This window comes from Methylobacterium sp. Leaf469 (genome assembly GCF_001424745.1).
Lineage (GTDB): Bacteria > Pseudomonadota > Alphaproteobacteria > Rhizobiales > Beijerinckiaceae > Methylobacterium.
Genome location: NZ_LMRE01000034.1, coordinates 171,528 through 285,436, shown reverse-complemented (window position 1 = coordinate 285,436; position 113,909 = coordinate 171,528). Strand labels below are relative to the sequence as shown.

The following is a 113,909-nucleotide window of genomic DNA, read 5'->3' as shown; positions in this document are numbered from 1 at the left end:
GCCGGGCGATACGGTTGCCGCCGACGAGCCCCTGGTGGAACTCGAGACCGACAAGGTCACCCTCGAAGTCAACGCACCGGCGGCCGGTGAACTCGGCGAGATCCTGGTCAAGGACGGCGAGACCGTGGAGCCGGGCGCCCTGCTGGGCTCCATCGTCGAGGCCACCGGCGGTGCCAAGGCAGCGGCTCCGAAGAAGACCGAGCAGAAGGCCGAGACCCGCTCCGAGGCGCCCGCCGAGGACAAGGGCGAGCAGAAGCCCGCCGAGGCCCCGGCCGAGAGTTCGTCGGCCGGTTACGGCAATCACGGTGACGGTGCCCCGGCCCAGGCTCGCGAATCCGGCGACAACGGCCCGGCGGTCTCCAAGATGGCCCGGGAATCCGGCATCGATCCCGCGACCCTGAACGGCTCGGGCAAGGATGGCCGCGTGACCAAGGGTGATATGCTGGAGGCCAAGGCGAAGGGGCCGTCAGCACCGGCGGCGGCCCCCGCCCGGGAGGCCAAGCCCACCGCCCCGCGCGTCCCGTCGAAGCCCGACGATGCGGCCCGCGAAGAGCGCGTGCGCATGACCAAGCTGCGCCAGACCATCGCCCGCCGTCTCAAGGACGCGCAGGACACGGCCGCGATGCTGACGACGTTCAACGACGTCGACATGTCCGCCGTGATGGCCATGCGCAGCCAGTACAAGGACATCTTCGAGAAGAAGCACGGCACCAAGCTCGGCTTCATGGGCTTCTTCACCAAGGCGGTGATCGGCGCGCTCAAAGACGTACCGGCGGTCAATGCCGAGATCGACGGGCAGGACCTCGTCTACAAGAACTATTACCACATCGGCATCGCGGTCGGCACCGATAAGGGCCTCGTCGTGCCGGTGGTGCGCAACGCCGACGACCTCTCCATCGCGGGCATCGAGAAGACCATTTCCGGCTTCGGCAAGAAGGCCCGCGACGGCAAGCTCTCCATCGAAGAGATGCAGGGCGGCACCTTCACCATCACCAACGGGGGCATCTACGGCTCGCTGATGTCGACCCCGATCCTCAACGCGCCACAATCGGGCATCCTCGGCATGCATCGCATTGAAGAGCGACCGGTGGTCCGGAACGGGAAGATCGAAGCCCGGCCGATGATGTACCTCGCCCTGTCCTACGATCACCGCATCGTCGACGGGAAGGAAGCCGTGACCTTCCTCGTGCGCGTCAAGGAGGCGCTTGAGGATCCGGCACGCCTCGTGCTCGACCTCTAAGGCCCGGCAGCTAACCGTCCGCCGGCCGCGATCCACGCGGCCGGACGCTTCCGCGCGCTTCGTATCCGATGGTGGGGCATGACCCGCCGCCCACTTCAGCGAGTCAGAATCCCATGTCCTACGATCTCGTCGTCATCGGCACCGGTCCCGGCGGCTATGTCTGCGCCATTCGGGCGGCTCAGCTCGGCCTCAAGACCGCCGTGGTGGAGAAGCGGGCAACCCATGGCGGCACCTGCCTCAACGTCGGCTGCATCCCATCGAAGGCCCTGCTCCATGCTTCGGAGGCCTTCGAGGAGGCGGGCAAGCACTTCGCCGACATGGGCGTGATCGTCAGCGCGCCGCAGCTCGACCTCGCCAAGATGATGACGTTCAAGCAGGACGGCGTCGACGGCAACACCAAGGGCGTCGAGTTCCTGCTGAAGAAGAACGGCATCGACGCGTATCGGGGCACCGCGCGCCTAGCGGGTGCGGGCCGCGTCGAGGTGTTGTCCGAGGATGGCGGCAACCAGCTTCTCGAGACGAAGAACGTCGTCATCGCGACGGGTTCGGACGTCACCAAGCTCCCCGGGGTCACCATCGACGAAACCATCGTCGTCTCCTCCACCGGCGCGCTTGCCCTGGAGAAGGTGCCGGGCAAGCTTCTCATCATCGGGGCCGGCGTCATCGGCCTCGAGCTCGGCTCGGTCTGGCGCCGCCTCGGCTCCGAGGTCACGGTGGTCGAGTATCTCGACCGTATCCTGCCGGGCATGGATGGCGAGGTCGGCAAGCAGTTCCAGCGCATCCTCGGCAAGCAGGGCGTACAGTTCAAACTCTCGTCCAAGGTCACGGGCGTCGAAGTGGCGGATGGCGCCGCCACCGTCACGGTGGAGCCCGCCGCCGGCGGCGAGGCCGAAACGCTTCAGGCCGACGTGGTGCTCGTGGCTATCGGCCGCGTACCCTACACCGAAGGCCTCGGCCTGGAGACGGTGGGGGTCGGCCTCGACAACAAGGGCCGCATCCAGACGGACAGCCACTACGCCACCAACGTCACGGGCATCTATGCCATCGGCGACGTGATCAGCGGGCCGATGCTGGCCCACAAGGCGGAGGACGAAGGGGTCGCCGTGGCCGAGCTCCTGGCCGGCCAGTCGGGCCACGTGAATTACGGCGTGATCCCGAACGTGGTCTACACCTATCCGGAGGTCGCTTCGGTCGGAAAGACCGAGGAAGAGTTGAAGAAGGACGGCATCGCCTACAACACCGGGAAATTCCCCTTCACCGCCAACGGCCGCGCCAAGGTGAACCATACCACGGACGGCTTCGTGAAGATCCTGGCCGACGCCACCACCGACCGGGTGCTCGGCGTGCATATCGTCGGTGCGGATGCGGGCAATCTCATCGCAGAAGTCGCTGTGGCGATGGAATTCGGCGCCTCCGCCGAGGATGTCGCTCGCACCTGTCACGCCCATCCGACCCTGACGGAAGCCGTCAAGGAGGCCGCCTTGGCAGTCGCCAAGCGCGCGATCCACATCTGAAAGCGACGCGGCGGTCTCGCTGCCCGCGAGCCCGCCTCGCTCAGGTTTCCGTCGGGACCAACGGCGGAAGGCGCGACAGATGCAGCGCGATGACGAGCGCCAGTCCGTAGAGGGCTGCGAAAAACGCGACCACGCCGACCCAGCCCGAATGCGCGAAGAACCAGCCCCCTGCCGTGCCGAGCACCGACGAGCCGAGGTAGTAGAGGCATAGGTAGATCGAAGAAGCCTGGGCGCGGTCCCGGAGGGCCCGGCGGCCGATCCAGCTGCTGGCGACGGAATGGGCGCCGAAGAAGCTCACCGTGACGACGACGATGCCCAAGATGATGAGCCAGAGGCGGTCCGAAAGGGTCAGGGCGATGCCGGCCAGGCCCAGCAGGATGGCGAGCCAGAGGACCTTGCGTCGGCCGAGTCGGCTTGCGATCTCACCGGTCGCTGCCGAGGAGAAGGTTCCGAACAGGTAGACGACGAAGATCGCCCCGATGGCGGTCTGGCTCAGGTCGAACGGCGGGTCGAGCAGCCGAAAGCCGATGTAATTGTAGACGCTCACGAATCCGCCCATGAGCAGGAACGCCTCGGCGAACAGCCATGGCAGGCCGGGATCGCGGAAATGCTGGCCGAAGGTGCCGGGCACTTCGCGCCACCGCATCCGGTTGGCTCGAAAACGCCGCGAGTCCGGCAGGCTCATGAGAAACGCGATCGCCGCGACCAGAGCCAAAACGCCGATGGTGCCGAGCCCCCAGCGCCACGACGCATGATCGGCGATGATGCCGGCGACCAGCCGGCCGATCATTCCCCCGAGGGCATTGCCTCCGATGAGAAGGCCCATGGATAGGCCGATGGCGCGTCCGTGCATCTCTTCGCTCAAATAAGCCATGGCCACGGCCGGCAGACCGCTCGCGGCCAACCCCGTCAGGGCACGGAGAGCGAGGAAGCCGTGCCAACTCGGCACCATGACCGCGACGATGGTGAGGATCGCCGACGCAAACAGGGACGCGACCATGACGGGCTTGCGTCCCCACACCTCGGAGAGGGGACTCACCACGAGCAGCGCGAGGGCGAGGGTGGCGCAGGGAAGCGACAGGGCCAGGCTGCTCTCGGCCGGCGAGACGTGAAATTGATCGGCAAAGACCGGCAGCAGCGGTTGCACGCCGTAGAGCACCGCGAAGGTGGAGAACCCCGCTGCCGCGAGCGCCAGGGTGGTGCGCCGGAAAGCCGGCGTACCGGCCTCGATCAAGCGAGGCGTTGCCTCGTCCATGTCGGCTCCTATGGGAGGCGATGGTCTGCGGTGCTGCGGCGCGACGAACGGAGCCGACGCTATCCGAAGACGACCGCGCCGGACGATGCCCGGCATGTGGGGGAGGAACAGTACACGCGCACTTCCGTGAAGGCGAAGGTCGGGGAGAGACGGGCCGTGCCAGGGATGACACGGCCCGTCGGATCGTCACCGCGGCGGCGTGCCGCCGCCGGCCTGCTGCTGGATCAGCGGGGTGATCCGCCGCACGGTGACCCGGCGGTTCTCGCGGGACGGCCCCTGTGTGTTCACCTTGAGCGCCTGTTCGCCGTAGCCCTGGGTCGTGAGGTTTTCGGGCGGAACCTGGAAGTTCTGAGTCAGGACCGTCGCCACCGACTGCGCCCGCCGATCCGACAAGGACAGGTTGTCGACATCGGAGCCCACCGCGTCGGTGTAGCCCTCCACGAGGAAAACTTCCTGCGGATTGGCCCGGATGGCCTGGTTCATCGCCGCCGCGATGGTCGCGAGGCGCGACGCCTGATCCGGCGTCACGGTGAACGAGCCCGTCTCGAAGGTGATGGTGTCGATGTCCACGCTGCGCATACGGGCCCGCAACTGCGGACTGTAGCGTACCTGATCGAGGGTATAGCGCCGGTCCAGGGGCACGACCGGCGGGGCCGAGAGGGCTTCATAGACACTGCGCTCGTCGGCTCCCTCGTAATCCACGACGTAGCGCTCGCGCGGAATGCGGATATCGGGCGGAGGCAGATCGACGACATCCTCGTAGATCGGGCGTCGCGGACCGCTGAAGCTGTTGTCGATGATCACGACCTCTCGACCATCGCGGAACCGGCGTGAGCGCCGCACGAGACGGCCGTCGTCGTCGACGATGGTGACGATCTGTGCGCCGTCCGGTCGATCGAGATAGGTGACGGTGTCGCCGCCGCGGCGCTCGCTGCGGTAGCCGCCGCGGCCCAGATCGCGGAACCGCTCGTTCTCATCGTGGCGGATGAAGGTGCGGTCGCGATCGCGCACGATGATGCGACCGGGCTCGCGGATGTAGGTCCGGCCATCCTCCTGAAATTCACGTCGGTCCCGGCGGACACGGTCGAAGTCGCGGGTCTCATCGTCATCGCGGAAGCCACCCGGAATGTAGCCGGGGCGACCCGGCGCGTTGAAGCCCTGGCGCGGACCGCCGCGCTCGAACGCGTCGCGTCGCTCGCGATCCTGGCGATCATCATCGACACCGCTCCGGCGGTCGCCTCCGCGCAAACCGTCGTCGCGCAGCCCCGGCTGGTCGCTACGGTCACGGGGATTGCTCTGGTCCCGGGCCGCATCCGGATCGCGCGGGCCACGGGGGGCAATCCGATCCGGCGCCGTATCCTGCCCGCGTTCGTTCGAACGCCCGGTACCGGTCGGCTCGTCTCGACCCTCGGCACCCGGCGCACCGGGAGGCGTGAAGGGACGTCCGGGAACGCCCGGCCTGGCATTGGGCGCGACTTGAGGCGCCGTCTGGGGAGCGCCCTGTGGTGCGACCTGCGGAGAAGGTGAAACCGGCTGAGGCGCCCCCGGTGCAGCCGCGGGTGGTGTGGCCGGCTGCCCAGGCCGTGCGGGCTGCGTCGGAGCGGTCGGCTGGGCCGGATTCAGCGACGGCTGCCGTTCGGCCGGACCGGCCGGACCGGTGTCCTGTCCACGTCGTCCGGGCGCGTCTGGACGGACTAGCTCGGCACCGGGTGTCCGGCGTTCTGGCTCCGCGCCCCGGACCGGGGCCTGCTCCGACGGCCGTGTCGGGTCAGGTGTACGATCGCGTTGTGCCGGCGAAGTGGGGCGCTCGGTCGGTCCGCGTTGATCCGTGCGACGGTCCTGTCGCTCAGGGCTTTCCTGTCGATCGGGGCGCCCCTGCCGGTCGGGCCGCTCCTGACGTTCCGGACGGGCCGGCCGCTCCTGCGGGTCGGGCCGCTCTTGTCTTTCGGGTCTCTCCTGCCGGTCAGGCCTGTCCTGGCGGTCGGGCCGCTCCTGTCGAGGTGCCGGGCGCTCGGCCGGGGTCCGGTCCTCACGCGGGGCAGGGCGCTCAGGCCTCTCCTGACGCGGCTCGGGCCGCTCCTGGCGCGGCGCCGGTCTCTCCTGACGGTCTGGCCGCTCCGGCCTGTCTTGGCGCTCTCCACGGGGTTCGGACCGTTCCCGGCTCGGGGATGGGCCGCCACGCTGTCCCTCACTGTCGGGTCCGCCTTGCGCGACCTGCATCTTTCCCATCCCCGCCGGATCCGCCCAGGAAGGGCCGGACAGCGCCAGAATCGGCAGGATCGTACCGGTGAGAAGGAGCAGGCGGATGATCCGCATCGAAGGCACTCACGGCTGTGGATGAGGCCTTCGGAACAGAGTGGGGCCAGGATGGTTCCCGTTCGGAACGATACCGCGAACCCGCCAGGGCCACCGGCAGCCTGCGTCAGGGCGTCGTCACGCGGCCCTGCCCCTGCCCCGGGAACAGGTTCGGTGCGATGATCCGGACGGCTTGGCGCTCCTCGCCGGCGACTGGGGCCGCGGGTTCCGTCGGAGCACCGGTCTCGTTGGTTACGAGGCCCGTGCGGGTGGCTGCGTCGGCCGCCAAGCCCGCCGCCGTCTTGTCGGCCCGCCCGACCAGGGTCAGACGAACCTTTGGCCGCGACAGGGCCTCGGCCTGCATGGGTGTGACGAAGATGTCGCCCTTGTGCCGCACCAGCATGCTCTCGGCCTTCACGAGCGATTGCGCCCAGCTCTGGCCCTCGCGCTTGCACGAGCAGTTCGGGGTGAAGGTCGTGCGGAACTTGAAGGCGTTGGCGAGCGAGACGTAGGCCTTCGCGCCCCGCAGCGTCGCGGCGTGTTTCAGGGCGTCGTCGCCGTGCGGCATCGAGTAGGCCACGGCCTCGGCGCCGGGGCATAGGGCCTGGCACAGGTCGTCGGCGCCTTCGCGCCCGTCGGGCAGGTTGGCCATGGGGAAATAGGCGCCGTCGCAGGTGCGGACGCAGACAACCTGGGCTCCGCCCCGGGCGCGTTGCTCGCGCGGCGTTCCATCCAATGCGTTGAGCGCCACGCGGCTCGCCGTATCCGTGCAGGCGGAAGCCACGGCCGCCGTGAGCTGCCGGCGGCGCGCGGCCGTGACTTCACCGTTCTCGGCGCCGTAACCCGCATTGAGCGCGCGGATGCGCTGCTCCACGGCTCCGCATTGCGGCGGTCGCGAATCGAAGAACAGGAACCGGCCGCCCTCGCAATTCAAGGTGCGATAATAGGCATTCAGCCGCCCGATCTCGTTCTGGAGCGCGCGCGCCGTGTTCGCTCCGTCGCTCAGGTTGGCGAGCTCCGAACGGTAGCGCAGGCAGGCGTCGGAGGCTTGCACCTGTGCCGTCCCCACCGTCCCGAGGGCGACGAGGGTCATGGCGAGCGCCCGGACGAGCGTGCGGATCTGCGGAAGGATCAGCGGCATGGCCTGACAGGATCGGGAGTGGAACCTTGCCGCCGACGGGAATCGGAGCGGCGGCGAAGCGGAAGTTTTGTACTCGCCCTCGCGCGGGGGCGACAGCCTTCCCACATGCGCCCCAGCCGAGTTGGGGGGGAATGCAGGATGATGTGGCTTCGGGGTCTCACAGGGGGAATGGCCGCTGCTGCCGTCGTGGCAGGAGCGCTCGCCGGCGCGGTGTCCGCCAAGGCGGAGGATGCCGATCGGATCTTCGACAAATCGACGGTCTGGCGGCCCCTTACACCGAACGACAAGCTCGTGGTCTACGGCATCGACGATCCGGCCGTGGCCGGTGTGGCGTGCTGGTACACCCAGCCCGAGAAAGGCGGCATCAAGGGCACCCTGGGGCTGGCCGAGGACGTCTCGGACATCTCGCTCGCCTGCCGTCAGGTCGGTCCCGTGCAGTTCAAGGACAAGCTCGGTCAGGGCGAGGTGGTGTTCAGCGAACGCCGCTCGCTGATCTTCAAGTCGATGCAGATCGTGCGCGGATGCGACGCCAAGCGCAACACGCTGATCTACATGGTCTATTCGGATAAGGTGATCCAGGGCTCGCCCAAGAACTCAACCTCGGCCGTGCCGCTCATGCCGTGGGGCACGGAGCCGCCGCCGCGATGCGCCGATGCCATGAAGAAATAAGCTTCCAAACACGCTCGGTGCGGCCACGGATCCTGAAATCCGATGGCCGGCGCTGATCCGATCCGGTCGCTCAATCCTGGCAGGTGATGCGGATCGGACGCTCGGCCTGCTTGATCACGGGAGGGGTGGGAATCGCCCCGGTGTACTCGTCCTGCGCCGCGACGCCGAAGGAACCGGCGGAGGCGAATCCCTGTGCTTCGCACCAGGCGTTGGCCACCACCTGTCCGCAGCTGCTCTCGCCATTGCTCAGGCAATCGCCGACGCCGTAGCCCTCGCCGGCCGGGATCAGGAACGTCTTCTCCACCTGAGACACCGCTTTGGTGGGAGTCTCGCCGTCTCCGCCCGCGAGCGCGGTGGAGGAAATCATCAAGGCGAGGGCGAGGAGGGTGCCGATTTCGGCGGCCGGGCGGCGCATGGGCAGAACCTCGATGGAGGGATTCGGGTTGGGGGAAATCTCAAGGGTCCAGGTAAACAAACCCTTTCCGCCCTGGATCGCTTTCGATAGGCGGCGGAGCGGCGCTGTTCTCGAATTGCTCATGGGTTCGGGGTAGCCCAGGACGGCCGACGGCACCGTCGCCTTCGTGCAACAGGCGCCGGCTGCAGCGCGGCACCCCCGCCGTTGGACGTGTCGGTCGCCACGGGGTACCGACGCCGGGAAGCGGCGAAGAACCAAGGCGCTAGGGGCGGTCGAGCTGTGCGATCCGCTCGAGGGACGAGGGACGGTTTCATGGCCCCGATGTTGCGGCTCTACAACACGCTGACCCGGCAGAAAGCTGCGTTCGCGCCGATTGATCCGAGCCATGTCCGGATGTATGCCTGCGGTCCGACGGTCTACGACGCGGCCCATATCGGCAACGCCCGCCCGATCATCGTCTTCGACCTGTTGTTCCGGCTCCTGCGCCACCTCTACGGCCCGGCGCACGTCACCTACGCGCGCAACGTCACCGACGTGGACGACAAGATCAACGCCCGCGCGGCCGAGCGCGGCATCACCATCCGTGACCTCACGGATGGGACGCTCGCGGCCTTTCACGACGACATCCGTGCCCTCGGCGTGCTGATGCCCGAGGACGTGAACGTGGCGGGCGAGCGTCCGCGTTTCGTCGAGCCGCGCGCCACCGATCACATCGCCGAGATGATCGCCATCATCGAAGGGCTGGTGGCGGCCGGTCACGCCTACGTTGCGGATGGCCACGTGCTGTTCGACGTGCCCTCGATGCCCGATTACGGCGGCCTGTCGAAGCGGCCCCTCGACGAGATGGAGGCCGGCGCCCGCGTCGAGGTCGCCCCCTACAAGCGCTCGCCCCTCGACTTCGTCCTGTGGAAGCCTTCGAAACCCGGCGAGCCGTCCTGGCCCTCTCCGTGCGGCCTGCCCGCGCCCGGCCGTCCCGGCTGGCACATCGAGTGCTCCGCCATGTCGTGGAAGCACCTGGGAAAAACCTTCGACATCCATGCCGGCGGCATCGACCTCATCTTCCCGCATCACGAGAACGAGGTCGCCCAATCGCGCTGCTGCTTCTCCACCGACGTGATGGCCAACGTCTGGCTCCACAACGGTTTCCTGCAGGTGGAGGGTGAGAAGATGTCGAAGTCCCTCGGCAACTTCATTACCATCCGCGACGTGCTGAAGGACTGGCCCGGCGAGGTGGCCCGGCTCGCCATGCTCAAGACGCACTATCGCCAGCCCATCGATTGGACGGTGCGGGGGTTGGAGGAAGCGGCCCGGACCTTGGAGCGCTGGTACGGGATCGTCGGCGATAGTGCCGCCTCTCCGGTGATTCCGGACGGGCTGCTCGAACCCCTGACCGACGATCTCAACACCGCTTCGGCACTCGCGGAACTCCACCGCCTCGACGATCCCGCCGGTCTCAAGGCGGGCGCCAACCTGATGGGTCTGCTCACGCAGACCAAGTCGGCCCGCGACCAGGGCAGCATCCGGGCCGCCGGGCTGGACGTACTCGAGGTCGAGGCCCTGATCGAAGTGCGCCGCGCGGCCCGCGCCGCCAAGGACTGGGCCGCCTCCGATCGTGTCCGCGATGCGCTTCTGGCCATGGGCGTCACCGTGAAGGACGGCAAGGACGGCACCGTCTGGAGCGTGACCCCATGATCGCCCCCGCCGATCGCCAGCCGATCGTGGTCGCCGATGCCGGGCCGCTGATCCGGCTCGCGGCGGCCGGCATCCTCGATACGCTCCGCGGACTCAATCGGCGGATCGTCCTGGTGGACCGGGTCGAGAAGGAGGTCGCGGGCGACCTGTCGAAGACCTTTGCATTCCCAGCCGATGTCGACCGACGCGGATTGAGGGCGATTCAGAGCCGTTCGGTGACGAACGCCTCGGCCTGTGGGGCGGGCGGCGAAGCGGCCGCCGCGTCGCGCAGGATCCCGATCACGTCGCCGGCTTCGCTGGCGACGAGATAGCTGAGGTCGAGCCCCTCCCGGATGAATCCCTGGGCTCGCATGTGGTCGAGGAGCGTCAGGAGCGGCGTCCAGAAGTCCGCCACGGAGAGCAGCAGGATCGGCTTGTTGTGCTGGCCGAGCTGCGCCCAGGTGAGCTGCTCCACCAACTCCTCCAGGGTGCCGATGCCGCCCGGCAGGGCCACGAACGCGTCGGAACGCTCGAACATCAGACGCTTGCGGGTGTGCATGTCCTCGACGACGATGGTCTCCTGGATCTCGTCGAGCATGCGCTCCCGGGATTTCAGGAAGCTCGGGATGATGCCGGTGACATGGCCCCCGTTCTCGAGTACGGCGCGCGCCACCGTACCCATGAGGCCGACATTGCCGCCGCCGTAGACGAGGCCGAGGCCGGCCTGCGCCAGGGCCTTGCCGAGGGCCTCGGCCGCCGCGGTAAAGGCCGGGTCGCCGCCGAACCCGGAGCCGCAATAGACGCAGACCGTCCTCACCGGTGCCATGTGCCGCTTCCCCTCCGGGTCCGGCCGCGCGGGCGCATGCCGTCCACGGGCCAAAGTGCTGATTTTACGGGAGATCCGGCCTTGAAAAGGCCGTCGGGATTTGGTGTTCCGGTCATGTTCGTTAATATGTCGCCGTCAAGTGCCGATTTGTCGCCGGGGCAGGTCAGGGTCGATCGCGGTTTCGCCGCCCGGACGATGGAAGAGGGAGTGGTGCGTCATGAAGGCGGAGTTGCGACGGAGCATCTTCCTCGCCTGCGTGGGGCTTCTGGGCGGCTTCACCCTCGTCGTCACCCTCTACGGCGCGAGCGAGTTGTTCAAGCACGGATTCGGCACGCCCGAGGGCCGGGCCGTACCCCTCGTCACCGATCCGCTCGCGGGCTCCGGGGAGGGAGCGCTGCCGGTGCCGGGAAAGCCCCGGTCGGACCGGCTGCCGGAGCGGACGCCCGCCCAGGCATCGCGGGACACTCCGGCGGCGACCGGCACCGAGGCGTCGGCGCCGACCTTCGACATCATCCGCGTCGAGCCGTCGGGCGAGGCCGTCATCGCCGGGCGGGCTGCGCCCAACACCACCGTCGAGCTGCTGCGCGACAATCAGCCCATTGCCCGTGCGCTCGTCGACCCGTCCGGCCAGTTCGCCATCGTGCCGCCTGCCCTGTCCCCCGGCAGCAGTGAGATCACCCTGCGGTCCACGGGGGCCGATGGCCGATCCGTGGTTTCGCGCGACTCCGTCGCCGTGGTCGTCGCACCGAAGCGCGACACCAAGCCCTTGATCGCGTTGACGTCTCCCGACAGGCCGACGGTGGTTCTGTCCCACCCCGAGCCTGTAGCGCCGCCCCCGGCCGCCGTCGCCGCAGGAGCGCGGGACGGGGCCAGGACGGGGCCCAAGACCGGGTCCGACACCGCGAGGGCGGGGGCGAAACCCGAGGCCGGCAAGGTGGTCGAGGGCAAGGTGGCCGAGGGCAAGGCGCCGGAAAGCAGGCCCCCGGAGACGGAGCGGGCGGGCGCCGCGAGCCCGGTCAAGATCGTCAGCGTCGAGGCGGAGGAGGGCGGGCGGCTCTACGTCACGAGCCAGGCCCAGCCCGGCGCGACTCTGCGGCTCTACCTCAACGACACCCTGGTGGCGCCGGGCAGCGCCGGGGCGGACGGGCGCGTCGCCTTCACCATCGGGCGGGGCGTCCAGCCGGGCGCCTACACCATCCGGGTCGATCAGGTGGACCCCGTCTCGGGCAAGGTGAAGACCCGCTCCGAGGTGGCGTTCTCCGTGCCGGCCGTGAAGCCGGCCGTGCCCAGACCCACCGCGAAGACCCCCGCGGCCACGCCCGAAGCAGCCGCACCGCCGGCGCGAATCGCCGTTCTGGAACAACCGCTTAGCCCGGCCTCGGCCCGACCGTCGGGCGAGGCCGCGCCCCCCCTTGCGGCGACCCCGACCCCGGCGGCGCCGGACCTCAAGCCCGGCACCATTCCGGAGCCGGTGCCAGCGCTGGAGCCGCCCCGGACGGTGTTCGTGCCGGAGGTCGGCACGGCGCGGATCGTGCGGGGCGACAGCCTGTGGCAGATCAGCCGGCGCATCTACGGGCGCGGCACCCGCTACACGGTGATCTACGACGCCAACCAGCCGCAGATCCGCAACCCGGACCGGATCTATCCGGGCCAGATCTTCGTGCTGCCGAGCGACGGAACGGCGGCGGTGGCGGGCACTGAACGGCGCGGCTGAGCCCGTTCCACGCCCTGCCGCGTGGAACGGGCCATCCCCCGAAAACCCGCTTTTTGGAACGGCGCATCCACGAGGGTGTCACGGCGCACGGTCCCCACGCACCGGCGCGGGGCGGCCTTGCGCCGAGGCGCGGCTGTCATCGGGAGCGGACCGGCTTATATCCGTTCCAAATTCAGCCTTCACCGAGAATCGAAACGGCATGACACCCGATCCCGCGCAAGCGCCGGACGGCGCACCGCCCGCGCGCCCCGGCCTCGTCGCCACCTATCGCCGGCTGTGGCCCTACCTGTGGCCGTACGGCCGGCCCGACCTGCAGCGGCGGGTGTTCCTCGCGTTCGGCCTGCTGATCGTGGCGAAGTTCGTCACCATGGTGACGCCGTTCACCTTCAAGTGGGCCACCGACGCCCTGGTGGCCCTGACCGACCCGAAACCCGGGGCCGCGATTCCGACGGGCGTGTTCGCCGCCCCCATGGTGCTCATCGGACTCTACGGCCTGTCGCGGGTGGCGATGGCGGGGCTGACGCAGGTGCGCGACGGGCTGTTCGCCAAGGTGGCGATGCACGCCGTGCGGCGTCTCGCCCTGCAGACCTTCGAGCACATGCACCGGCTCTCCCTGCGCTTCCACCTCGAGCGCAAGACCGGCGGCCTGACCCGGGTGCTGGAGCGCGGCCGCGGCGGCATCGAGGAGCTGTCGCGCCTGATGGTGCTCACGTTGGTGCCCACCATCGTCGAGTTCGTCCTCGTCATCGGCGTGCTCGCCTACGAGTTCGACTGGGTCTACTCGGCCGTCGTGTTCGTCATGGTGGCGGCCTATCTCGGCTTCACCTGGAAGGCGACGCAGTGGCGCATCGAGATCCGCCGCCGGATGAACAACTCCGACACCGACGCCAACACCAAGGCGGTGGATTCGCTCCTCAACTTCGAGACGGTGAAGTACTTCGGCGCGGAACGCCGCGAGGCGGAGCGCTACGACGCCTCCATGGCCAAGTACGAAAAGGCCTCGACGCAGACCTACGTGTCGCTCGCCGTCCTCAACGCCGGCCAGGCGGTAATCTTCACCATCGGCATGACCGTGGTGATGTGGTTGGCGGCGCGGGACATCATGGCCGGGCGCACCACGCTCGGCGGGTTCGTCCTCGTCAACACCATGCTGATCCAGCTGTCGATGCCCTTGAACTTCATGGGCATGATCTACCGCGAGATCAAACAGGCGCTGATCGACATCGACGACATGTTCCTCATCCTGCACCGCAACCCCGAGATCGCCGACCGGCCCGACGCGACGGCCCTGCGGGCCCGGGGCGGCACGGTGGAGTTCCGGGACGTGCGCTTCGCCTACGATCCCGCCCGGCCGATCCTCCGCGGCGTCTCCTTCACGGTGCCGGCGGGCAAGACGGTCGCCATCGTCGGCCCCTCGGGCGCCGGCAAGTCGACCCTGTCGCGGCTGCTGTTCCGGTTCTACGAGCCGCAGGGCGGGCGCATCCTCGTCGACGGCCAGGACATCGCCGGGGTCACGCAGGGGTCGCTGCGCGCCGCCCTCGGCATGGTCCCGCAGGACACGGTGCTGTTCAACGACACCATCGGGTACAACATCCGCTACGGCTGCTGGGACGCCACGGACGCCCAGGTGCGCGAGGCCGCGTCGCTGGCCCAGATCGACCGCTTCGTTTCCGCCCTGCCGGAGGGCTACGACACGCCGGTCGGCGAGCGCGGCCTGAAGCTCTCGGGCGGCGAGAAGCAGCGCGTCGCCATCGCGCGCACCATCCTGAAGGGCCCGCCGATCCTCGTCCTCGACGAGGCGACCTCGGCCCTCGACAGCTTCACCGAACGCGAGATCCAGGACGCCCTCGACACCATCTCGCAGAACCGCACCACCCTCGTCATCGCCCACCGCCTCTCGACGGTGGTCAACGCCGACGAGATTTTGGTGCTCGACAAGGGGGGGATCGTGGAGCGCGGGGCGCACCAGGGGTTGCTGGACGCGGGTGGGGTTTATGCGTCCCTGTGGAGCCGGCAGCGGGAGGCCGATGCAGCGTTGGCGGTGTTGCAGGGGGCGGAGGCGGAGCGGGGACGTGTGGAGATGGTGCGGGCGGTGGAGCCGGCAGAGTAGGGAAGGGACATCCTCTTGATACACCGTAACAGTCCGGCAAGAACCAATCGCGATCAGAGGGGGAGCAATCTAAAGCTTCCCCCACAAAACTCCCGCTGCGCGGTGGCGCTCAGGGGGGGGGACGGCGGGGTTCGGAAGTTTGGCGGGGCGCTCTTAGACGTTTGCGGCCTCTTGAATAAAGGCAGAAGTATGCTCGACATTTGACGAGTACGGCAATGTTGACATGTATTGTTCCATAAATCGAATGTCTGGTAAGCCGCCTGCGTTCAATGGCACGCGTATGATCGACTCTTTCATGCGATCCAAATTCCATTTCCGCCCATAGTTAAATCGATATTTCTCAAGTCGAATTACTGCGCACAAAAATAGCGCTGAGAGAGCGCTCAGCCCCTCGAAACGGGGGTAGAGTACGTTGACATCATCGGATGCGATGAATGAATGGGGTTGAAAAAAAGCCTCTGCTACGCCGTTGCCGTTGTAATTCACCGTAATTAGACCGCCAGGATGTAGCGGGGTGCCCTGGATATATTGACGAAGACCATTGTTATTATCGAGTGCGGATATAAACGGTGTTACACCAGGATTCATATTGCTTTTCGTAATGCGCTTGCCTTTTCGTAAATCAAATAAATCCTGAACTTGCATTTTTTTCCAAGAAAAAATGTTAAGATTTGGCGTTGTTTTATTTGAAAGCGACTCGCTGCGATTGTCGAACGCGTTCTCGTCTGCGGCTTCGATATATATAGGAATGTCTGCGATGGCGGGGACAACAATATCTTTCAATGTTCTGTTTGCTTGTCGGCCGTAGGAATAACGGTAGCGATTAGACTTTATGCAATAACAGTAGAACAAAAGTTGCTTTTTACTCAATGGAACGCGTGGAATTAATCGAGCTACATCGCGCCCTGTGTAGAATGGTTGTTCTTGTATGAATGTGGAGAGGACGCCGTTGCCGCCGAGGGCGCATGTCAATTCCCCGGCTGGTGCAGGCAAAACACCAGGAACTGGGAGAACGTATGCGGATATTCCATTGCCCCCCATCTTGCGCGAGACGAATGCTATACCGCTCTCACGATGAGCTATAATAAGGCGATTCAGCTCCAATGAGTGCCCGTATCGCACATCAAACAGATCACTGACTGTCGTCATCGACCGCCTCATCCGATCCGGGCGCGGTTGCGCTCATCAGCTTGTAGATAGCATAGTTGCGGACAACACGTTCAAAATCGGATTGACGCAGCGTTGAGTAGTCCGTTTCCATGTATGCTTCTGCGCACCATTCATCATCGGACGTCACGTATCGGCTGACACTTTCACCCGCTCTGACTTCACGATTGCGATAAGAATTTACCCAATGGTCGCGGCGGCGCGCCCAATCATTGCCCTGATCAACTCTTCCGCGATGTTTGGTTTTGATAAATCCGTCATCTTTCCAATAGCCAAACCAGGTCTTCTTGTTGCTTACTTGATGTGGGATTTTAGCTGTAAAAATCATAATGCAGGCGATTGTTCCAACCGGATAAAAAAGTTCGTCTGGTAGGGACATGACGGCTTCGAGAGTATGATATTTCAAAAGTTCAGCCCGCGCTTTATGTGGCGCGATTGCACATCCCATTGGAACTATCGCTATACCTGTCCCATTCCGCTCCAAGCAATCAAGCATATGACTGATAAAGTAAAGCTCATGCGAGTCCTCGTCAGCCTGAGAATAAGGAGGATTTAGAAGCCCTACCGTGCAATTATGCTCTTTGATCTTATCTGTTATAAAAGGATCAAAGCACGACGACTGATAAAGATTGGCTTTTCCATCCCCTCTTAATATCATGTTGCTTACCGCCAATGCAAACATATTTGGTTGCTGCTCAACGCCAACGAGTCCATTTTGCTTGATGTCTTCCTTGTCGTCCTTCGTCAGCGCGCCCTTAAACATTTGATGCATTGCCGATATTAGAAATCCACCAGTTCCGGCGCATATATCTAAAACACGGCTTGTTCTATTTACATTAGCCAGCAGAGAAAATAGCTCTGTGATGTGGCGTGGCGTGAGTACAATCCCTAGTGCTTTTTTATCTCCGCCTGTATACTTAAGAAATTCTCCATAAAATTGTCCGACTACATCGAAATCGTGGAAATAGCTTATAAAAGGATCAACTTTCTCGTTAAGGCGTTTGATGAGCTCGTTAAGTACCCCTTTTGGATATTTCTTATGCGGTTTTGCAAGTTCGGGATGACCGGCGATGAGGGCGTAAGGGGTTGTAGCGCTAGATTTTTTCGAGCCTGGTATGTCGGCGCGATCCATTTCGAAATTAATGACGCGCAGCCATTCACTAGGTAAATCCTCCAGCGAGTAGTCGTTGTACGAGCGTGAAAATGCTTTGTTACGTAGTGCTATCAGCGTGCCACTGACGAATAGCGGTTTTTCGTTCTCGCTCGCCTTCACATCATCACGCATGAAGTCATGCAGCTCGCGCGAAAAAGCCATCAGGTCAGTGAGACGAACTGCTTGGACCGTCGGATCGAAGGTTGCGTGCTCGATATAATCCGACCAAGAAATGAGAGTAGTGATACTAGCTCCCGTCTTGGCCGAGAGCCGTTTCGGCGTGGTCGCCCCGCGTGAGTGAAGGTAGGTCGAAATGGTCAGCGCAGAACTCGTCTGACCGCTTACCGCAACGGCAATGACGTTGTGTTCTCGGGACAAGGCTCTAGCATAATGAAGTGCCCCGTCCGCTGCGTATCGAACGGCACGCTTAACGTAGGCATCAGGCGCCTCAGGTTCTATTTTTCCAGAGAATGCTGCGTTACATGCTGCTGATTCGTGATCCTTCGTGCTTGCTTTGCATTCGATTATAAGGACAAAATCACTGGTGCCTGGGTCCGTAATAATGAACTCAGGCGCGCCGACGCCTGACCCGCCCGATTTGCTAGCTTGTGCTAGGGCTTTCCGAATGGCCTCAATGGTCGATTGTTGCTCTTGGACACAGATTGTCGTTCCGGGCGCGTGGTAACCCAGTTCGCGCAGCTTGTTGCGAACTATTTCTTCCGTGATCCGCTCGCTCGCCATGCGCATCCCTTTCTACGTGGCGCGTCATACCGAGCATCAACGGACTCCACAACCGTCGCTTTTTAGCAACACTGAGGGTAGGGGTGAGCGATCAGCTTGGCATCCCAAAGGTTGACGCGCCCCCCACACCCTGCCATCGCGCGGGGTCCGGATTCCCGTTCGCGCCCGTGCCGGGCCACGATCTGAAAGACCGCATGTCCGACCTCCTCGAGACGATTCGCCGAACCCTCGTGCCGATCCACAAGGAGGGCTATCCGTTCATCCTCATCGGCATCGTGCTGACGGTGATCGGCGGGTACTTCGCCCAGTTCCTCGGGTGGATCTTCCTCATCCTCACCCTCTGGGTCTGCTACTTCTTTCGCGATCCCGAGCGCGTCACCCCGGTGGGCGACGGGCTGGTGGTGTCGCCGGCCGATGGGCGGGTGAACCTCATCGCCACCGTGCTGCCGCCGCCCGAGCTCGACCTGCCGCAGGAGCCGATGCTGCGCGTCTCGGTGTTCATGAACGTGTTCGACTGCCACGTGAACCGCGTGCCGATGACGGGCAAGATCGGGCAGATCCACTACACGCCCGGGCTCTTTCTCAACGCCGAACTCGACAAGGCCAGTGACGACAACGAGCGCAACGGCCTCGTGCTGGAGACGACGCACGCGGGCGCGCCCTTGCGCATCGGCGTGGTGCAGATCGCCGGCCTCGTGGCGCGCCGCATCGTCGGCTGGGTCCATGCCGGCGATACGCTGAACGTCGGCGAGCGCTTCGGCCTCATCCGCTTCGGCTCGCGGGTCGACGTCTACCTGCCCGTCGGCACCCGCGTGCTCGTCGGGCTCGGCCAGAAGGCGGTGGCGGGCGAGACCGTGCTGGCCGATCTCGCCGGCGGCCCCGAGCGCGCTTTCCGCCGCATCTGAGGGATGAGCATGGACGATCTGTTCCCGCCCTTCGCGCCCGACGCCAACGAGCCCCGGCCGCGCCGGTTCAAGCCGGTGCCGTTCCGGATGATCGCGCCCAACATGATCACCCTGATGGCGCTCTGCCTCGGGCTCACCGCCATCCGCCTCGCCTTCGAGGGGAAGTTCGAGCCCGCCGTCATCGCCATCGTGGCCGCCGCCTTCCTCGACGGCATCGACGGGCGGGTGGCGCGGATGCTCAAAGGGACCTCGCGCTTCGGGGCCGAGCTCGATTCGCTGGCCGACTTCGTCAATTTCGGCTGCGCCCCGGCGCTGATCCTCTACGGCTTCGCCTTGAAGGAGCTGAAGTCGGTCGGCTGGATCGTCGCCCTCATCTTCGCCATCGCCATGGCCCTGCGGCTCGCCCGCTTCAACGCCATGCTGGACGATCCCAACCGCCCGGCCTGGAAGAAGGATTTCTTCGTCGGCATGCCGGCGCCGGCGGGCGCACTGACGGTGCTGCTGCCGCTCTACCTGCACTTCCTCGGCCTGCCCCTGGAGCGCTGGGCCGCCCCGGTGGTGCTCGGCTACATGCTGTGCATCGCGCTCCTCGTGGTCTCCACGGTGCCGACCTTCTCGGGCAAGACGGTCGGCAAGCGCGTGCCGCGGGAAGCGGTGCTGCCGATCTTCCTCGTGGGGGTCGCGGCCTTCGGGCTGCTGATCTCGTTCCCGTTCGAGGCCATGGTGGCGCTGGCGCTCGGCTACCTCGTCACCCTGCCCATCGGGGCGGCGCAGTACCGCCGGCGGGCCAAGGCCGAGGCGCGGGCCGCCGCCTCCCTGCCAGCGCCCGCGCCGGACGACCGCGATCCGGGCGGCTCCGAGCGCGATCGCGCCGTGGACAGCTGAGGCGCCCGCCTGTCGCCCTGCACCGGCATCCCGTAGTCTTCGCGCGAAGAATCAGGCGCGGAGACTGAGATGCTCGAAGAGTTCAAAAAATTCGCCCTGCGCGGCAACGTGGTCGATCTCGCGGTCGGCGTGATCATCGGCGCGGCGTTCGGCGCCATCGTCACCTCGGCGGTGCAGGACGTGTTCATGCCGATGATCGGCGCCATCACGGGCGGCCTCGATTTCTCGAACTACTACATCGCCCTGTCGTCGAGCGTGCAGAAGGGCGCGGCCTACGCCGACGCCAAGAAGCAGGGCGCGGTGATCGGCTACGGACAGTTCCTCACGGTGGCGATCAACTTCATGATCGTCGCCTTCGTGCTGTTCCTCGTGATCCGGGCGATGAACCGCCTCGTCAGCAAGGAGGAGGCGAAGCCCACCCCCGAAGTGCCGGCCGACGTGAAGATCCTCACGGAGATCCGCGACCTCCTGGCGACGAAGCCGGCCGTCTAGGGCCGCGCCGGACTCAGGGCTGCACCAGCCTCACGGCTGCGCCAGCCTCACGGCTGCGCCAGCCTCACGGCTGGGGAGGCTTGCCCGTCAGGTCCTCCACGAGCCCGTCGAGGGCGTGCTCGACGGCGCCGGTGCCCTCCTCGTGGGTCTTCAGCCGCACTTCCAGGCGCTTGAGCTGAGGGCCGAACGCCTGGGGCGTCACCGGGTCGCCGAGGTATTCCGGCACCGCCTCGTCCGTGGTGAAGACCGAGCGCAGTTGCTGGCCGAGGTGATCGCGCACCGGCTCCGGCAGGGCGGCATCGTGGGGGTGGTCGCTCACGGCTGGAAGTCTCCCGTCGGTTCAAGACTGCACAACGGTCGGGCCCGGGCAAGTGTTGCGTCGGTGCTCACAAATGACGGTCCGCCCCTCGACAAAAAAGCCCCCGTCGCCGGGGGCTTTCTCAAATCCGGCCAGGCCGAACGATCAGGTCAGAGGACGGTTCAAGCCTAGTCGATGACTTCGACGATCCGGCGGCTGCGGTCGACCAGGACCGGGCGGTCGTTGACGATGGTGTAGCGCGAGTCGCGGGCGTTGTACTCGTCCGGCACGTCGTAATAGGTCACGCCGGCGCTCGGCAGCACGGTACCGACGCGGACATCTCCGTCATAGGCGTAGGACGAGCGGCGCTCGCGGGTAACGTACTGGCGGAAGCGCGGACGGTCGTCGACGCCGAGGATGCCGCCCACCGTGCCCGTGGCCGCGCCGACGGCGCCGCCCACGATGGCCCCGAGGGGGCCGGCCGCATCGGCGCCGTCCTGGGCGCCGCGCTCGGCCCCACGCACGAGGCCCTGGGCCTGGACGGCCATGGGCAGGCTGAGGGCAAGCACCGAAGCGGCGAGAAGAGTCTTGAGATTCATGGTCGGGTCTCCCGAAAGGCTGTCCCGCGACGCCGTGAAGCACCGTGGGTTCGGGGCCTCAACGTGCGACCCCCCGAAAGGGATGCGGTGAAATCCAGTCTCCTTCCGTGGGAGACCCGGGGCGATCATCCCGAGCCGCGACGATGTCCGTGTCGGTGATGTGTGGGAAGGCACGATGCTTACTCTATGAGCAGTTAAGCCTGCGGATTAGGCCGTCTGGGTGGGACGTTGATTATTTTATAGTCCACTCGCACAGAAGAGCATCACATGCGTCTTGCCGCCCTCCTCATCGCCGCGCCGCTCCTCATCGTCGGGACCAGCGGCGCCACCGCACAATCGCGGACCTGGAACGCCCTCAGCCAAGCGCCGACCTACCAGGCGCCCGAGCAGGTCATCGAGGGTCCGCGTCGCAACACCCGGCGCGATCCCACCGGTATCCTGCGCGGGCAGGGCGTCAGCAGCCTCTACGGCGGCATGGGGAACATGGGCGGCGGGTCCGGCCGCAGCGCCAACACCGGCATCGGGCTGGGCGGCATCGGCGCCTCCCAGGGCGCGCGGAACTGATCTCGGATCCGCCGCACCGGTTCTGGGACCGGCCGGCGCGATCCGTCACGGTCGCCGGTCCCGCCGGGTGAAAGGCGCGGCGCCCCGCGCGCTTCGTTGAGCTCGCGGCCTCGGCGGTCTATGCACGGATCCCATGGACCTCCCAGCTTCCCACCTCGAAACTTCCCCCCTGCAGGCATCCCCCCTGCAGGCGTCCGCGAGCCGATCCGTGGCGCCCCTCGCCTGCAAGCCGCCGCGCCCCGGACGCGCGGCGCCGTTCCTGCCCATGAGCCGGGCCGAGATGGACAGGCTCGGGTGGGATGCCTGCGACATCGTTCTGGTGACGGGCGACGCCTATGTCGATCATCCGAGCTTCGGCATGGCTATCATCGGCCGCCTGCTCGAAGCGCAGGGCTTCCGGGTCGGCATCATCGCGCAGCCCGACTGGCAATCGGCGGAGCCGTTCAAGGTGTTGGGCCGGCCGACGCTGTTCTTCGGCGTCACCGGCGGCAATCTCGATTCGATGGTGAACCGCTACACGGCGGATCGGCGCCTGCGCAGCGACGATGCCTACACGGCGGGCGGGGAAGGCGGCGCCCGCCCGGACCGCTCGACCATCGTCTACACGCAGCGCTGCCGCGAGGCCTACAAGGACGTGCCGATCATCCTCGGCGGCATCGAGGCGTCGCTCCGCCGCATCGCCCACTACGATTACTGGTCCGACAAGGTGCGCCGCTCGATCCTGGCGGACGCCAAGGCCGATCTCCTCCTCTACGGCAATGCCGAGCGCGCCGTGGTCGAGGTGGCGAACCGCATGGCCGCCGGCGCGAAGCCGCACGAGCTCGATTCCGTCCGGGGCGTCGCCCTGTTCCGCCGGGTGCCCGAGCACTACACCGAGCTGCCCGCCGACGATCTCGATTCGGCCGACGAGGCCGCCATGCGCCGCCCCGGCGAGACCGTGATCCGGCTCCCCGCCTACGACGAGGTCAAGGACTGCAAGGAGGCCTATGCCCGCGCCTCGCGGGTGCTGCACCGGGAGGCCAATCCCGGCAACGCCCGCCCCCTGGTCCAGCGCCACGGCGACCGCGACCTGTGGCTGAACCCGCCGCCGATCCCGCTCACCAGCGAGGAGATGGATTCGGTCTACGACCTCCCCTACGCCCGCGCGCCCCATCCCGCCTACGGCGACGCGAAGATCCCCGCCTGGGACATGATCAAGTTCTCGGTGACGATCATGCGCGGGTGCTTTGGCGGCTGCACCTTCTGCTCCATCACCGAGCACGAGGGCCGCGTCATCCAGAACCGCTCGGAGGGCTCGATCCTGCGCGAGATCGAGCTGATCCGCGACAAGACCCCGGGTTTCACGGGCGTGATCTCGGATGTCGGCGGACCCACGGCCAACATGTACCGGATGGCCTGCAAGGACCCGAAGATCGAGGCGGCGTGCCGCCTGCCGTCCTGCGTGTTTCCGGACATCTGCCCGAACCTGAACACCTCGCACGACGACCTGATCCGCCTCTACCGCAAGGTCCGCGAGGTGGAGGGCGTCAAGAAGGTGATGGTCGCCTCCGGCGTGCGCTACGATCTGGCGGTCCGGAGCCCCGAATACGTCGAGGAACTCGTGACCCACCACGTCGGGGGCCGTCTCAAGATCGCGCCCGAGCACACCGAGCGCGGGCCCCTCGACCTGATGATGAAGCCGGGCATCGGCACCTACGACCGCTTCAAGGAGATGTTCGACGCCGCCGCCAAGAAGGCCGGCAAGAAATACTACCTGATCCCGTACTTCATCGCGGCGCATCCCGGCACCACCGACGCGGACATGATGAACCTCGCCGTCTGGCTGAAGAAGAACGACTACCGCGCCGATCAGGTGCAGACGTTCCTGCCCTCGCCCATGGCGACGGCCACGACCATGTATCACACCGAGATCAATCCCCTGCAGGGTGTGCGGCGCGGTGGCAGCGAGCCCGTCGACGCGATCAAGGGGATGCGGCAGCGCCGCCTGCACAAGGCGTTCCTGCGCTACCACGACCCCGAGAACTGGCCCCTGCTGCGCGAGGCGCTGCGGGCCATGGGCCGCGCCGATCTCATCGGGCCGCGGCCGGACCAGCTCATCCCGCTCGCGCAGCCGCCGGGAACGGGTTTGGGCAAGGTGGGCGGCAAGGGGCAAGGCCAGCCGCGACCCGGGCGCCACCCGGGCGCGCCGCGTTTCACCACCAAGGGCGTGCCGCTGGGGAAGTGACGGGCGCGTCCGACCGTCGGCCGTTGCGGGCGTTCCCGGAACGGCAAACCTGGGAACGGCAAAGCGCGGGCGACCACGGGGCGGTTCTCCGCCCCGGGCCGCCCTTCGATCCGGGCGGCGCGTCAGTCCTTCGGCATCGCCGACTGGATCAGCCGGTCCGACGACAGGTCTTCCTCGTCATAGCCGAGGAGTTCGGCGAGGCGCCCGCGGGCACGGCTGACGCGGCTCTTCACCGTGCCGACCTTGCAGCCCATGATGGCGGCGGCCTCCTCGTAGGAGACGCCTTCGGCACCCACCAGCACCAGGGCCTCGCGCTGGTCGGGCGGGAGCTTGCCCAGCGCCGTCTGCAGGTCCTCCACGTCGAGGCGGTCGCCCTGGTGCGGGGCCGTGGCCAGCCGCGCGGCGTAGGAGCCGTCCTGGTCCTCGACCTCACGGACGCGCTTGCGGTGGTCCGAGTAGAAGATGTTGCGCAGGATGGTGAACAGCCACGCGTTGAGGTTCGTGCCCGGCTGGAACCGGGCGCGGTGCTGCCAGCCCTTGAGCAGGGTGTCCTGCACGAGGTCGTCGGAGCGGGCCGGGTTGCTCGTCAGCGACAGGGCGAAGGCGCGCAACGACGGCACGGCGGCGAGCAATCCGTTGCGGAACTCGGGCTCGATGGCCTCGCCGCGCGCCTTCAGGGCGGCTTCGAGCTTCTCGATGAGTTCGGCGAAGCGGGTCGGCTGCTCGTCCGTGGGAAGGCGGTCGTAGACCGTGCGCAGGTGCTCGCCGAGATGCGTCCGGATGTTGGACGACAGGTTCGGGCGGGCATCCTCGGCGGTGTCGAGGTCGGCGGCAGTGTCGATCGCGTCGCGGGTCATGGCTCGTCGTATTCTGGTCGATCGCGGGGGAGAGCGTCCGGCGCGTGGAAGACAACACGCGCGACGCCCGTCGTGTGGACGCGTTGTAGCGCATCCCGCCCGGCCACGCATCCCGGCCCGCAACCGTCAGGGTTGCGCCATCGTCCACATCAACAGCCCCGCGGTCCGATGCCTTGCGCGGGCAGCGTGGGTTTCCTCTCCGTCCAGGCAGGGCGATCGCATTCGACCATCTGCGTCATTCCGGGGCGCCGCAGGCGAACCCGGAATCCAGATTCGCGCCGGAGGCGTGCAATCCAGAGCCGCCGGCAGAGCAAGACTTGGCCAAACCCGTGTCTCTGGGGTCCGGGTTCCGCTCCGCGGCCTCGGGATGACAAAGCGGGGCGGGACTTCAAACGGTCCCAAACGGCATATGCAATCGCCCTGACCGAAGGGAGCAATTGCCCCGCCCGAAAGGAGAGGGAGCGCGGCGGGCCCTACGCACCGCGCTCGAACACCTCTTCGGCGCGCCATCCGCCGTTGGGACCGGCCAAGGGCTGGTCCTGTAAAAGAGTCGCTCAGCAGCCGCAGGGGGAGGGCACCCGTGCCGAGGCCCGGCCGTCGGGCTTCAGGATGCGGACGGCGCCGTCGCGGAGCGAGAGCACGTGGCCGCGCTCGACGTCGGTCCAGCACTCGTCGCGGGTCAGCGCCTTGGTGGCGATCACCGTCACCACGTCGTCCGTGCCGGTCTCTTGCGCGAAATCGACGCGCCAATCCTCGTCCACCAGGGTGGCGGTGCCGAAGGGGGCGCAGCGGGTGAGGTAGCACAGGCGCTTGCCGCAATGGGCGTAGAGGGTGCGGCTGTCCGAGAGCAGCATGTTGAACACGCCCAATCCGTGGAGTTCGGCGCACAGATCCGTCACAGCCCGGTCGAGGCGGGCCGGGCTCGGAAGGTCGGGCCAGCGCTGCTGCAACTGGTCGAGCATCCAACAGAAGGCGTGCTCGCTGTCCGTGGAGCCCACGGGCTTGAACCACGTCAGCGGCCACTTCTTCACACCCCTCAACTGGCCGTTATGCGCGAAGGTCCAGCGCCGGCCCCACAATTCCCGGCTGAACGGGTGGGTGTTCTCGAGGTTGACCCGGCCGCGATTGGCCTTGCGCACGTGGGCGATGACGATGCGGCTCTTGATCGGGGTTCGGCGCAGGAGCCGAGCCAGCTCCGATTGCGCGCTCGGCTCCGGCTCGTGGAAGGCGCGCGCGCCCCGTCCCTCGTAGAACGAGATGCCCCAGCCGTCGGCATGCGGGCCGGTCTCGCCGCCGCGCCGCGCCAGGGCGGCGAAGGAGAACCGGATGTCGGTGGGCACGTTCGCGCTCATGCCGAGCAGTTCGCACATGGGATTTCGGGGAGTTCCGGTCGGGACGGGCGGCGGGGCGGAGCGGGCGGACCCAGGCAGGCGGAAACGGACGGCCGGCGGAACCGGTTGCGCGGTCTAACCTATATTGGTCCGCCCGTGGCCCGGGGAAGCCGGATTTCGCATTTGGGGCCGTCGCTCCTGCGGGAAACGCCCGAGGGGGCGTCAACCGGCCTTCGCATCCCTGCGCGGCCGGCCGCCGAGCCGGCCGTTCCGGGCCGCAGCCGTCGCCTTGGCGGCGGAGACGGCCTGCCCCGCCAGACGGGCTCCCGCCTGGCGGATCGTGACGGGGGATTGCTCGATCAGGCGTGTCACGAGGCCATCGACGTTGATGTGCAGATCGAGCGCCGCAACGGCGAGGAACGCGCCATCCTCCGTGGCGCGCAATCCATGGAGCTGCTCCGGCGAAGCCTCGCACAGGGACGGGATGAGGCTGCGCTGGGCGCCGAAGGCGCGCCCATCCGTCAGGATCATCAGCACCGCGTCGTGGTGTGGATCGAACCACGCCGCCCGGGCCTGATGTTCGTGGCTCGCACGCGCCGTTTCGGTGGCGGTGGCCCGATCCAAGATCGCCTTGGTGATCGGCTTTCGGCGCGGAAGGGTCCACGCGTCGTCCTGCTTTACCATTCCGCGGCCTCCTCGATGTGCTGGCCCGCCGTGAGCGAAAGCGTTCGTCCATCCGCGAGGCTCAGGGTGACCCGTCCCGTCCGGACATCGTAAGCCGCCGTCGTGATGCTGGCGGCGTGGGGATCGGCCTTGCGCGCCACCCTGGCCCGCACGCCGTCGCCATCCGGGGTGGGGCGGAATTCGACACGCTGGTTCACGAGGCCGATTCCATGCCGGGATCCGTGCGTGTTCCACCAGGCCTCCCGACAGGCGGGCAGATGATCCATGATGGCGTCGGCCACCGCGTTCAGAGTCGCGACGCCCGGTCGGCGCTGTCGGCGCCGAAATCTGTAGAGCCCCGTGATGTCGGACAGGAACGAGAACCTGAACCGCGCGGTCCATCCCTCGCTGGCGTGGTGTGCATGAATGTGCGGCGGTGGGTGATCTTCGGCTGCGATGAAGACTTGGATCGCACCGTGCCAGAAGATCGTCCCCGCCATAGGCTTCCTGATAACCCATCAGTTGGGTTATTCCAAGGGGGCGATGCCGGAGGGCCCGCCACCGCTCCGGGCCATCGCAAAACCAAAGAGTGCAGGCGCGGCCTTTGGATTTCTTGGCCCGCACCCCCGAAGCTGGCAGAACCGTCCTGCCCCGAGCCGCGTCCGGCTCCGCGATGAGGAAGCTGCATGACGGTGTCGAGCGACGACGAGCTGGAGGCGCTGAAGCGGATCGGCCGCATCGTCGCCAACACCCTGGAGGCCATGGGCCGGGCCATCGAGCCCGGCATGACCACGGCCGAACTCGACGGGATCGGGCGGGCGTTCCTCGCCGGCGCGGGCGCGCGGCCGGCGCCCGAGCTCGCCTACGGCTTTCCCGGGGCGACCTGCATCAGCATCAACGAGGAGATCGCCCACGGCATCCCGGGGGCGCGCCGGATCGCGCCGGGGGATCTCGTCAACATCGACGTCTCGGCGGAGAAGGACGGCACCTTCTCCGACACCGGCGCGTCGTTCGCCGTGCCGCCGGTGACCCGCGCCGTCGAACGCCTGTGCCGGGACGGGCGCCGGGCGCTGTGGGCCGGCCTGCGCCAGGTCGGCACGGGCAAGCCGCTTTCGGGCATCGGGCAGGCGGTCGGCGCCTTCGCGAAGAAGAACGGCTACACCCTGGTGCGCAACCTCGCGAGCCACGGCGTCGGCCTGTCCCTGCACGAGGAGCCGAAGGAGATCGCCACCTGGCCCGACGCCTCCGAGCGCCGGATCATGGGCGAGGGGCTGGTGTTCACCGTCGAGCCGTTCCTGTCCCTGGGCGCCGATTTCGCGGAGGACGGCGACGACCCCTGGACCCTCTACAGCCGCCCCCGCGCCCTCACGGTGCAGTACGAACACACCGTCGTCGCCACCCGCAACGGGCCGGTGGTGCTGACCGTGCCGGGCTGAGCGAGCCGAGGGCGGAGACCGCCTTTCTCCCGCGCGGGGAGGGGAACTGTGGCCAAGGCTGCGTTGAAGGGGTTGGTATGCGGATGCGCCTGTTCGGCTGCGGGCTCGCCCTGCTGATGGTCGCCGGACTCGGCGGTGCGGCTCGAGCCCAGTGGACCATGCGCCCTCTGGAATCCCCATTGCCGGAGCAGCTCAAAGTGCGCGCCGAGGCCCTGGTGCGGACACTTCGGCCCCACGACGCCGATGAGTCGGTTGCGCACCTGCGGACGATCGAGGACGCGGCATCGCATCCCGAGGTCGTCCTCCTGCGCGTCGAGGCCGATTGCCGACTCGGACGCTGCATGACCGTGCTGGCCCGCGACGAAGCCGCCGGCATGGTGCCGGAGCTCATACTTCAGGTTGGGCCTGCAATGATCGTCGGCGACCTCTTCTCCTCTTTGTGGGGAGTTCCGACAGAGCCTGGGTTTCTCTTCGAAGGGGACGACGACAACACGCTGGTCGTCGTCCGAAGGGGCGCGATGTGGGTCGTGTCGGCCTGCAACGCGTGCATTGCGTGGCACGCCCAAAAGGCTCCGTCGCCTCCGAGAACGGTTTCACCGCCCGTGCCGCCACCCCCGCTCCTGACGTTCGAGGATTTTCGGACCTTTCTCCGCCGGTAAGGCGAAGGTTACGCGGGGAAGGTTACGTGGGGTTGGACCACGCTTGCGTCGCGGCGTGTATGGGCGCCGGCAAGGTGGCGTGCTGAAGCGCGACCGGCCGGTGCGCGACCGTTCAGATTCCAGTGCTACGCTTGAGCGACGGGGCGATGAGAGGCGGCGGGATGGCTGCAACGGACCGGGCCGCTCTGGCCAGGAAGATCGCCGGCGATGCGGCGTGGCTCGCCCTTGCCGGAGTGGCAGCCGGGGTCGGTCGCATGATCAGTCATGAGGACGGATCGGCCGTCTTCTGCCTGCGATGGGAGGCCACGACGATGGGCTTCTCGCTTCTCGGTGCACTTGTCGGCGCCGTCATGGTGGGCCTCATCCGCTGGCGCATGTGGAGCCGCGGGCATCCGCAAGCTCTGGATTGAGCGGGACGAACACACCGTCGCCGCCACCCGCGACGGGCCGGTGGTGCTGGCCATGCCGGGTTAGGGGGCACCCGCTTCGGCGGAGTCCCGCCCGTCACGCCTCCCGCAGCAGGGTCCGGACGGCGGCGTCGAGGGCGCGGGCCGCGGCGGCGGCCGTCGGGGAGCCGGTGCGTGCCAGCATCACGATCTCGGAGGGCGGCAGGTCGGGAAGGCCGAGGCGCGGTCCGACGTCGCCCATGCGCCCCGAGGCGACGGCCCCCATGGGGGCGACGCCGAGCCCCGCGCGCACGGCGGCCAGGAGCGCGCTGCAGCTGCCCCCGATGAAGGCCTCCCGCCACGGGCGGTTGGCCGCGTCGAGACGCCGGACGGCGACGGCCCTCACCCCGCAGGCCGGCCCGAGGGTGATCAGGGGGACGGCGCGGTCCTGCGCGAGGGCGTCGTCGTCCCCGCATCGCCAGCCCAGGGGGTCCAGCCCGAGCACCTCCCCCTCCGCGCCGCCCGCCTCCCGCCGGACGATCACCGCGTCGAGGTCGCCGTCGTCGAACGCCGCGCGGACCTGCAGGGAGGTCCCGCTGCGCAGCTCGAGGGCGCTGCGCGACGGGAGGGCGGCACGGACGTGGCGGATCACGTGTTCCAGGCCGGTTCCGAGGGCGTGGTCGCTCGCCCCGATGGCGAACCGCATGGTCGGCGCGTCGTCGAAGCACGCGGCGCTGTCGTGGGCCGCCATCAGCGCCCGTGCCTTGGCCAGGAAGGCCACGCCGTCCTCCGTCGGCCGAACGAAGCGGGGCGTGCGGTCGAGCAGCTTGCGGCCGAGGGCCGCCTCGAGCGCCTTGAGGCGCGTGCTGACCACCGGCTGCACCGTCCCGGCCGCTTCCGCCGCCCGGGTCAGGTTGCCGAACTCCACCGCGAGGATGAACAGGCGGACGGAAACGAGGTCGAGCATGATATCGAACCGCTATGATGAAGCGTGCGCATCATAGCGTTCTGCGCCGACGCGAACAGGGCCAAAGTCTCCTCTGCACCCCGAAGCCCAAGGAGGCTCCCATGCCCATGATCACCGTCCGCTACGTCACCGCATCGCCGCGCGAGAACCTGAGGTCCGAGATCGCCCGGCTGGCGACCCGCCTCGGCGCCGAGCGGCTCGGCAAGGACCCGGACGTCACCGCCGTGCTGGTGGAGGAGGCCGATCCGCAGGGGTGGTTCATCGCCGGACGGCGCCCGACGGAGGCGGGGCTGTCGGCGTTCTGGCTCGACATCAAGATCACGGCCGGGACCAACACGAAGGCCGAGACCACCGCGTTCGTCCAGGCGGCCTTCGCCGGCATGGAGAGGTTGATCGGCCCGTTGCACGCGGAATGCTACGCGTTCGTGCATGCGGTCGACGGCGACGCATACGGCTACGGCGGCCGCACCCAGAATGCCCGCTGGGCCGCCGCCCACCCGGGATAGCGCCCCGTCTCACATCCGCGCCGTGATGGTCGCCAGCACCGTCAGGGGGGAGCCCGGCTGGTTGTTGAACTGGTTGAACGGCTGCTCGATGTAGCGCGCGTCCGTGAGGTTGCGGGCGTTGATGGCGAAGCGGTAGCGCTCGTAATCGTAGAACAAAGCCGCGTCGAGGCGCGTATAGGCGCCAACCTTGTAGCTGTTGTTGAGGTCGCCGAACCGGGCCCCCACATGGGTCGCGCCGAAGCCGACGCCGAGGCCGCGCCATGGGCCGTCGGGGATCTGATAGGTCGACCACAGGCTGGCGCTGAACTCGGGCACGCCGACGAGGCGGTTGCCCACCGCGAAGGTGGTGTCCCGGGCGATTCTGGCGTCGAGGTAGCCCAGGCCGCCGATGATTTTCCAGCCCGGCAGGATCTCGCCGGCGATGTCGAATTCCACGCCCTCCGAGCGCTGGGCGCCGGTGATCACCGAGAAGGTGGCGTTGTTCGGATCGGCGGCGGACACGTTCTGGCGCTCGATGCGGAAGGCGGCGGCACTGATCGTGAGGAGGGACGGAACGAGGTCGTAGCGGGCGCCGACCTCGTATTGCACGCCCGTTTCGGGCGGCGGATTGGTGGCGCCGAGCACGTTGTCGGTCTGCGGTTTGAACGAGTTCGTGTAGCTCGCGTACAGGGTGAGCGGCTCGACGGGGCGGTAGACGAGGCCGACGCGCGGCGAGAATCCGAACAGCTCCTGCTCGGGCGGCACCGTGCGCGAGGTCGGCGTGCGGCTGAAGAAGAACTGGCTGCCGAAATCCATGCGCGTGCCCAGCAGCAGCTGCAGGCCGGCGCCGAGGTCGATCTGGTCCTGCAGGTAGACCCCGTAGAGGTCGTTGCGCTGCTTCAGGTCGCTCTGGAACGTGAATGCCCCGTAGGCGATGCGCGGCACCGGGTTGAGGAAGCTCGTGGTCGTCGTGGCGGCGGTCTGCTGCGAGATCGGCCGGCGGTAGCCGTTGGTGTATTCGAAGCCGGCCAGGAAGGTGTGGCGCAGGCCGAGGATGTCGAACTTCGCCACGACCTCGGACTGGGTGTCGATGGACGCGAAGTCCGAATTGACGAGGGAGCCCCGCCGCGTGACCAGGGTGCCGGCGGGGTTCACCGCCGTGGCGCGGGCCGCGAACACGTCGAAGGAGCCCGACTGGACGTTGACGATCTGGCGCAGGGTCACGTCCGGAGTGAGGTCGTGCTCCACGCGCAGGGTCGCGAAGTTCGAAGCCCCGGCGTAGCGGGAATTCGTGGTGCCGTAGAAGCGGGCGATGTCGTCCAGCGGCACTCGGCCGTTGCGGGCGATCAAGCCCTCGTCGTACTGCGTATCCTGCCGGGTGATCTCGGCCAGGAACTCGACGCGGGTGTCGGCGGTGGGCGTCCAGGTGAAGGCCGGGGCGACGAAGAAGCGCGAATTGCTCCGGTCGTCGCCGTAGTTGCGGAAGGTCGGGTCGTCCTGCGCGGCGAAGCTGACCCGGCCGGCGAAGCCCTCCGTCCCGGGCAGCGCCCCCGAGACCGAGCCCTGGAGCCGCGCGAAGCCGTAGCTGCCGCCCTGCACGGTGAGGTCGCCGGACGGCGCCAGGGTGGGGCGACGCGTGACGATGTTGACGAGGCCGCCGGGGTCGCCGCGCCCGTAGAGGACCGAGGCCGGGCCTTTCAGCACCTCGATGCGCTCGACGTCGGCGAGGTCGCGCTGGGTCGAGAGGAAGTTGTTGGCCTGGTTCAGCAGCACGCCGTCGACGGCGTAGGTCTGGGTGCGGAAGCCGCGGATGAGGAAGGTGTCCGAGCGGCCCTGGAGGGTGCCGCCGGGCTGCACGTTGCTGACGTTGGCGAGCGCATCCGACAGCCGGACGTCCTGGCGGTCCTCCAGGACCTCGCGCGGCACCACCTGCACGGATTGGGGCGTGTCGCGTAAGGGGGTGTCGGTCCGGGTCGCCGTGGCCGACCGGGTGGCGCGGTAGCCCACCACCGGGCCGGTGGCGCGCTCGCCCGTGCCGAGCCCGGAGCCGGCCACGGACAGCTCCGACAGGGCCACCTCCTCCGGCACGCCGGCGGGCTGCGCGACGGCGCCGGCCACACAGAGCGGCGTCAGGCCGCCGAGAACGGTCGCGACCCGCAGCCATCCATCCCCGTAGACCTTCGGCATCGCGTCCCCCCTCCGACCTGCGGCGGACGCCCCGGCGCTCCGTCAACGCCGCCGTTGAGCACCCGCACCGGGGAGGCCGCAAGCGGGTGAGGCACAAAAGGTTCCGGACTTTAATCCGTGATGGTCGAGATGTGACAATAATTCAACAAACAAGAATTGTAATAATTAAAAACAACCCGCCTTTCTCAAGTCTTCCACGAAAGTTAGCAGATAAAGTTTGTCTTCGCCTAGATCATCCGCCTCCGGGCCGCGCGGCGAACCATGGGGGATCGCGATGCGAACCCGTTCCGGCCATCCCCTCGCGACCGGATGTGCCCCGAAACCCCTGGGCGATCCTTGGCCGGGGCGCCGCAGCAGGGGCGGTCAGACCGTCGACGTGCCGTTCGCCCGCCGGGGCTGCGCCGCGACGTGCGCCCCCGCGCTTTCACCCATCGTCCCGATCCTCTAAGCCGGCGCCGAGGCTCCGGCGCGCGGGGCGGGACGCGAAGGATGCCGATGGACCGCGAGCCGATCGTCTTCACCTGGCGATCCGCGCCGGCGGAACACGGGGCCGCCATCGCCCTCACCCTGGGGCTCGGCGGCCCCCTCGCCCTCCTCGCCCTCCTGTGCCTGCGCGACCTCGTCGGCGTCCTGGTGGCGGCGCCCGACCACGCCGACGCGTTCCTGCGCGTGGCGGCGCTGTTGCCGTGGCGCCCGCCGGGGGAGGGGGCCTTCGTGCTCTTCGCGGGCTGGCCCCTGGCGCCGGCCGAGCGGGTGCGCCTCGCCCTCGTGCTGCTCTCGGGCGCGGCCCTGGCCTCGGCGGCCCTCGGCTGGGGCGTCGCCCGCCTGTGCTTCGTCGCCCAGAGCCGCACGGTGGAGCGCCTCAACGCCCGCGTCACCGAGGCGATCCTGCGCGCCCCCCCCGCCGCCCGCGACGACGCCCGCGCGGTGGCGCAGTCCGTGGGCGATCTCCTCGCCCGCATCGACACCCTGTTCGGCCTCGGCCTTCTCGTGCCCGCCATGGCGCTGGGCACCGCCCTCCTGGCGCTGGGCCTCGCCTGGCTCGCCGCGCCCCGCCTCGTGCCCACGGTCGCCGTGGGGCTGCTGGCCGCCGGCCTCGCCCGCGCGCTGATCCAACGGCGGATGCGGGCGCGCACGGCCCTGCGCCTGCGCTCCGGCGCCACCTTCGAGCGGGCGCTCGCCGACCTGATCCGCCGCATGCCGGCCGTGCGGGCCCACGGCGCTGCCGCCTTCGAGCGCGCCCGCCTCGCCGCCAAGGGGCAGGCCGCCCGGACCCATCTGGAGCGCTCGGAATCGGCCCTCGCCTCCGCCCGCGCGCCCTCCATGGCGCTGGGCATCCTCCTGCCCGCCATCGTGGTCGCCGTCGCCCTGTGGCGCGACGGGGCGCCCGTCGCGCCCGGCGCCCTGGTGGCGGCGGGCGGCGGCTTCGCCCTCGCGGTGGTGGCGCTCGCCGTCGCCCTCCACCTGCACACGGTCCACCGCGACCTGCTCGCGACCTTCCGGGGCATCGCCCAGGCCCTGCCGGCCCTCGAGGCCCGCACCCCGCCGCGTCCGGCCCGCGTCGCCGCCTTTCCCGAGGGCGGCGCCCTGAGCGCCCAGGGGGTCGGCGCCTACGATCCGGTGACGGGCGAGCGCCTCGCCGCCGTCGATCTCACCGTCGCGATGCCGGGCCACGTCGCGATCCTGGGCGAGCGCGGCGGCGGCGGGCGGGCGCTCGCCGCCCTGCTCGCGGGCCAGCTCGAACCCACGGCCGGGGCCGTCACCTACGGGGGGACGGACCTGCGCGCCTTCGCGCCCGAGGAGCGCGCCCGGCGCATCGCGCTCGCGGGCGCCGAGGCCATCCTGGTCGAGGGGTCGCTGCGCCAGAACATCCTGTACGGCGCGGCGCCGCTCCACGCCGCCGAGGGCGAGCCCGACGACCTGCGGGCGATCCTCGCCCTCACGGGCCTCGACGCCATCGTCTACGACCGCGGTCTCGAGGGCACCGTCGATCCGCGGGCCGAGCCCGCCGTCGCCCGTGCGGTGGTGGTCGCCCGCGACGCCGTGCGGGCGGCGCTCGCCGCCGACAAGGCCGGCCGCCTCGTGGAGCCGTTCGACCCCGCCCGCTACAACCACCAGGCCACGGTCGGTGAGAACATCCTGTTCGGCGAGGCCGTGGGACCGGCCTTCGCGCCCGAGCGCATCGCCGCCCATCCGTACCTGCGCGCCGTGCTGGAGGCCGAGGACCTCGTCCGGCCCCTGGCCGAGGTCGGCCTGCAGGTGGCCCGCAGCCTCGGCGAGATCTTTTCGGACTTGCCCGACGACCATCCGCTGTTCGACGCGTTCTCGCTGTTTCCGGCCTCCGAGCGCGGGTTCTTCGAGGATCTCGTCGCGCGCATGCCCGAGGCCAAGGGCTGGCGGCGCGGGCCGGCGGGCCAGCGCGACCGCAAGCGCCTCATCGGCCTGGCGCTGCGCTACAGCGAGACCCGTCACCGCCTCGGCCTCGTCGACGCCGCCTTCGAGGCCCGCATCGTCGCCGCGCGCCATTCCTTCGCCCGGCTGATGCCGCCCTCGCTCCGCGACAGCGTCGAGTTCTACGATCCCGCCACCCTCACGGCCGCCGCCAGCCTGGAGGAGAACATCCTGTTCGGCCGCATCAACGGCGAGGAGGCCGGGGCCGAGGCGCGGGTGCGCGCCCTGGTGCGCCGGGTGCTCGCCGACGAGGGCCTGGAGCCGACGGTCTACCGCCTCGGCCTCGACAGCCGGGTCGAGCCCGGGATGGGCGGCGGCGGCGCGAGTCTCGGCGAGAACGCCATCGGCCCGCGCGAGCGCATCGCCATCGACCTCGCCCGCTGCCTCGTGCGCCGCCCCGACATCGCCGTGGTGGCCATCGCGCTGGAGGACCGCAAGCCCGAGGAGATCCGCCCCCGCCTCGCGGCCCTGCGCGCCGCCCGCGCCGGCCGCGGCCTCATCGTGTGCCTGCCGGACGCCGGCGTGCTCGATGGGGCGGCGCCGTTCGATACCGTGCTGCGGGTGGAACGGAACACCGTGGTGGCGGGGTAGGGAGTACCGGGAAAAAATCCCCCACTTGCGGCCGCAATGGGATGCGATACGCAAGGGAGATTGATCGCACGGCATCCGCGCCGGACGGGTCGCTCCATCCTCGGGCCGCGCATGGTCTTATCCCTTCGACCGTTCCTCTGGGCCGCGCTTTTCGCGATGAGCCTCGCTGCGCCCGCCCTCGCCGCCACCGGCAAGGCCTTCGCGCCGATCCCCGCCGCCACCCTGGCGCTGATGCAGGCGCGCGGCACCACCGCCCAGGCGCCCGTGCTGTTTCGCGCCTACAAGAAGGAGAGCGAGATCGAGGTGTGGAAGCGGGCCGGGTCCGGCCGCTTCGTCCACGTGAAGACCTTTCCCATCTGCCGCTGGTCGGGCCAGCTCGGCCCCAAGCGCAAGACCGGCGACCGCCAGACCCCGGAGGGGTTCTACACGGTGCCCCAGCGCCAGATGAACCCGAATTCGAGCTACTACCTCTCCTTCGACGTCGGCTACCCCAACGCCTACGACCGCGCCCACGGCTCCACCGGCTCGGCCGTGATGGTCCACGGCGTGTGTTCGTCCATGGGCTGCTTCGCCATGACGGACGCCGTGGTGGGCGAGATCTACGCCATCGCCCGCGAGGCCTTCGCGGGGGGGCAGGCGGCGTTCCAGTTCCAGTCCTACCCGTTCCGGATGACGGCCCAGAACATGGCCCGGCACCGCACCGACCCGAACATCGACTTCTGGCGCCAGCTCAAGGTCGGCTCCGACCGGTTCGAGGCCCTGGGCGAGGAGCCCGCCGTGAGCGTGGTCGCCGGCCGCTACAGTTTCGCACCGGACCGGGACCCCGTCCGCGAGGCCCGCGTCGCCGCCCACCGGGCCGACGAGGAGGGCCGCATCGCCCAGGCGGTGGAGGATGGGAGTGCGGCCGTGCGCACGACTTATTCCGATGGCGGGCAGCACGCGTTCTGGGCGGCGCACGCCGCGCGGGGCGGGTCGCTGGGCGAGGTCAGCCGGCCCGAGGCCCTGGCCTATGCGGGCTTGGAAGTGGTGACGATCCCGGCCCGCCCCCGCGTGGTCGTCGCCGAGGCCGTGTGGTCGCGCTGGGCCGGGCCGGAGCTGCGCATGGCCTTTGCCCGCACGGCCAACCTGTCGCGGCCGGCCGCGACGGCGCGGTTCGGGCCGCTGCTCACCGCCTATGCGGACGCCCTGCCGCGCTTGGTGCGGGCCAGCCTTGCCGGCACCTTGCCGCCGCCCGAGGGCCTCGCGCGCCTGAATGCGATGGACCGGGACACCGCCGGGCTCGCCCCGCCCGGACATTGGGCCGGCCCCGGTTCTTCGACCACCTCAGGATCTTCGACAACCTCAGGATCTTCGGCCGGTCCGGCGTATCTCGCCCGGCGCTGAAACCGGCGCCCGACCATGTGCGAACCCGCACATCGGTAGTCCGAGGGGCTGCTTACCTCAGACTCGTTCCACTTCAATCCTGGCACACTCTCGGCCGCGACCACCGGCGACCCTACGGTCTCGCAGGTCGAAGGCGGCCCTCGGGCCCGAGGCGGATCGGGGCAATTGGTAAGCGAACCATGACACGCTCGAACGGGTCGCACGCGCAGAACGGGTTCACCCAGCCCGACGACGGCCTCGTTCGATCGGACGAGGGCCTCTCCCTACGCTTCTGGGGCGTGCGCGGTTCCACCCCGGTCAGCGGGCCGGACTACGTCGAGTTCGGCGGCAGCACGCCGTGCATGGAGATCCGCTACGGCGAGCGGCTGTTCCTCCTCGACGCGGGCTCGGGCCTGAACGCCTGCGGCCGGCACCACCGGGACGGCCTCTCGGGCGACATCGACCTCCTGTTCAGCCACCTCCACCTCGATCACACGGCCGGGTTGCCGTTCTTCAAGCCCGTGGTGCTCGACGCCGGCCGCACCATCAACACCTGGTGCGGCAACCTCGACGGACAGAGTGCCGCCGCCGCCCTCGACCGGCTGTTCGCCCCGCCGCTGTTTCCCGTGAGCCTCGACGTGCTGCCGTGCCGCTTCGCGCATCACGGCTTCCGCGCCGGCGAGACCCTGGCCTTCGCCGACGGCGCGCGGGTCGACACCATCCTGCTCAACCATCCGCAAGGGTCGGTGGGCTACCGCTTCGATCATGCCGGCCGGCGCCTGTGCATCATCAGCGACATCGAGCATTCCGATCCCTGGCCCGACCCGGCGCTCCTCGAGTTCGTGCGCGGGGCCGACCTCATGGTCTACGACGGCATGTTCACCGAGGGCGAGTACCCGGTCTGCCGGGGCTGGGGCCATTCCACCTGGCAGAAGGGCATGGAGCTCGCCCGCGCCGCCGGCGTCGAGGCCCTGGCGATCATCCACCTCCATCCGTGCCACACGGACGACACCCTGCGCCGCATGGAGGCCGAGATGCAGGCCGTCATGCCGACGAGCTTCATCGCCCGCGAGCGCCAACAGATCGTCCTCCCGCCCCGGCTCGGCCGCGGCGCACCCATCCGCCCGGCCCCCGCCCTCGCGGCCGTCCCGTAGGGCTGGCCGTCCCGCAGGGGGCTTTCCGCCTGTCCCGCAGGGACCTTCCGCCCGTCCCTTGGGGACCTTCCGCCCGTCCCGCGGGGTGTGGCCAGCCAGCCCTTCCGGCCCGGATTCACCCCGCCTGCCGCCGCCGCATCCTTCGCCCGCAAAACTTGTCCGGAAGGGGTTGCCAGCCGGAAAGGGAGCTTCTAAACACCGGCTCGCGGCCGGCACGTCTCCTCTGAGACCCACCGGCCCGGCACGCGCCCGTAGCTCAGCTGGATAGAGCACCAGACTACGAATCTGGGGGTCAGAGGTTCGAATCCTTTCGGGCGCGCCAACAACATCGAGCAGCGAGCGAGCCCATGAGGCCGCGTTGCCGACCAAAGCCTCCAACCCGGATATGGAACGCGAGCAAGCCCGACGTACGGCTTGACGCGTCACGGCGTGCGCCAGGCTCGTATCCCGGGCCTTCGGCAGAATGCCCGCTCGGTTCCGTCCTCGATGCTCCATCTGTCCGGAGGCTTGCGTCTGAAGGCTTGTATCCGGAGGCTTGCGCTCGTGGCGATCGGGTTCGCGCGCGACCGCGGGGATGCGCTTGCTGTCGCGGCGGGATCGGCCGCTCCGTTCGGCCGCTGCCGCGTCCCGCGACGGTCGGCTCATCCGGCCGCGGGGGAGGGCCGCAGGCGGGCCATGCAGTAGGCGTCGACGAGCACGCCATCGCGAAAGCTCGCCGCCCGGTGCGTCCCCTCGATCACGAACCCGAACTTCTTGTAGAGGGCGATCGCCGGCGCGTTGTCGGTGAACACGGTCATTTCGATCCGGGTCACGTTGAGCCACTGCTCCGAGGTGTCGATGATCGCGGCGAGCAGGCGGGAGCCGATCCCGTTCCCGGCGAAATCGGCATGGACGGCGATCCAGAACTCCGCCGCATGCGCCCGCCGCCCGTAGAACGGACGCAGCGCCGCCGCGCCAACGACGCGATCCGACAGATCCGCGACGAGATGGAGGTCCCGCGGAGACCGCGGCTCCGCCCAGGCCTTGACCGTCTCGTACGATTCGTAGGGCAGCGCGAGCGTTCCAAGGCGGAAGGCCGGCTGATTGTAGATCTCGAACAGACCCGGCATGTCGGTGTCGCGCATGGCGCGGATGCCGACATCCGCGCTGCGCCCGGCGTGTCTCATTTCCGTCATCCCGCCCGTCATCCTCATCCATCCCGTCTCGCGACACGTCCTGCCCGGGGAACGCCCACCCCGGATCGGCGCCGAGCCTTCGACCTCACGACGACCATTCGAAGCGCAGCGTTTCCCGGAACGCGAAGCGCTCGACGTGACGCACGACGACGTCGCGAAAATCGGGGAGCCTGGCCGCGTCCTCGGCCGCGAGCACGATCGTCAGGGTCTCGGCATCGGCACTGAGCCGCGTCTCGCCGAGGGGCAGGACGATCCGGGCGCGGGTGGCGTCGAACTCCGTCTCGAACTTGTGGGACCAGTGCTTGCAGAGTTGCTGCAGGTAGCGGCTCGCATGGGGCGTCCTGACGACGGCGCTGCTCTCGGGCATGGGCTGTTGCTTTCCTGAGGTGGAGGTCGGCTCGCCGGAAGGGCGGGTGGCGTCGCACGGGGCCATGCCCCGGATCACGCGCGGCTGGATCACGCGCGGTTGGATCACTCGGCGACGTGCAGGCGGAACGCCGGTTCGTCGGTGCGGTCGGCGGTGACGTCTCGGACCCGCGACAGGTCGGCCGGCAGAACCGTGAAGCAGGCGCCGCCGAACCATTCGAGGGAGGCCTCGGCATGCGCCGGCAGCGTTTCCAGGAAAGGTTCGTAGTCCAGCGCGCCCTCGAACAGGCCGGTCATCCCGTCGCGCCGCCCGGCCGCGGCGTAGACGTTGGCCGGCTCAAAGACCGGGAGGTCCGACCGGTCGCGGATATTCTTGAGGTGATAGTAGTCGATGTGCTCCGCGAGCGTGTCGTGCGCGCGGTAGGGGTCGTCGCCGCCTTCCCAGACATGGAGCGTGTCGAAGTTCACCTTGAGGGCCGGGTGATCGATCTCCTCGAGCAGGCGCACGAGGGACGCCGTGGTGTCGGCCAGGGTGCCGGGATGCGTCTCGACGAGCAGCTTCAGGCCGTGGTCGGCGAGATAGGCGGCCGCCAGCCGCAGGCGGCTCGCGATCTGCGAGCGCTCGTCCGCCGAGGTCGCGGCGCTGCCCTTCGTCCCCGCGAAGGTGCGCAGCCGCGGCGCCCCCCAGTTCCGCGCCAGGCCGCAGAGGTCGGACATGCGTGCGATCAACACCTCCGGGCTCGCGTCGAGGGGCAGGTAGTCGCTCAGCATGGGCACGCGCAGGTCGTAGGCGGCGAGCCATTCGGCATGGTCCCCGGGGCCGAGGTTGCGGGCATGGACCCCCCACAGCTCGATGCCGTCGAAGCCGCTGCCCCGGGCGAAGCGGGCGATCTCGCCCATGGAGAGCAGGTGGTGGCGGAAGGTGATGGTGCAGAGGGAGAGCCTCATGCGGGAAGCCCTTCGCGTACGGGGAGCCTTTCGCGCGAGGACCTTTCGCGCGAGGGGAGCCTTCCGTGAGAGGGGGCGGCCCAGTCCTGGGGGCGGGTGTCCCGCCATGCGTCGTAGGCCGCCGCGAGCTGCCGCTTGATCGCGAATTCCGCGGTGTCGAGGGCGTCGAGCGCGGCCAGCACGCCGGGGACGAGGGCCGCGTCCCCGGTCCGGGCGAGCTTCAGGACGTCGTAGTGCAGGGCCGTCAGGCCGTTCACCAGCGCCTCGATCGCGTCGCAGATGCGCTGGAATTCGGCATCCGGCCAGCGCAGGGCGCGCCAGAAGAAGGCGAAGCCGTGCTCGTAGGCCCATTTGCGGATGGTGATGACCGGGAGTTCGCGCAGGGCCATGCCGACATCCGCGAGGGCGAGGCCGCCGCGCGCCTCGGCATGGGCCGAGACGATGGCGCGCACCGCGTCGATCAACGGGTTGGCGTCGGGGCGGAAGCAGGCCGCGAAGAAGGCCGCCAGGTCCGCGTCCGCCGGCGGATGCGCGCGGGCGGGATCGAACCGGTAGCCGCCCGCGACGCTCGGCTGGCGGATGGCGTTCAGGAGCGTCTCGCGCGCGATGACGCCCTCCCAGCGGAAGTCGGGGTCGCGCACCCGCCACAGCGCGGGGTCCTCGGTGAGCGCCAGCAGGAGGTAGTGCGGGAAGGGGTTCTGGTTGAACTTGTTCTCCCGCTCCGGCAGGTGGAACATGTCGAGCATCACCATGACGCATTCGTCCGGCGCCCGCCGTTCGAGGAGGTCGACGAGGGTGGCGACGTTGGCGTCCTTGGAGGCCGCATGGTCGTACCAGGAGAAGAGCGGCACGCCGTAGAGCCGCTCGAACCAGTAGCGGAACGACTCGTGGTCCATGGCGTCCGAGTGGTAAGCGAGCCGGACATCCTCCGTGATGGCGAACTCGGCGTCCCAGATCAGGAAGTAGAACGGCCGGTGGTCGATGCCGCGCGCCTTCAGCCCGTCGCAGACGCAGCTGACGAAGCAGTGGATCTTGAGGTCGTCGGGCAGCTCGCCGTGGACGCCCTCCGGCGCCTCCGGCGGCGCGGCGGGGTCCGGGGGCGCCTCAGCCGGCGCGCCCGGGGCGAGGCGCGCGGCGAGATCGGCCACCGTCGAGACGTCCTGCCGGTTCATCGCCGCCTCGGGGATGGACAGCCCGCAGCGCATCTCGAGGGACAGGATGAGCTGAAGCAGCTGGACGGAATCGAGGTAGAGGTCTTCGTTCAACCGCGCCTGCGGCCCGAAGCGGTCGAGGTGGGGATGGTCCATCTCCTCGCGCAGGATGGCGCCGATGGCTTCGACGATATGGTCGCGGGTCATGCCCGGGCCTCCGCGAGGCCGCCGCTGCGGTAGCGCTCGGCCACCTCCCGGCGGGAGATCTTGCCATTGGCCTGGCGCGGGATCGCGCTCACCTGCACCGCCTGGCCCGGCACCTGATGGCCGGCGAGCCAGCGCCGGCACCAATCCTGGAGGTCGCGGGGCGGCACGGGCGCCTCGGCGCTGAACAGCAGCGTCACCCGCTCGCCCGCGAAGGGGTCGGGTCGGGCGAAGGCCACGGCGTCGGTGACGCCCGGCATGGCCATCACCACGTCCTCGACCTCGCCCGGATAGACGTTCAACCCCGACACGTTGATGGTGTCGTCGAGGCGGGACACGAAGACCAGCATGCCGTCGGGCCCCAGATACCCGAGATCGGCCGTGCGGACGGCGCCGCCCTCGCCCTCGACGACGATCTCCGCCGGATGGTCCGCGTCCTCGCCCGCCCGGACGCGGTGATGGGGCAGGGGGCGGCCGATGACGTCGGCTCGGCGCAGGTCGGGGTTCACCGCGATGCAGCCGGTCTCCGAGCAGCCGTATTGCTGGAAGAGGTGCTCGACCCGGGCACGGATGGCGCCGAACCACGGCCCCGGCAGGAGGGTGCCGGAGGTCATGGCCGCGTGGATGCGCTCGCCCTCCGGGAGGAGCCGGCTCAGCGTGTGCAGCAGGGCGGGCGCTGTGTAGAGCAGCGGCCTCTCGATCTCGCGCAGGCGCCGCAGGAGGTATTTCGGGTTGGTGGTGTCGAGGATCACCGGCACCCGGCCGCGGCGCAGGCCGACGAGCAGCCCGCAGATCAGCCCGTACGAATGGGTGATCGGGCAGGCGACGACGGGCGTCATCCCGTCGGGCTCCGGGAAGGCCGCGACGTAGCTCTCGATCTCGCGTTCCACGGCGCTCCAGGCGCGGGCGATGCATTTGGGCTCGCCCGTCGTGCCGGAGCTCATCTGCAGGAGCTGGCCCTCGCCCGGAACCGGGGGCGGGGCGCCCGCCAGAACCTCGCCGTCCAGATTGTCGAGGAACAGGCGGTGGCAGCCGGCCCGTTCGGCGAGCCGCCGCGCGCCCGCATCGGGCAGGGCCGGATGGATCGGCAGCAGGGTCGCGCCACGGCGGCGCGCGGCGAGGATGAAGGCGAGGCACGTGGGCGTGTCGCCGAACCGCGCGGCGACGCGCTCGCCGTCGCCGCCGGTCAGGCCGGCCCGCGCCTCGACGCGCCGGATCGCGGCCTCCATCTCGTCCGCGCCGATGCGGCGTCCGTCGATCTCGATCATGACCTCTCCCGGGGAATCTTGAGGGGCAGACAGCAGGGCGTTGGGCACGCGGCGGCAGCACCGTGCCGGGTCGAGGCCGAGCTTTCGCGACAGCAGGGCCTCGACCCGCAGCCGGGGGGCGTCGACCTGCAGGCGGGCGAGGCGGGCTTCCAGGCCGTGCGCGACGGCGTGGCGGCGCAGGCGAAGGCCGAGGCCGCGCCAGAAGTCCGCCTCGTCGAGCCCGTGCCGCCGGCCCAGGAGGTGGGTGACCTCGCAGAGGCTGAAGACGAACAGGCTGTCGGTGACGAGTTCGGCCAGGACCGGGGCCGCGCGCATGGCGTGGAAGCGGTCGTCCGCCGGACCCGCATGGGCGGGATCGATGGCGCCGAAATCCGGCACGCGGGCGGGGTCGGCCACGAAGTCGACGCCGTACTCGGTGCTTTCGTGGAAGTCGCGCAGGATCACCCGTTCGGGCCACCCGTCGCGATGCACGAGGATCATGTTCTGGCCGTGCGCCTCCACGGCGATGCCGTGCGCCACCAGGAGGTGCCAGACGGGCAGGACCGCGACCTCCACCAGGCGGTCGAGCCAGGCCCGGAGGCCGTGGCGCAGGAGCCAGGGGGCGACGAAGGCGGTCCCGTCCGGCTCGCAGGCCATCAGGGCGTTGAACGGCACCGCCGCCTCGCCGGGCGCGAGCCGCGGACTCTCGCGCCACAGGGCGGCGACCTGTCCCGCCAGCGGGCCGTCCCGGTCCGCCAGGGCGGCCGCGTACTCGCGCAGGACGTCCACCCGATAGGGGCCGCGCAGGAGCGGGTCCCCGGCGACGATCGCCGCCAGCCAGTCCGACAGGGCGGGCCCCGTCAGCACGAAATGCGGATCGAGGGCCCGAAGGCTCGACGTGCTGACGACGCTGAGGGCGAGCTTCACGCTGGCGGCGTGCGGATCGTCGAGGTTGTGCAGGGTGCGCAGGGATTGGCTGGCGCCGTAGCGCGCGCCGGCGGCCCCCAGCGCCACGGCGCGGCCCTCCGCCAGCCAGGGCCGCAAGGCCCCGGCTTCGAGGTGGCGCATCTGCCAGGGATGCACGGGCAGGACGGCGTGGGTGGCGAAGGAATGCCCGGCCGCGTGCAGGCGGCGCTCCAGCCGGTCCAGGTCGACGCCGAGTTCGGCGCGCCGGAAGTCGGCCTCCGTGCCCGGGAACCGGAGGGCGACGGCGTCCCGGCGGACGCCCAGCCATTCGAGGCGGAACGGCGCGGCGCCCTCCGGCCCGTAGCGGCGGTGGTCGTCGAGGGTGAAGCCCGTGCGCGTCTTGAAACAGGGATGGTACGGATGGCCTTCCCAGAGCGCCGCGTCGAGGGCGGCGAAGGGCAGGGTGCGGCGGTCCGGAGCGCGAAGGGTCTCGGCGTTCCAGCGGCAGAGCTCGATGGTCTGGCCGAGTTCCGCCAGCAGGCGCATCCGAGGCTCCGGGGCGGCCGGGAGGGCGTCCACCAGGGAGGACAGGTCGGCGGCGCGCCAGGCGCCGTCCGGCCCGGCCGTTTCCAGGGTCGCGGGGACGAGGCGCGGACGGCCGAACGGGCCGAGGACCCCGTCGGCGCGGAACCGGCGCGCGCCGAGGCGCCACGCCAGCCGCCCGGGGGCGTCGCGGCGCGGGGGGCTGAGATCCGCGAGGCCCTCGAACAGCACCGCCTCGGCGAGCTGGCGCAGGACGCGCCCCTCCGGCGGTTCGCGGGACGGGTGAGGCTCAGGAGGCAAGGGCACGGCCCGCCTCGCAGTACGCCGCCGCCCGCGCCCGCAGGGGGTTCGGCATGTCGATGTAGTTGCCGGTTCCGTCGCCCGAGGCGAGTTCGTCGCGGTCCGCCAGGCGGACCCGCAGGTTCGCCTTGGTGCAGAGCGTCGGCCCGTCCAGCACCGAGCGGGCGAAGGCCCGTCCGGCGCCGGTCATGCGGCGCGCCATCGCCTCCAGCCGGCGGGCGAGATCGTCGAGGAGAACGCTTTCGCGGATCGTGCCGTCATGCCCCATGCGGGCGATGACCGAGAAGATCTGGTTGACCACGAGATAGTAGGCGAGGCGCCGGCGGATCTCGTCGTCCGGGAAGTAGAGGGCGGCGATGGCGGCCGTCTCCGGTGCCTGGCGCAGGAGCCGGGGCCGTGCGTCCTCGGACAGGTAGAAGCCCTGGTTGTCGCGGTAGTACCCCCGGCGCGGCCAGCCGGCGGCGACGTCGAGGAGGGCGTTCTGCTGGTGCGCCTCGAGGGCGATGCCGTGGCGGTCGTAGAGGGCGACGACGGGCTCGAGCATGCAGTCCAGGTAGAGGCCGAACCAGGCCCGCGCGGTCCGCGCCCGTTCGTCGGCGCCCCCGGGGGCGAGGCGGCGCAGCAGGGCGTCGAGGCGCGAGGGGCGGCCGGGCAGGGGCTCGGCCGCGAGCGCCGCCAGGGTCGCGACGCCGCGCTCGGCCCCATCACGAAAAGGATTCTCGCGCAGCACCGTCTCGAACCCGCTCTCGTCGCGGCCGGGGCAGTGCAAGGTGAGATAGGCCGGGTCGGACACGATCCGGAAGGTGGGATGGCGCGTTCCGAACCCGTTGCGCGCCAGGAGCCGGGCCATGGCGACGCCGGCCTCGAGCTCGGCGAAGCGGTTCACCCGCAGGGAGTTGGTGAGGGTGACGGGCAGCGAGAACTTGGCCATCCACGGGCTGTCGGGGGCGTAGACCGTCCGTACGGACGAGGTGGCGGTATAGCGGGGGCCGAACGCACCGAGGCACCGCACCCGGCCCGCCTCCATGAGGGCGGCGATGTCCGGGTCCAGCTTCAGCGCGTCGGCCTGGAGCGGATGCATGGGGAGGGCGATCTCCCCGGCGCGCAGGGGCAGCCGCCCGGCATCGGCGCCGAGGAGTTCGAGGGCGATCTCCGGCGCGGAGCGGGGGGCGGCCGAATCGTGGCGGACCCGTCCGGCCTCGACGGCGAACACGGCGAGCTGGAAGCCGCCGGCCTCCTCGGGCGCATAGACCCGCGCCTGCCAGGTGGAGAGGCCCTGCCGGCTCTTGGGCGTCGGATGCAGCCAGTGGCCGTAGACGAGGGAGCGTTCGGCCCCGATGAAGCTCGTGTCCGTCGTCGCACTCTCGCCGGCCGGCTCCCGGGCGAGGTCGAGTTGGCGCGCCGTCTCGCGATAGCTGTCGAGGACGCGTCCCAGGAGTTCCAGTTCGTGCGCCCGGGCGGACTCGTCCCGGCCCGCATCGACGCGGGCGTAGGCTTCCGCGAGCAAATCCTGGAGCGCCTGCATCGGGGCGACGCGGCGCCAGCGCGGCTCGTGGAGGTGGCGGGTCCAGAGGATGCCGAAGCCCTGGGCGCCGCACAGGGACGGCGACCGGATCTCGGCGCGGATCGCGATGCGCCGGCGGCCCAGGTTCCACTCCACGCACGCGGCGGGCGGCCCGTCGGAGCGGGCGTGACGGACCCGGATGCCGGGGTCGATCTCGCGCAGGTAGCCGTTGGCGAAGCTGCGGAAGGCTGCCGCTTCGGCAACGTGCTGGGACGATGGTGGCATGACGACCGAACCTCGTTCGAGCCCTGGAATGCCGACTGTGCGGCAAAGGACCGGCACTGCATGCCAGGTCCTTCGTATTCGATCAGTCGATGTCGGCGCGATGCCCTGATTCGATCGCGCTTGCGTCGCAAGAGGAGCTATTAACGTTCGTTCTCATAATCACAGACTGGACGATTAGGTTCCATGGTCTGGATGATATGCGCATCGTGTCGCGCATATTCGGTATCACGGTCAATAGGTCTGCCGCAAAAGCCGAAATGTCAGCTTTTTCATTGGAATTGTTCTTGGTCTACACTTGTGGGTATTGGGCGCTCGACCCGCCCAGGCCGCCGTTCAGGGACCGTGCGTCGGGACGGGGGCTCGAAAGGCGGGGGGCGACGCGGAGGCCGTGCGATGCCGGCGCTCCGGCGCCGCGTAGCGGGCGACCTTGCGGGCCGCGACGGCGAACAGGGCCGAGGCGAGGATCATCGTCCCGTCGAACCAGACGAACAGGGGGTCGCCTCCGAAGCGCCTCAGGGGATGCTGGGGCACGGTGAGGAGGTCGGCGGCCGCCACGGCGAGGCAGAGGACCGCGACCGCCGCCAGCCCCTCGCACCAAGCCCGGCGCCCGGGACGCGCGAGGGGCACCAGGGCGGCGACGATCCAGGCCGCGAAGAAGGCGCGGATCTCCCACTCGGCCCGGCCGGGGAGGTCCGCGGGCAGGAGCCGGTTGGCGAGGAAATACACCGCCACCGCCGCCGGCAGGCCCGCGACGCTCCCGACGTTGAGGGCCTGGACCAGACGCAGGCCGGCGAAGGGCCGCTCGCCCGGTCGCGGCAGGCGCGCGAGGGACCACAGCACGATCCCGGTCGCGACGGTGGCGCAGGCCATGAGTCCGCACAGGAAGAACAGCAGCCGCAGGGCGGGCGCGGCGAAATGCGCCTCGTGCAGGCCGGTCAGCGTCGTGAAGGTCTTGGCGGCGGGCTTGAGGTCGACGCCCCGCACCTCGAGCAGCGCGCCGCTCACGCCGTCGAAGGCGACCTGCGGATGGTCGCGGGCGATGCCGCGGGGCTCGGCGAACACGGCGACCACGGTCGCGTTGGCGTCGCCCCGGTTCACCAGGGTCAGGCGCTCCAGGGGCTCCGCCACCATCGCGACGGCGCGCGCGACGAGGGGCCCCACGGGGGCCAGCACGGCGGGCCGGTTCGCCGGCCGGCGCGGCGTCGGGATCCAGGCGGCCTCGGCGAAGAAGGATTGGGTGTTTGAGCGATACGCCGCCGTCACGCCCCAGGGCATGTAGAACGTCGCCAGGGTGACGACCCCCGTATAGGTGATCATCAGGTGGAACGGCAGCGCGAGGACGCCGCCGACGTTGTGGGCGTCGAGGAAGCTGCGACGCGGTGCCTTGTCCCGCCGGAACGTGAAGATATCCGCGAAGATGCGCCGGTGGACGACGATGCCGGAGACCAGGGCCACCAGCATGATCATCGCGCAGATGCCGACGATCCAGCGTCCCCAGAACGGCGCCATGTGCAGTTCGAAGTGGAAGCGATAGAGGAAGTCGCCGCCCTCGGTGTCGCGGACCGCCGCCTCGGCTCCGGTCGCGGGGTCGAGGTGGACATGGCCCGGCGGCTCGCCCGGGCCCGCACGCCAGAACAGGTCGAGCACCGGTTTCTCCGGCTGCGGCATGCCGATGAACCAGGTCCGAGCCTTGGGGGCGTGCGTGGCGAGATAGGTCACCGCCCGCTCGGCGGCGGCGGCGAGGTCCGGGCCCGACATCGGCGCGGCGAGGCCGAGTTCGGGCCGCATCCAGCGGGAGATGTCGGCCCGGTAATAGCTCGCGGTCCCGGTGAGGCAGACGGCGAACAGCACCCAGCCGACCACGAGGCCGGACCAGGTGTGCAGCCACGCCATGGACTGGCGGAAACGTCCCTTCATGGCGCGCGCTCCGGCATGGCGGTCCCGAGGACGGGACCGACGTCGAGTACGGGACCAGGGACGAGGATGGGGGCCTCGTCCGTGGCCCGCGTCCCGGAGCCGGCGGCCTGGCGCACCGGGGTCAAATCAGAAATCGACGGTTGCGGACAGGATGAACGTCCGGGGCGCGCCGACGGCCAGGAAGCCGCGCGCGGCGGAGGCCCAGTACGAATCGTTGAGCAGGTTCTGGACGGTGGCCCGCATCACCACGGGCTTGCCGTTCACGCCCTCGAAGGCGTAGCGCAGGCCGGCATCGAACCGCGTCCAGTCCGGCACCGACTGGGTGTTGCCCTGATCGTAGAACATGCTGCTCGTGTAGATCGCCCGTCCGGTCAGGGTCAGGCCGGGCGCCAGCCACGGCGGCAGGTCGACCTCGCCGTAGAGGTTGAACGCCGTGTCGGGCACGCCGGGCACGGCCCGTCCGTCGAACTGGCGGCCCACGGTGTTGACGAGCTTGGCGTCGATGAGGGTCAGGCCGCCCAGCAGCCGCACGCCCGGGACGAGTTCGCCGAACACGTTGAACTCGATGCCCCGGTTGCGCTGCAGGCCGCTGACGGAGAACAGCCGCGTGGCCGGATCGGTGAACGCGCTCGGCTGCTCGATCTCGAACAGCGAGGTCGTGACCGAGACGGCGCCGAGATCATACTTCGCGCCGACCTCCTTCTGCCGGCTGACCACGGGGGCGAAGACCGCGTTGGAATTGATCGCCGTCACCGGGGCGGACGGCCCGGCATCGAGGGACTCGATGTAGTTTCCGTAGAACGACAGGTTCTCGAACGGCCGGACCACCAGGGCGATGGCGGGGCTGAACCGGCCCTCGCGGTACCCCGTCGCCGGCGTGCCCTGGGTCGGGCCCGGACGGGTGACGTAGCTGCGCAGGTCGATCTCCTGGAACCGTCCGCCCAGGGTCAGCAGGACGCGGTCGTCGCCGAGCGACAGGGTGTCGGCGATGGCGACGCTGCGGGCGTAGAGCTCCGAGAAGATCGGCTGCCGGTCGGAGCGGGGGAAGGCGATGGTCGGAACCGAGCCGAACGGCAGGTCGACGGGGTTGTAGATGTTGATCGGGTAGGCCGGCAGGGCGAAGGGCACGAAGCCGCGCGAGAAGTTCTTGTTGACGGCCTCGACGGCCGCGACGCTGAACTGGTGATTGATGAAACCCGTCTGGAAGTTGGTGCGAACGCCCACCTCGCCGGTGAAGCCCTGCAGTTCCAGGGGCTGGATCGCGAGGGAGTTCGTCGCCAGCCCGGTCGGGCTCGTGACCCGATAGTTCGAGGTCAGGAAGTCCTCGTTGTAGCGGCTGAGGCCGCCGGCCGCGTAGATCGTCGTCTCGGGCAGCACGTCGTACTCGACCCGGCCGGCGGCCATGTTGTAGCGGCTGTCGTTGTACTCGAACGCGTTCGCGGTGTTGCGGCGGGCGTTCGGCGCCCGCGGCACGGGGATGCCGGGCGCCACCGCGTTGAACAGCGAGGTCGGCGCGGTGATGTTCTGCGTCGAGTGATTGAAGTCGAACGACGCGCGGAACCGGTCGTTGCGGTAGTCGATGCCGAGGGCCGCGACGCCGACCTCGATGGCGTTCTTGTCCAGCGGCGTGTCGCCGTTGCGGTAGGCGCCGTTGAAGCGCATGCCCCATTCCTTGAAGGTGCCGAAGCGGCGCCCGAGGTCGAGATGCGTCCCGAACTGCGCGTCGCTGAAGTAGCTCGTGGTCACCCGCGTCAGCGGCTCGTCGTACGCGCGCTTCGGCACGAGGTTGATCGTGCCGCCGACGCGGCCGGTGCCGCCGCTGAGGAGCGCCGTCGGACCGAGCAGGACCTCGACGCGCTCCAGACCCTCGGTGAAGCTGCGGCGCGGGTTGGCGATGTAGAACAGCCCGTCGAAGGCGGTGTCGAGGTTGGTCACCGAGAAGCCGCGGATGAAGTACGAGTCGCGCTCGCTGTAGGGCGGCGCGTCGCTGCGGACGGACGGGTTGTTCAGGACGACGTCGGCGACGGAGCGCGCCTGCTGATCGTTGATCAGCTTCTCGGTGTATCCGGTGACGTTGAAGGGCGTCTTCTGGACGGAGCGGTTGCCGAGGAGTCCGACCCGCGTTCCGCTGCCGACCTGACCGCCCGCATAGGGAACGGGCGGCTGGCCGACGGTTCCGGACCGGGGCGGCAGGCCCCTGGGCGCCCCGGGCGCCTGGGGCTGCCCCGCCACGTGCAGCTCCTCGAGGGCCACGGAGCCCGCCGCTTCGCCGCCGAGCTGAACGTAGCGCGGATTGACCAGGGTGATGGTGGAGGGACCCGCCGCGCGGAACGTCAGGCCGGTGCCCTTCAGGATGCGGCCGAGGCCGTCGAGGGGCTCGACCACGTCCTCGAGGCCGCCCGTGGTCAGCCGTGCGGTCAGGTCCGTGGCGTAGACGAGCTTCACCTTGGCCTGTTCGGTGAAGGCGACGAGGGCGGCTTCGAGGGGTCCCTTCGGGATCGTCAGGGCGACCCGCTCCACCGCCTGCGGGGCCGAAGCCTCGGAGGCCAGTGCGAGGATGCTCGCCGTCCGCGCCCGATCCGGCTGCGCCCGGCGCCCGTCCTGGGCCTGGACGGCCGCCGGCACCATCACCAGCATCGACACGCCGGCCAGGGCCGATCCGGCCAACCGCTCACCCGCAACACCACGCCCGCGCGTCGCCATTCTCTGTCCGTCCCTCGCTCAGACGGAGACGGGCGCCTCGCGGCAGCCTGTCCCCACCGATTGAGATCAACGGAGCCGCGATCTCCTGACGTCCGGGAACGAACTTTCCTTCAGAATTTTCGAACGGGCGATCCGACGAGGACGAGGAAGGGCGACAGGCGGGTGATTCCCACGCCCATCGTCGCGGCGATCGAGTCCAGCGCCTCGTCGGTGTCGCGCGGGTCGAAGGCGCCGGTGACGCGCCGCTCGCCGGCGGCCGCATCGAGGAGCACGATGCGACCGTGGCGGTAGCGGTCGAGCTCGGCGAGGACGACGGAGAGCCGCTCGCCGGAGAAGCGCAGGCGGCCCTCCCGCCACGCCGTCGTCCGGGCCAGGTCCGCGCCCGTGACGGCGAGGGAGGCGCCCTCCGTGCGTCGGACCGCCTCGCCCGCCGAGACCCGCACGGGCCGCCCCGAGGTCGCGACGTCGACGCTGCCCTCGACGACGCCCATCTCGACGCCGCCCGTCTCGCCGCCGGCGCCGTCGGCCCGGACGAAGAAGCGGGTGCCGACGGCGCGGACGCTCAGGCCGTTGCCGCGCACGACGAACGGGCGCTGGGGATCGGACACGACCTCGAAGAAGGCCTCGCCGCGCAGCAGCGCGACCCCGCGCTCCGTGGCGCCGAAGTGCAGGGCGACCGCCGTGTCGGTGTTGAGGTCGATTCGGCTGCCGTCGGCCAGGGTCGCGTGGACGATGTCGCCCACCCCGCTCCAGAGGTCGGCGCGGAGCCAGTCGACGAGGCCGAGCTGGAAGGCCAGGGCGGTGGTGAGGACGAGGGCGACGGCGACCCCGGTCAGCGTCTTGGTGGGCGGGCGGCGATGCCGTGGATCGGGCACACGGCCGAGCTTGCGCCACAGGGCGTCCAGCTCGGCATAGGCCGCTTCATGGGCCGGATCGGCCGCGCACCAGGCCGCGAAGGCGTTCCGGTCCCGGTCCGTGGCGTCGGGCGAGGCGAGGCGCGCGACCCAGCCGGCGGCAGCCTCGTAGACCGGATCGTCCCCCTCCGCCGCATGCGCGTCGGTGTCGTCGCCGCTGGCCACAGCCATGCTCCATCCGGAATCACCGAGCCCGGACGGCCCAGCCCCATGCTCCTACACCCTCAGATCAACGAACCGGCAAGATCCTGACGTCGCCCCACGAACAAGAGCCGCGCCACGAACAGGAGACAGGCCTCACACCCAATCGTGGCAGCACCGGCGACAGTGCAGGAGCGCCTTGATGAGGTGCTTCTCGACCATGTTCCGGCTGATGCCCAGGCGGGCGGCGACGTCGCCGTTCGAGAGGTTCTCGAACCGGACGAGGAGGAACACCTCGCGGCATCGCGGCGGCAGCGCGTCGATGGCGGCGGCCAGCCGTCTGAGCTCCTGCCGTGCGATCACCTGGCGTTCCGGCAGGGCATACCCGTCCGCGATCTCCGCGAGGTCCGTGTCCGTCATGGTGCGGAACAGGGTGCCTTCGAGGCGCTGCCGGTTGCGCATCCGCAGGGCGACGTTGTTGGCGACCTGGAAGAGGAAGGCCGAGGGGTGTTCGATCGGCGTGCGGGACAGCGCGCCCAGCATCCGCAGGTAGGTTTCCTGGTGGGCGTCGGCGGCGGCGTCGGCGCTGCCGAGCAGACGCATCAGGAAGCGCCGAAGCCTGACGCCTTCGCTCCGATGCAGCGCCTCGATCGATGTCGACTGCATGCTTGGCCCCCGCTCCAATCACTCCTCGATCATCGCGACATCGCGGAATCTCGATCGGTCGGAGAAAGCAGTCAATCGGAAATTATGCAAGCATCTCAGTACTTTAGATGAGCTCTAAAGATGACGGCGCCGCGCCGCCGCAACGTCTTGTATTTCTATCGGAAACGGCCCCGTAACCGGCCGGGGCTCCCCAGCAACGGCAAGGCGGGCCTCGGGGGAATGCCCATGCCTGTTGTGCACAGAGCACATGCCGCCACCTTATGAGCTCCGACCACGCCATCGGTTTCTCGCGGCCGCTTCCGAATCACGCGGGGATCACGCGGCGGACGCGTAGCGCGGCGCCGGGTGAACCTGCGCGAATCCCGGGATCATCGCCAGCCGGGCGGCCTGGAAGGCGTCCCACTGCCCGGCGTCGTGAAGCGGCGGGATCGTCACGGACTCGCGGCGGTCGAACCCCGCGAGGGCGGCGTCGACGAGGTCGCCGACCTCCATCATCGGCGGCAGCGCGGCGGGATCGACCCCCGACCGGCTCCACAGCTCCGTGCGGGTGGCCGATGGCAGCACGGCCTGCACGTACACGCCCTTGGGGGACAGCTCGTGGCTCAGGCCCTGGGACAGGAACAGGACGAAGGCCTTGGTCGCGCCGTAGACCGACATGCCGAATTCCGGGACCAGCCCGACCACGGAGCCGATGTTGACGATGGCGCCCGCGCCGGCCCCGGCGAAGCGGGGTGCCACCGCGCTGGCGAGCCGGACCAGCGCCGTCGTGTTGAGGGTCACGAGGCGCTCGACGTCGTCGGTGGCCTGCTCGACGAAGCCACCGCCGACGTTGGCGCCGGCATTGTTGACGAGGATGCCGATGCCGTCGTCGTCGCGCAGCCGCGTCTCGACGGCCCGGATCTGGTCCGGCGCCGTGAGGTCGGCCGGAAGCACGTCGACGGCGACGCCGTAGTCACGGCGGAGACGGTCGGCGAGCTCGTCCATCCGTGCCTTGTCGCGGGCGACCAGCACGAGGCCGTGGCCGCGCCGGGCGAAGCGGTCGGCATAGGTCGCGCCGATGCCGGTCGAGGCGCCGGTGATGAGAACCGAACTCTGGGTGGCCATGGGATTCGCCCCTGCGTGTCTGATGAGCAATCATGATGATCATCATGATTGATCTCAAATATGATCGCGATCATATGAGTGTCAACGGGGTCGATGGGGAATTTTCGAGATGCGTGTCACGCAGGAGCAGATGCGGGAGAACCGCCGCCGCATCCTGGCGGCGGCGAGCCGTCTTTATCGCGACAAGGGGTATGACGCCGTCGGCGTCGCCGAGGTGATGAAGGCCGCGGGCCTCACCCATGGCGGCTTCTACGGACACTTCGCCTCGAAGGAGGACCTGATGGCGCAGGCCATCGCGCAGGCGGCGACCGAGGTCGCGGGCAGGGGCGGGGACCTGCCGGCGTTCGTGGCGACGTATCTCTCGCCCGCGCATCGGGACGACGCGGCGGACGGGTGCCCGATGGCGGCCCTGGCCGCCGACGTTCGTCACCGGCCGGCGGCAGCGCGGGCCGCCATGACGACGGGCATCCGCGCACAGATCGACCGCCTGACCGAGGCGGTCCCCGACGCCGCCGACCGCCGCCGCGAGGCCATCGGCACCTACGCGGCCCTGATCGGCGCCCTGATCCTTGCGCGTGCGGTCGACGATCCCGCGCTCTCGGACGAGATCCTCGACGAGACACGCGCCTGGATGGCGTCCGACGCATGAGGCGCGTGTCCTGCGGCGGTTGACCTGGCCTCCGTCCGTGATCCGCAGGGGCCGAACGCGCTTGTCCGCTCCCCGGACACGGGCCTCGACCACCGGACAGGCGCTCCCGTCGCCCGGCAGAAGGTCGCCCGGCAAGAGGGTGGCACCGGCGGATCATCCCGCGAGGGCGGTGGCGATGACCGAAGCGGGTGAGGTGGTCGGGCGCCCGATGAGACCGCTCAGCTGATGGCCTGCATCGAACAGGCCCCCTTTTTGGTGCTCCCGCATCGGAGTCCGCCAGGAGGCCGGCGAACGCTTCGGGGAGCCCCGCACCGATCAGGGCGGCCGCGAACTCCCCATCCGACAGGGTCCGGTAGCCGACCGGCTCGCCCGACACCTGCGCTACGAGGTCCGCGAAGTCCGCCAGCGTGTAGGCCTCGTCTCCGGCCAACTCGTAGATGCGGCCGCTCTGAGCGGTCTCCGACGCCAGCACGGCGCTGGCCGCCGCGGCGTAATCCGCGCGTACCGCCGAGGCGACCCGGCCTTCCCCGGCGGCGCCCAGGAAGACCCCATGCGCCAGCGCGGCCGGGATCGAGGCGTCAGCGCGGGCGGAATCGAGGCCGCATAGTTCTCGGTGTACCATCCGTTGCGCAGCAGCACGTGCGGCACGCCCGACGCGCCTTCGGTCGCGCGGTGCTCCTCCGCGAGACCAAGGGGCGACGTATCGGCCCGGAGGACGCTCGTATAGGCAATGCCTGCGTCACCTGGAACGCGATGGGTTCATCACGCGCCACGTGTACTCGACCAGCCCTCCGAGCTTTGAGTATCGCTTGGCCGAGCTGGGTCGCTCCTTCCTCGTTCCCATGGACATGCCGGTGGATTGGGCCGAGGTCAGCCACCGACGCGTTCGGGAGGCGCGGCGCCTCTACGATGACGTCGAAGGGTCCGGCCCCGCCTGAACCGGTCGATCCGGACCGCGACGCGGCCGAGGCGAATGGATAAGGGCGTCCGGAACGCCACGTTCCATGCTCGGGAGAGCGGCCCCGGGGGCGGGAGTCCGGGGTGGAAGTCCCAGGGTTGAAGTCCCGGATCAGGGACCGGCCTTGGACGTGGCGACGAGGTCCACGTCGACCCCGACCTCCAGGGCCACCCATTGTCCCGACGCCCACGCACCCTGCCCGACGCCGAATGCCGTGCGGACGAGGCCGACATGCCCGGTGGCGCGGGCTTGGTCCCCCGCGAGCGCAAGCCGGAACGGAAGCGTGAGCGGGCGGCTCGTGCCCCGGATGGTCAAGGTTCCGACCGCCTCGTAGTCGCCGCCGCCCTTGTCGACGAAGCCCGTGGCCTCGAAGCGCGCCTGGCGCGCCGCCTTCACGTCGAACCAGTCCTGCTGCGGCAGGGCCGTGTCGCGCTGGACGTCTCCTGTGCGCGCGCTCGCCAGATCGATGAGGACCGTGGCGTGCCCGGCCTCCGGCTTGGCGGGATCGAACGTCACCTTCGCGTCGAAGCGCTCGAAGCGTCCCGAGAACGGGGCGCCGACCTGGACGCCCGAGAACCGGATCGCGCTCCTAGCCGGATCGATCACCCATTCGGCGGCGGCGGCCGGCGAGGCGGCCCCCAACAGAGTGCCCAAGAGTGTGCCCAGCAAGGGGGCTCTCCGGAGCGCCAACCGCGCGTGGGCGACGCGGAAGCGGAAGGCAGGCGTGGTCATCGGATCGCTTCCGTGTGCTCGGAGGATGTCGGGGGGCGGCCAGCGGGCAGCATGCGGCGCAGGCTGTCGTCGCGAAGGATGAGGTGGTGACGCAGTGCGGCCGCCACGTGCAGCGCGAGCAGCGCCGTGAGCAGCCACGCCCAGCAGGCGTGAACCCGCTTCGCGACCTCCTCGGCCGCGGCTGCATCCGTGAGGAACGCCGCCAGGGGCAGGTGTGGCCAGGGCACGAGGCCGTACAGCACCGTGGGGATCTGGAACGGCGAGAGCGACACGATCGCCCAGCCGGTCAAGGGCAGGCCGACGAGCAGGAGATAGAGCAGGCCGTGCACCGCCCCGGCCGCCCGGCGTGCGGGAGCCGGCATTCCGACCGGGTGCCGGGGCGGCCGATGGAAGGCGCGCCACGCGAGACGGAGCGTCGTCAGGGCCAGGACCGTGATCCCGACGGACTTGTGCCACTGGTAGAGCTGGAACTGGCGCATCGGCGCCAGCCCAGCATGGGTCATGACCAGGCCGATGCCGATGAGGGCGAGCACGCAGAAGGCGCTCGTCCAGTGCAGCAGGATGGCCACGACGGTGTAGCGCCGCGCGGGCGGGCCGGGTCCCATGGCCCTCCTCCTCCCTCGGGCTCAGTCCTGGCGCTCGAAGGCGCCCGCGATGGTGAGGTGCAGGTCGTCGCCGATCAGCGGGACGTAGGTCTTCACGCCGAACTCGGAGCGCTTGAGCGTCCCGGCCGCCTCGAAGCCGACCGTGACCTTCTTGTTGAGGGGGTTCACGCCGGCGCCGACGAGGGTCACGTCCAGGGTCACGGGCTTGGTCACGCCGTGAAGGGTCAGGTTGCCCAGGACCTTGGCCTTGTCCTTGCCGTCGGGCGTCACCTTGGTCGAGACGAAGGTCATCTCGGGGAACTTGCCCGCGTCAAGCCACTGGTCGCCCTTGAGTTCTCCGGTGAGCTTGTCGCTGGTCGTCGTCACCGAGGCGACGGGGATCTTGATGGCGAGCTTCGAGGCGGCCGGGTTCTTGGGCTGGAGATCGAGGGTGCCGGAGACGTCCGAGAAGCCGCCGGCATAGTTCGAGAAGCCCATGTGGGACACGCGCCAGCCGACCTGGGTGTGGCCGGGATCGACGGCGTAGGTGCCGGCCTGGATCTGGGCGGGGTCCCGGGTCGGCGGCGTCTGGGCCGACGCGCCGCCCCCGAGGGCGACGGCGAGGGCGAGGCCGGAAGCGAGGAGGAGTTTCATGATCGTCTCCGAAACGTGAGTGGGCGGTCGCGGCGCGCGCGAGGGGGTCGGGAGGGCGCCGCGACCCGACGAAGGTCCGGATAGTCCCGTTGGCCGGTCCCGTAGAGCCTGCTATCCGGCACTACATGGTTGCGAAATCGGAAACCTTCGGCGGCAATCTCGACGATCTGCGGGCGTTCTGTGCCGTCATCGATCTCGGCACGGTCACGGCGGCGGCGGCGAGCCTCCGGGAGACCAAGGGCAGCGTCAGCCGACGGCTCTCGCGACTGGAGGCGGCCCTGGGCGCCACCCTGATGGCCCGCCACCCCCGCGCGGTCTCACCGACGGCGGAAGGTCTCGCCTTCTACGCCAAGGCCCAGGAATGCCTGGCGCTCCTCGACGAGGCGGCGGAGACCGCCCGTGGCGCATCGACGGTGCCGGCAGGGCACCTGCGGATCACCACCTCCGTCGATTTCGGCATCGAGGTGATGCCCGAGATCGTCGCCAGCTTCCGGATGGCGTACCCGCAGATCACCGTCGAGATGCTGAACACCGACACGCGCCTGGATCTGGCGGCCAACCGGATCGACCTCGCCCTGCGCCTGGGGGACGTGGAGGAAACCGGCTACCGGGCCACCCAGATCCTGGACGTCTGGCTGGGGCTCTATGCGGCGCCCGCCTACCTCGCTTCGAAGCCGCCCCTCGCGAACCCGGCGGCCCTGGCGGACCACGACGTGATCCTGGCGCGCGAGCGAGCCGGCGTGATGGGCATCCTGCTGGACGACGGCGGGGGGCGCATGGAGCAGGTCGGCCTCCGGCCGGCCATTCGGGTGAGCGATTTCGCGACCGCGCTTCGCTTGACCCTTGCGGGGGCGGGCATTGGGCACCTCCCGAGCTTCATCGCCTCACGGAGCGTCGCGGCGGGGCGGCTGGTGCGGGTGCTCGAACCGTGGGCGACCACCGGGGGAGCCTTGCGGGCGGTGAGCCTGGCGGGGCGGGAGTTGCCCGCACGCGTGCGCCTGTTCCGTGAGCATGTGCGCACCGAGATCGCGAAGCGGTCGTCCGTGGAGTTCAAGCCGCGCTAGAGCGCCTTCTGCCGAAGTGGATACCGGTCCGGAGGATAGGAGGGCGGCGAGACAAGAGCCTGGAGCTGCGCCCGACCCGACGTGGTCGGGCGCAGCTCCAGAACCGTGGGGCGGCCAGCAGACACCGTGCCCGGTCGGGCGACCGGGAGCGGGAACGGCCCTGACGGGCGCCGCCGACCGGAGGGCCCGTTATGCCGCGGGATCCTGCCCCGCGCGGAGCCGTTGAAGCGATGTGTTTCGAACACGGAGTCGTCGCCATGGCCCAGACCCGTCATTCACGCCCCGATCCCATCGAAGAAGGCGCCCAGGCCCGGATCCACGGCCGTCCGAAGGATGCCTGTCCCTACCCGCGCGACAGCGAGGAACGGGCGGCCTGGATGGAAGGCTACGATGGGACGCCCCGCGACGACGGCCCCGACCTGCGCCTGGGGTGAAGCGCAGCTCCTTCCGGGCGCTTCCCGGCCCAACATTCGAACATGCCCGGAAATCGGAACACTTCGCATCGCGTCACGTTGGCTCCCCAACGCAACAGCGAAGGAGACATCGATGCGTAAGCTCGCTCTCATTTCCGCCGTTACGCTCTCTCTCGGAGCTCTTGGCGCGCCCGGTGCTCAGGCACAAGGTTACGGATACGGCGGTGACCGCGATGGCGGTTATGGCCGCGGCTACGGGCGCGGAATCGACCGGGGCTACGATCGGGATCGCGGCTACGACCGACGGGGCGATCGCCGGGACCGGCGCGGCCTGTCGACCGGAGCGGCCGTCGGCCTCGGGATCGCGGGCGTCGCGGCGGGCGCGGCAGCTGCTGGCGCCTACGATCGCGGCGGACCGGGTTACTACGGCCGGGGCTACTGAAACGGCGCGATCCGTGACTTCGAAGGCCCTGCCGCGCACGCCGCGGCGGGGCTTTTTCTCGTAAGGATCCCGTGTCGTCAGAACTTCGTCGCGCCGGAGGCTTGGTGTCCCGGCGCTCCATCCGGATCGCGACCGACGTCTCGCCCCCTCCTCGAAACCGACCGTCCGCGATCGGCGCAGGTCACCCTCCGTGACACGGCCCGGACCACGGCCCGGACAAGGTGAAACCATGCAGAGCAAGCTCTCCAAGACGATCATCGGTGCGATCATCGCGGTCGCGCTCGCGGCCGCGGTCTCGTATGGACTCATCAACCAGCAGACGGCCGATCAGCTGCAGACCAAAGCGAACCAGACCCTGTCGGACGATCAGGCCGCACCGACGAACCCGCAGCAGCCGGTGCCCGCACCCACGCCGCAGACCCCGACCCCCGCCCCCCGTCCGTGACCCTCGCGGGACCCCCAGGTTCCGCGAACGCGACACGGACCCCGAGGGGCGCACCATTTGGAGGATCGCCAATGACACAGGACAAGAGCGGCAGCCAGGATCGCGCCGAGACCAGGGCCGCACGGGCCGCGGAGCGGGCCGACACGGCCGGACAGGTCTGGGAAGAGGTGAAGGCGCGGGAGACGGCCCGCGACGACCAGATCGTGCGCCTGAAAGCCGAGCGGCTGGCCCGCGATGCCGAGGACGCCGCCGCTCCGAAGCCTGCCGCCAAGGCGACCAAAGCGACCAAAGTCGCCAAGCGCTGAGGAGGCCCCGGCGCCGGCCCGAGGGGCGAGGACGCGCCGCATCGGGTGCGTTCGGGCACCGCGAAACGAACGGATCGGGGGCATGAAACATCGGCGCAGGACGTATCGCTGCAGGAAACATCCCTGCCATGCGCAAGCCCTATCGAAGGCGACGCTCCGATCCCGATCCAGCCCGTGAGGCTCCCATGCCCGTCGCCCGTCCCGTCCGCTGGCTGATGACGCTCCTCGCCCTCGTCGCGCCAACGGGTCTCTCCGGCGCCGGCCGGAGCGGCCCCGCCGAGACGCGCGAGCCGGCGGGCGAGGCCTCGGCACAGGTCGTGTTTCGGCACTTCATCTGAATCGGCTTCGGCCCGTCAGTCGCGACGGCTCGGCATCTCGCCGGCGGCCACGAGCGCCCGGGCGATCGCCACCGTGCGTCGGCTCTGGTGCCGGATGGCGTCAAGGTCCTCCGGGCGCGGATCACGGTTCTCGGCGCCGACGATGGACGAGGCGCCGTAGGGCGAGCCCGCTTCCAGCATCGCCGCGTCGGTGTAGCCCGTGGGCAGGATGACCATGCCGAGATGGGCCATCGGCGCGTAGAGCGAGAGCGTGACCACCTCGGACCCGCCATGCGGCCAGGACGCCGTCGCGAAGGCGCCGCCGACCTTTCCCGCCAGGGCTCCGCGCTTCCACTGAGGTCCGAGCCGATCGAAGAACGCCTTCAGCTCCGTCGCCATGGCGCCGAAATAGCACGGCGTGCCGAACAGGATGGCGTCGGCCCATTCCGCGTCTTCGTGCGTCGGCGCTTCGTAGAGCGCGTTCTGCCGCGTCGCGCTCTCGGCCCAGCCGTCGACCTTTTCCATCGTGGCATGGTCGACGATCTCGCGGGCCCGACGGAGCCGCACGGTGGCGCCGGATGCCCGGGCGGTCTCCGCAGCGGCGACCGCCAGTGTTTCGACGGAGCCGGATCGCGAGTAGAACACGATCAGCAGGCGCGTCGGGTCGGCTTTGGGTTGGGGCACGGCATGATCCTGGATGAACGCCTCAAGTAGCGCTCCGAACCCCGACGGAACCCGCCCCTGCCAAAGGGTCGCGCCGCCTCGACGCAGGCCCCGTACGGCAGGCCCCGCGTGGCAGGTCCCGCGCGACAGGCCCTTGCCGTCCCGCCTTCCTGAACGCAAAATGAACACAGTGTTCCTGATTAACGGATCATGAACGAACGGCCCGCCAGACTGGCCTGCCCCGCAACTCCACAGGAGGATGGAATGTCGACCGGACTGTTCCAAAACCTGCCCGGCGCCCACGAGATGGGAGGCGCCTCCGCGCTGCCGAGCGAGCCGTGGCTGCTCCCGATTTCCGACCGTCCCGGCCCGTTGCCCGGCCCGGCCTCCGACGCGACGGATGCCCTGCTGCTCTCCGTGCGCAACGCCGCGCGTCCGGCCCGAATCGCCGCGAACGCGCTGATGGCCCTCTTGTTCGTGATGGTTCTGGGGCAGATCGCCAAAGACCGGTTCGGGGCCGCACCGGCCCACACCACCGCCGGGCAGCGCGCCGCTGCCGCACAAGTCGCCGATGCGGCGCCGGCGGCGATGCCGGTCTCGAAGGCCTCGCTGACCGTCGACAACTGAGCGGGTTCGCACGGGCCGGCGCGGGACGATGCGCCGGCGGTGAGCCGCCTTTTCGCAGAGGCCCGCCGCCGGACCGGAACGCCGGTCTCGCGATCTCGCCCGATCTTGCGATTCCGTGAGGCCGCGGCGAAACTGATGCCCGGTCTCGACGAACCGGAGCACGAGCGGCAGTGAGCGACACGGCGATCAAGGGTCCGGCTTCCTACTTCCCGTCCATCGAGAAGACGTACGGACGTCCCATCGCGGAGTGGCAGGCGCTGGTGCGCCGGCATCTTCCGGCAAAGCATATGGCCCTCGTCGCCCTGCTGAAGACCGAGCATGGGATGGGCCATGGCCACGCCAACGCCCTGGTGGCGCACGTTCTGGCGGCCGAAAAGAGTTAGTGGTCGGACTCCCGGCAGGGGCGGGCACGAGTCGGTGTTCGCACGCCCGTCCGCCCGGGGTTCAGGGCCTGTCGCCCCGGAGCTTGGCGAAGAACGGGGCCAACTCGTCGTCCGCGTCGTCCCAGGTGTCCCCTTCGGCCAGGCCGAACGCTTCGAGGGCCCCGTCTTCCCGGCGGATGACGCACCATGCGGTCTGCGTCGCATCGGGCGGCACGGGCCATTGCCGGATCTCGGCGGGCGTCTGGCGGCGAAGCCGGAACTGCCGCTCGGGGTTGTCGTGAAACCACAGGCTGTCGATGTCGGTGGCGTGCATGGGGGGCTCGGACGGGCGGGGTGGCGGAAGCCGGCCGGCAGGACGGCGCTTCAAGACGGCGCTTCGGGACGGCGCTTCATGCCAGCCGACCGCCGCGGTTGTCGACCGGCTGCCCGCGGGAGACGCGGTCCGGTGCCGGCCGGTCAGACCAAATCCGGTTGATCGCTTCGCGATGCGGATTTGGGCTTCGCTCAGGCGCCGCGCGGGCTGCTTGAGACTGTCTCCGAATGGATCATCCGAAGACAGTATCAGACCCCGACGCGGCCGAGTCCGGGCAGCTTCAGGCCGGGACGGCGCAGATCGAGACCCGCGACGGCACCGAGGATGTTGACCTCCAGCCCTTCGACCCAGCCGAGCGTCAGCCCGAGATAGCCGCCGAGATTGATCCGGATTCCGGTGCCCGAGGGCGTCGTGCCGAACCAGCGGCCGTCATAGGGGAAGTCCTTCCCGATGGCGGTGGCCGGCAGGCTCGCCCGCATTTCCGGCACCGAACTCATCACCGCCGCCACGAAGGTGTTCGAGTTCGGCCCGGGCCACAGCCGGTAGTCGCCGACCTTGGCGTAGCGGTAAGTGGCGATGGTGGCCCGGATGCGCGGCAGCATCCGCTCCGCTTCCTCCCCGTCGGCGGCGAAGATCACCTCCGGGGCGCTGCCGAACCAGCGCCCGTCCGGCACGAAGCGGTCGATCCAGATCGGCATGCCCCAGGCCGTGTAGTCGAACCGCTGGTAGGCGCGGTCGCCCGCCCCCTTCACGACGATCCAGCTGTGGCTCGCGACGATGCCGCGCCAGCTCACGGTGCGGGCCGAGAACACCCGCACGACGGCCTGCGGGTTCCGCGCGGCGGGCGGCAGCAGGCCCGCGCTCGAGCGGTCGGCCGAGCGCCAGTCCGCGATGTCGTTCCTGAGGTAGTAGAGGGCGGCCGAGACCGCGATCGGCGCGAGGAACACGACGGCGAAGACGAGGAGGGCGATGCGGAGCACGGAGGTCTCATGGTGGGGGAAAGCGCGAGATCCCTGATCTAGGATGTCCCTGGAACCTACGGCAGAGGCGTGCGGCGTCATCGTGCCGTCCGGCACCGCCTGTCCTCGCACCGCCTGCCTTCGGGGGATCTGGTCGAAGACTCGGCCGTGGCGCCGGTCGAAGACCTTGCCAAGCCTGGGCGGCGGACGCATGCAGCATCCCGTCGCCGCCGCGAGTCCAGCCCCATGCTTCCATCGATCCCGATGCCGGCCCCGCCCGTCCGGGACGGCCTCCCGCCGGGCCAGCGCGGCCGGGCGATGGTGGCGGTGCTCACGGGCGTCGGCCTCGCCACCCTCGACACCGCCATCGCCAACACGGCCCTGCCGACCATCGCGGCCAGCCTCGGCGTCGATGCGGGCGACTCGGTATGGATCGTCAACGCCTATCAGCTCGCCGTGGTGGCGACCCTGCTGCCCATCGCGGCGCTCGGCGAGATCATCGGGCAGCAGCGGATCTACATCGGCGGCTTCGTGCTGTTCACCGCGGCCTCCCTCGTCTGCGCCCTGGCCTGGTCGCTGCCGACCCTCGTCGCCGCGCGGGTGTTCCAGGGGATCGGCGCGAGCGCCCTGATGGCCGTCAACATCGCCCTCATCCGCTTCATCTACCCGGCGAACCAGCTCGGGCGGGGCGTCGGGCTCAACGCCTTCGTGGTCGGAATCGGCTTCGCCGTCGGCCCCACCGTGGCCTCCCTGATCCTCGTGACGGCGCCGTGGCCGTGGCTGTTCGCCATCAACGTGCCCATCGGCCTCGGCGCCCTGGCGCTGGCCTGGACCGCCCTTCCGGAGACCGGCCGCTCCGGCAATCGATTCGACATTCCCGGCGCGTTCCTGAACGCCGCCGCCTTCGCGCTTCTCATCCTCGGGCTCGGCGAGGCCGCCCACGAGGCGCCGCTCTGGCACATCGGGGCGGAGGTCGCGGGTGCCTTCGCCTGCTTCGCCCTGCTCCTGCGCCGGCAGGCAGGGCATCCGGCCCCCATGCTGGCCGCCGACCTCCTCGGGCGTCCGCTCTTCGCCCTCTCGGCGATGACGGCTTTGTGCTCGTTCGCGGCCCAGGGCCTCGCCTTCGTCTCCCTTCCGTTCCTGTTCCAGCACACCCTCGGACGCAGTCAGGTCGAGACCGGGTTCCTGATGACGCCCTGGCCCGTGCTCGTCGCAGTGCTGGCTCCCGTGGCCGGACGCCTCTCGGACCGCTACCCGCCGGGCCTGCTCGGTGGCCTCGGACTCGCCGTCCTCGCCCTCGGCATGGGGCTGCTCGCGGCCCTGCCGGCGAACCCGACCGTGTTCGAGATCAGTTGGCGGATGGCGCTCTGCGGCGCCGGCTTCGGCTTCTTCCAGGCGCCGAACCTGCGCGCCCTGATGACGAGCGCCCCGGCCGCCCGGTCGGGCGGTGCCAGCGGCATCGTCGCCACCTCCCGCCTCCTCGGCCAGACCCTGGGGGCGGCCCTGGTGGCGGCGTGCTTCACCCTTGCGGAAGCGCACGGGCCGGCCCTCGCCCTCGGGCTCGGCGGCGCCTTCGCGGGTGTCGCCAGCGCCGTGAGCTTCCTGCGCCTCGCGGTTCGTCCCGACGACGTGGGCGGTGCCGCGTGAGGCGGAGGCTCCGCGCCGGCGCCCTGGTGGCCCTCGGCCTCCTCGCCGGCGCGCCGGCGCGGGCCGACGAGGCGGCCTGCGACAGCGCCGACACGACCGTGACGACGTTTCCGGTGCCGCCGCAGAGCGCCCTGGCCTATCGGCGCGCCGAGACGATCGCGGCCGCGGCCTCGCAGCGACGGGGCGTGGAGGTCGTCCTCCTCGGGGACAGCCTCACGCAGCTCTGGCCCGACGCGTCGGTCCGGGACACCTTCGGGGCCGATGTGCTGAACCTCGGCGTTGGCAGCGACCGGACGCAGAACGTGCTGTGGCGCCTGGAGGACGCCCGCTACGCGGCGCTCGCACCCCGCACGGTGTTCCTCATGCTCGGAACCAACAACCTCGGCTATGGCGACAAGGTCTGCGCGATCCGGGAGGGGCTCCGCCGGGTGCTGGAGCGCCTCGACGCCGTGTGGGGCAAGCCCCGGCTCGTGGTGGTCGGCATTCTCCCGCGCGGCCGAAAATCCGCGTTTCGCGATGCCGAGCGCCTGCGCCTCAACGCCGAATGGGCGACGCTCCTGGCCGAGCGGGGCAACGCCGTGATCGTCGACGGCGCGGAGCTCGCCCTGCGCTGCGACGAGGACCCATGCCCGGCCTTCGCACCCGACACGGTGCACCTCGCGCCGCCGGGCTACGCCGCCCTCGGCGCCGCGATCCGCCGGCAGTGGGACGCCCCCGGGACGCCGTGAGGCCGGCCGGGCGCCCGAGCCCTGCACCTCTCCCGCGCCCCAGAATTCTCCTGAATGCCAAGATTCTCCCGCGCCCCGCCGCCCTCCGGGATCGGCGCGCGTTGTCCCTTCGGCGCGCCGCACCGCCCGCCGGAGGGAATGGGACATGTCGAAGCTCTTCATCGCCAACATCCGCTCGCCCGAGGGCGACAGGCCCCTGGTGACCGTCCGCGCATCCGCCGAGGGCGAGGCCAGACTGTTCCTGGCCGCCGCCTACCCGGACGACGAGGTGGTCGACGTGGTGGAGCCGAGCGACTGGACGAGCGACGCGGACACGGGTGCGAAGGATGGCGACGTGCGTGAACATGCGGGCGTCGCGTGGCAGGCCCCGTCGAGTCTCGCGCGGTAGGGCTCGCACCGGGGCCCGGCATCCCCCGGAGCCGCGCCGACGCGGTGCCGAGGGCAACCCGACGGTGCGTCGGAAAGCGCAGGCCGCGGCGTAACGGCCGACGCCGTCCCGCGTTGTCCTGCGACAGGTCGGTTCTGCAACAGCGCGAGCAGACGATCCCGAGACGACGTGAGGAGACGACCCATGGTCCTGCGATCCGAAGACCCGCCGGCACCCGGCAACATCGCCGTCGAAACGCCGCCGGATTCGCGAGAACCGACGACGGCGATGCTGAAGGCCGACATCGACAGCGGACGAACCGGCGACAAGGTGTCCCATTACGATCCCGGCCTGTCGCAGCTCGGCACCGACGATGAGGCCGCCGGAAACCCGCCCTCGGCCGAACGCGTCGCCCTGGCGCGCAAGGCCGAGGCGGCCGCGCCGCGCGTGCGCGACTCGGCGCAGCCGCACGGCCGGAACGCCTGGGTGATGCCGGCCTTCGTCGGGGTCGCCCTCCTCATCCCGACGGTGGTCGGCGTGTCGCTCTACCTGCTCCGCTAGGGGCGGCCGGCCGGAGGCGGCGCCGGGCGCGGATGTCGGGACCGGGGATCGTTCGCCGCGTCCGTCGCGACGGATCAGCGATTGCTTCCGCCCGCGCTGCTGTTCGGCACCGCCTGCTCGGGCCGGCCGGCGTTGCCGCCCGCTGCCGAATTGTTCGTGATCGTATCGGCGGCCGTCGCCCCGCGGGAGATGGTCCGGGTCGGGCGGTTGCCGGTGCTGTTGGGCGCGGTGACCACCCCGATCCCACGTTTCTTCGGGCGAGACCGTGCGTCCGCGCTCGTGCCCATCTGCACCAGGACGAGGGACGACAGCGCCAGGACACAGGTCGAAAGCATGAACGTCTTCATGGCTGCTCCTATCATGGAATGAAGCAACGCCATGCAGCGTTCAAATGTTCATCCCCGACCTTGCGCGCCGAACGCTTGCTCGTGGCAGTCATCGCCCATGGCGTGCGACGTGGCGGATGCCCCCGGCCGCGTGGCGGGTTCACGTCCGCCACCGTCCGAACGGGTGACGAGAGGGCGGATGCGAGTAAACCGAGGCGGGACACATCACGAGCAACGGGAGAACGCATGAGCACGCCTGAACCGACACGCCATCTGCCCGAGAGCCATCCGGGGCTGCACTATATGGAGTTCATGGCTCATGTGAGCCGTGCCCGCGACAGCAAGCGCTATCTCGAAGTCGGCGTCAGTCAGGGACACCTCATGTCCCAGATCCACACCCGAACGGCCATCGGCGTCGACCCGTCGTTCGACATCACCTTCAATGTTTCGCATGGCAAGACGATCGTGACCCTGGTCCAGGTGCCGAGCGACACCTTCTTTGCCGAGTACGATTACGCAGCCATGGCCGGCGGTCCGCCCGATCTCATTTTCCTCGACGGCATGCATACCTTCGAGTACCTGCTGCGGGATTTCTACAACGCCGAAGCCATCGCGTCGGATCGGACGTTGATCGTCCTGCACGATTGCCTGCCCCTCAATGCGGAAATGGCGGAGCGGAACGCCAAGGTGTCCGCCCAGCTCGGGGTGAACACCCGCTTCCCCTATCATTGGACCGGGGATGTCTGGAAGATCATTCCCATCCTGCAGACGTACCGGCCCGACCTTCGCCTCGTCTACGTCGACTGTCCTCCGACGGGCTTGGTCTGTGTCACGAACCTGAATCCTGCCTCGAAGACGCTCAAGACCCAGTACTTCGCGATCGTCGATGCGTTCAGGGCGCTCGGCAACGATCTCCCGGCGATCGATAACTTGTACGGCACCATCGACATCACGCCGTCGTCGCGGATCACGAACGATCACGACCTGACGCTCTACTTCGGGGGCTGACGGCGAAAAGCCCGCCCGGCTTTTGGCCGGACGGGCTCGGGTCCGAGACCCAACAACTGATCGGGCGCGGATCTCGGTGACCTCGCCGCAAAGTTGGCACGATCCCGGCGCGGATCGAAGCAACAATCCAGCAACAGATCCGAAAAACCGACCCGGCCGGGTCTGTGCCGTGCCGTGATCTTGGGGAAAAGCTCCGCCCCTGGGCGCCTCCCCTCGCCGGGGAAAGCAGTGAACGGCCCCGTTCAGTCGCGCTCAGCGCGATGTTCCGGGGCGCCCGAGCGCCGAACTCGGCCGTGCGTCCCAGTCTCGGCGCGGGCGATATCCCTACAAACAGGAGCGGTTCTCGGGCAGTGATGATTCAATTCAGTCGAATTTTATGCATTCGGCAATGAACTCCTAACGAAGCAAAGCTGATCCCTGATTAGACTAGTTGAACATTTCTACTCCTGCGCGTTATGTTCTCGCGTCGCTGGAGAAAGACAATGGCTTACCCTTCACTGCTCGACTCGCTTGGCCTCGCCGGAGCGCTGAAAACCCCCGTGGCCGATGTCGCCGCCTCGATCGGCGTCGGCCAACTCCTGAACGTCGATGGGAAACTCGCTCTGCTGGGCCCCAACGGCGTCGTGTCGGCCGTCGCCGATGTGGGGCTCCTCACCGGAGGCGAAGGGTCCGACGTGCTGTCCGTCGTCACGGGGACGGTCGGGTCCCTGCTCGGTCTCGGGGGCGACGACATCCTCAACGGCGGCCCGGGCGACGATACGCTCGACGGTGGATCGGGCAACGACAAGATCTACGGCGGACCCGGCAACGATCAACTCTTCGGCCGAACCGGTGACGATACCATCGAGGGCGGACCGGGAGACGATCAGCTCTACGGCGGCCAGGGGTCGGACTTGATTTCGGGCCAGGATGGCAACGACGTGATCTACGGCGGCGATGGACAGGCCGACCCGACCGACGCAGCGGATATCATCGACGGCGGCGCCGGAAACGACTCGATCTTCGCGAACGGCGGAAACGACACCGTCTACGGTGGGGCCGGGCGCGACCTGATCTTCGGCGGCGTCGGGGACGACACCCTCTACGGCGGGACCGGCCCCGGCGACGTCACGGACGAGGCCGATGTGATCGTCGGCGGCGAGGGAAGCGACACGATCTACGGCAATGCCGGCGACGATCTGATCTTCGGCGGCACCGGTTTCGTCAATCCCGAAGACACCGCCGACGTGATCTTCGGCGGTCTCGGCAACGACACGATCTACGGCAATGGCGGAGCCGACCGCATCTTCGGCAACGAAGGCAACGATATCCTCATCGGCGGCAAGGGCGACGACATCCTGACGGGTGGATCGGGCGCGGATCGGTTCGTGACCTTTGCGGGCGACAACGCCAATACGATCCTGGATTTCAACGCTGCGGAAGGCGACCGGCTCGATTTCGCCGGCCAGGCCTTCAACGCCATCGCGACGTCGGCCGGAACCCAGGTCGTGTTCGAGGATGGTGGCAGCCTGCTGCTGGTCGGGGTGAGTGGGTTCAGCTACGATTTCTTCGCCTAAGGGTTGAGCGGCTACCCGGAGGGTCGGCGGGGGCATCGCGTCCCGCCGTAATCCTGCCGAATGCGGACCGCCGTCGCGCGTCGTGATCCGGCCGGATCGCGGCGCTCGATCCATGTCGGGCCATGCTCCCGACGAGCCGGGCGTCCCACCGGCAACGCGTTGGCCGATGTCGGGAGCGGTGCACTGATCCTCCCCCGCTTTCACGGACACCTTTGATACGCTCCTTGCGGGCCGGGAAGGTGTTTGAGGGCCAAGACGAGACGCGAGTTCACCCCCGAGTTCAAACGCGAGGCGGTGGCCCTGCTGGACAGCAGCGGCCGGCCGCAGATGCAGATCGCAGCCGAGCTCTGGATCCAACCCTCAATGCTGGTGCCGTGGCGCTCGGCGCTGATGGGTGGCTCCCCACCACCGCGGATAGCAGGGTCACCGGGAGCCGCGCCTACGAGCCCGGTGGCGTCCCCCTCCGACCAAGCCGCTGAGATCGCCCGTCTGCGGCGTGAACTCGACCGGACGCGCATGGAGCGCGACGTCCTAAAAAATGCGATCGGCAGCTTCGCGCAGATGCCCAAGTGACGTTTGCCTTCATCGAGCAGCATGCGAGCACCTGGCCGGTGCGTCTCATGTGCCGCGTGCTCGAAGTCCCCCCGAGCAGCTATTACGGCTGGCGATTACGCCCCGAGAGTGCCCGGTCAGCGTCGAACCGTCAGCTCTTGGCCGACGTCCAGCGTATCCATGCCGGGCATCTCAGGCGCTACGGCTCACCTCGGGTGCACGCGGCCTTGCGCGCGGAGGGCCGAACAGCCAGTCGCGGACGCGTGGAGCGCCTCATGCGCCGCCAAGGCATCCGGGCCTNAGGCGCTACGGCTCACCTCGGGTGCACGCGGCCTTGCGCGCGGAGGGCCGAACAGCCAGTCGCGGACGCGTGGAGCGCCTCATGCGCCGCCAAGGCATCCGGGCCCTGGCTGGGCGTCGGTTCCGGCCCTGCACGACCGACAGCCGTCACGATCTGCCGGTCGCACCCGACCTCCTCAAGCAGCTCTTCTCGGCTGCCCTGCCCAACACGGTCTGGCTGGCGGACATCACCGATCTGCCCACCGGCGAGGGCTGGCTCCACCTGGCCGCCATACTCGATCTCGCCACCCGCAAGAGCGTTGGTTGGTCCATGCGCGATCATATGCGGACCGAGCTGACATCGGCCGCCTTGACGATGGCCACCCAACGGCAGCGACCGGGGGTCGGCCTCATCTGTCACTCGGATCGCGGCAGCCAATACGCGGCAGAAGCCTACCGAAACCAGCTCGCCGACACGCGGGCGACACCCTCCATGAGCCGAACGGGCTGCTGTTGCGACAACGCCCCGATGGAGAGCTTCTTCCACACCCTCAAGGTCGAACTCGTCCACCAGCGCCGATGGGCGACCCGGGACGAGGCCCGACGCGACCTGTTCGCCTCCATCGAAGGCTACGACAATCGGCAGCGCATCCACTCGGCCCTCGGTTACAGCACACCCAAGCAGGGCGAGCGGAACGCGAGCAGTACTCCTCGTCGTCCGCCTTGCCCCAGACCGGCACCGGCGCCGAGGGCGAGGGGCACACGTCCGAAGACGTGCTCACCCGGACACCTGCTCACCGCGATCGTTTCATAGATGTCCGGAATGAGCTCCGATCGGTGTGCCTCTAAATTAAAGTGTCAATAGTCGATGAGGTTTCTTTTCTGTAGCACTTTGATATATTCTGGATCTTGGCCCTCGAAAATCCCCTCGCCTTCCAGCATATAGGCTCGCAAAAAGGGGTCGACAGCAACATCTTCATGGCCTGAATCTACATTACAAGCCCCGATACTAAACAAGACAAACGGATTGACTGCGCCATCAGCGCACCGTGCGGCGTTCTGAAAACTGTCGAGCGCTGCCGCGATCTCACCTTTCGCGCGAAAAGCGTCTCCAATAGACGCGTGCAGCCACAAGGCAGCATCCCATTGCGCTTGAGGTGGAGGCAGCAGGCGAAGCGCTTGTTGCCAAACGACCACAGCAGCATCATAGAGACCGGCCTGCATGTGCGTATTGCCGCACTCGGACAAATCTTCCACGTCTTTAAAGATTGCGTCAGGCAACAGACTATCCACGGCGCTGCGCTCTTTGTTTTAAGAACCATTCAAGGTGATTGATATTTTCACCTCTAAACCCATTTCGACCCTCGCGATTATAGATCTTTTCAAAAATAGTGTAGGCATTATTATCGTCGCCAAGTGAACGCCAAACGCTTCCTTCCAGCATATTCACAAAATGGTTGTTGTGCTCACTATCTGCATATGCCTCGTAAGTGAGTTGCAGCCAAGCCTTAACCTGATCGATATCACGCTTCGCTGTAAATTTGCGTAACATACCTCGCGCAATAATCTGTGGATAAAAATCCCAAGACGCTTTGGGCTCAGGTAGAATATCCCAGGCAACTTGGCCTTGTGTAAGTGATTGATTTAAATCTCCTCCACGTTCAGCCTCTCCCGATTGCTGAAGAAGTTCGTCGAGCTTCACGATGACATCTTTAGATAATACGGGATCACTCGGCATGGGCACTTTTACCTCGATGGTGGGAGATAACATGAGGTGCTTGATCCGTTTCTAGGTATATTAAAGAGATTATGTTCGAACATTTTTGCCGTTCAATAATCGTAAGACATCGTTATCAAACGAGTCCTAAAACTCAGCAAAATTTGGGGCAGAGATAGCCACTCAATCATTTTAAACCTCGCTGAATTACTATTTAGAAATTTTAATCTGCTTGCATTCCTATAAAAGTCCAGTTATCGTAAGTGTCCCAAAATTCCATTTCCTCCAACGGCTCAGTGTCGTCAAGCCAAAGTATTAAAGCGAGGGGATTATTATTAAATGTACTATCGACATTCACATACCCCTTTCCTTTGCCGCCACTGTTAAATATAAGCTCATAAGACGAATTCTTGTATTTTTCTGCGACTTCCGAAGAAGGAGCGGTCCAATATTCATATTCGTCTTCTCCGAGCGGCAAAATCTCTGACTGTGGCATGAGTCCGCCCATCGAAAGAAAGTCAGAAAAACCATTCAGTTTAGAATAGAAATCACCAACGCTCCCGCCAAATTTGCTGCCCGCATGCGGCTCAAAACTCCGATATGAAAATATTTTACCATTCATAGCCCGGTCGGCGACAAGAATATTGCCTATTTTTTCAATAAAAATAACATAGGCGTCGATTGTCGTCTCTCTGAGATGGGCTTGTGTTTTGGGCATGTGTCTGAATATATCGACAAATAAACTGTTAGGATTTTTTAACCGGGTATTTTTGTCGTTATTTGCCAAGCTCTGCCATAATTTTGGTAATTTTTGAGAATTTGTATCTCCATCTATTATTTGATAGAAGTTTTTTCCATAAGATTTTTCAAGATATTCTGAGTTCATCTTTGTGCCTTTCGTGGCTGGCAGTGAACGCTGTTGACTTTACTGGCCCGTGAGCAGATCGTAGATCTACCCCTACAATTGTGGTGTTAATTCGTTGGATCGTTGAATCATTTGCTGTCTTAACTTAAGGTTTATTAGGGTGTGAACCGAACTAAGGTGGTGCGAGCGCTCTCGTTTCGTGATTCTGAGACGCTGTTTGCAGCATGGAGGCGGCGATGGCAGACCTGTTCTGGCTTTCCGACGAGCAGTGGGCGGTGATGGAGCCGTCCATGGCCACGAACCAGCCCGGGCCAGAGCGGAACGATGATCGGCAAGTCATCTCGCTGCGCGGTCCTTCGGTTCCGGCATCCTCCACGTGCTCACCTCAGGCTGCCGCTGGCGCGACTGCCCAGACGCTTATGGTCCACGCACGACCGTCTACAACCGCTTCGATCGCTGGTCCCGTCGCGGCTTCTGGCGGGCGATGTCGAGGGCGCTGGCCAAGAGCGGATGGGCGGGCGAGGCGGCCGCCATCGACAGCACCGACGTCAAGGCCCACCGCTCGGCGCATGGCGGTAAAGGGGGGCTCGTGTGCAAGTCATCGGCCCGTCACGCGGGGGCCAGACGACAAAGATCCACGTTCTCACCGATGTCCTCGGCCGCCCCGGCGTCCTCCTGCTGACGCCGGGCAACGCCAGCGACGTCACCGCCGCCCCAGCCGTGCTCGCCGAGGCTCCCGGTCGGATCCGTCGTCTGGCCGCCGACAAGTGCTACGATGCCGACTGGCTCCGGGCCAGCCTACGGGAAAAAGGCATCACGCCGATCATCCCCGGCAAGCGCGGCCGCAAGCGGAAGATCCGCCACGACAAACGCCGCTACCGCGAACGCTGGCGGATTGAAGCGACCTTCAACCGCTTCGAGGACTTCCGTCGCATCGCCACCCGCTACGACAAGCTGGCCCGAAACTACGCCTCGGCCATCGCACTCGCTGCCGTCATCGCTTTCTGGTGCTGATCGAGTCCAGACCCTGGATTGCCATGGGTGTTCCCGAAAGCTGCCATCGGGCAACTTCGGCTCGGGGGTGGGAGCCGGACCCTGGCCCTTCGCCCGGAACCGGACGTTCCGCCTCCAACCCGAATGCATCAGCCGGCGACGTCTGCGGACGCGAGGCCCATCGCCTCCCGGCGGGCGAAAGCCCAGTCGATCAGCGCCTCGATGGATGGCCCGAGCGCAACCCCCATTGCGCTGAGAGCATACTCGACCTTCGGCGGCACCTGAGGGTAGACCGTCCGGGTGACGATGCCGTCCTTCTCCAACTCCTTGAGCTGCTGGATCAGCATCTTCTGGTTCACGCCCTCGATCCGCTTCTCCAGCTCCGAGAACCGTAGCGGCACCTTTGCGGCAAAGAGCTGGACGATGATGACGATCTTCCACTTGCCCTCCAGCACCCGCAGGGTCTCGCTGGTCGCCGCCGCCCACACGAGCTGCTGCTTCGGGTCCTCGCAGAACCAATCGCGCCCCGCATTCATACTAACCTCCAGGTGGGCTACCCACCTTTTGGTAGGTTCTTGCTGATCTCTCTACCTACCCATAGTTCCTGCTGCATCGCAACCGACGCGTTCAGGGAACAGGGCATGAAGATCGGCATCATCGGTATCGGACATATCGGCAAGTCCCTGGTCACGAAGCTCAGCGCGGCCGGGCACGATGTGAAGGTGGCCAACTCACGCGGTCCCGAGACCATCGGGGCCGACATACTTTCGTCGGGCGCCCGCGCCGTCACGGCACAGGATGCCGTCGCGGATGTCGACGTCGTCATCCTCTCCATCCCGCCGACCGGTATCCGGAAGATCACCCCTCTGATCCGGGCGATACCCGACAAGACCGTCGTCATCGACACCTCGAACTACTACCCGATGCGCGACGGGGCCATCGACGCCATAGAGGCGGGCCAGGTCGAGAGCCTGTGGGTCTCCGAGCAACTCGGACGGCCCATCGTCAAGGCCTGGAACGCCATCGGTTCGGGCTCGCTGGCCGAGAAGGGTTCACCCTCCGGAACGCCGGGACGCATCGCCATCCCGGTCGCGGCCGACCGCGAGGAAGACCGCCGCGTCGGCCTGCGTCTCGTTGAGGAGACCGGCTTCGACGCCTTCGACGCGGGGTCCCTGGCGGAGTCGTGGCGCCAGCAACCCGGGGCGCCGGGCTACTGCACGGATCTGACGCGTGACGAGATGCCAGGCGCACTCGCGGCAGCCGAAAGGGCCCGCCTGCCCAAGCGGCGCGACCTCGTGGTGGCGGTGGTCCAGGAGCGCGTCGGCGACGGCCGGACCAATCCGGACGCCGAGTTCGGCGTTCGCGTCGCGCGTGCGATCTGCCTCTGACATCTGACCGGTGCACGCAAGATAAGGAAACGACCCATGACCCGCGTTGTACGCTTTCACGAATACGGTTCCGCAGATGTGCTGCGAATCGAGGACATCGAGGTTCCCGGGCCTGCCGCCGATGAGGTGCAGATTGCGGTTCGCGCAATCGGCCTCAACCGTGCGGAGGTGATGTTCCGCAAGGGCGCCTACCTGCAGGAAGCGAACTTCCCCTCGCAGCTCGGCTACGAAGCCGCCGGTACGGTCAAGGCGACGGGCCGCGACGTGTCCGGGTTCGCCGAGGGCGATGCCGTCAGCGTCATCCCGACCCTCGATATGTCGCGTTGGCCCACCTACGGCGAGGTCATCAACATTCCCGCGCGTTCCGTCGTGAAGCATCCGGCCGCCCTGTCGTTCGAGCAGGCCGCCGCGTCCTGGATGCAGTACGTCACCGCCTGGGGCGCTCTCATCGATCAGGCGAAACTCACCGCCGGCGATGTCGTCATCGTATCGGCGGCGTCGAGCAGCGTCGGCATCGCGGCGTTCCAGATCGCCCGCAGCGTCGGGGCGACGGTGATCGCGACCACCCGCACGAACGCCAAGGCGCAGGCGCTGCTCGATGCCGGCGCGCACCATGTGATCGCCACGGACGGGGGCGACCTGGCGGCGCGCGTGAAGGACATCACCGGGGGCAAGGGGGCCCGCGTAGTGTTCGATCCGATCGGTGGCCCTGCCATCGCGCAGTTTGCCGAAGTCATGGCCGTGGGCGGCATTCTCTTGGAGTACGGCGCCCTGAGCCCGGACGAGGGTCCGTTCCCGCAGTTCTCCGTGCTCGGCAAGAGCCTGACCCTGAAGGGATACCTCTACACCGAGATCGTCGGCGACGACGCGGCGCTTGCCCGTGCGAAGGCCTTCATCCTGGAGGGACTGGAAAGCGGCAAGCTCGATCCGCTGGTGTCGCGGACCTTCCCGTTCGACCGGATCCGGGAGGCGACCCAATTCCTCGAATCCAACGAGCAGATCGGCAAGATCGTCCTCACGCTCGATTGATGGCGCGGATGCCGGGTTCCCCGGAGTTCGGCATCGCATCCCTCGCCAGCGTTCGGCTGTCCCACCGCTGCATCACGGTGGAGAATGGCCTGACGCTGCATCGGTACTGGACGAATGCACGCGCTGCCTGCCCGAAGAAGGCGTCCTGCACGACGGGCAAGGAGCGGCGGGTGACGCGGTGGGAGCATGAAGACGTGCTATGGCGCTTCAGGTCCTGGCCTAAAATCTGACGCGCGGTCTCAACATTCTGGGAAGCCGCAAACTCTCGGCGGACGATCCCCCACCTGAGCGCGGGCTTCGATCGTCCGCCGAATAGGCCGGGAAGCCGTCCAGGGGAGCTCGAACCAAAACCGGCCGTTTCCCGACCGTAGGAACCCGTTCGACGCGATGAACACCCCCTGCTCGCCAGACCGGGACGTCACCCAACCGCAAAAGCCCTCACCTCCGGAATTTGACACGGCCTTGGACCCAACCCGGACGTTCAACAATGCCGTCGCATCGCCCGGAGCCTGCCATCCGAACTCGTGGCGAACGATTGACCGAGGCTGGCACGCCGTAGACGGTACGGCACTCTCTGAGCTGTAAGGACCACGGAGCTGTAAGGAAAACGCGTGCGTGCCGAATGAACATTGTTGATGCGCATATCGCATCCTGGCGTAGTTCGCCCCTTGGCGAGCGGGCGACGGGAGAGGCGTGGGATATCGTGGCCAACGCGGCAGGTTTGGTCACAGGAATTCTGGCGACACTCGACGCGGATTACGAGATCGAGGGCGACATCGCCGTTCATCGCACGACCACGGTCGAGACCGGTGCCGTGATGAAGGGCCCCTGATCGTCGGGCCAAATTGCCTTGTTGCAGCGGCATGCTTGATCAGGGGCGGATGCTGGATCGACAGCGACTGCATCGTGGGGCCCGGAGCTGAACTCAAGACGACCCTCATGTTCCGAGGGTCGAAGCTCGCTCATTTCAACTTCGTTGGGGGACAGCATTCTCGGCAGTGATATCAATCTCGAAGCCGGCTCGATTATCGCGAATTACCGGAACGATTTGGCCGACCCTCGCCTCCGGATCAACTATAGCGGCAAGACGATAGAATCGGACACGCTGAAGTTCGGCGCGCTCGTCGGAGATGGGTGCCGCATCGGCGCGAACGCGGTTGTCGCCCCTGGTGCCATCCTTGCTCCCAGGACGGTCGTACCCCGCCTCGGATTGATCGATCAGCGCACACGCTCATGAGCGTCCCGAAAGCCAGCCGACGACGATCCAACCTCGGCGGACTCTGGCGTACGGAACGCTCATCCCCTTGGGCCGAAGAGGATCACGGCCATGCCTGCGACGCAGATAGCCCCGCCGCTCAAGTCCCAGCGGTCGGGCTGATGTCCCTCGGCAAGCCAGAGCCACAAGATCGAGGCTGCGATGTAGACGCCGCCGTAGGCGGCGTAAGTGCGCCCGGCCGCCTCGCTATCGACCAGTGTCAGCAAGTAGGCGAACAGCCCGAGCGAGACCATTCCCGGCGCGATCCACCACACCGACTTGTCGAGGCGCAGCCAAGCCCAGAAGGCGAAGCACCCGGCGATTTCAGCGAGCGCTGCGCCCGCGTAAGCGAAGAACGTGACCATACCGCCTTCTCACAGATCGTCCCGGTAAGCGGTAGGTCCGCTTTCCACCCGACCGGTCGCAGAGTGGACGGACGGGTCCCGACCCGACCCAGTCGTTCGGGTTATCTGACCCGACGCCCGGGAGCGGACGCTGAGCGAGACACCGCCTGTCCGCCATGGATCGCGGCGCTCCACAAGCGGTCGCGCTTACTTGCCGCCCGTCACGTCGAGGAAGGTACCGGTGACGAACGAGGCCTCTGGGCCGGCCAGCCAGAGGATCGCTCGCGCGACCTCCTCGGGCTCGCCACCCCCTCCCATTGGAATGCTGTCCTTCACGCGATCCACGCGCCCGGCTTCGCCGCCACTCGCGTGCATCTTGGTGTAGATGTGGCCGGGCCGCACGCAGTTCCTCCGAATGCCATCGCGCACGACCTCCTTTGCGAAGACGATCGCCATGGTCTCGACTGCGCCCTTTGAGGACGCGTAGTCCACGGACTCGCTGGGACTGCCGAGGCGAGCGGAGGCCGAGGAGACATTGACCACCGCGCCCCCACGCCCGCCATGGCGATGCGACATGCGCTTCACGGCTTGCTGCGCGCAGAGGATCGGGCCGATTGCATTCACCGAGAAGACGCGCCGCAGGCGCTCATGGTCCAGGTCTTCGAAGCGAGATGGTCGTGCGATCATGGCGGAATTGTCGACGAGGACATCAAGCCCACCGAACCGGCGGTCGACGCGGTCGAACATCCGCGAGACCTCGGCGGGATCGGCGCTGTCGGCTCGTACGGCGATCGCGCCTCGACGCTCCATCTCGATCGCAGCGCTCAGGTCCTCAGCCGCCGCGTCGTTCGACAGGTAGCTGAAGGCGACGTCGTAGCCGCGCCGTGCCGCAAGACGCACGGTCGCGGTCCCGATGCCACGGCCGCCGGTGATCGGCATCACGGGTGCAGTTCGTGCGGCGTCAGGTGCGTCAGAGGCATCCGAGCGGTCGCCATCGGTGGCATCGGGGTTTTGAACGGAGTTCATGGTTTCCGCGCGAGGTGCGGCGACAGAACGAGCATGATCGGGACGACGGCGAAGGCCGTGACCGCGGCCGCGACGGCGGCCCAGCGCGGTCCGACCGCATCGCCCAGCGGGCCGTAGAGCAGGGGCGTCGCGACCGCGCTGCCGCCGAGCGTCCAGGTGTAGAAGACCGCGAAGGCGCGCTCGACGCGACCGTGCGGCGCGAGTTCCGGCACGGTGCCGTAGAGCACGGAGGACGTTCCGTTCAGCATCAGGCCGAGGAGGGGCAGCACCGCGAGGGTTGGGGCGAGCGGGAGCGCGACGACCAGCAGGATCGCCACCGCCGTGCCCGCCTCGGAGAGGATCACGCAGCGCGTCACCCCGAAGCGCTCCCCGAGCCGGCCGAAGATCGCCTTGCCCAGCGCACCGCCGACGGCCGCGAGGCCAAACGCGACGCCCACCGTCGCCAGGACCGCCCCCTTCTCCTGCAGCAGGAACGGCAGGTAGAGGAGAAAAGCCGGGCGGGCGGCATTGTCGAGCATGCCGACGGCGACGAGGAGCCCGAAGCCGGTCCGGTCCGTCGAGCCGGTGCCGGGCACGGCCGCGTGCGGGCGCGCCGGCGCTTCCCCGCGCGGGACGGGCTCGCGGGGCAGCAGGGTGGCGACCCCGAATGCGACGACGACCCCGAGGCCGGCGGCGAGCCAGAGCACGAGGCGCCAGTCGAGGTGGGTGAGGAGAAGCCCGGCGAGTGCGGGCAGCGCCGCCTTTCCGAGATCGCCGGCGAAGTTGTAGGTGCCGAGTGGCCCCCTCGCCCCCGTCCCATAGGTCCGGGCGATCACCGCCGAGGCGAGGGGATGCTGGGTGCTGCTGCCCGCGCCGGAGAGCGCCAGGGCGACGCAAAGGCCGGTGACACCGCCCGAGGCGCCGGCCAGCGCGTAGCCGCCCGCACCCAGCAACGTGCCAAGAACCAGAACCGCGCGCGCCCCGAGCGTCCGAGCCAGGGCCGTGGCGGGCATCTGCAGGCCGGCCAGCGCGCCGACATAGAGCGAGCGCACCAGCGCAAGGTCGACGTAGCCGAGGCCGAACTCCACCTGCCAGACCGGCAGCAGCACGTAGATCAGGTCCGTGTAGCCGTCGTGCAGGGCGTGGTTGACGCCGATCGTCGCGAGGGTGCGCGTCCGCCGGGGCGCGCGGGTGTCGCCCGCCCCATCCGTCGCGCCCGTGGCCCGCCCGTCCGGTTCCGCCGTGGTCGTCATCGCTCATCCTTCCACGGCCGCCCGCCGCCGCCGACGTAACGGCTACACCCGTGAGGATCCGGCGATGAGGACCGTTCGACTCACGCGACCCGTGCGCTAAGCTCACGGATGCGAGCCCGGAGGTCCGATGCGCCGTCTTCCACCCCTCCATGCGCTGCGCGTCTTCGAGGTCGCCGCCCGGGCCGGCAGCCACGCCGCCGCGGCGGCCGAACTCGGGCTGACCCACGGGGCCGTCAGCCGTCAGGTCGCCGTGCTCGAGGCATGGTTCGGCCAGCGTCTGTTCGTGCGGGTCGGGCGCAGAAGCGTCCCGACGCCCGCGGCCCGGGCCTTCGCGGAAGCGGTCAGCCTCACCTTCGACAGGCTCGACGCGGCGGCCGAGATCTGCGGCCGGCCCCTCGCGCCGCGGACCCTGCGGGTGAACACGCCCACGACCTTCGCCATGCGTTGGCTGATCCCGCGCCTGGACGGCTTCCACGCGGCGCGGCCGGAGGCGGAGGTGGTCGTCACGACGACCACGACCCTGCACAACGCCCTGCGCGGCGGCTTCGACCTCGCGGTCCGGCGCGAGCCGCGCCTCGGAACGGGAGCGCACCATCCCTGGGGCGCCTACCGTGCGGTCCCCTTCCTGCGGGAGGCCAACACCCTGGTGGCGAGCCCCACCCTGCTCGCGGCCCGCCCCCTGCGCACACCGCACGACCTCGAAGGCGCCACGCTGCTGACGAGCGAGACGCGTCCGGGTGACTGGAGCGACTGGCTCGCCGCCGCCGGCCTCTCCCCCGATACGGGCAGCCGCCGGACGTTCGACCATTATTTCGTCGCCCTGCAGGCGACGGCGGACGGGCTCGGCTACGGCCTCGGGCCCCTGCCCGTCCTGTCCGGCGACCTGGCGACCGGACGGCTCGTCGCCCCGTTCCCGGAGATCGTCGTCCCGCGCCCCGGCTACGTGGCCCTCGTCCCGAACGACGCGGACAAGACGTCGACCCTCACGGCATTCGTGGACTGGCTCGTCGCCACGGGCGCGCAATGAGATCGGACAACCATCGGGCCGAGCCGGAGACGGCTTCATCTCCTTGCAAAAAGGGCATCTGCGTTCGGCACACTAACCGATCGGTGCGTGAAGTAGCCCCCTCGCGTTCCCTGAGCGAACGCCCGTTCCTGCGACACAGCCTCTCGAGAGCGGACCGACAAGAATCCGCCCGAATTGGTCGTGGAGCGGACGGACAGGCCCGTCCCGAAGCTGGCGTCGGCGTCCCTGAAAGACGGCACAGACCGATCGCCGGGTGGAGCGGTGCTGGCCCGCGCCGGATCGGCGGGCGCAGCCCGGGCGGAAGGGGATGCGGCGCGCCGACCACGCGCGGCCCCGACACCGCCACCTTGGAATGCCTCGCATAAAGACATCTTTATGTCTTGATTGCCTCGCATCCCGTCCCCTGCTATAGCCCCCGCCAACACGCAGCAGAGAGACGGAACCCCCATGGCCCAGGATTACATCGTCAAGGACATCGCGCTGGCCGAGTACGGTCGCAAGGAGATCTCCATCGCCGAGACCGAGATGCCCGGCCTCATGGCGACGCGCGAGGAGTACGGCGCGAGCCAGCCCCTGAAGGGCGCCAAGATCGCCGGCTCGCTCCATATGACGATCCAGACGGCCGTGCTCATCGAGACCCTGGCGGCGCTCGGCGCCGACATCCGCTGGGTCTCGTGCAACATCTACTCGACCCAGGACCACGCCGCCGCCGCCATCGCGGCCGCCGGCATCCCGGTCTTCGCCATCAAGGGCGAGACCCTGGAGGAGTACTGGGACTACACGTCGAAGCTGTTCGACTGGCACGGCGGCGGCATGCCGAACATGATCCTCGACGACGGCGGCGACGCCACCATGTTCGTGCACCTCGGCCTGCGCGCCGAGAACGGCGACACCGCCTTCCTCGACAAGCCCGAATCGGAAGAGGAAGAGATCTTCTTCGCCCTGCTGAAGAAGAAGCTCGCCGAGAAGCCCAAGGGCTGGTTCGCCGGCCTCGCCGATTCGATCAAGGGCGTCTCGGAAGAGACCACCACGGGCGTGCACCGCCTCTACAACCTCGCCAAGGAGGGCAAGCTGCTCTTCCCGGCCATCAACGTGAACGACGCCGTCACCAAGTCGAAGTTCGACAATCTCTACGGCTGCCGCGAGTCGCTGGTGGACGGCATCCGCCGCGGCACCGACGTGATGATGGCCGGCAAGGTCGCCATGGTCGCGGGCTTCGGCGACGTCGGCAAGGGCTCGGCCTCGTCGCTCCGTCACGCCGGCTGTCGCGTGCTGGTGTCGGAGGTCGATCCGATCTGCGCCCTCCAGGCCGCCATGGAAGGCTACGAGGTCGTCACCATGGAAGACGCCGCGCCCCGCGCCGACATCTTCGTGACGGCGACGGGCAACAAGGACATCATCACCCTCGACCACATGCGGGCGATGAAGGACCGGGCCATCGTCTGCAACATCGGCCACTTCGACAACGAGATCCAGGTCGCGGGTCTCAAGAACCTCAAGTGGTCCAACATCAAGCCGCAGGTGGACGAGATCACCTTCGCGGACGGCCACCGCATCATCCTCCTGTCGGAGGGCCGCCTGGTGAACCTCGGCAACGCCACCGGCCACCCGTCCTTCGTGATGTCGGCCTCGTTCACCAACCAGACGCTCGCCCAGATCGAGCTCTGGACCAACCCGGGCAAGTACGACAAGCAGGTCTACACCCTGCCGAAAGCCCTCGACGAGAAGGTGGCGCTCCTCCACCTCGAGAAGATCGGCGTGAAGCTCTCGAAGCTCAGCCCCGAGCAGGCCGCCTATATCGGCGTCGCCGAGACCGGCCCGTTCAAGCCCGACCACTACCGCTACTGAGTCGGACGGCGCCCCCGTGCGGGGGCGCCCCCATCCCTCGCGGTTTCGTGAAAAAGCCCGGCTTTCCGCCGGGCTTTTTTCATGCCCGCCCCTCCGCGCCCGGCCGCCCGAGCTTGACCGTACTGTGACTTTTCTGCGGCCTCGGCGGCCCGCGTGCCCGAAACCGGATAAGTCCGGCTTAACCCTCTTCCGGGAGGATTCCGCCTCGCGCTAGTGTGGGGTCGATTCCTCAGGTGGGGTGATCCGCCGACGCCCTTCGGGGCCGGCGGGGAAGCGGTCGCGATGCGCGGCGCGTCAGGGATTCTTGGGGGCGGACCGGATCATGAGGGTCGATCGAACGGCGCGCGCCGTGGTGTGCGCCGGTGCTGTCGTCGTCGCAACCGCCGGTGGAACGGCGCAGGCCGCCGGTCCCGGAACGGACCCGTCCGCCTGGACGAGCGGCCTCGGACCGCATACCCACAACGCCGCCGGCCTCGCGATCCTCATCGGGCTGACGGTGTTCTCCACCATCCTCGCCCTGCTCCACATGCGCGAGCGCGCCCGCTGGAGCGCCCGGGAGGCCGAGCTCACCCACGAACTCACCCACCTGCGCGGCGCCCACGATCGCGCCGAAATGCTGCTGAATTCCGAGCGCCAGGTCATCGTCACCTGGACCGGGCGCGGCCCCGGACTCGTCGAGGGCGACACCGGCCTCGCCCTCGACGGACGGCGCGTCGCGGCCGACGATCCGGCGTACCTGCTCCAGTTCGGCACCTGGCTCCAGCCCTCCGACGCCCGCGACCTCGCCGCCGCCATCGAGGGCCTGCGCGCCCGCGGCACCGGCTTTCGCCTCAGCCTGCGCACCCAGGACGGCCGCTTCGTCGAGGCGCAGGGTCAGGCGCTCGCCGGCCGCGCCCTCCTGCGGTTGCGCGAGACCACGGAAGAACGCCGTGAACTCATAGACTTGCGCCTCACCCTCGAGGAGGCGCGGCGCGGCCTCTCGGCGCTGGGCGGCCTCCTCGACGCGATTCCCCAGCCCCTGTGGCGGCGCAACCGCGACGGGGCGCTGGCCTGGGTCAACACCGCCTACGTGGCGGCCGTGGAAGCGGACAGCCGCGAGGCGGCGCTCGGCCTCGAGCTCCTCGACCGGCAGGCCCGCGACCTCATCGCCCGCGACGACGGAGCCCGGACCCCCACCGGCGCCCGCCCCGCCCTGCGCCTCTCCGCCGTGGTCGCCGGCGGCCTGCGCATCCTCGACGTGACGGAGAGCGCGGTGGAGGCCGGGCGCGTCGGCATCGCCGTCGACGTGTCCGAACTGGAGAGCGTGCGCGCCGACCTCCAGCGCCAGATGGACGCCAACGTCCGCACCCTCGACCAGCTGCCCACGGCGGTGGCGATGTTCGACGCCCGCCAGCGCCTGATCTTCCACAACGCCGCCTACCGCCAGCTCTGGGACCTCGACCAGGCCTTCCTCGAGGCCCGGCCCCTCGACGGCGAGATCCTCGACCGCCTGCGCGCGTCGCGAAAACTGCCCGAGCAGGCCGATTTCAAGTCGTGGAAGGCCGACGTGCTCGCCGCCTACCGCGCCGTGGAGGCCAGCGAGGCGTGGTGGTACCTGCCCGACGGCCGGTCCCTGCGCGTTGTCGCCGATCCCAATCCGCAGGGCGGCCTGACCTACCTGTTCGACGACGTCTCGGAGAACATGAAGCTCGAATCGCGCTACAACGCGCTCATGCGGGTCCAGGCCGAGACCCTCGACACCCTGAAGGAGCCTGTGGCGGTGTTCGGCGCCGACGGCCGCCTCACCTTCGCCAACCGCGCCTTCGCCACCCTGTGGCGCCTCGACGCCGCGACCCTGTCCGAGCGCCCCCGCGTCGATGCGGTGATCGAGGCCTGCCGCGCCCTCTCGCCCGACGAGGAGCCCTGGCTCGACATCCGCGGTGCCATCACGGGCCTGGAGAGCCGCTCCGGCCTGACCTGTCGCCTGGAAGTGGTGGACGGCACCGTCCTCGATTGCGCCGCCCAGCCCCTGCCCGAGGGCGCCACCCTGCTCACCCTCATCGACGTCACCGCGAGCGTGAACGTCGAGCGGGCGTTGACCGACAAGAACGACGCCCTGGAGCGCACCTCGCAACTGCGCGACACCTTCGTGAACCACGTCTCCTACGAGCTGCGCTCCCCGCTCACCAACATCATCGGCTTCACCCAGCTTCTCGGCGACGAGACGGTGGGCGCCCTCAACGAGCGCCAGCGCGAGTATTCCGGCCACATCATGCGCTCCTCGGGCGCGCTTCTGGTGATGATCAACGACATCCTCGATCTCGCCTCCATCGATGCCGGCTCCCTGGAGTTGTCGCGCGAGGTGGTCGATGTCCGCGCCACCGTCGAGGCGGCCGTGCGCGGTCTCGAGGATCGCCTCGCCGAGGCCGCCATCGTCCTCGACCTCGACGTACCCGAGGACATCGGCAGCTTCGTCGCCGACGGCAAGCGCGTGCGCCAGATCCTGTTCAACCTGCTGTCCAACGCGGTCGGTTTCTCCGCGCCGGGCCAGCCCGTCCGCGTCGAGGTCCGCCGCAGCGCCACCGAGCTGACCCTGGCCGTCGTCGATCACGGTCGGGGGATCCCCGAGGAGGTCGCCGCCCGGGTGTTCGACCGGTTCGAGAGCAACACCCTGGGGACGCGTCACCGCGGCGTCGGCCTCGGACTGTCCATCGTGCGCTCGTTCGTGGAGCTGCACGGCGGACGCGTCGCCCTCGAATCCGCCCCGGGCGTCGGCACCCGCGTCACCTGTACCTTCCCGATCGCCACCGGCACGACCCGCCGGGCGGCCGCCGAGTAGCGGGCCCATCCGATTCGTAAGCCTTCCACGGGACCCTTCGGCCGTCCCGGGGTTTTGGTTAAGGATGCGCGTCTATGATGTTGGACGTCGTGCGGCCCCGCGACGGATCGCGGCCACGGTAGGAGTTGGGTGTTGAACGAGGACGGTGCGGACACGCTTCAGCGTGAGGCGAGATCGGCCTGGGAGATCATGCTTCCCGACGAGGGCGCCACCGAGGATCTCGGCCGCTTCCTGGCCGAACTGCTGGAGCCCGGCGACCTCGTCGCCCTGTCCGGGGGGCTCGGGGGCGGCAAGACCACCCTGGCACGCGCCCTCATTCGCGAGCTCGCCGGTACGCCCGACCTCGACGTGCCGAGCCCGACCTTCACCCTGATCCAGCCCTACGAGGCTGCGGGCGGACGCCAGATCGTCCATGCCGACCTCTACCGCCTGCGCAGCCCCGACGAACTCGTCGAACTCGGCTTCGACGAGATGACCGAGACGGCCATCACCCTGGTGGAATGGCCCGAGCGCCTCGGCCACCGTGAGGGACCGATCCTCACCGTGGATCTCTCCCTGCGGGCCGAGTTCGGCGACGGCGCGCGCTTTGCCCGGATCGACGGCTCAGGCGGCATGGCCGCCCGGCTGAAGCGGGCGCGGGCCCTGCGCATCCTGCTCGTGCGCAGCGGCTGGGACGAGGCCGTGCGCACCCCGATGCAGGGAGATGCCTCGTCGCGCGCCTACGAGCGGCTGATGAAGCCCGACGGGAGCCGCGCGGTGCTGATGGTGTCGCCGCCTCGCAGCGACGGCCCCCCCGTGCGCAACGGCAAACCCTACAGCGCCATCGTCAAGCTCGCCGAGAGCGTCCACGCATTCGTGGGCGTCGATCGCGGATTGCGGGCCCTCGGTTTTTCGGCCCCGCGCATCTACGGCGAGGATCTCGCCGAGGGCCTCCTCATCATCGAGGATCTCGGCTCCGAGCCGGTCACGGATGCGAGCGGCCCACGCCCCGAGCGCTACGCCGAAGCCGTCCGGCTCCTTGCCAAACTCCATGCCACGGAACTGCCCGGCGTGCTGCCGGTGGCGGACGGGATCGACCACGTCCTGCCGCCCTACGACCTCGAAGCCCTGGTGTTCGAGACCGAATTGCTGCCCGACTGGTACTGCCCGGCGATCCGGGGCGCGGACCTGCCCGGCCCGGCCCGCTCGGAATTCGTCGCGCTCTGGGCGGAGGTCCTGGGCAGCGTCATCCCTGAGCGGCCGACCTGGACCCTGCGTGATTATCACTCCCCGAATCTGATCTGGCTGCCCCAGCGTGAAGGTCTGGAGCGCATCGGCCTCATCGATTTCCAAGATGCCGTGCTCGGTCACCCGGCCTACGATCTCGCCTCCCTGCTCCAGGACGCTCGGGTCGACGCCACCGCCGAGTTCGAACTGCGCCTGCTCGGCCTCTACGTCCGCGAGCGCCGCAATCGCGAGCCGGACTTCGATATGCAGGGCTTCGCCCGCGCCTACGCGGTGCTGGCGGCGCAGCGCGCCACCAAGATCCTCGGCATCTTCGCCCGCCTCGACCGCCGCGACGGCAAGCCGGGCTATCTCGCCCACCTGCCGCGGATCGAAGGCTACCTTACCCGCAACCTCGCCCACCCGGCCCTGACCCGCTTGCGCCTCTGGCACATCGAGCACCTGCCCGATCTCGTACCGAAGGCCGCACCGGAGCCGGCGCCCGAGGAGGCCTGAGCCGATGGACCCGCGCCTCACCCTCGTCACCCTCGGCGTCGCGGATCTCGCCCGCGCGGTGAACTTCTACGAAGCGTTGGGCTGGACGCGCTCGGCCTACGCGTCGGAGGGCGTCGCCTTCTTCCAGCTCGGCGGCCTCGTCCTGTCCCTCTACCCCCGCGCGGCCCTGGCCGAGGATGCCGGCGTACCGCCGGACGGCAGCGGCTTTCGTGGCTTTGCGCTCGCCCACAACACTGCGAGTCGGGACGACGCCGACGCGGTGCTGGCGCATGCCGTGCGTGCCGGCGCCAGGTTGGTGAAGCCGGCTCAGGACACGTTCTGGGGCGGCTATTCGGGCTATTTCGCCGATCCCGACGGGGCGCTCTGGGAGGTGGCCTGGAACCCCGATCTGCTTCCCCTGGCCGACGGCACGGTCCGACTGCCACCTTGACCCCGGGGGACCGGATCGTCCTCTTCCATTCCTCCCGCGCCCAGACGCGCCATGCGAGACCCCGCTGGAATGTCCGAAACGCCTCCCATCACCCGCGCCTTCGTCCTGGCCGCAGGCCTCGGCAAGCGCATGCGCCCGATCACCGCGACGGTGCCCAAACCCCTCGTCGAAGTGGCCGGGCGCGCCCTCCTCGACCATGCCCTCGACCGCGCGGCGGAAGGCGGGATCACCCAGGCCGTGGTCAACGTCCACTACCTCGCCGACCTCATCGAGGGGCATGTCGGCAAGCGCCGGACCGCGCCCGAGATCGTCGTCTCCGACGAGCGCGACCGGTTGCTGGAAACAGGCGGCGGCGTGAAGAAGGCCCTGCCGCTGCTCGGCGGCGATCCGTTCGTGGTCTTCAACGCGGATTCATTCTGGCTCGAAGGGCCTGACTCGAACCTCGGCCGCCTCGTCGCCGCGTGGTCGCCGCAGACCATGGACATCCTTCTCCTCGTCGCCCCCACGGCCACCAGCCTCGGCTACGAGGGGGCGGGCGATTTCGCCATGGGTTCGGGCGGTCGCCTCGAGCGGCGGGCCGAGCGCGAGGTTGCGCCCTTCATCTATGCCGGCGTCGCGATCCTGAAGCCCGGCTTGTTCGCGGACACGCCCGACGGCGCCTTCTCCCTCAACCTCCTGTTCGATCGCGCCATCGCGGCCGGCCGCCTCTACGGTCTGCGCCTCGATGGCCAATGGCTCCATGTCGGCACACCCGAGGCCATCGTCGCGGCCGAAGCCCGGGTGAAGGCCAGCGCGCCGGTGCCGTAGCGGGCTTCACGCCGCCGCATTGCAAGGGCCGGCCCCGGGTCTATGGTGACCGACGGTTTGCTGAGCGTTCCAACCGGTTGGAACGCGGAGCGAACGAGCCCGCGGCGTGAAGATCGACGGTGAATGACCTGACCCCCGTGCACGACGACGAATCGGCCGCGCCGTCCCACGTCTTCACGATTCCGCCCGGTGCGCCGTTCCTGCCGACGCTTGCCGACGCCCTGCTGTCGGGGCGGCTGGTGGGCGATCTCGGCGACGACCCCTTCGCGCTCGCCGCCGTGACTCTCTACCTGCCGACGCGCCGGGCGACGAAGGCACTCTCGGCGCTTCTGGCCCAGCGCCTGGGGCAGGCCGCCCTCCTGCCCCGGTTGATCCCGCTCGGAGAGGCCGACGAGGCCGAACTCGATCTCGCCACCACGCCGCTCCTCGAGAATGGACCGGATGTGCTCGCGCCCGCCATGCCGGCCCTGGAGCGCAGGCTGATCCTCGCCCGCCTCGTTCAGCAATGGGCGGAGGCCGTGGATCGCACCCTCCTGCCCATGGACGACGACGTGCCCTTCCTGGTGCCGTCCTCACCCTCCGACGCCGTGGCGCTTGCGGCCGATCTCGAACGGTTGATGGATGCGCTCACCGTCGAGGGGCTGCCCTGGGAGGAGATCGCCGGCGCCGTCGAGGTCGAGTACTCGCGCTATTTCGGCCTGACCCTGAATTTCGTGAAGATCGCCGCCGAGCACTGGCCGAAGATCCTGGCCGATCGGCACATGAGCGACCCCGTGGCGCGTTCGCGCAGGCTCGTCGTCGCCGAGGCCGATCGCCTGCGCCGCGACCGCCCGTCCGACCCGGTGATCATCGCCGGGTCCACCGGCTCGGTCCCGGCGACCACCCGGCTCATCGCGGCGGTGGCCGGCCTGCCTCGCGGCGCCGTGGTGCTGCCGGGCCTCGACACCGACCTCGACGCGGCCGGGTGGGACGCCATCGAGACCGGCGCGGGGTTCTCGAAGACCATCGCCCACGGCCATCCGCAAGCGATCCTGCATCGGCTCCTCGGTCCCACCGGCCTCGACATGCCCCGCACTGCGGTCGTGGTCCTGGGCGAGCCCGGCACGGCGGCGCGCGCCCGCGCGGCGCTCCTCTCGCAGGCCCTGCGCCCGGCCGAGACCACGGAGGCGTGGGCCGACCTCGACGCGGACGCACGCCTGGCGCTGGGCGAGGCCGGCATGGCGGGCCTCGTCTTGATCGAGACCAACGACGAGCGCGAGGAGGCCCTGAGCATCGCCATCGCCCTGCGGGAAACCCTCGAGACGCCCGGCGCCACCGCCGCCCTCGTCACGCCCGATCGGAACCTCGCCGTCCGGGTCGCGGCCGAGCTCGCCCGCTGGGGTATCGTCGCCGAGGATTCCGCCGGCGAAGCCCTGTCGTGCAGCCGGGCCGGGCGCCTCGCGCGCCTCGCCGCCGAGTGCGCCGCCGATCTATGCCCGCGCCGGATCATCACCCTCCTGGCCCATCCCTTCGTCCGGCTCGGCCTGCCCCGGGGCGACGTGGTGCGGGCCGCCGCCGCGTTGGAAATCGGTGCCCTGCGCGGCCCCGCCCCCGCGCCGGGCTTCGCCGGCCTGCACCGCGCGGTCGCCGATCAGCGGAGCGCCACCGAACGCCGCGCCCGGGCCAAGCGCCGCCTCGTCGATCAGGACTGGGACCTGGCGTCGGACATCCTCACCCGCCTGGAGGCCGCCTTCGCGGGCTTCCTACCGACCGACCACGAGGGCGTCGGCAACCTCGTCGCCTACGCCGCCTGTCACCGTGTCACCGTCGAGGCACTGTTGGCCCAGCCGCCCGACGGGGCGCCCGAGCCCCTCGATGATGCGTCCCTCGACGTCCTGGACACCCTGTTCGACGATCTTGGAATGGCGGAGCCCGGCGACATGCCGGGCCACTTCACCGATTATCCGGCGTTCTTCACCGCACTGGCCGGCGAGCGGCCGGTGGCCTGCGGCGACGGACGTCCACACCCACGCCTGCGCATCCTCGGCCTCCTGGAGGCCCGCCTCATGAGCGTCGACCGCATCGTGCTCGGTGGCCTCGACGAGGGTGTGTGGCCGATGAAGACGGTCACCGACGCCTTCCTCAACCGGCCCATGCGCGAGCGTGTCGGCCTCAATCCGCCCGAGCGCCGCATCGGCCAGAGCGCCCACGACTTCGTCCAGGCTTTGGGCCATCGCGACGCCGTCATCACCCGGGCGGCCAAGCGCGAGGGCGCGCCGACGGTGCCGTCGCGCTTCCTCCAGCGCCTGGCAGCCTTCGTCGGGGACGCGGGCTGGGAACGGGCGGTTGCGGGCGGCAGGCGGTTCACGGCCTACGCTGCCCACCTCGACCGCGGCGGCGGTCCCGTACCGCGCCTCGGACAGCCCAAGCCACGGCCGGACCCGGCCCTCTTCCCCCGGACCCTCAGCGTCACCGAGATCGAGACCCTGGTACGCGACCCCTACGTCATCTTCGCGCGGCACGTGCTCGGCCTCGACCCCCTGGAACCCGTGGCGGCGCAGCCCGGTGCGAGCGAGCGCGGTACCCTGGTCCACGAGATCTTGGGAAAGTTCGCGCAGGCGTATCCGGAGGCCTTGCCCGAGCCCGACATCGCCCGTGATCGGCTCGGAGCCATCGCCGAGGATGAGTTCGCGACGATCTCCAAGACCTATCCGGCGCTCTATGCCGAATGGTGGCCGCGCTACGAGCGGCTCTCGACGCGGTTCCTCGATTGGGAGACCGCGCGCCGGGGCGGCCTCACCCGGGTGCACGGCGAGGTCTCGGGCAAGTGGCTGATTCCGCTGGGCAACGAGACCTTCACCCTGCGTGCCCGCGCCGACCGGATCGAACTCGGCCGCGACGGCACCGCCTGCATCGTCGACTACAAGACCGGCCAGCCGCCGAGCAACAAGGAGGTCTTCGCCGGGTTCTCGCCCCAGCTCACCCTGGAGGCGGCCATGCTCATGCACGGCGCCTTCGACGGGCTGCCCCGGACGCCCGTCACGCCGGACCTCCTCTACGTGTACGCGTCCGGCGGGCGCAAACCGTTCGAGCCGCTCCCCGTGAAGCCCCCGAAGGGCGAGGACCGCGAGGTCGCCGCCATCGTGGCCGAGCACGAGGGCCGCCTGCGCGGTCTCCTCGCCCGCTTCCTCACCGGCGAGGCGGCCTACACCTCGCGCCCCTACCCGAAATTCGCCAAGTCCTACGGCGATTACGACCATCTCGCTCGGGTGCTCGAATGGTCGCTCGGTGGGGAAGAGGAAGCCTGATGACGGCGCATTCGCAAAGATCCTTCGTCGTCGACGATCTCACCCAGGCGTCGCAGCGCCGTGCCGCCGATCCGCGGGCGTCGGCCTGGGTCTCGGCCAATGCGGGGGCGGGCAAGACCAAGGTGCTCACCGACCGGGTGGTGCGCCTGCTGCTCGACGGCGCTCCTCCGGCGCGCATCCTGTGCCTCACATTCACCAAGGCGGCGGCCGCCAACATGTCGATCCGGGTGTTCCGGGTGCTCGGCCGCTGGGTCACCCTCGATGCGGCCACCCTGACCCGTGAGCTGACGGCGCTCACCGGCGCGCCACCCTCGCGCGAGACGCTGCAGGTGGCACGCCGCCTGTTCGCCCGCGCCGTGGAGACGCCGGGCGGCCTCAAGATTGAAACCCTGCACGCCCTGTGCGAGCGCCTGCTGCACATGTTCCCGTTCGAGGCCAACGTACCGGCCCGCTTCGAGGTCTTGGACGACGATCACGCGGATGCGGCCTTCGCGGCGGCGGTGGATGCGGTCTACGCCGCGGCGATCTCGGCGCGCGCGGACCACGCCCTTTCGGCCGCATGGGCCATCGTCAGTGCCGAGGCGACGGGCGACACCCTCCGCCGCACCCTCCGCACCGCCATGCGTGCACGCGGCGTGCTCGCCGAACGCGGTGGGCTCGAACGGTCGTTCTCGGCGCTCGCCGGTGCCCTCGACCTGAAGGCGGGCGAGACCGTGGTGGATGTCGAAGCCCGCATTCTCGCGGGCGGCCTCGGCGATCTGACGGACTTCGCCGCCCGCCTGCGCACTGGCAAGTCCACGGACGAGGGACTGGCCGACAAGCTCCGCGAAGCCGAGGCGGCGGAGGGATCCGAGCGGCTCGGTGCGTACCGCGCCGTATTTTTCACCAAGGACGGCAGTCCGAAGGCCGACCGGAGCCTGGGCACCAAGGCGGTGCCGGAGGAGGTTCGACAGGCTCTCATCGAGGAGCGCGACCGGATCGCCCCCCTCGACGATGCCCTGCGCAGCGCGCGCGCGCTGGAGCGCACGCGCGCGCTGTTCACCCTGGCGGTCGAGATCCACCGCCGGGTCGAGGCCGAGAAGGCGCGCCTCGGGGCCCTCGATTTCGACGACCTGATCCACAAGACCCTCGACCTCCTGGCCCGGGTCGATTCCGCCTGGGTGCTGTACAAGCTCGATCGCGGTGTCGATCACGTCCTCGTCGACGAGGCCCAGGACACCAATCCGCTTCAGTGGGAGATCCTGCGCCGGATCACCGCCGAGTTCGCCGCCGGCGAAGGCGCCCGCGACGTGGTGCGGACGCGTTTCGCCGTGGGCGATCCCAAACAGTCGATCTACAGCTTCCAGGGCGCCGAGCCCCGTGAGTTCGAGACCACCCGCAAGGAATGGATCAAGGCGGCGGCGGCGGCCGACCTACCCTTCGAGGACGTGCATCTCACCCTGTCGTTCCGCTCGACGCGCGGCGTCCTCGGAGCCGTCGACGCCACCTTCAAGATCCCCGAGCATTATGACGGGCTGTCCTTCGAGGACGCGGCCGTGGGCACCGTCCACTCGACGGCACGGGCCACCGCGCCCGGCGCCCTGGAACTCTGGCCGGTCGCCGAACCACAGCCCGAGGTCGAGCCCGATGCCTGGGCCGCGCCCGTCGATGCGCCCGAAGCCAGCGCTCCGGCGGTGGTCACCGCGCGTCGCGTTGCGCGGGCGGCCGCGACATGGACCACCGCGGGCGACGAGACCGGGCGGGTTTGGCGTCCCGGCGACATCCTCATCCTCGTGCGCAAGCGCTCCGTCGCCTTCGAGGAGGTGATCCGCGCCATGAAGGCGCTGGGCGTGCCCGTGGCCGGCCAGGATCGCCTCGACATCGCCGCCCACATCGCCGTCAACGACCTCGTGGCGGTGGGCCGCGCCGGACTGCTGCCCGCCGACGACCTGACGCTGGCGGGCGCCCTCAAGACACCTCTGGTCGGCTTCGACGACGAGGATCTCGTGCGGATCGCCGCGCGGCGCGCCGAATCCGAGACCCTGGAGGACGCGCTGGCCCGCCATGCCGCCGCCGGCGACCCCGCGGCGATTCGGGGGCAGGACGCCTTGCGCCTGTGGATTCGCCTGGCCGGCTGCGAAGGCCCGTTCGGCTTCTACGCCGCCATCCTCGGTGCCCATGGGGGGCGCCGCGCCCTGGTCTCGCGGCTGGGCGGCGAGGCGGGCGACGCCATCGATGTGTTCCTTACGACCGCCGCCCAGGCGGAGCAGGCCGGCGAGGCGGCGTCGCTCGGCGGGTTCCTCGCCCGCTACGCCACGGTGCCGGGGCGGGGAGAGGCCGGACACACCGTGAAGCGCGACCTCGAATCGGGACGCGACGAGGTCCGGGTGATGACCGTTCACGGCGCCAAGGGCCTGGAAGCACCCTTGGTGGTGATCATCGACGGCAGCGAGCCGCTGGGCCGCAACGATCCCCCGCTTCTCACCCTCGCGGGGGGCCTGCCGCCGGTGTGGTCGAGCGCCAAGACCTACGACAGCGAACCCATCGGCGCGGCCCGGGCCGGCCTCCAGGCCCGGGCCCGCGAAGAGCATCATCGCCTTCTCTACGTCGCCATGACCCGGGCGGCGGACCGCCTCGTCGTCGCGCCCTATCGCGGCCATGATTCCGGGACCGAGACCCCCTGGTGCGAGATGATCCGGCGGGGCGTCGAGGCGGATATCGGACCAGGCACCACACTGGAACGGCCTTACGGCCCCGTCACCGTCTGGCACGAAGGCAGCACCGCTGTATCCCCGGCGGCGGTCGCGATCGTAGGGCCCCAGGCCGAGTCCGTACCCTCCTGGCTCGAAACCCCCGTCCCCGACGAGGCCGAGGCTCCTCCCCCCGTGAGCCCGTCCGGAGCCCTTGCGGCAGCCGATCCGAGGCGTGAGCCCGGACGGCGTCTCGGCGATGCGCAAGCGCGGCGCCGGGGCGTACTCATCCACTCGCTGATCGAGCATCTGCCGCGTCTCGATCCACGCAAACGCCGGGCCGCCGCGACCCGGTTCGTGCATGCGCGTGCGCCGACCCTCGACGATGCGACGCGCAAAGCGATCGTCACCGCCACGATGCGGCTCTTCGATCATCCCGATCTGGAACCGCTCTTCGCCCACGGTGCGCGGGCGGAGGTGACCCTGTCCGGGCGCGTCGTGGTGCACGGGGTCGAGCGCCCGGTCTTCGGCCGGGTCGACCGCCTCGCCATTGGTCCCGATGCGGTGGTGGTGGCCGATTTCAAGACCGGTCGTGCCCCGGCCGAGGATGCACCCTTGCCGGAGGCCGAAACCCGCCAGATCGCCCTCTATGCCGCGCTTCTCGCCCAGATCTTTCCGGGGCGGCGCATTGTGCCGATGCTGGTCTGGACTTCGGGACCGACCCTGCGTCACCTGTCCGCGGATGAACAGGCCATGGCCCTCGGCAAGATCGCGGCTTGAAGACGAGGCCGCTTGGACGCGACCGTCGATCGTCACGAGATCGTGGAGGTGGGGCCGACCGACTCAGGTCCGGGCCGCCAGGGCCTCGCGCACGGTGATGGCGACCGCATCGGTGCGTTCGGCAGCGACCACGTAGAGATCATCCGTATCGAGACCGGTCGTTTCCATATCGACATGCGGGGCATCGCTGGCGAAGACGATGCGCAGGTCGGGGCGCAGGGCGCGCGCCTCCAGGGCGAGCTGCACGCAGCCGAGTTCACCCGTGAGGCTGAGATCCGTGACGAGGACATCCACCGGCAGGCCGAGTGCCAGAACGGTCATGGCGTCCACACCGCAATCCACCGTCGTGGTTGCGTAGCCGGCACGGCGGATCTGAGCAGCAACGTCATCGCGCCAATGCTTCTGGCGCCCCGCTATCAGGACTTGGACGCCGTAGGCGCCACCGGACGAGGCGGCCTGTTCCATGGTCGAGACTCCCCATGCGCGCCTGGCCATACCGTGATCGACACCTCGAATGGGTTGCATTGCAACATGCTAAGCCACGCCGGGCCGGCGACACAAGCCCAACTCGCGCTTTCCAGCTGGTCACCGATGAGGCAATCCGCCAGCCGGTCGACTCGTTCCCCCAGGTACGCCGTTGACGGCGAGAGCCCCGTCGGGGCAACACCGCCCGGCCGCTCGATTCGACGCCCGGGATCACCCGCGCTCGAAGCGGCCGACAGCCGGAGACCGACCCCGATGGCATCCGCCAAGACCGTTCCCGTCTCGCCGCTGGCGCCCAAGCATCAGCCGGATCTCCCGGCCATCGCGGGCGTCGGTCTCGCCACGGCGCAGGCCGGCATCCGCTATTCCGGACGCACGGACGTGCTCTACGTCGCTCTTTCCGAGGGGACTGAGGCCGCCGGCGTGTTCACCCGCTCGCGCTGCCCCTCCGCCCCCGTGGATTGGTGCCGGCACGCCCTGGGGAGCCAAGGCGCACGCGCCCTCGTGGTGAATTCCGGCAACGCCAACGCCTTCACGGGCGCACGGGGCCGCGAGGCCGTGGAGCTGACCGCCGCCATCGCGGCGCGCGCGGCGGACTGCGCCTCCGAGGCGGTGTTCATCGCCTCGACGGGCGTCATCGGCGAGCCCCTCGACGCCACGAAGTTCGAGGGCGTGCTCGCCGATTGCGCCACCCGCACGGAGGGCGGTGCCGCCGCCTGGAGCGCGGCGGCCCAGGCGATCATGACCACCGATACGTTCCCGAAGCTCGCCACGCGCCAAGCCAGCATCGACGGCACGACGGTGACCCTCAACGGCATCGCCAAGGGCGCCGGCATGATCGCCCCCGACATGGCGACGATGCTGAGCTTCGCCTTCACCGACGCCGCCCTGCCGCAAGTGGTGCTGCAGGCGCTGCTCACCGCTGGAACCGTGAAAAGCTTCAACTGCGTGACGGTGGACGGCGACACCTCCACCTCCGACACCCTGATGCTGTTCGCGACGGGTGCTGCGGGCAACGCTGCCATCACCGACGCGGCCGACCCGCGCCTCGCCGACTTCCGGGACAAGCTCGACGATCTCCTGGTGGAATTGGCCCAGCTCGTGGCCAAGGACGGCGAGGGCGCGCGCAAGTTCGTCACCGTGCGGGTGGAAGGCGCCACCAGCGACGCCTCGGCCCATCGCATCGCCCTATCCATCGCCAACTCGCCCCTGGTGAAGACGGCGGTGGCCGGCGAGGACGCCAATTGGGGCCGGGTCGTCATGGCGGTGGGCAAGGCCGGCGAGCCCGCCGACCGCGACCGCCTCGCCATCTGGTTCGGCGATGTCCGGGTCGCCCGCGAGGGCGCCCGCGACCCGGATTACAGCGAGGATGCGGCGAGCGCCGTGATGCGCGAATCCGACATCGAGATCCGGGTCGAACTCGGCCTCGGCGACGGTACGGCCCGTGTGTGGACCTGCGATCTGACGCAGGGCTACATCGCCATCAACGGAGATTACCGCTCGTGAGCGCCCGCGTCGGCACCTTGGCGCTCGCCGCCCTCGCCGTTGCCTGGATCGCCCCTGCGGGCGCCGAGGAGGCGCCCACCCTGAAGGACGGTCGCATCCATGTCGTCGGGCGGGCAAGGGCCGAGACCGCGCCGGACTTCGCCTCCGTGGAGATCGGCGTCGAGGCCAAGGGCGCGACGCCAGCCGTCGCCCTCGATGCAGCGAGTTCCGCCGCCAAGGGGCTCATCGCGCTCGCCGAAACCTTCAAGGTGCCGGAGGCCGATATCGGCACCACGGCGGTGACCCTCCAGCCCGTGACCCGGAGCGTGCGCCAGCCCGACGGCAGCGTCAGCGAGCGGGCCGACGGCTACCGCGCCGCCAACACCATCCGCCTGCGGCTCGCCGACATGGGCCGCCTCGGCGATCTCATGCGCCGCGCCCTCGAGACCGGGGCCAACCGGATCGAGGGCGTCAGCTTTGGCCTGCGCGATCCCGACGCCGCCGAGGCGGCCGTGCGGGTCGCCGCCATGAAGGACGCGACCATGCAGGCGACGCGTCTGGCCGAAGCCGCCGGTGTCACCCTCGGGCGCGTCGTCGCCATCCGCTCGCCGGCCGAGGCCGGTTCGTCCCCCTATGCCCCGATGCCCGCCCCGATGGCGGTGCGCTCCAAAGGCCGGGGCGCCCCCGTGCCCCTCGTCGCCGGCACCATCGAGACGGCGGCCGACGTGTCGGCCACCTTCGCCATCGCGCCATGAGCGCCCCCGCACCCACGCCGTTGCGCATCCTCCTCGTCGTCGCCGTGGCCCTCGTCGATACGGACGGCCGGGTGCTCCTGGCCCAGCGCCCGCCGGGCAAGCAGCTCGCCGGCCTGTGGGAGTTCCCCGGCGGCAAGGTCGATCCCGGCGAACGTCCGGAGGAGACCCTGATCCGCGAACTGCACGAGGAACTCGGCATCGCCGTGAAGGAGGCCTGCCTCGCGCCGCTCACCTTCGCCAGCCACGCCTATCCCGATTTCCACCTCCTCATGCCCCTCTACGTCTGCCGGCGCTGGGACGGGATCCCGCGCTCCATGGAGGGGCAGGCCCTGAAATGGGTGCGCCCGCGCGACCTGAAGGACCAGCCGATGCCGCCCGCCGACGCGCCGCTGATCCCGTTCCTCGTCGATCTCCTGGGCCCCTGAAAGGGGCTCCGGGACCCTGAAAGGGACCCCGGGACCCTGAAGGGTCCCCGGGGCCTTGATGTCACAGGCATCCCGCGACATCGTGCGGGCCTGACCGGGAGGGCGATGCGAGTATGGCGCGCAAGGCGGCGACGAAGCAGGCGGCGCCCGAGTCGGCCGTAAAGCCGGCGGCCAAACCCAAGCGCGCCGCGCGAAAGACCGCGCCCAGTCCCGAGACCCTGACCGAGCTCGGCCTGGACCGGCTGATCCGCCTCGTCCTCGACGAGACCGGGCGCAACCCGGCCTTCAAGAAGCTGGTCACGGCGGCCGTGGCCGCGCTCCAGGGACCCGAAGCGGTGGCGGCCCTCATCGACCGGCGCCTCACCGCCCTGGAGCGGGCCGCCGGCTATATCGACTGGCAGAAGCGCCGCGCCTTCGCGGCCGACCTCGACGCCACGCTGACCACTATGGTGACCGAACTCGCCCCCCTCGACGCGCGGGCCGGCCTCGACCGGCTGGTGCGCTTCCTCGCCGCCGCGCCCGGCGTGCTGGAGCGGGTCGACGATTCGAACGGGCAGGTCCACGGCGTCTTCGACCGCGCAGCCGAGGCGGCGGCCGCCCTGGGCAAGAGCCTCGATCCCGCCGAAGCGGCGGCCTTCGCCCTGCGCCTCGTGCCGATGCTGGAGGCGGACGGCTACGGCCTTGTCGAGGATCTGCTCCATGGCCTGATCCCGGGGCTGCCCGAGACCGCCTGCGCCCGGCTCGACGCGGGTCTGGCCGAAGCCGTGCCGCCGCGCCCGGCCAAGGCGAAAGGCGCCCAGGCCTGGGGACAGCAGGTGGCGCGCGGCCGGACCTTACGCCTGCGCCAGATGCTGGCCGACCGGCGCAGCGACGTCGATGCCTTCGTCGCTCTGGAACGCGAAGTCGCGCCCGAGCGCCCTGATCGGACGGAGATCGCCGAACGCCTCCTCGGGGCCGGGCGCCTCGACGAGGCCCTCGACTGGGTGCGTCGCCCACAGAAGCGCGGTCTCGTCGTCGTCACCCGCGAGCAGATCGTCACCGGCCAATTCGACCCGGAAGCGCCCGACCGCGCCCGGATCGAACTCGAAATCCGCATCCTCGACGCCCTCGGGCGGGGCGCGGAGGCGCAAGGCCTGCGCTGGGGGCAGTTCGAGCGCAGTTTGGATGCCGGGATGCTCAGGGCGCACCTCGCCAAGCTGCCGGATTTCGAGGACGAGGAGGCCCTGGAGCGCGCCTTCGCCCACGCCGCCGCCCATCCCGACCCCTACCGCGCCCTGCACTTCTTCACCCATTGGCCCAAACCCGACCGGGCTGCGCGCCTCGTGGCCGCGCACACCTGGGACGGGGGCCGCTACGAAATCCTGGTGCCGGCGGCCGAGGCCCTGGAGGCCAGCGAGCCCCTGGCCGCCGCTCGGCTCTACCGCCTCCTCGTCGACGATATCCTGGAGCGCGGGCGCTCGGCCGCCTACGGGCACGGCGCGCGCCACCTCGCGACCCTGGACGCCCTCGACGCCCGCCTCGACCCCGGCGCCCTGGTGCCGGACCACGCGGCGTATCGCGCCGCCCTGCGCAAGACCCATGGCCGCAAGGCCGCGTTCTGGTCGCAGGTGCACGAGTGATGGTGCGCGAGTGATCCTGCGGCCGCTTGATCGAAGCGGCCGCAGGATCACGAAGCCCGCGCGGCGCTTGAGCGAAGCCCGAATCCGCAATCCCGAAGGGATCACCCGGATTTGCTCGGAGCCGCCGGCCCTTACGGCACGACTTCGATGGCATCGACCCGGTCGGGATAGAAGGCGAGGTGATCGCGGATTGCCGCGACCGCCGGATACGGGGCCTCGTAGCTCCACACGGCGTCGGGCCGTTCGGTGCCATCGACGGACAGGCCGAAATAGCTGGCGTCGCCCTTGTACGGGCAATGGCTCCGGCGAGAACTCGGCACGAAATGGCTCCAGATCGCGTCGCCGCGCGGGATGTACAGCACAGGCGGATAGGAGGCCTCGGTCAGGACCAGGGCGGCCCCGGTCTCGGCCACGGTCACGCCGGCGACCCGCACGCGGACCCGTCCGGCATGGGGCGCGAGGGTGATGGGATGCTCGGGGCTCGGCTGCTTCATGATGGACTTCCCATGGGATCGTGTTCCGTGGTGCCGAGCGCCTCGGCCAGCCGGGTGCGCGCACTGCCGGGCTTGAGCGGCACCTGCTGGCTCGCATGCGGTGCCCAGCCGGAGAGCCACAGGATCTCGAAGGTGGCGCGCACGCGCCCGTCCGGATCCGAGAAGCGCTCGGCGTAGAGTGCCGCCGCCCGCATCAGGGTGGCCCGACGCAGGGGGGTGCGACGGCGCTCGGTGAGCACGTTGGTCAGCCCCATGGCACGCAGGTCCCGCATGAGGGCGAAGGGATCACTGTAGCGCACCGTGAGCGTCTCGACGTCGGTCACCGGCAGGGCGAAGCCCGCCCGTTGCAGGAGGCTGCCCATCTCGCGCACCTCGGCGAAGGGCGCCACCCGGGGGCTGACCCCACCTTCGATCTCGCTCTCCGCTTGCCCGAAGGCTTGGCGCAGTTCCGTGAGGCTGCGCCCACCGAGGAGGCAGCCGACGAACAGCCCGTCCGGCTTCAAGGTCCGGCGCAACTGCGCCAGGGCGCCCGGCAGGTCGTTGACGTGCTGGAGGGCGAGAAGCGACACGGCGAGATCGAACGAGCCCGGCGCGAACGGCAAAGCCTCGGGATCACCCATCGAGAGCCCGACGCCCGGCACCGTCTCCGGACCGGGTGCGAGACGCAGAACCGTTTGACATCGTCCGCTCGTCCGCAAGCGCAGGGCGGCGTCCGGTGTCGGGGATCCGAGATCGAGAGCCCGGTCGAACCGGCGCAGCACCGCGCCCAGGCGGTCGTCCAAGTCGTCGATGGTTCGGGCAAGGAGGAAATCGGCGTAGCCGGCCCGTCGCGCGCGGGCGAGGCGCGTCCGGGCGAGGGCGGTGTCGAACAGGGGCGGCGGTCGCGTCATCGTATCCCGAGCATCAGGGTGATGTGCCCGAACATGGCGCTTCCCCCGCCCGGGGACCAGCGCTTGCGGCGACGGAACGCCGAGGCCGCCCCGGATGTTCTCAGTCTCACACGTTCACCGGAAGGCAGTATCGCCATGAGATCCATTCTGTTCGGGACAGTTCTGACCGTCGCTGCCCTGGTCGGCACCTCCGGCGCAGAGGCGAAGGGCTGCCTCAAGGGCGCCGTCGTCGGTGGTGTCGCCGGTCATGTCGCCGGCCACGGCGTCCTTGGCGCGGCCGCCGGTTGCGCCGTCGGTCGCCATCAGGCGAACAAGCGCGACCGTCAGCAGCAGACCCCGCCGCCCGCCCGCTGAAGACCGGCCGCGACCGCCCACAAGGCGGTCGCCCTGGAAGGGAGGACGGCGTAGGCTGCACGGCATGGTTGCCGTCCTCCGCCGCGTCCTCGCTGGCCTGCGTGCCGCTCGGGGCATCGCCCTGGGCCTCGTCTATCCACCGATCTGCCCGGGTTGCGGAGCCGCCACAGCCCAGCCTCACGCCCTTTGCCCCGCTTGCTGGTCGCAGCTGAGGCTCATCGAACGGCCCTATTGCCAGCGTCTCGGCACACCTTTCGCCGTCGATCACGGGACAGGGCCGCTGCTCTCGCCCCGCGCCATGGCGGACCCACCGGTCTTCGGCCGGGTCCGGGCGGCGGTGCTCTACGATGGTATCGCCCGCGATCTCGTCCATCGCCTCAAGTACGACGACCGCCTCGATCTTGCGCCGACGCTCGCCCGGATGATGGCAGGTGCCGGCGCCGAACTCGTCCGAGAGGCCGATTGCCTCGTGCCGGTGCCGCTGCACCGCTGGCGCCTCTGGCGCCGCCGCTTCAATCAGGCGGCTCTTCTCGCCCAGGGGCTCTCCACGCTCACGGGGCTACCCGTCGAAGTGCAGGCCCTCGCCCGCGTGAAGGCGACGCGCTCTCAGGTCGGTCTCTCCCGGGCCGCCCGGGCGCGCAATCTCCAGGGTGCCTTCCGGGTGCCGGAGGCCGCCCGGCCGAGGCTCCAGGGCCGGCGCGTGCTTCTCATCGACGATGTCACCACCACCGGAGCCACGGCCAACGCCGCCTCGCGCGTGCTCCTGCGCGCCGGAGCGGCCAAGGTCGACGTGCTCACCTTCGCCCTGGTGGCGGGCGAGGCCCTCTGATCGTGAGACGAAAACGGAGGCCCGAAGGCCCCCGAATCGTGCTTCCGCCTCTGCTTCAGGCGGTGACGGGATCGAGACGCCTCGCCTTGGCGGCCTCGGGCGACGCCGGCTCCAGCACCTTGCCGCGCGGACCGACCCAGGCGCCGACCCACTTGCGCTGCCACAGGAGCAGGCAGCCGAGCACCACCGCGGCGAAGGCGGCGTAGCCGACGAAGCCGTAGGCGAACGAGCCGGTATACTGCTTCGACAGGCCCATGACGTTGGGCAGGATCGCGCCGCCGAGAGCGCCCACTTCGCCGATCATCGAGCCGGCCACGGCGGTGTTGGCCGGCCAGCGCAGGGGCACGAGCTGGAACAGGGCGCCGTTGCCGGCCCCGAGGGCGGCAAAGCACAGCATGAACAGGAGCGTGGTGACGACGAGGGACGGCGTCGCGGTCAGCAGCAGGAACGACGCGACGGCGGCGAGCAGCACCACGGACAGGACGAGGATGCCGCCCATGCGATCGGCGTAGTAGCCGCCCACCACCCGGATACCCGAGCCCATCAGGGCGGCCAGCATGGTCAGGCGCCCGGCCTCGACCTTGGTGACGCCGAACTGCTCGTAGAAGAACGTCGGTAGGAAGTTCGACAGGCCGATGAAGCCGCCGAAGGTGATGATGTAGATGAGGTTGAACGACCAGCCGTCCTTTTGGAACAGGCAGGCGATGTGCTCCTTGAACGACTGGTGCTCGGCATCCGGCGGCTCCTTGGCGAAAAGGATCATCACCACGAGGGGGATCGCCATGACGCAGCCGGCAAACCCGTAGACCGTCTGCCAGCCATAGGCCTGGGCCAGCGGCGGCGCGAACAGCACGGCGAGCACGGTGCCGGAATTGCCGGCCCCCGCGATGCCCATAGCCAAGCCCTTGTGTTCCTTGGGGAACCAGCCCGACCCCAGCGACAGGGCGACACCGAACGAGGCGCCGGCGATGCCGAGGAGCACGCCCATGGCGAGCACGTCGTTGTAGGTGTGGACGAAGAAGAACCCGTAGGCCATCGCCGCCATGATGATCGACATCTCGGTCACCGCGGCGTTCTTGCGGCCGATATACTGGGCGAGGATGCCCAGCGGAAAACGCATGATCGCGCCGGCCAGGATCGGCAGCGAGATCATGAACCCGGTCTGGGCCGGGCTGAGCCCGTAGGTTTCGGTGATGAACGGCCCCATGGCGCCGTTCAGGACCCAGATCGCGAAGCAGAAATCGAAGTATAGGAACGCGGCGAACAGGGTCGGGGGGTGACCGGATTTCATCACGGTTTTGAAACTGGCCATGGAGTGCTCGTCTCGAGGTTCGCGGGTCCGCGCGGCGCGCGGTCGCTGATGCCAAGGGATTCGGACTCGCGCCGTCCGCCTCGCGGGGCGCCGTTGCCCTGCCTGCCGCCGTGACGGCAACGGGAACGAGAAAGCATCGGCCGTGCCAGACTTGAGACGAGCGGTCGAGCGTCCACGGCGAGGGCCGCGGCCGCGGCCGCGCCGACCACCGGCCGCGAAGCGTTGGCGATGCGGTCCAACCCGCAGGCTGCCTAGTTCGTGGGCATCCCGCCATCCACGATCCGCACGACACTGCGGCCGTTGCCCCGCTTCTCGACCCGCACCTGCACGGCGATGCGCTCGATCATCGCCGCCACGTGGGTGATGACGCCGACCTTGCGGCCCCGTCCCTGCAGCGTTTCGAGGGCATCGACGGCGAGATCCAGGGTCTCGGCATCGAGGGAGCCGAAGCCTTCGTCGATGAACAGGGTGTCGACGAACGAATCCCGACCCTCCAGGCCCGACAGGGCGAGCGCCAGGGCGAGGGAGACGAGGAAGCGCTCGCCGCCCGACAGGCTGCGGGTGGCCCGCAGGTGGTCACCCATGTCGCGGTCGAGGACATGGAGCGCCAGATCCGTCGTGGTGCCGCGCGCGAGGCGGTAGCGTGGACTCAAGGCCGCGAGCTGCGCGTTGGCGAGGTGGACGAGGTGCTCCAGGGTCACGCCCTGAGCGAAACGCCGGAACTTGTCGCCGCCCGCGGAGCCGACGGCGTCGTTCACCGCGTCCCAGGTCTCGAAGACGGCCCGCGCCGCGCCGATCTCCTCGCCCAGGCCGGCGGCCTGGGCGCGCGCCGCGTCGTCGCGGGCGAGATCCGCCGCGATGGCGCCGAGGCGCTGCTGGTGCTGCGCGATGGCTTCCGCGCCCGCTTCCGCTTCGGCCCGGGTCGCGGCGACATCGATCTCCGGCGTCGCGCCATGCGCGTCGCGGTCGGCGCGGCGGGTGGCGAGGGCGGTGGTGGCGGCCTCGACGTCCCGGTCGCGTTGATCCGCGTCCCGCCGCAGGCCAGCTCGAATCGCAGGGTCCTGCGTGAGCAGGGCGACGACTGCCTCGGGCATCCGCGTCCCGCATGCCGTGGCGAAGGCGGCGCGGGCCGCCGTGTGGCGGGCGATGGCGGTCTCCCTCCGGGCGGTCGCGTGTTCGGCGGAGCTGCGCGCGCCGGCAAGGTCCGCGAGGGCCGACGCATGGGCCTCCGCCGCGGCCTTGAGGGTATTCTGCGCCGCGAGCCGGTCGTTGTTGATCCGGCTGCGATGGACGCTCGTGTCCTCGCCATCGAGGAGAGGCGCGCGCCGTGCCCGGGCCTCGGCGAGGGCTGCCATCCGGCCGGTGAGGGCGGCTCGCGCGGTCTCGCGGATCGACTGGGCGCCGACGAGGGCCGATACGGCGCTGGCTTTCTTTTCCGAGAGGGTGCGGACTTCGGCCTCGAGCGCGAGGCGGCGTTCGCCGAGAGCCCGGTGCTGCGCGACCGCCGCCGCCACCCGGCGCACGGCCGCCGCGCCGTCGCAGTCGAGGTCGGCCAGGGTCAAGTCGGCCGCTGCGAGGGCCGAGGCGGCCTCGCGCCCGAGGGATTCGATGCGTTCCGCCAAGCCCTCGGCACGGGTCCGCGCCCCCTCGGCGGCGAGTTCGGCCGCCTGGACGGTGGTGCGCGCCTCGGTGACCGACGTCCCCGCCGTTTCCATCGACGCTCCGGCCGCCTCGGCGGCCCGGCCGAGAGTCTCGATGTCGCCGCGCAGGCTTTCCGCCGCATCCAACGTCCCCCTCGACGCCTCGCGGGCTTGGCGCGCCGCCGCCGCCAGGGCCGTGAGGGCATCCGTGGCGAGCCGCACCGGAACCGGTAGGGCGATTCCGGCGCCGGTGCTGCCTGCCACCAGGGCCGGACGCAGCACCTCGTAGGCGCTGGCGATGCCGTCGAGGTTGGTCCGCGCGGTTGCCCCCGCCCGGAGGGCTTCAGCGTGGCGGGCCGCCGCCGCCGCCGCGGCCCCGGCCGCACGCGCACGCGCAGCGCCGGCTCGCGCGAGGGCTTCCTCGAGTTCGGCACGGCGGGCGCGCAATGTTTCCGCATGTCGGCTCAAGGCATCGTCCGCATGGGCGTGCGGATGGTCGATGCCGCCGCAGACCGGGCAGGGTTCGCCTGCGGCGAGGAGACTGCGCAGCTGGGCCGCCCGCTCCGACACGCTGGCCTCGGCGCGCTCGGCCATGGCGGCGACTTCACGGCGCCCGCCCATGGCTTCGGCCTCGTCCCGTTGGGCCGAGGCTCCCTCGGTCTCCGCCATCAGCGCCGCCTGCCCGGCCGCCTCGGCCTCGGCCTCCGCCGCCGCCGCCTCTCGGACCGCTTCGGCATGGCGTCGGGCCAGGGGCAGCGCCTCGCGCAGGGCGTCCGAAACCTCGTCGAGCACGGCCGACCGCCGGCGGGCGGCCGGCTCGTCGAGGGCCGCGAGACCGGCCAAACGCTCCGCGCGCTGCGCCAGGGTCCGGGTGCGCGCCTCCCGAGCGTCGCGGATCTGCACTTCGGCTTCGGCGATCACGCGGGCTCCGCGTTCCGCCTCGGCTTTCGCCCGCTCCCGCTCCGAGATCGTCGTGGCGAGCTGTGACCGCAGGGCGGCGCGCTTCGCGAACAGGCCCGTGACCTCCTCGGCCCGGCCAGCGAGATACGCACCACCCCGATCCGCGTCGTGCCGGGCCGCCACCTCGGCGCGGGCGGCCTCCGCCGCATCGTGGCGCTGACGCAGATCGGACAGTTCGGCCTCGACGGCCTCCGCCCTACCGGTGGCGGCCTCGGCCCCGGTCTCGGCCTGCGCGGCCTCGCGGGTCGATTCGACGATCACGACGTCGAGCTGTGCCGCCTCGGTCCAGACGGGCGCGAACGCCTTGAACAAAGTCTCGGCCGCTTCGTCCGCCATCCGCGCCCGGCCTTGGACCTCCGTCGCCGCCGCGGCACGGGTCTCGGCTTCGGCGAGCCGCGCGCGCGTCATCGTCAGGTCGATGTCGGCGGCCTCCACCTCGGCCCGCGTGGTGGCGACGGCATCGGAGACCGTGCGCAAGGACTCGACGGCATCGAGCTCCGTCAGCTGCCGCCTGTCGGCCACCGCCGCCGCCTCGGCGGCCTGGGCCTCGCTGAGCCGGGTTTCCGCGGCGGCGACCTGAAGCCGGGCCTCGGCGAGGCGGGCGGCGCCGTCGAGGGCGGCCCGGAGCGCGGCTTGGTGGTCCGACAGGTTCGCGAGGGTTTTCGCGATGGCGGCACGCTCTGTGCCGATCCGTTCCCGCGCTTCGGTGTCGAGGAGCCCGACGGCGTCGCGGCGGGTCTCAAGGATCTTCAGGGCGGCGCGCTCGGCCTCGGCGCCTGCGTGAACCCGCTTCGAGATCTCCGTGTAAATGCCCGTGCCGGTGATCTTTTCGAGGAGTTCGCCACGCTCGCCCTCGGCCGCCAGCAGGAAGGCGTCGAACTCGCCCTGCGCCAGGAGCACGGTCCGGCGGAACTGGTCGAAGGTGAGGTCCGTCAACGCCTCGACGGCAGCCGTCACGGCGGTCTTCTTGCCCCCCTCCACGGCACTGCCGTCGGCGAGGCGGTGCAGGGTGCGCCGGTCGGCCTGGAGGCGCCCGTCCGCCTTGCCCCGGGCGCGGATCGTTTCCCAGCGCACCCGATAGGCGACGCCGTCCTGGCCGACGAAATCCACTTCCGCCCAGCCCTGCGCCGCCCCGCGCCGCAGGATGGCGCGTCCGTCGCTCGAACTGACGGCTTCGCCGCTGGGGTCCGGTGTATCCTCCCGCCGTCCCGAGGCGACCCGCGGATAGCGCCCGTAGAGCGCGAGGCACAGGGCGTCGAGGATGGTCGACTTGCCCGCGCCGGTCTCGCCCGTGATGGCGAAGATGCCTGTGGCGGCGATGGGGCCGCTCGCGAGATCGATGTCGAAGGGAGCCGCGAGGCTCGCGAGGTTCTCGCCCCGGATCGCGAGGATACGCAAACGCTGTCACCTGAAGCGGGGGATGGACGGCCCCTGTTCTAGGCCGCCGCGTGCGGCGTGTCCCCCCGGCGGGTCCTGCGGGCTGAGGATAACCGGGCCTGGCGGCCCCGCGTTCAGCCGTCGGCCTGGAACGCCGCCAGGGGGGCGGTGATGCCGCAGGTCACGCCGGTGGGCGGGTAGGCCAGGGCGATGGTGCCGCCGACCTGCCCGGCCAGACCCCGCTCGATGAAGCGCGAGCCGAAGCCCTTGCGGGCCGGTGGCGTCACGGCCGGTCCGCCGATCTCCTGCCAGGAAAAGGTGAGCTGGTCCGCGTCGTCCGCATACTCCACCGACCAGCGGATCGCGACATGGCCGGTCTCGCGGGAGAGGGCACCGTACTTGGCCGCGTTGGTGGCGAGTTCGTGCAGCATCAGGGCCAGCGACAGGGCGGGCTTCGCCCCGATCTCGAGGTCGGGACCGTCGAGCCGGAAGCGTCCCGGCCGGTCCTCGTGCAGTTTGAGGGCGCCGCGGACCACGGGGCCGATGAGGGTCGAGCCGAGGGCTCCGCCCATGAGCAGGTCGTGGGCCTGTCCGAGGGCGATGAGGCGGCCGGCCAGCACCTCCTTGGCCGTGTCCACGTCGACGGCCGAGCGCATGGTCTGGGTGGCGATGGACTGCACCATCGCGAGCAGGTTCTTCATCCGGTGGCTGAGTTCGCGGTTGAGGAGTTCCTGCTCCTCCTCCGCCCGCAGGCGCGCCAGTGCCACGCGGGTCCGGTCGACGATGTTGCGGGCGAAATCGACGAGATCCGCGGTCCACGCCCGGACCCGGTCGTCCTGCAGGCAGAACACCGCCACCATGCGCCCGCGCTCCATCAGCGGGATGTTGATCATGCTTCGGACGCCGAGGCTGGCCAACACGTCCGTGTGCCCCGCCGTGCGCGGGTCCGTCGTCACGTCCGTGATGACGACGTCCTGCCCGCCCTGCAGCTCCGCGAGATAGGTGCCGTAATCGGAAAAGCGATACCGGCCCTCGCGTCCGACGACGCCCGGCCGGCTCCAGTCCCGGGCGATGTCGAGGTGTTCCTGGGTCGGATCGATGGACCCGTAGGCTGCCCGGGCAAGGCCCAGGGTCCGCCCGGCGATCTCGGCGGCCGTGTACGCGATGGCGACGGGATCCTGCACGTCGCGGAGGCGGTCGCCGAGTTCGACGAAGGCGGATTGGCGCTCCTCGGCGCGCTTGCGCTCGGTGATGTCGATGGAGGCGCCCGGCAGCCGCAGGGGGGTGCCGTCGGTGTCGCGCACGAGGCGCCCGCGCGCCAGCAGCCAGCGATGCCCGCCATCGGCTTGGACGATACGATACTCGCAGGCGAAGTCGTCTCCCTGCGCGCCGGCTCCTTCGGTCGCGGATCCCCCAGCCGCGAGTCCCCCAGTCGTGAGTGCCTCACTCCCACTCGCAAGTCCCTCACGCTGAAGTCCCGCCGTATCGAGCCGCCCGGTTCCCGTGCCGGCGAGCATCCGGTCCAGTTCCGCCTGGAACGCCGGCAGGTCGTCGGGGTGGAAATTGCGTACGTAATCCTCGATCGGCGCGCCCCGAGCGGCCCGTTCCTCGTCGACGGCGTAGATGCGTGCGAAATTCGCGTCGGCGTAGACCGTGTCGGTGGCGAGATCCCAGTCCCAGGTGCCGATCAGGCCGGCGGCGTCGAGGGCGAGTGCGAGGCGCTCCTCGCTGCGGCGCAGGCGCAGGCCGGTGGCCTTGTGCTCGGTGATGTCGGTGACGGTGAGGACGGCACCACCGACCACGCCGTCCTCGACGATCGGTGCGTTGGAGGTGATCACGTCGAGGGGCGTGCCGTCGCGGCGGAAGAACACCGTCTCGCGGTGGCGCAGGGCCACGCCCGCCTCCAGGGCCTGCACCACGGCGCAATCCCCGCGGGGAAAAGGGCGGCCGTCGGCGTGGTGGTGATGGGCGGTCGCGTGGAGGTTGCGCCCGATCAGGGTGCCGGCCGGCCAGCCGAGCATCGCCTCGGCGGCCGGGTTGGCGAAGGTGATGGTGTCGTCGGCCGAGAGGCGGAACACCGCTTCGCTGAGATGATCGGTCACGGTCTGGAGCAGGGCGGTCTGCTGGCGCAGGGCCTCGTCGGCCCGGCGCTGCGCGGTGCGGTCCCGCAGGATCTTGACGTAGCCCTCATGGGCACCGTCCTCGCCCTTGAGCGGCATCATCTCGCCCATGGCCCAGAAGCGCGAACCGTCCTTGCGCAGGTGCCAGCGCTCGTCGCTGGCCCGGCCCATCTCCCGGGCCAGACGCATCTCGCGCGCCGGCGTGTCCCTGGCCCGATCCTCGGGCACGAAGATGCGATCGGCGGCCACGCCCCGCATCTCGGCCTCGCTCCAGCCGAGGATGCGCTGCGCTCCGATGTTCCAGCTCGTGACGCGGCCGTCGAGGTCCGTGGCGAGGATGCCGTAATCGACGGCGCTCTCGATGATCGCCGCGTTGAGACGCTCCCGCGCGCGGCGTTCCTTGAGGGCCCGGCGCAATTCGAGCTGCGCCATCACCTGGCGCGCCAGGGTGGTGAGGAGGAAGCCTTGGGCCTCCGTGAGGCTGCGCGGTTGCGTATCGAGGACGCACAGGGTGCCGATGGCGACGCCCTCCGCCGTGATGAGCGGCATCCCGGCATAGAACCGCACGAAGGGCGCGCCGGTCACGAGGGGGTTTCCCGCCGTTCGCGGATCGCGCGCGGTGTCGGGAACGACGAAGAGGTCGCGCTGGCGTACGGCGTGGGCGCAGATGGATTGGGCCAGGGGCGGCTCTGGACCGTCGAAGCCGACGGCGGCCTTGAACCATTGCCGATCGGCCTCGAGCAGGACGATCAGCGAGACCGGCATGCCGAGGGCCAGGGAAGCGGCCTTGACGAGGTCGTCGAAGGCCTCCTCGGTGGGAGTGTCGAGGATGTCGTATTGAGCGAGGGCGTTGCGGCGGGCCTCGACCTCGTGCTGCTGTGCGGCCTCGTCGTTGGGCGAACTCATCGGGCTCTCATTCGCGGGCGGCAGACCGAATCAGGCATTGCCCGCATCACTCGGCGCTGGCCGATGGCGCCTTGTGCTGTCTTCCTACGCGAAAACGGTCCGTGCATGCTACCGCGCGGGGCGTGCCGCGAAAGACAATTCGGCGTCCCCTCGTCTCCTGCGAGCGCCGATGAAGCGCTCATACGCCCGTCTCAGCCGGCCGTCGCCATGCCTTCCGCCTCGGCCCGGGCGCGGTGGAACACGGCGAGATGTTCCGGGCCGGGTGCTTCGCCCCGGGTGCGGGCGAAGGCGAGGCGGAACAGTTCCTCCGGGTCGCGTTCGGCGAGACGCACGAGGTTCGGGCCCGCCGTCGCTTGAGTCTCGAGGCCCTCGGGCAGGGGCGCCACCCGCACGTCGACCACGCGAACGGGGAAGCCGTCGGCGATGCGGTCGATCTCGGCGCGGTAGCCGGCGCCGAGGCCGTGCCGCGCAAGGCGAACTTGAACGAAGGGCCGTTCATCCAAGGGGTGATCCGCCGGGAGACCGAGGTCCCGCACGAGGATGGTGAGGTGGTCGCTGAGGTCCCCGAGGCGCATGTCTCCCGAGGCCGGCACGCGCAGGAAGGGCAGGGGGCGCGGGATCGGGATGAGTTCGATGTGGGCCGGCCCGTCGCCCAAGGTCACAAGGGTGACCGCGTGGGCATAGGGCTGCTCGGCGGCCGAGAGCGGGATCAGGGAACCGGAATAGCGAACGCTGTCGCGCCCGATCCGCTGCGCCTTGTGCAGGTGCCCGAGGGCGACGTAGCGCGCGTCCTCCGGGAATACGTCGGCCGGCACGGCATGCTCGCCGCCCACGAGGATGCGCCGCTCGGCCCCTTCCGATTCGAGGCCGCCGGCCACGTGCAGATGCCCGGTGACCACGAGCGGCAGACCCGACAGGTGGGGGCGGGCCGCCGAGAACAGGTGTTCGTAGAGGGTCCGAACGGCCCCGACGATGGGCGAGCCGCCACCCTCCGTCGCCCTCTGGAGCGGGGGCAGGCAGGCCGCCGTGGGATAGGAGACCGCGAGCACCTGCGCGGCGATCTCGCCGCCGCGCCGCAGGGGTACGAGATGGTGCTGCAGGTCGACCACGCCGTCGCGGCGGCGCACGTTGCCGACCACGTGGACCCCGATGGCCTCCAGGAGCGGACGCGGCGCCTCCAAACGGCCGGCGGCATCGTGGTTGCCCGCCGTGATCACGATGGTCATCCCTGGCCGCGCCCGGTTCAGGCGCATGAGGACCTCGTAGAACAGGCGTTGGGATTCGCCCGACGGATTCTGGCTGTCGAACACGTCGCCGGCCACCACGAGGGCATCGACTTCGCGTTCGGCGACGATCCGTTCGAGATGGGCGAACGCGAGGGCATGCTCGCGCATGCGGCCGTAGCCGCGCAGGGTCTGCCCGATATGCCAGTCGCCCGTATGCAGGACGCGGATCACGCGCGAACTCCGGGGCGGGTCAGCCCACCCGATCGAGGATGGCGAGCCTACGCCCGCCGGACCGAAGGGAGGCTTGTAGCGGCACGCGCGTCCGGATTCGAGGGGTGGGCCCGGCGTCGTCCCCACCTCGCCGCTGTTCGATGAACCCGGCGTAGCCTCAGGGGCTTCGGTGCACGCTCACCGGCACGTGGTGACGGTCCGCACCGTCCAGCCTTCGCCCGCCCGCCACAGCTTGCGCCGGGCCTGGGTGCAGGCCAGGGGTTCCGGCTCGGCCGAGGTCCATGCGGTGCTCGGCCCATCCGGGCGGGCGGGGCCTGCCGGGGGACCATTTCGGCCCGGCCCAGCCGCCTCGGCCGGCAAGGTGCCGAGGAGGACGCCAAAGAGAGCGAGGAAGGAGAGCGGAAGGCGCGCAAAGGCCGGCACGGGGAGTGATCCATCATGGGAAACGGCCCGTCGCGCGAGGGTCCGGAGGGACCGCGTCGGGGATGGCCTCCCACGTCTATGTCGCAACGGCCAAGCTCGTGGCAATGGCAAAGCTCTGGGCAATCGCCGGATC

General features: G+C 69.4%; 101 protein-coding genes, 1 tRNA gene and 5 pseudogenes (1 of these 107 only partly in view). 58 read left to right on the top strand and 49 right to left on the bottom strand.

Translation table 11 applies throughout. From position 1 onward, the window contains the following. On the top strand, positions 1-1,240 hold the 3' portion of the coding sequence (gene odhB / locus ASG60_RS15350; RefSeq protein WP_056176352.1) for a 2-oxoglutarate dehydrogenase complex dihydrolipoyllysine-residue succinyltransferase. The gene continues 74 nt to the left of window position 1, outside the view; only the last 1,240 of its 1,314 coding nucleotides appear in the window; its start codon lies beyond the left edge, outside the window; it ends in the stop codon at positions 1,238-1,240. Between the two features lie 113 nt (positions 1,241-1,353). Further along, a complete protein-coding gene (gene lpdA, locus ASG60_RS15345) occupies positions 1,354-2,754 on the top strand; it encodes a dihydrolipoyl dehydrogenase (RefSeq protein WP_056176355.1) in 1,401 nt (466 codons plus the stop codon). A gap of 40 nt (positions 2,755-2,794) precedes the next feature. Here lpdA and ASG60_RS15340 read toward each other — a convergent pair whose 3' ends face one another. Together ASG60_RS15340 and ASG60_RS23870 are read right to left on the bottom strand one after the other, a co-directional pair. Then, positions 2,795-4,009 carry an MFS transporter gene (locus tag ASG60_RS15340; RefSeq protein ID WP_056176358.1) on the bottom strand — a complete coding sequence of 405 codons (1,215 nt, stop codon included), beginning with the start codon at positions 4,007-4,009 and terminating at the stop codon, positions 2,795-2,797. A 186-nt stretch (positions 4,010-4,195) separates the two neighbouring features. Further along, entirely contained in the window at positions 4,196-5,020 is an 825-nt protein-coding gene (locus ASG60_RS23870) for an OmpA family protein (protein WP_338011720.1), read from the bottom strand. Between ASG60_RS23870 and ASG60_RS23865 the strand changes: the two genes are divergently transcribed. Continuing rightward, a complete protein-coding gene (locus tag ASG60_RS23865; protein ID WP_347379658.1) occupies positions 4,988-5,536 on the top strand; it encodes a hypothetical protein in 549 nt (182 codons plus the stop codon). The two genes, ASG60_RS23870 and ASG60_RS23865, sit on opposite strands and share 33 nt — an antisense overlap. Positions 5,537-6,431: 895 nt before the next feature. Here the strand turns inward: ASG60_RS23865 and ASG60_RS15330 are convergent. Beyond that, the gene (locus ASG60_RS15330; protein WP_056303762.1) at positions 6,432-7,445 is read right to left on the bottom strand and encodes a DUF2865 domain-containing protein; all 1,014 of its coding nucleotides are present in this window, start codon (positions 7,443-7,445) and stop codon (positions 6,432-6,434) included. Between the two features lie 168 nt (positions 7,446-7,613). On the opposite strand from ASG60_RS15330, the gene ASG60_RS15325 reads away from it, so the two are divergent. Beyond that, a complete protein-coding gene (locus ASG60_RS15325) occupies positions 7,614-8,114 on the top strand; it encodes a CreA family protein (protein ID WP_156368869.1) in 501 nt (166 codons plus the stop codon). A gap of 70 nt (positions 8,115-8,184) precedes the next feature. On the opposite strand, the gene ASG60_RS15320 is transcribed toward ASG60_RS15325, so the two are convergent. Next, positions 8,185-8,529 carry a hypothetical protein gene (locus ASG60_RS15320; RefSeq protein ID WP_056267062.1) on the bottom strand — a complete coding sequence of 115 codons (345 nt, stop codon included), beginning with the start codon at positions 8,527-8,529 and terminating at the stop codon, positions 8,185-8,187. A gap of 312 nt (positions 8,530-8,841) precedes the next feature. Between ASG60_RS15320 and cysS the strand changes: the two genes are divergently transcribed. Then, the gene (gene cysS, locus ASG60_RS15315) at positions 8,842-10,221 is read left to right on the top strand and encodes a cysteine--tRNA ligase (protein WP_056386480.1); all 1,380 of its coding nucleotides are present in this window, start codon (positions 8,842-8,844) and stop codon (positions 10,219-10,221) included. 202 nt (positions 10,222-10,423) lie between these two features. On the opposite strand, the gene ASG60_RS15310 is transcribed toward cysS, so the two are convergent. Further along, positions 10,424-11,026: a TIGR00730 family Rossman fold protein gene (locus tag ASG60_RS15310; RefSeq protein WP_056266517.1), complete on the bottom strand. Its 603-nt coding sequence runs from the start codon at positions 11,024-11,026 to the stop codon at positions 10,424-10,426. A gap of 217 nt (positions 11,027-11,243) precedes the next feature. Here ASG60_RS15310 and ASG60_RS15305 point away from each other — a divergent pair, with 217 nt between their 5' ends. Continuing rightward, positions 11,244-12,740 carry a LysM peptidoglycan-binding domain-containing protein gene (locus ASG60_RS15305; protein ID WP_056386479.1) on the top strand — a complete coding sequence of 499 codons (1,497 nt, stop codon included), beginning with the start codon at positions 11,244-11,246 and terminating at the stop codon, positions 12,738-12,740. Between the two features lie 199 nt (positions 12,741-12,939). Continuing rightward, positions 12,940-14,850, top strand: coding sequence for an ABC transporter ATP-binding protein/permease (locus tag ASG60_RS15300; RefSeq protein ID WP_056386477.1), 1,911 nt, complete (start codon positions 12,940-12,942; stop codon positions 14,848-14,850). A gap of 153 nt (positions 14,851-15,003) precedes the next feature. Here ASG60_RS15300 and ASG60_RS22170 read toward each other — a convergent pair whose 3' ends face one another. Beyond that, positions 15,004-15,999: a restriction endonuclease subunit S gene (locus ASG60_RS22170; RefSeq protein WP_082531777.1), complete on the bottom strand. Its 996-nt coding sequence runs from the start codon at positions 15,997-15,999 to the stop codon at positions 15,004-15,006. Next, the gene (locus tag ASG60_RS22165; protein WP_082531794.1) at positions 15,983-17,911 is read right to left on the bottom strand and encodes an N-6 DNA methylase; all 1,929 of its coding nucleotides are present in this window, start codon (positions 17,909-17,911) and stop codon (positions 15,983-15,985) included. Before ASG60_RS22165 ends, ASG60_RS22170 begins: the two co-directional genes overlap by 17 nt. A 194-nt stretch (positions 17,912-18,105) precedes the next feature. Here ASG60_RS22165 and ASG60_RS15290 point away from each other — a divergent pair, with 194 nt between their 5' ends. The 3 genes from ASG60_RS15290 (at position 18,106) to mscL (ending at position 20,193) form a co-directional block, all read left to right on the top strand. Continuing rightward, a complete protein-coding gene (locus tag ASG60_RS15290; protein ID WP_056176390.1) occupies positions 18,106-18,816 on the top strand; it encodes a phosphatidylserine decarboxylase in 711 nt (236 codons plus the stop codon). 9 nt (positions 18,817-18,825) lie between these two features. After that, entirely contained in the window at positions 18,826-19,701 is an 876-nt protein-coding gene (gene pssA / locus ASG60_RS15285; RefSeq protein ID WP_056176936.1) for a CDP-diacylglycerol--serine O-phosphatidyltransferase, read from the top strand. Between the two features lie 69 nt (positions 19,702-19,770). Continuing rightward, on the top strand, positions 19,771-20,193 hold the full coding sequence (gene mscL, locus ASG60_RS15280; protein WP_056176393.1) for a large conductance mechanosensitive channel protein MscL: 423 nt from the start codon (positions 19,771-19,773) through the stop codon (positions 20,191-20,193). Between the two features lie 64 nt (positions 20,194-20,257). Here the strand turns inward: mscL and ASG60_RS15275 are convergent, their stop codons facing one another. Beyond that, entirely contained in the window at positions 20,258-20,512 is a 255-nt protein-coding gene (locus ASG60_RS15275; RefSeq protein WP_056176395.1) for a hypothetical protein, read from the bottom strand. Between the two features lie 167 nt (positions 20,513-20,679). Then, a complete protein-coding gene (locus ASG60_RS15270) occupies positions 20,680-21,090 on the bottom strand; it encodes a DUF1236 domain-containing protein (protein ID WP_056303776.1) in 411 nt (136 codons plus the stop codon). A 267-nt stretch (positions 21,091-21,357) separates the two neighbouring features. On the opposite strand from ASG60_RS15270, the gene ASG60_RS15265 reads away from it, so the two are divergent. Together ASG60_RS15265 and ASG60_RS15260 are read left to right on the top strand one after the other, a co-directional pair. Continuing rightward, on the top strand, positions 21,358-21,654 hold the full coding sequence (locus ASG60_RS15265; protein WP_056386473.1) for a hypothetical protein: 297 nt from the start codon (positions 21,358-21,360) through the stop codon (positions 21,652-21,654). Between the two features lie 265 nt (positions 21,655-21,919). Continuing rightward, entirely contained in the window at positions 21,920-23,878 is a 1,959-nt protein-coding gene (locus ASG60_RS15260) for a YgiQ family radical SAM protein (RefSeq protein WP_156398934.1), read from the top strand. Between the two features lie 122 nt (positions 23,879-24,000). Here the strand turns inward: ASG60_RS15260 and ASG60_RS15255 are convergent, their stop codons facing one another. The 4 genes from ASG60_RS15255 to ASG60_RS15240 form a co-directional block, all read right to left on the bottom strand. Beyond that, positions 24,001-24,735 carry a sigma-70 family RNA polymerase sigma factor gene (locus tag ASG60_RS15255; RefSeq protein WP_056176406.1) on the bottom strand — a complete coding sequence of 245 codons (735 nt, stop codon included), beginning with the start codon at positions 24,733-24,735 and terminating at the stop codon, positions 24,001-24,003. A 554-nt stretch (positions 24,736-25,289) separates the two neighbouring features. Then, positions 25,290-26,105: a class II glutamine amidotransferase gene (locus ASG60_RS15250; RefSeq protein WP_056386469.1), complete on the bottom strand. Its 816-nt coding sequence runs from the start codon at positions 26,103-26,105 to the stop codon at positions 25,290-25,292. 183 nt (positions 26,106-26,288) lie between these two features. Then, positions 26,289-26,750 (bottom strand): DUF2442 domain-containing protein, encoded by a 462-nt coding sequence (locus ASG60_RS15245; protein WP_056266498.1) that lies wholly within the window; start codon positions 26,748-26,750, stop codon positions 26,289-26,291. Further along, positions 26,744-27,229, bottom strand: a complete 486-nt coding sequence (locus ASG60_RS15240) for a hypothetical protein (protein WP_056303784.1) — start codon at positions 27,227-27,229, stop codon at positions 26,744-26,746. The genes ASG60_RS15245 and ASG60_RS15240 overlap by 7 nt, the downstream gene beginning before the upstream one ends. A 186-nt stretch (positions 27,230-27,415) precedes the next feature. Between ASG60_RS15240 and map the strand changes: the two genes are divergently transcribed. From map to ASG60_RS15225, 3 genes are all read left to right on the top strand, one after another. Next, positions 27,416-28,165 carry a type I methionyl aminopeptidase gene (gene map / locus ASG60_RS15235; RefSeq protein ID WP_056176411.1) on the top strand — a complete coding sequence of 250 codons (750 nt, stop codon included), beginning with the start codon at positions 27,416-27,418 and terminating at the stop codon, positions 28,163-28,165. 77 nt (positions 28,166-28,242) lie between these two features. Further along, on the top strand, positions 28,243-28,824 hold the full coding sequence (locus ASG60_RS15230; protein WP_056386467.1) for a hypothetical protein: 582 nt from the start codon (positions 28,243-28,245) through the stop codon (positions 28,822-28,824). Between the two features lie 161 nt (positions 28,825-28,985). Next, complete coding sequence (locus tag ASG60_RS15225) at positions 28,986-29,234, top strand: hypothetical protein (RefSeq protein ID WP_056386465.1); 249 nt, start codon at positions 28,986-28,988, stop codon at positions 29,232-29,234. Positions 29,235-29,328: 94 nt separating this feature from the next. Here ASG60_RS15225 and ASG60_RS15220 read toward each other — a convergent pair whose 3' ends face one another. Then, positions 29,329-30,177, bottom strand: coding sequence for a LysR family transcriptional regulator (locus ASG60_RS15220; protein ID WP_056303787.1), 849 nt, complete (start codon positions 30,175-30,177; stop codon positions 29,329-29,331). A gap of 101 nt (positions 30,178-30,278) precedes the next feature. Here ASG60_RS15220 and ASG60_RS15215 point away from each other — a divergent pair, with 101 nt between their 5' ends. Next, a complete protein-coding gene (locus ASG60_RS15215) occupies positions 30,279-30,683 on the top strand; it encodes a 4-oxalocrotonate tautomerase family protein (RefSeq protein WP_056176939.1) in 405 nt (134 codons plus the stop codon). A 9-nt stretch (positions 30,684-30,692) separates the two neighbouring features. On the opposite strand, the gene ASG60_RS15210 is transcribed toward ASG60_RS15215, so the two are convergent. Then, a complete protein-coding gene (locus ASG60_RS15210; RefSeq protein ID WP_082531776.1) occupies positions 30,693-32,849 on the bottom strand; it encodes a TonB-dependent siderophore receptor in 2,157 nt (718 codons plus the stop codon). Between the two features lie 495 nt (positions 32,850-33,344). Here ASG60_RS15210 and ASG60_RS15205 point away from each other — a divergent pair, with 495 nt between their 5' ends. From ASG60_RS15205 to ASG60_RS15190, 4 genes are all read left to right on the top strand, one after another. Beyond that, the gene (locus tag ASG60_RS15205; protein ID WP_056386464.1) at positions 33,345-35,891 is read left to right on the top strand and encodes an ABC transporter transmembrane domain-containing protein; all 2,547 of its coding nucleotides are present in this window, start codon (positions 33,345-33,347) and stop codon (positions 35,889-35,891) included. A gap of 156 nt (positions 35,892-36,047) precedes the next feature. Then, entirely contained in the window at positions 36,048-37,274 is a 1,227-nt protein-coding gene (locus ASG60_RS15200; protein ID WP_244476687.1) for a murein L,D-transpeptidase family protein, read from the top strand. 179 nt (positions 37,275-37,453) lie between these two features. Next, the gene (locus ASG60_RS15195) at positions 37,454-38,407 is read left to right on the top strand and encodes an MBL fold metallo-hydrolase (RefSeq protein ID WP_082479061.1); all 954 of its coding nucleotides are present in this window, start codon (positions 37,454-37,456) and stop codon (positions 38,405-38,407) included. A gap of 245 nt (positions 38,408-38,652) precedes the next feature. After that, positions 38,653-38,729 (top strand) — tRNA-Arg (locus ASG60_RS15190). Between the two features lie 319 nt (positions 38,730-39,048). On the opposite strand, the gene ASG60_RS15185 is transcribed toward ASG60_RS15190, so the two are convergent. The 11 genes from ASG60_RS15185 to ASG60_RS15135 all read right to left on the bottom strand — a co-directional run bounded on the left by ASG60_RS15185 (position 39,049) and on the right by ASG60_RS15135 (position 54,481). Next, positions 39,049-39,573, bottom strand: coding sequence for a GNAT family N-acetyltransferase (locus ASG60_RS15185; protein WP_056386725.1), 525 nt, complete (start codon positions 39,571-39,573; stop codon positions 39,049-39,051). A 94-nt stretch (positions 39,574-39,667) separates the two neighbouring features. Continuing rightward, positions 39,668-39,949, bottom strand: a complete 282-nt coding sequence (locus ASG60_RS15180; protein ID WP_056176950.1) for a DUF2218 domain-containing protein — start codon at positions 39,947-39,949, stop codon at positions 39,668-39,670. Between the two features lie 104 nt (positions 39,950-40,053). Next, positions 40,054-40,896 carry a sugar phosphate isomerase/epimerase gene (locus ASG60_RS15175; protein ID WP_056176418.1) on the bottom strand — a complete coding sequence of 281 codons (843 nt, stop codon included), beginning with the start codon at positions 40,894-40,896 and terminating at the stop codon, positions 40,054-40,056. Then, on the bottom strand, positions 40,893-42,254 hold the full coding sequence (locus ASG60_RS15170) for a DUF6005 family protein (RefSeq protein ID WP_056386461.1): 1,362 nt from the start codon (positions 42,252-42,254) through the stop codon (positions 40,893-40,895). The genes ASG60_RS15175 and ASG60_RS15170 overlap by 4 nt, the downstream gene beginning before the upstream one ends. Then, a complete protein-coding gene (locus tag ASG60_RS15165) occupies positions 42,251-45,253 on the bottom strand; it encodes an IucA/IucC family protein (RefSeq protein ID WP_056386459.1) in 3,003 nt (1,000 codons plus the stop codon). The genes ASG60_RS15170 and ASG60_RS15165 overlap by 4 nt, the downstream gene beginning before the upstream one ends. Next, positions 45,237-47,036, bottom strand: a complete 1,800-nt coding sequence (locus ASG60_RS15160; protein WP_056386457.1) for an IucA/IucC family protein — start codon at positions 47,034-47,036, stop codon at positions 45,237-45,239. Before ASG60_RS15160 ends, ASG60_RS15165 begins: the two co-directional genes overlap by 17 nt. Positions 47,037-47,369: 333 nt before the next feature. Beyond that, positions 47,370-48,953: a PepSY-associated TM helix domain-containing protein gene (locus ASG60_RS15155; RefSeq protein WP_056386455.1), complete on the bottom strand. Its 1,584-nt coding sequence runs from the start codon at positions 48,951-48,953 to the stop codon at positions 47,370-47,372. Between the two features lie 126 nt (positions 48,954-49,079). Beyond that, complete coding sequence (locus ASG60_RS15150; RefSeq protein WP_244476686.1) at positions 49,080-51,656, bottom strand: TonB-dependent receptor; 2,577 nt, start codon at positions 51,654-51,656, stop codon at positions 49,080-49,082. Positions 51,657-51,766: 110 nt separating this feature from the next. Further along, the gene (locus tag ASG60_RS15145; RefSeq protein ID WP_056176954.1) at positions 51,767-52,735 is read right to left on the bottom strand and encodes a FecR domain-containing protein; all 969 of its coding nucleotides are present in this window, start codon (positions 52,733-52,735) and stop codon (positions 51,767-51,769) included. Positions 52,736-52,867: 132 nt separating this feature from the next. Then, positions 52,868-53,377, bottom strand: coding sequence for a sigma-70 family RNA polymerase sigma factor (locus tag ASG60_RS15140; protein WP_056266478.1), 510 nt, complete (start codon positions 53,375-53,377; stop codon positions 52,868-52,870). Positions 53,378-53,692: 315 nt separating this feature from the next. Beyond that, positions 53,693-54,481: an SDR family oxidoreductase gene (locus ASG60_RS15135; RefSeq protein ID WP_056176438.1), complete on the bottom strand. Its 789-nt coding sequence runs from the start codon at positions 54,479-54,481 to the stop codon at positions 53,693-53,695. Between the two features lie 109 nt (positions 54,482-54,590). On the opposite strand from ASG60_RS15135, the gene ASG60_RS15130 reads away from it, so the two are divergent. Continuing rightward, complete coding sequence (locus ASG60_RS15130) at positions 54,591-55,130, top strand: TetR/AcrR family transcriptional regulator (protein ID WP_056176441.1); 540 nt, start codon at positions 54,591-54,593, stop codon at positions 55,128-55,130. A gap of 153 nt (positions 55,131-55,283) precedes the next feature. Here the strand turns inward: ASG60_RS15130 and ASG60_RS23580 are convergent. Then, positions 55,284-55,862: pseudogene (locus ASG60_RS23580) on the bottom strand (KR domain-containing protein); the annotation flags it as partial. 77 nt (positions 55,863-55,939) lie between these two features. Here ASG60_RS23580 and ASG60_RS23785 point away from each other — a divergent pair. Next, positions 55,940-56,068, top strand: a complete 129-nt coding sequence (locus ASG60_RS23785; RefSeq protein WP_277996245.1) for a hypothetical protein — start codon at positions 55,940-55,942, stop codon at positions 56,066-56,068. Between the two features lie 131 nt (positions 56,069-56,199). On the opposite strand, the gene ASG60_RS15120 is transcribed toward ASG60_RS23785, so the two are convergent. From ASG60_RS15120 to ASG60_RS15110, 3 genes are read right to left on the bottom strand one after another with little or no spacing between them, the layout of a single operon-like run. Further along, positions 56,200-56,820, bottom strand: a complete 621-nt coding sequence (locus ASG60_RS15120; RefSeq protein ID WP_056266471.1) for a YceI family protein — start codon at positions 56,818-56,820, stop codon at positions 56,200-56,202. After that, positions 56,817-57,425 (bottom strand): cytochrome b/b6 domain-containing protein, encoded by a 609-nt coding sequence (locus tag ASG60_RS15115; protein ID WP_056386452.1) that lies wholly within the window; start codon positions 57,423-57,425, stop codon positions 56,817-56,819. The genes ASG60_RS15120 and ASG60_RS15115 overlap by 4 nt, the downstream gene beginning before the upstream one ends. A 21-nt stretch (positions 57,426-57,446) precedes the next feature. Then, the gene (locus tag ASG60_RS15110; RefSeq protein ID WP_056266469.1) at positions 57,447-58,058 is read right to left on the bottom strand and encodes a YceI family protein; all 612 of its coding nucleotides are present in this window, start codon (positions 58,056-58,058) and stop codon (positions 57,447-57,449) included. Positions 58,059-58,147: 89 nt separating this feature from the next. Between ASG60_RS15110 and ASG60_RS15105 the strand changes: the two genes are divergently transcribed. From ASG60_RS15105 to ASG60_RS22905, 6 genes are all read left to right on the top strand, one after another. Continuing rightward, entirely contained in the window at positions 58,148-59,122 is a 975-nt protein-coding gene (locus ASG60_RS15105) for a LysR family transcriptional regulator (protein ID WP_244473892.1), read from the top strand. Between the two features lie 257 nt (positions 59,123-59,379). Beyond that, entirely contained in the window at positions 59,380-59,556 is a 177-nt protein-coding gene (locus tag ASG60_RS23185; RefSeq protein WP_200947679.1) for an Rmf/CrpP family protein, read from the top strand. A 112-nt stretch (positions 59,557-59,668) separates the two neighbouring features. Beyond that, positions 59,669-59,977, top strand: coding sequence for a hypothetical protein (locus ASG60_RS15100; protein WP_056386451.1), 309 nt, complete (start codon positions 59,669-59,671; stop codon positions 59,975-59,977). Positions 59,978-60,206: 229 nt separating this feature from the next. Next, entirely contained in the window at positions 60,207-60,422 is a 216-nt protein-coding gene (locus ASG60_RS15095) for a hypothetical protein (protein WP_056386450.1), read from the top strand. Between the two features lie 71 nt (positions 60,423-60,493). Beyond that, complete coding sequence (locus ASG60_RS15090) at positions 60,494-60,727, top strand: hypothetical protein (protein WP_056360559.1); 234 nt, start codon at positions 60,494-60,496, stop codon at positions 60,725-60,727. 185 nt (positions 60,728-60,912) lie between these two features. After that, positions 60,913-61,065: a hypothetical protein gene (locus ASG60_RS22905; RefSeq protein ID WP_156398923.1), complete on the top strand. Its 153-nt coding sequence runs from the start codon at positions 60,913-60,915 to the stop codon at positions 61,063-61,065. Between the two features lie 15 nt (positions 61,066-61,080). Here ASG60_RS22905 and wrbA read toward each other — a convergent pair whose 3' ends face one another. Further along, on the bottom strand, positions 61,081-61,728 hold the full coding sequence (gene wrbA / locus ASG60_RS15085) for an NAD(P)H:quinone oxidoreductase (RefSeq protein WP_056386448.1): 648 nt from the start codon (positions 61,726-61,728) through the stop codon (positions 61,081-61,083). A gap of 243 nt (positions 61,729-61,971) precedes the next feature. On the opposite strand from wrbA, the gene ASG60_RS15080 reads away from it, so the two are divergent. Both ASG60_RS15080 and ASG60_RS15075 read left to right on the top strand, forming a co-directional pair. Then, the gene (locus tag ASG60_RS15080) at positions 61,972-62,334 is read left to right on the top strand and encodes a hypothetical protein (protein WP_056386446.1); all 363 of its coding nucleotides are present in this window, start codon (positions 61,972-61,974) and stop codon (positions 62,332-62,334) included. Between the two features lie 170 nt (positions 62,335-62,504). Further along, positions 62,505-62,717 (top strand): DUF4287 domain-containing protein, encoded by a 213-nt coding sequence (locus tag ASG60_RS15075; protein ID WP_056386445.1) that lies wholly within the window; start codon positions 62,505-62,507, stop codon positions 62,715-62,717. Positions 62,718-62,778: 61 nt separating this feature from the next. On the opposite strand, the gene ASG60_RS15070 is transcribed toward ASG60_RS15075, so the two are convergent. Together ASG60_RS15070 and ASG60_RS15065 are read right to left on the bottom strand one after the other, a co-directional pair. Continuing rightward, complete coding sequence (locus ASG60_RS15070; RefSeq protein ID WP_056386443.1) at positions 62,779-63,030, bottom strand: hypothetical protein; 252 nt, start codon at positions 63,028-63,030, stop codon at positions 62,779-62,781. A gap of 248 nt (positions 63,031-63,278) precedes the next feature. Continuing rightward, complete coding sequence (locus tag ASG60_RS15065; RefSeq protein WP_056267048.1) at positions 63,279-64,001, bottom strand: DUF3750 domain-containing protein; 723 nt, start codon at positions 63,999-64,001, stop codon at positions 63,279-63,281. A 234-nt stretch (positions 64,002-64,235) separates the two neighbouring features. On the opposite strand from ASG60_RS15065, the gene ASG60_RS15060 reads away from it, so the two are divergent. The 4 genes from ASG60_RS15060 (at position 64,236) to ASG60_RS15045 (ending at position 67,292) form a co-directional block, all read left to right on the top strand. Further along, positions 64,236-65,636, top strand: a complete 1,401-nt coding sequence (locus ASG60_RS15060; protein WP_056386440.1) for an MFS transporter — start codon at positions 64,236-64,238, stop codon at positions 65,634-65,636. Next, positions 65,633-66,364 carry a GDSL-type esterase/lipase family protein gene (locus tag ASG60_RS15055; RefSeq protein ID WP_156398922.1) on the top strand — a complete coding sequence of 244 codons (732 nt, stop codon included), beginning with the start codon at positions 65,633-65,635 and terminating at the stop codon, positions 66,362-66,364. The genes ASG60_RS15060 and ASG60_RS15055 overlap by 4 nt, the downstream gene beginning before the upstream one ends. Positions 66,365-66,509: 145 nt before the next feature. Then, positions 66,510-66,752, top strand: coding sequence for a hypothetical protein (locus tag ASG60_RS15050; protein WP_056176480.1), 243 nt, complete (start codon positions 66,510-66,512; stop codon positions 66,750-66,752). 183 nt (positions 66,753-66,935) lie between these two features. Next, complete coding sequence (locus tag ASG60_RS15045) at positions 66,936-67,292, top strand: hypothetical protein (protein ID WP_056360546.1); 357 nt, start codon at positions 66,936-66,938, stop codon at positions 67,290-67,292. Positions 67,293-67,366: 74 nt separating this feature from the next. On the opposite strand, the gene ASG60_RS15040 is transcribed toward ASG60_RS15045, so the two are convergent. Continuing rightward, positions 67,367-67,639, bottom strand: a complete 273-nt coding sequence (locus ASG60_RS15040) for a hypothetical protein (RefSeq protein ID WP_056386433.1) — start codon at positions 67,637-67,639, stop codon at positions 67,367-67,369. A 60-nt stretch (positions 67,640-67,699) separates the two neighbouring features. On the opposite strand from ASG60_RS15040, the gene ASG60_RS15035 reads away from it, so the two are divergent. The 4 genes and pseudogenes from ASG60_RS15035 to ASG60_RS23565 form a co-directional block, all read left to right on the top strand. Continuing rightward, positions 67,700-68,626: a class I SAM-dependent methyltransferase gene (locus ASG60_RS15035; RefSeq protein ID WP_162244802.1), complete on the top strand. Its 927-nt coding sequence runs from the start codon at positions 67,700-67,702 to the stop codon at positions 68,624-68,626. A gap of 482 nt (positions 68,627-69,108) precedes the next feature. Next, positions 69,109-70,182, top strand: coding sequence for a calcium-binding protein (locus tag ASG60_RS15030; RefSeq protein ID WP_056266444.1), 1,074 nt, complete (start codon positions 69,109-69,111; stop codon positions 70,180-70,182). A gap of 243 nt (positions 70,183-70,425) precedes the next feature. Next, positions 70,426-71,034: pseudogene (locus ASG60_RS23570) on the top strand (IS3 family transposase); the annotation flags it as partial. 1 nt (position 71,035) lies between these two features. Further along, positions 71,036-71,707: pseudogene (locus ASG60_RS23565) on the top strand (IS3 family transposase); the annotation flags it as partial. Positions 71,708-71,871: 164 nt separating this feature from the next. Here ASG60_RS23565 and ASG60_RS22900 read toward each other — a convergent pair. The 3 genes from ASG60_RS22900 to ASG60_RS22890 all read right to left on the bottom strand — a co-directional run bounded on the left by ASG60_RS22900 (position 71,872) and on the right by ASG60_RS22890 (position 73,616). Beyond that, positions 71,872-72,306, bottom strand: a complete 435-nt coding sequence (locus tag ASG60_RS22900; RefSeq protein ID WP_156398920.1) for a tetratricopeptide repeat protein — start codon at positions 72,304-72,306, stop codon at positions 71,872-71,874. Further along, positions 72,299-72,784 carry a hypothetical protein gene (locus ASG60_RS22895; protein WP_156398919.1) on the bottom strand — a complete coding sequence of 162 codons (486 nt, stop codon included), beginning with the start codon at positions 72,782-72,784 and terminating at the stop codon, positions 72,299-72,301. Before ASG60_RS22895 ends, ASG60_RS22900 begins: the two co-directional genes overlap by 8 nt. 169 nt (positions 72,785-72,953) lie before the next feature. Beyond that, positions 72,954-73,616 carry a hypothetical protein gene (locus ASG60_RS22890; protein ID WP_156398918.1) on the bottom strand — a complete coding sequence of 221 codons (663 nt, stop codon included), beginning with the start codon at positions 73,614-73,616 and terminating at the stop codon, positions 72,954-72,956. A gap of 215 nt (positions 73,617-73,831) precedes the next feature. On the opposite strand from ASG60_RS22890, the pseudogene ASG60_RS22155 reads away from it, so the two are divergent. Then, positions 73,832-74,609 (top strand): annotated as a pseudogene (locus tag ASG60_RS22155) (IS5 family transposase). A 128-nt stretch (positions 74,610-74,737) separates the two neighbouring features. Here the strand turns inward: ASG60_RS22155 and ASG60_RS15010 are convergent. Next, entirely contained in the window at positions 74,738-75,124 is a 387-nt protein-coding gene (locus ASG60_RS15010) for a helix-turn-helix domain-containing protein (protein ID WP_056176495.1), read from the bottom strand. Between the two features lie 105 nt (positions 75,125-75,229). Between ASG60_RS15010 and ASG60_RS15005 the strand changes: the two genes are divergently transcribed. The 5 genes and pseudogenes from ASG60_RS15005 (at position 75,230) to ASG60_RS23550 (ending at position 78,242) form a co-directional block, all read left to right on the top strand. Further along, positions 75,230-75,976: an NAD(P)-binding domain-containing protein gene (locus ASG60_RS15005; protein ID WP_056267973.1), complete on the top strand. Its 747-nt coding sequence runs from the start codon at positions 75,230-75,232 to the stop codon at positions 75,974-75,976. A gap of 36 nt (positions 75,977-76,012) precedes the next feature. After that, positions 76,013-77,005, top strand: a complete 993-nt coding sequence (locus ASG60_RS15000) for a zinc-dependent alcohol dehydrogenase family protein (protein ID WP_056305511.1) — start codon at positions 76,013-76,015, stop codon at positions 77,003-77,005. 53 nt (positions 77,006-77,058) lie between these two features. Then, a pseudogene (locus tag ASG60_RS23560) lies at positions 77,059-77,205 on the top strand (IS5/IS1182 family transposase); the annotation flags it as partial. 503 nt (positions 77,206-77,708) lie between these two features. Next, positions 77,709-77,837 (top strand): hypothetical protein, encoded by a 129-nt coding sequence (locus tag ASG60_RS23780; RefSeq protein ID WP_277996240.1) that lies wholly within the window; start codon positions 77,709-77,711, stop codon positions 77,835-77,837. A gap of 144 nt (positions 77,838-77,981) precedes the next feature. Continuing rightward, complete coding sequence (locus ASG60_RS23550) at positions 77,982-78,242, top strand: hypothetical protein (RefSeq protein WP_244476704.1); 261 nt, start codon at positions 77,982-77,984, stop codon at positions 78,240-78,242. A 59-nt stretch (positions 78,243-78,301) separates the two neighbouring features. Here the strand turns inward: ASG60_RS23550 and ASG60_RS14985 are convergent, their stop codons facing one another. The 3 genes from ASG60_RS14985 to ASG60_RS14975 form a co-directional block, all read right to left on the bottom strand. After that, on the bottom strand, positions 78,302-78,625 hold the full coding sequence (locus tag ASG60_RS14985; RefSeq protein WP_056267980.1) for a YnfA family protein: 324 nt from the start codon (positions 78,623-78,625) through the stop codon (positions 78,302-78,304). Positions 78,626-78,811: 186 nt separating this feature from the next. Continuing rightward, the gene (locus ASG60_RS14980; RefSeq protein WP_200947678.1) at positions 78,812-79,630 is read right to left on the bottom strand and encodes an SDR family oxidoreductase; all 819 of its coding nucleotides are present in this window, start codon (positions 79,628-79,630) and stop codon (positions 78,812-78,814) included. Continuing rightward, entirely contained in the window at positions 79,627-80,862 is a 1,236-nt protein-coding gene (locus ASG60_RS14975; RefSeq protein ID WP_056386422.1) for an MFS transporter, read from the bottom strand. The genes ASG60_RS14980 and ASG60_RS14975 overlap by 4 nt, the downstream gene beginning before the upstream one ends. A 127-nt stretch (positions 80,863-80,989) precedes the next feature. Between ASG60_RS14975 and ASG60_RS14970 the strand changes: the two genes are divergently transcribed. The 8 genes from ASG60_RS14970 to addA all read left to right on the top strand — a co-directional run bounded on the left by ASG60_RS14970 (position 80,990) and on the right by addA (position 96,247). After that, the gene (locus ASG60_RS14970) at positions 80,990-81,889 is read left to right on the top strand and encodes a LysR substrate-binding domain-containing protein (protein WP_056360513.1); all 900 of its coding nucleotides are present in this window, start codon (positions 80,990-80,992) and stop codon (positions 81,887-81,889) included. Positions 81,890-82,336: 447 nt separating this feature from the next. Further along, the gene (ahcY, locus tag ASG60_RS14965) at positions 82,337-83,737 is read left to right on the top strand and encodes an adenosylhomocysteinase (RefSeq protein ID WP_056176521.1); all 1,401 of its coding nucleotides are present in this window, start codon (positions 82,337-82,339) and stop codon (positions 83,735-83,737) included. A 322-nt stretch (positions 83,738-84,059) separates the two neighbouring features. Then, entirely contained in the window at positions 84,060-86,555 is a 2,496-nt protein-coding gene (locus tag ASG60_RS14960; protein WP_056386420.1) for a PAS domain-containing sensor histidine kinase, read from the top strand. A gap of 189 nt (positions 86,556-86,744) precedes the next feature. Next, the gene (gene tsaE / locus ASG60_RS14955; protein WP_056176965.1) at positions 86,745-88,274 is read left to right on the top strand and encodes a tRNA (adenosine(37)-N6)-threonylcarbamoyltransferase complex ATPase subunit type 1 TsaE; all 1,530 of its coding nucleotides are present in this window, start codon (positions 86,745-86,747) and stop codon (positions 88,272-88,274) included. A 4-nt stretch (positions 88,275-88,278) separates the two neighbouring features. Continuing rightward, positions 88,279-88,704: a VOC family protein gene (locus ASG60_RS14950; protein WP_056386418.1), complete on the top strand. Its 426-nt coding sequence runs from the start codon at positions 88,279-88,281 to the stop codon at positions 88,702-88,704. A 69-nt stretch (positions 88,705-88,773) separates the two neighbouring features. Then, positions 88,774-89,511 carry a nucleotidyltransferase family protein gene (locus tag ASG60_RS14945; protein WP_056267992.1) on the top strand — a complete coding sequence of 246 codons (738 nt, stop codon included), beginning with the start codon at positions 88,774-88,776 and terminating at the stop codon, positions 89,509-89,511. A 119-nt stretch (positions 89,512-89,630) separates the two neighbouring features. Next, a complete protein-coding gene (gene addB / locus ASG60_RS14940; protein ID WP_244476684.1) occupies positions 89,631-92,798 on the top strand; it encodes a double-strand break repair protein AddB in 3,168 nt (1,055 codons plus the stop codon). Beyond that, a complete protein-coding gene (addA, locus tag ASG60_RS14935) occupies positions 92,798-96,247 on the top strand; it encodes a double-strand break repair helicase AddA (protein WP_056386416.1) in 3,450 nt (1,149 codons plus the stop codon). The genes addB and addA overlap by 1 nt, the downstream gene beginning before the upstream one ends. 63 nt (positions 96,248-96,310) lie before the next feature. Here addA and ASG60_RS14930 read toward each other — a convergent pair whose 3' ends face one another. Further along, the gene (locus ASG60_RS14930; RefSeq protein WP_056386414.1) at positions 96,311-96,712 is read right to left on the bottom strand and encodes a hypothetical protein; all 402 of its coding nucleotides are present in this window, start codon (positions 96,710-96,712) and stop codon (positions 96,311-96,313) included. Between the two features lie 273 nt (positions 96,713-96,985). Between ASG60_RS14930 and argJ the strand changes: the two genes are divergently transcribed. The 4 genes from argJ (at position 96,986) to ASG60_RS14910 (ending at position 101,014) form a co-directional block, all read left to right on the top strand. After that, complete coding sequence (gene argJ, locus ASG60_RS14925; RefSeq protein ID WP_056386412.1) at positions 96,986-98,236, top strand: bifunctional glutamate N-acetyltransferase/amino-acid acetyltransferase ArgJ; 1,251 nt, start codon at positions 96,986-96,988, stop codon at positions 98,234-98,236. Further along, positions 98,233-98,970: an SIMPL domain-containing protein gene (locus ASG60_RS14920; protein WP_244476683.1), complete on the top strand. Its 738-nt coding sequence runs from the start codon at positions 98,233-98,235 to the stop codon at positions 98,968-98,970. Before argJ ends, ASG60_RS14920 begins: the two co-directional genes overlap by 4 nt. Next, positions 98,967-99,395: a (deoxy)nucleoside triphosphate pyrophosphohydrolase gene (locus tag ASG60_RS14915; RefSeq protein WP_056176544.1), complete on the top strand. Its 429-nt coding sequence runs from the start codon at positions 98,967-98,969 to the stop codon at positions 99,393-99,395. Before ASG60_RS14920 ends, ASG60_RS14915 begins: the two co-directional genes overlap by 4 nt. A 113-nt stretch (positions 99,396-99,508) precedes the next feature. Next, a complete protein-coding gene (locus tag ASG60_RS14910) occupies positions 99,509-101,014 on the top strand; it encodes a DUF6880 family protein (protein WP_056386410.1) in 1,506 nt (501 codons plus the stop codon). A 131-nt stretch (positions 101,015-101,145) separates the two neighbouring features. Here ASG60_RS14910 and ASG60_RS14905 read toward each other — a convergent pair whose 3' ends face one another. Next, positions 101,146-101,508, bottom strand: a complete 363-nt coding sequence (locus ASG60_RS14905; protein ID WP_056305527.1) for a DUF427 domain-containing protein — start codon at positions 101,506-101,508, stop codon at positions 101,146-101,148. Continuing rightward, a complete protein-coding gene (locus tag ASG60_RS14900; RefSeq protein WP_056176560.1) occupies positions 101,505-102,398 on the bottom strand; it encodes a methyltransferase domain-containing protein in 894 nt (297 codons plus the stop codon). Before ASG60_RS14900 ends, ASG60_RS14905 begins: the two co-directional genes overlap by 4 nt. A gap of 135 nt (positions 102,399-102,533) precedes the next feature. Here ASG60_RS14900 and ASG60_RS14895 point away from each other — a divergent pair, with 135 nt between their 5' ends. Beyond that, positions 102,534-102,752, top strand: coding sequence for a hypothetical protein (locus ASG60_RS14895; protein WP_056176563.1), 219 nt, complete (start codon positions 102,534-102,536; stop codon positions 102,750-102,752). Positions 102,753-102,816: 64 nt separating this feature from the next. Further along, a complete protein-coding gene (locus tag ASG60_RS14890; RefSeq protein ID WP_056268005.1) occupies positions 102,817-103,581 on the top strand; it encodes a ComF family protein in 765 nt (254 codons plus the stop codon). A 55-nt stretch (positions 103,582-103,636) separates the two neighbouring features. On the opposite strand, the gene ASG60_RS14885 is transcribed toward ASG60_RS14890, so the two are convergent. The 5 genes from ASG60_RS14885 to ASG60_RS14865 form a co-directional block, all read right to left on the bottom strand. Further along, the gene (locus ASG60_RS14885; RefSeq protein WP_056176569.1) at positions 103,637-104,893 is read right to left on the bottom strand and encodes an MFS transporter; all 1,257 of its coding nucleotides are present in this window, start codon (positions 104,891-104,893) and stop codon (positions 103,637-103,639) included. A gap of 251 nt (positions 104,894-105,144) precedes the next feature. Further along, positions 105,145-108,891: an AAA family ATPase gene (locus tag ASG60_RS14880; RefSeq protein ID WP_056386408.1), complete on the bottom strand. Its 3,747-nt coding sequence runs from the start codon at positions 108,889-108,891 to the stop codon at positions 105,145-105,147. A 113-nt stretch (positions 108,892-109,004) separates the two neighbouring features. Next, positions 109,005-111,896, bottom strand: coding sequence for a PAS domain S-box protein (locus ASG60_RS14875; RefSeq protein ID WP_056176574.1), 2,892 nt, complete (start codon positions 111,894-111,896; stop codon positions 109,005-109,007). Positions 111,897-112,087: 191 nt separating this feature from the next. Next, positions 112,088-113,353 carry an exonuclease SbcCD subunit D gene (locus tag ASG60_RS14870; protein ID WP_056360490.1) on the bottom strand — a complete coding sequence of 422 codons (1,266 nt, stop codon included), beginning with the start codon at positions 113,351-113,353 and terminating at the stop codon, positions 112,088-112,090. 177 nt (positions 113,354-113,530) lie between these two features. Beyond that, positions 113,531-113,776, bottom strand: coding sequence for a hypothetical protein (locus ASG60_RS14865; protein WP_056360487.1), 246 nt, complete (start codon positions 113,774-113,776; stop codon positions 113,531-113,533). Positions 113,777-113,909: the final 133 nt, after the last annotated feature.

Coding starts and splice junctions, on each gene's coding strand:
- ASG60_RS15330 (WP_056303762.1), bottom strand. CDS start 7,445: ATGCCGCTGATCCTTCCGCAGATCCGCACGCTCGTCCGGGCGCTCGCC.
- ASG60_RS15095 (WP_056386450.1), top strand. CDS start 60,207: ATGCAGAGCAAGCTCTCCAAGACGATCATCGGTGCGATCATCGCGGTC.
- ASG60_RS14875 (WP_056176574.1), bottom strand. CDS start 111,896: ATGAGTTCGCCCAACGACGAGGCCGCACAGCAGCACGAGGTCGAGGCC.
- ASG60_RS15060 (WP_056386440.1), top strand. CDS start 64,236: ATGCTTCCATCGATCCCGATGCCGGCCCCGCCCGTCCGGGACGGCCTC.
- ASG60_RS15250 (WP_056386469.1), bottom strand. CDS start 26,105: ATGTGCGAACTGCTCGGCATGAGCGCGAACGTGCCCACCGACATCCGG.
- ASG60_RS15120 (WP_056266471.1), bottom strand. CDS start 56,820: ATGACCACGCCTGCCTTCCGCTTCCGCGTCGCCCACGCGCGGTTGGCG.
- ASG60_RS15195 (WP_082479061.1), top strand. CDS start 37,454: ATGACACGCTCGAACGGGTCGCACGCGCAGAACGGGTTCACCCAGCCC.
- ASG60_RS15170 (WP_056386461.1), bottom strand. CDS start 42,254: ATGACCCGCGACCATATCGTCGAAGCCATCGGCGCCATCCTGCGCGAG.
- ASG60_RS14970 (WP_056360513.1), top strand. CDS start 80,990: ATGCGCCGTCTTCCACCCCTCCATGCGCTGCGCGTCTTCGAGGTCGCC.
- ASG60_RS15300 (WP_056386477.1), top strand. CDS start 12,940: ATGACACCCGATCCCGCGCAAGCGCCGGACGGCGCACCGCCCGCGCGC.
- ASG60_RS15185 (WP_056386725.1), bottom strand. CDS start 39,573: ATGAGACACGCCGGGCGCAGCGCGGATGTCGGCATCCGCGCCATGCGC.
- ASG60_RS14950 (WP_056386418.1), top strand. CDS start 88,279: ATGGACCCGCGCCTCACCCTCGTCACCCTCGGCGTCGCGGATCTCGCC.
- ASG60_RS15140 (WP_056266478.1), bottom strand. CDS start 53,377: ATGCAGTCGACATCGATCGAGGCGCTGCATCGGAGCGAAGGCGTCAGG.
- ASG60_RS15040 (WP_056386433.1), bottom strand. CDS start 67,639: ATGAAGACGTTCATGCTTTCGACCTGTGTCCTGGCGCTGTCGTCCCTC.
- ASG60_RS22895 (WP_156398919.1), bottom strand. CDS start 72,784: ATGTTATCTCCCACCATCGAGGTAAAAGTGCCCATGCCGAGTGATCCC.
- pssA (WP_056176936.1), top strand. CDS start 18,826: ATGGACGATCTGTTCCCGCCCTTCGCGCCCGACGCCAACGAGCCCCGG.
- ASG60_RS14900 (WP_056176560.1), bottom strand. CDS start 102,398: ATGACGCGACCGCCGCCCCTGTTCGACACCGCCCTCGCCCGGACGCGC.
- ASG60_RS15010 (WP_056176495.1), bottom strand. CDS start 75,124: ATGAATGCGGGGCGCGATTGGTTCTGCGAGGACCCGAAGCAGCAGCTC.
- mscL (WP_056176393.1), top strand. CDS start 19,771: ATGCTCGAAGAGTTCAAAAAATTCGCCCTGCGCGGCAACGTGGTCGAT.
- ASG60_RS15135 (WP_056176438.1), bottom strand. CDS start 54,481: ATGGCCACCCAGAGTTCGGTTCTCATCACCGGCGCCTCGACCGGCATC.
- ASG60_RS15205 (WP_056386464.1), top strand. CDS start 33,345: ATGGACCGCGAGCCGATCGTCTTCACCTGGCGATCCGCGCCGGCGGAA.
- ASG60_RS15290 (WP_056176390.1), top strand. CDS start 18,106: ATGTCCGACCTCCTCGAGACGATTCGCCGAACCCTCGTGCCGATCCAC.
- ASG60_RS15340 (WP_056176358.1), bottom strand. CDS start 4,009: ATGGACGAGGCAACGCCTCGCTTGATCGAGGCCGGTACGCCGGCTTTC.
- ASG60_RS22890 (WP_156398918.1), bottom strand. CDS start 73,616: ATGAACTCAGAATATCTTGAAAAATCTTATGGAAAAAACTTCTATCAA.
- ASG60_RS15260 (WP_156398934.1), top strand. CDS start 21,920: ATGAGCCGGGCCGAGATGGACAGGCTCGGGTGGGATGCCTGCGACATC.
- argJ (WP_056386412.1), top strand. CDS start 96,986: ATGGCATCCGCCAAGACCGTTCCCGTCTCGCCGCTGGCGCCCAAGCAT.
- ASG60_RS14960 (WP_056386420.1), top strand. CDS start 84,060: ATGAGGGTCGATCGAACGGCGCGCGCCGTGGTGTGCGCCGGTGCTGTC.
- ASG60_RS15080 (WP_056386446.1), top strand. CDS start 61,972: ATGTCGACCGGACTGTTCCAAAACCTGCCCGGCGCCCACGAGATGGGA.
- ASG60_RS14985 (WP_056267980.1), bottom strand. CDS start 78,625: ATGGTCACGTTCTTCGCTTACGCGGGCGCAGCGCTCGCTGAAATCGCC.
- ASG60_RS14905 (WP_056305527.1), bottom strand. CDS start 101,508: ATGAAGCAGCCGAGCCCCGAGCATCCCATCACCCTCGCGCCCCATGCC.
- ASG60_RS14885 (WP_056176569.1), bottom strand. CDS start 104,893: ATGGCCAGTTTCAAAACCGTGATGAAATCCGGTCACCCCCCGACCCTG.
- ASG60_RS14945 (WP_056267992.1), top strand. CDS start 88,774: ATGTCCGAAACGCCTCCCATCACCCGCGCCTTCGTCCTGGCCGCAGGC.
- ASG60_RS22170 (WP_082531777.1), bottom strand. CDS start 15,999: ATGACGACAGTCAGTGATCTGTTTGATGTGCGATACGGGCACTCATTG.
- ASG60_RS14980 (WP_200947678.1), bottom strand. CDS start 79,630: ATGAACTCCGTTCAAAACCCCGATGCCACCGATGGCGACCGCTCGGAT.
- ASG60_RS15150 (WP_244476686.1), bottom strand. CDS start 51,656: ATGGCGACGCGCGGGCGTGGTGTTGCGGGTGAGCGGTTGGCCGGATCG.
- ASG60_RS15310 (WP_056266517.1), bottom strand. CDS start 11,026: ATGGCACCGGTGAGGACGGTCTGCGTCTATTGCGGCTCCGGGTTCGGC.
- ASG60_RS15225 (WP_056386465.1), top strand. CDS start 28,986: ATGGCTGCAACGGACCGGGCCGCTCTGGCCAGGAAGATCGCCGGCGAT.
- ASG60_RS15240 (WP_056303784.1), bottom strand. CDS start 27,229: ATGGCGGGGACGATCTTCTGGCACGGTGCGATCCAAGTCTTCATCGCA.
- ASG60_RS15270 (WP_056303776.1), bottom strand. CDS start 21,090: ATGAATCTCAAGACTCTTCTCGCCGCTTCGGTGCTTGCCCTCAGCCTG.
- ASG60_RS15130 (WP_056176441.1), top strand. CDS start 54,591: ATGCGTGTCACGCAGGAGCAGATGCGGGAGAACCGCCGCCGCATCCTG.
- ASG60_RS15070 (WP_056386443.1), bottom strand. CDS start 63,030: ATGCACGCCACCGACATCGACAGCCTGTGGTTTCACGACAACCCCGAG.
- ASG60_RS15090 (WP_056360559.1), top strand. CDS start 60,494: ATGACACAGGACAAGAGCGGCAGCCAGGATCGCGCCGAGACCAGGGCC.
- ASG60_RS15155 (WP_056386455.1), bottom strand. CDS start 48,953: ATGAAGGGACGTTTCCGCCAGTCCATGGCGTGGCTGCACACCTGGTCC.
- ASG60_RS15000 (WP_056305511.1), top strand. CDS start 76,013: ATGACCCGCGTTGTACGCTTTCACGAATACGGTTCCGCAGATGTGCTG.
- lpdA (WP_056176355.1), top strand. CDS start 1,354: ATGTCCTACGATCTCGTCGTCATCGGCACCGGTCCCGGCGGCTATGTC.
- ASG60_RS15160 (WP_056386457.1), bottom strand. CDS start 47,036: ATGCCACCATCGTCCCAGCACGTTGCCGAAGCGGCAGCCTTCCGCAGC.
- ASG60_RS15045 (WP_056360546.1), top strand. CDS start 66,936: ATGGTCCTGCGATCCGAAGACCCGCCGGCACCCGGCAACATCGCCGTC.
- ASG60_RS14915 (WP_056176544.1), top strand. CDS start 98,967: ATGAGCGCCCCCGCACCCACGCCGTTGCGCATCCTCCTCGTCGTCGCC.
- ASG60_RS15180 (WP_056176950.1), bottom strand. CDS start 39,949: ATGCCCGAGAGCAGCGCCGTCGTCAGGACGCCCCATGCGAGCCGCTAC.
- ASG60_RS15230 (WP_056386467.1), top strand. CDS start 28,243: ATGCGGATGCGCCTGTTCGGCTGCGGGCTCGCCCTGCTGATGGTCGCC.
- ASG60_RS14895 (WP_056176563.1), top strand. CDS start 102,534: ATGAGATCCATTCTGTTCGGGACAGTTCTGACCGTCGCTGCCCTGGTC.
- ASG60_RS15320 (WP_056267062.1), bottom strand. CDS start 8,529: ATGCGCCGCCCGGCCGCCGAAATCGGCACCCTCCTCGCCCTCGCCTTG.
- ASG60_RS14930 (WP_056386414.1), bottom strand. CDS start 96,712: ATGGAACAGGCCGCCTCGTCCGGTGGCGCCTACGGCGTCCAAGTCCTG.
- ASG60_RS15030 (WP_056266444.1), top strand. CDS start 69,109: ATGGCTTACCCTTCACTGCTCGACTCGCTTGGCCTCGCCGGAGCGCTG.
- addA (WP_056386416.1), top strand. CDS start 92,798: ATGACGGCGCATTCGCAAAGATCCTTCGTCGTCGACGATCTCACCCAG.
- ASG60_RS22905 (WP_156398923.1), top strand. CDS start 60,913: ATGCCCGTCGCCCGTCCCGTCCGCTGGCTGATGACGCTCCTCGCCCTC.
- ASG60_RS15255 (WP_056176406.1), bottom strand. CDS start 24,735: ATGACCCGCGACGCGATCGACACTGCCGCCGACCTCGACACCGCCGAG.
- ASG60_RS14910 (WP_056386410.1), top strand. CDS start 99,509: ATGGCGCGCAAGGCGGCGACGAAGCAGGCGGCGCCCGAGTCGGCCGTA.
- ASG60_RS15110 (WP_056266469.1), bottom strand. CDS start 58,058: ATGAAACTCCTCCTCGCTTCCGGCCTCGCCCTCGCCGTCGCCCTCGGG.
- ASG60_RS15305 (WP_056386479.1), top strand. CDS start 11,244: ATGAAGGCGGAGTTGCGACGGAGCATCTTCCTCGCCTGCGTGGGGCTT.
- ASG60_RS15200 (WP_244476687.1), top strand. CDS start 36,048: ATGAGCCTCGCTGCGCCCGCCCTCGCCGCCACCGGCAAGGCCTTCGCG.
- ASG60_RS15265 (WP_056386473.1), top strand. CDS start 21,358: ATGCGTCTTGCCGCCCTCCTCATCGCCGCGCCGCTCCTCATCGTCGGG.
- ASG60_RS22165 (WP_082531794.1), bottom strand. CDS start 17,911: ATGGCGAGCGAGCGGATCACGGAAGAAATAGTTCGCAACAAGCTGCGC.
- map (WP_056176411.1), top strand. CDS start 27,416: ATGACGGTGTCGAGCGACGACGAGCTGGAGGCGCTGAAGCGGATCGGC.
- tsaE (WP_056176965.1), top strand. CDS start 86,745: ATGCTTCCCGACGAGGGCGCCACCGAGGATCTCGGCCGCTTCCTGGCC.
- ASG60_RS15050 (WP_056176480.1), top strand. CDS start 66,510: ATGTCGAAGCTCTTCATCGCCAACATCCGCTCGCCCGAGGGCGACAGG.
- ahcY (WP_056176521.1), top strand. CDS start 82,337: ATGGCCCAGGATTACATCGTCAAGGACATCGCGCTGGCCGAGTACGGT.
- ASG60_RS15115 (WP_056386452.1), bottom strand. CDS start 57,425: ATGGGACCCGGCCCGCCCGCGCGGCGCTACACCGTCGTGGCCATCCTG.
- ASG60_RS14890 (WP_056268005.1), top strand. CDS start 102,817: ATGGTTGCCGTCCTCCGCCGCGTCCTCGCTGGCCTGCGTGCCGCTCGG.
- ASG60_RS15005 (WP_056267973.1), top strand. CDS start 75,230: ATGAAGATCGGCATCATCGGTATCGGACATATCGGCAAGTCCCTGGTC.
- ASG60_RS15325 (WP_156368869.1), top strand. CDS start 7,614: ATGGCCGCTGCTGCCGTCGTGGCAGGAGCGCTCGCCGGCGCGGTGTCC.
- ASG60_RS15215 (WP_056176939.1), top strand. CDS start 30,279: ATGCCCATGATCACCGTCCGCTACGTCACCGCATCGCCGCGCGAGAAC.
- ASG60_RS15245 (WP_056266498.1), bottom strand. CDS start 26,750: ATGGTAAAGCAGGACGACGCGTGGACCCTTCCGCGCCGAAAGCCGATC.
- ASG60_RS15100 (WP_056386451.1), top strand. CDS start 59,669: ATGCGTAAGCTCGCTCTCATTTCCGCCGTTACGCTCTCTCTCGGAGCT.
- ASG60_RS14975 (WP_056386422.1), bottom strand. CDS start 80,862: ATGACGACCACGGCGGAACCGGACGGGCGGGCCACGGGCGCGACGGAT.
- ASG60_RS15210 (WP_082531776.1), bottom strand. CDS start 32,849: ATGCCGAAGGTCTACGGGGATGGATGGCTGCGGGTCGCGACCGTTCTC.
- ASG60_RS15220 (WP_056303787.1), bottom strand. CDS start 30,177: ATGCTCGACCTCGTTTCCGTCCGCCTGTTCATCCTCGCGGTGGAGTTC.
- ASG60_RS15175 (WP_056176418.1), bottom strand. CDS start 40,896: ATGAGGCTCTCCCTCTGCACCATCACCTTCCGCCACCACCTGCTCTCC.
- ASG60_RS23185 (WP_200947679.1), top strand. CDS start 59,380: ATGGCCCAGACCCGTCATTCACGCCCCGATCCCATCGAAGAAGGCGCC.
- cysS (WP_056386480.1), top strand. CDS start 8,842: ATGGCCCCGATGTTGCGGCTCTACAACACGCTGACCCGGCAGAAAGCT.